Here is a 113,873-nt window from a genome sequence, read left to right as displayed (position 1 = left end):
GGCGACTGCCAGGTGGAGGGGGCGAAGACGGTGCAGACGCTGAACATCGGCGGCTCGACGACCACGACGGTGAGTCTGGTGGTGGGGCTGTGAGCCAGATCCTCCAAGGGTTCACCGACATGCCCCTGCTGACCCTCCTCCTGATCAACGCCGCCGTCTCCGCCGTCGCCTTCGTGGCCCTCTGGCTGGTCGGCCTCCGCCTGAAGGACGTCAGCTTCGTCGACGCCTGGTGGAGCGTGGGCATGGCGATGATCGCCTGGACCACGCTGATCCAGGTCGGCGCCACGCCGCACGGCGTGCTGCTGACCGGGCTCTGCACGGCCTGGGCCATCCGCTTGGGCGGCTACCTGCTGTGGCGCTGGCGCAAGCAGGGGCCCGACCGCCGCTACGTGACCATGATGGCCCACGCCGAGACGACGCGCGGCTGGAGCTTCGCCAAGGCCTCGGGGCTGATCGTCTTCCTGCTGCAATACCTGCTGCAGTTCGTCGTGGCCCTGCCGGTGCAGCTGGGTCAGGTGATCTCGGCGCCGCTGGGCTGGCTGGCGGTCGCCGGAACGGTCCTGACCCTGATCGGCCTCTGCTTCGAGAGCGTGGGCGACTGGCAGCTGGTGCGCTTCAAGGCCGATCCCGCCAACGCCGGCAAGGTGCTGGACACGGGCCTTTGGCGCTACACCCGCCATCCGAACTATTTCGGCGACTCCTGCGTGTGGTGGGGCCTGTATCTGATCGCCGCCGAGACGGGCCTGGGCGCCTGGGCCCTGCCGGGACCGATCCTGATCACCTTCCTGCTGACCCGCTGGAGCGGCGTGCCGACCGTCGAGGGACGGATGCGCCGAAAACGCCCGGACTACGAGGCCTATGTCGCCCGCACCTCGGGCTTCGTGCCGTGGTTTCCCAAAGGCTGAGCCGCACTGTACTTTCAGGCGAACGCATGTAACCCTTGATTGAATAATCAGGGAGGTATCGTCATGCGTAAGCGTTCGATGGCTTTGGCGGTCGCGGCCGCCTCGATCCTGCTCGCGCCCCAGGCGCTCACCCCGCAGGCCCAGGCCTTCGGCACCATCCGCAGCCTGGGCCAGAACGCCGAGCACGAGCGCATCACCCGCTCGGGCCTGGCTACGTTCGGGTTCGGCGCGGACTCCATGAGCGAGATCGCCGGCAAGAACGGCACCTGGGGCGCGGTCGGCGCGCCCGACAACCCGACGCGGGGCCTGATGAGCAGCAAGGCGGCCCATTGCGACGGCGGCGACTTCTTCGCCCCCGGCGCCTATCCGCAGAGCGCGGCCACCGCCCAGAGCATCCTGACCTCGTGCCGCACCTACATCCTCAACAACATCAACGCCGCGGTGACCGACGCCGCCGGCCTGGTGAAGCCGAACCTGCAGCTGGACAGCACCAGCATCTGGGGCGGCTGCACCTTCAACGGCGCCAAGGGCCGGGCCAAGTGCAACGTGTTCGAGGACATGGGCATGGCCTTCCACGCCGCCCAGGACTTCTACTCGCACAGCAATTGGATCGACGCGCCCCGCGCCACGCCGTCGATCGCCAATCCGCAAGGGCTGAACAACACCGGCCCCGCGCCCTGGCTTGGCCCCACGCCGGTGACGTTCCCGACCGGCCTGATCAGCGGCTGCTACGACGGCTTTCCGGAGTCGCTGTATTGCGGCGGGCGGATCAAGCACGCGACGCTGAACAAGGACACCGCCGGCGCCGCACGCGGCGCGGGCGGGGCCTACACCCGCGCCATGAACGTCGCCGCCCTGGACACGCGCAACAAGTGGGCCTTCTTCGAGACCCGGCTGGTCGCGGTCTACGGTCCGGCGCGGGCCGCCAAGATGATCTGCGTGCTGAAGCGGGATAATCCGGGCAGCTGCTAATGGCGCCTCGGGAGGCTTGGCGTTTCTGGACAACGGTCGGAGAGTTGCTATCCGTGCGGCCATGAGCGCGCCGCACGACCTGCTTCCCGACCTGAAAGACTGGAACGATGGCGGTGGGATCTCGCCGTTGGACTGGGTCTTCTGCACCAAGGTCTCTTCGGAACTCGTGACCGGCATGACGGCGCTGTTCTGGCCGACCTTCGTGATGTTCGAAGGCTATGTCCTGCGTGAAGACTTCTCGGAGTCGCACGTCCGGAACTGGGAAGGCGCGGCGGGTTCGAGCCGGGAGATGGTCGAGGCCACGGTGAATACGCTGTACATGGAGGATCTCTTCGATCGCCAGGAAGCCTGGACGCCGCTGGTCAAGGCCAGGGCCGTGCATCTGATCGGCGTGCTGGCCGGCATCCACCGTTTGAAGCTGGCGAACGATTTTCCCGATCGGCGCTTCGAGGTCGAGGCCTTCGACGGCTCCCAGCCCGGCGGCGAGATTTCGCTGTCGTTCTGGCAGGTTTAGCCGGTCTTCAGCATCTTCCGTCCCGCCCACACCGCATGCGTCCCGCTGCTGATCTTGTGCGGCAGGGCGATCCGGCAGGTCGGGGTCATGGTCGCGGCGTCGACCACCAGGCACTCCGACGTCCCCCGGTTCTCGTCGATGATGAAGCTGACCAGATAGCCGTCGTCCTCGCTGGTCGCGCCGACGCGCGGCGCGAACGGGGCCTCGCTGGCGTAGCGGCCGGGCTCGAGCGGCAGGGACCAGCTCACGCCCGTCTCCAGGTCGTGCTTGACGAAGCCGTTGAACAGGAACCAGCCCGGCTTGGCGGTGGTCGAATAGGCGTAGCGGTAGGGCCGCCCGGCATAGGCCTGGTTGAACATCCCGAACTCCAGGATCCGCTCGTCCAGGTGACGTTCGGTCGTCTCGCCGGTCGCCAAGTTGAACCGCCAGCGATGCAGCCTGGGCCGGAAGCTGTGCTCGTCCAGATAGGCCATCAGGTGGCCGTGGCCCTCGGGCGCGTCCTCCAGCGGGCGCGGCGTGGGGTTCTCCTGGAAATAGCCGTCCAGCACGATCTCGTCGCCGTCCTCATAGGCGTTCAGCCAGTGCAGCACATAGGTCGGGGCGGCCTCGAACCAGCGGACCTCGCCGCCATGGCGCGGCACGATGCCGAACCGCGAGGGCACGCCCTTGTGCAGGCGCACGGCGTGGATGTCGCGCTCCAGCAGGCCGGCGTCCCAGAACACCGGCAGGTCGTTGAGGATCGACCAGTTGGCGGTGAACGCCATGTCGTGCGGCAGGCGCGGGCCGGGCAGGTCGATCGGCTGGTAGACCGTGCGTTTGCCCGAAGCGTCGACCACGCCGTAGTGCATGTAGGGCGCGTGCTTGGAGTAGTTGAAGAACAGCAGCTCGCCGGTGGCCTCGTCGACCTTGGCGTGGGCCGAGACGCCGTCCAGCGGGGCCCAGGCCGCGACGCCCAGGTTCTCCAGGGTCAGGGGATCCAGGCGATAGGCCTCGCCGCACTGGTAGAAGGTGGCGATCGCCTCGCCGCGATGGACGACGATGTCGGTGCTGGCGGTGTCCTTCAGGCTTCCATGGGCGCCGAAGCCCGGCCGCTTGGACGTGTCCGGACCGTCGGCCAGCCCGCCCCACAGGCTTTCGCCCGCCTCCTGCTCGGCCTCGAAGCCGCGGGTGCGGATGAAGCGGTTGCGGTAGCTGGCCGCGCCGTCCTTGAATTCGATCTGATGCACCATGCCGTCGCCGTCGAACGGGTGATAGCGGCCCAGCGGCTGGTGCACGGGGTTCTCGGTGTTGCGCAGATAGACGCCGTCCAGGTCGGTTGGGATCGCGCCTTCCAGCACCTCCAGGTCGACCGCGTCGACCTCCTCGTGCAGCGGCGTCCAGGCCCCGGTCATGTAGGGATGGTTGGTCGGCTGGAGCGAGGTGCGGACCGGCGGCAGGCGATCAATCTTCATGGCGTGCTCCAGCGTCCCGGCGTCGTTCCGCGCCTTGGTTCGAGCTTAGGAAGGTCAGTCTTACTGTGCAAGCGACAGAAAGAAGTTGCGCCGTCGCGCGCCGCCATTCTTTCGTCGCGCCAACGGTTCAGCTGGTGCCCAGCGTTCGCCCGAGTGAGAGTCTCGCATGCCCTTCGACAGCCCGCCTCCCGCCGAAGCGTCCTATGTGGAGCAGGTGTTCGTCACCGCGGCCCGCTTGCCGCCGGCCGCGTCCGAGGCGGCGTTCTCGGCGGTGCATCTGAGCGAGCGCGACCTGGCCAAATCCCAGCGGGTCGACGAGGCGGTCGGCCAGACGCCGGGCGTCTCGCTGTTTCGCCGCACCTCCAGCCTGTCGGCCAATCCCACCACGCAAGGGATCAGCCTGCGGGCCATCGCCCCGTCGGGCGCGGGGCGGACCCTGGTCACCCTGGACGGCGTGCCGCTGAACGATCCGTTCGGCGGCTGGGTGATCTGGTCGCAGCTAGCGCCGGAGTCGCTGAGCGGCGTCGACATCGTGCGCGGAGCGGGGGCGGGGCCCTACGGGGCCGGCGCCCTGACCGGCGTCATCGGCCTGAAGGAGCGCGACGCGGGCATCGCCGGCGACGTCTCGGTCGGCGAGCTGGGCTCGCAACGCGCCTCGGCGGCGGCGGTCTCGACCCTGGGCCGGTTCGAATTCTTCGGCGCGGCCTCGTACGACAAGTCCGACGGCTACGTGCCGGTGCGCGGCGACGCCCGGGGCGCGGCCGACACCCGGACCGACCTCGAGGCCAAGAGCATCTCCGGCCGCGTCGACATGGCCACGGGCCTGGGCCTGCTGTCGCTGCGCGGCGGGTTCTTCGAGGAGGATCGCAGGGCGGGCCTGGCCGGCGCGCGCGCCAACGCCTCGGGCAACGTGTTCAGCGCCACCCTGGTGCGCAGCCCGCGCGGCGATGCCCTGGGCTGGCGGCTGCAGGCCTGGCGGCGGACCAGCGACCTGTTCAATAGCTCGGTGTCCGTGGCCGCCGACCGCTCGGCGACGACGCCGGCCAACAGCCAGGACAAGACGCCGGCCACCGGCTGGGGCCTGAACGGCGCCCTGCGCCAGAAGATCGGCGGCGTGGAGTGGGAGCTGGGCGCCGACGCCCGCCTCAACGACGGCGAGGAGCGCGAGCGCTACAGCTATTCGGGCGGGACCTACACCCGCAACCGGGTAGCGGGCGGCAAGACCTCGGTGGTCGGCGCCTATGCCGACGGTTCGTGGACGCAGGGCCCGTGGCTGGTGGCCGGCGGTCTGCGGCTGGACCACTGGGAAAACACCGACGGCTTCCGCGTCGAGCGCAACGCCCTGACCGGGGCGGTGCTGCTGGACCAGCGCCCGGCCGACCGCGACGGCGAGGTGGTCAGCGGCCGCCTGGGCGTCACCCGCGAGATCGGCGACGGGACCACGGCGCGAGTGGCCGGCTACACCGGCTTCCGGCCCGCCAGCCTCAACGAGCTCTACCGCCCGTTCCGGGTGGGCAACGACGTCACCGAGGCCAATGCGGGGCTGAAGCCCGAGCGGCTGCAGGGACTGGAGGCGGGCGTCTCGCACAAGGGCGCCAAGGGGCTGATCGAGGCCACGGCGTTCTGGAACCGGATCGACGATCCGATCGTCAACGTCACCCTGGGCGCCGGTCCCGGGACCTTCCCGATCGGCGGCTTCATCCCGGCCGGCGGCGTGCTGCGCCAACGCCAGAACGCCGGGACGATCGACGCCTTCGGGCTGGAAGGGCGCGCCGAGCGCAAGGTCGGGGTCGTGACCCTCAGCTCGGCCTTGTCGGTCACCGACGCGCGGCTGGACGGCGGTTCGACCGCCCCGCAGCTGACCGGCAAGCGCCCGGCCCAGGCGCCGATCTGGAGCGCCACGGCGGGGCTGTCGGCCGAGCTGACCGAGACGCTGACCCTGGCCACCGACCTGACCTGGGAAGGCAAGCGGTTCGAGGACGATCTCAACAGCCGCGTGCTCGACCCGGCCTATCGGCTGGACGCCCGGCTGGACTGGCGCGTGCGGCCGCTGGTGACGATGTACGTCGCGGGCGACAACCTGCTGGATGCCAATATCCAGACGTCACGGACGGCGGACGGGGTGGCGGGGTATGCCGCGCCGCGTGTGGTGCGGGTGGGGTTGAGAGTGGCGATCTAAGGAGAACCTTCTCCCATAGGGAGAAGGAGGGGCCCGCGCCGATAGGCGTGGGAGGATGAGGGGTTACACCCTCAACCGGCGTGCCGGCACGCCGTCGACCGTCCCTAACCCCTCACCCTCCCATCGCTTCGCGACGGGCCCCTCCCTCTCCCTATGGGAGAGGGTTTAGGAGAGGCGAGAGGGCTTAAATCACCGCACCGGCTTGCCGTGGAACACCACCTTCGCCCCCTTCTGCACGGCCTTGCCCAGCTCCGCCGCGTCCCAGTTGGTCAGCCGCACGCAGCCATGCGAGGCCCGCTTGTTGACCAGCCGGGGATCGGGGGTGCCGTGGATGCCGAACGTGTCCTTGGTCAGGTCGATCCAGGTCGAGCCCACCGGATTGTTCGGCCCGGCCTTGATGGTCAGCTTGCCGGTCGGCTTGCCGAAGGTCAGGCGCGTGGGGTCGTAGGTGTAGGTCGGGTTCGGGGCCAGGGTGTTGACCGCCCACTCGCCGACCGGGGCCGGGCGTTCGGTGCTGCCCACCGTGGCCGGATAGACCGCCAGCAGCTTGTCGCCGTCGGCATAGGCTTTCAGCGTCCCCTTGGCGTTGTCGATCTCGATGCGGGTGACCTTGCCGTCCAGCCCGTCGGGGCCGAGCGCGGCGACGATGATCGTGGTCCCGGCCTTGGCGAAGTCGACGCCGGGATTGAGGGCCTGCAGCAGCGGCTCGTCCATGTGGAACTTCTCGGCCAGCAGCTCCAGCGGCGTGCCGTAGTTCATGGCCGGCAGCTTGGCCATCGCCTCGTAGTCGTCCTTGGGGATGTCCGGGGTGAACGGGCCGGCGACGTCCTGCTCGGTGATCACGTAGTCGGTCAGGGCCGGAGCGGCGTCGGCGGCCAGGGCGTCCCAGGTCGCGGGGCTCAGCTTGCCGTCGACGGTCAGGCGGTGGGCCTCCTGGAAGGCGCTGAGCGCCAGCGTCAGATTGTTGCCCTCCTGCCCGTCGATGACGCCGGGCGAGAAGTGGGCGCGGTCCAGCAGCACCTGGGCGCGGGTCAGATAGGCCTTCTTGGCCTCGGGCGTCGTGGCGGCGGGATCGAAGGCGGCGGTGTTCACGGCCTGGGCCATCGGCGACGGCGCGGCTGGAGCCGGGGCGGGCGGGGCGGCGACCAGGGGCGGCGGGGTCTGGGCCGGCGGAGCGGCGGGCTTGGCGGCGGCCGGCTTTTCCTGCTGAGGCGCGGGGTCCGAACAGGCCGTGGTGGCCATCATGCAGCCGAGCAACAGGACGACGGGACGCAGGGTCGAGGGCATGTAACAACTCCGAGGCGGGAACGCCTTGCCCCTCTCAAGCCTTCAGCCATGGCGAAGTTCCACTGCGGTCCCGGAAGGGGCGAGGAGCCCTATTGAAGATCCTGCGTCGGTTGATCTGGGTTGTGGGAGTGCTCGCCGTGCTCGTCGCGGCGTTCTTGGCCTGGGTGCTGTGGCCCAGCCGTCCCCCGCCCGCCATGCCGCCGCCGTCGGTCTCCGCGCCGCGCGAGCCCCTGGCTTATGAGCCGCCGACCTATCTGCCGTCGAACGACCCGCCGGCCAACCCGACCTTCGGGGCGGCGCCGACCGGTTCGCCCGAGGACTGCAACGCCGGCGGGGCCTCGGCCAGCGCCGCCCCGGTCAACGCCGCCTCGCTGACCACGATGGTCTGGACGCCGTTCGGGCGCACCGAGACCGGCTGGGAGATCTACGCCCCCCGCGTCGCCTACGAGATCCAGACCGCCTGCGCCCCGGGCACGCCGCGCTTCGCCGCCGCCCTGGCGCGCTGGCAGGGCGGGCATGGGCTGAAGTCGACCGGGACCTTCGATCCGGAGACCTTCAAGGTCATGCTGGTGCGCTGGCACCGGGCGCGGCCGTTCGTGAAGGTCAACGGCGAAGGCATCTGCCCCGGCGCGCCTTCGGTCGCCCTGCTGTCCACCGCCAAGCCCGAGGAGAGCTACGGCGGCAAGACCATTCAACTGCGCCCCGGCGCGATGGACGCCTATCGCCGGATGCTCGCCGAGGCCAAGGCGGCGGGAGTGGTGCGCGATCCGCGCGTGCTGACCCTGTTCTCCGGCTTCCGCGACCCGGCCGCCGACGCCGCCCGCTGCGCCCGCGACAACAACTGTCAAGGCGTGTCGCGCACCATCTGCTCGGCCCACCGCACCGGCTTGGCCATGGACCTGTTCATCGCCGCCGCGCCGGGCTTCGGGCCGGACTCCAGCGCCGACCCCAACCGGCTGGTGATGAGCCGCTCGGACGTCTATCGCTGGATGGTCGCCAACGCCGGGCGGTTCGGCTTCGTCAACTACGTGTTCGAGCCCTGGCACTGGGAGTGGACGGGCGAGCCGATGCTGCCCGGCGTGCCGATCAACAGCCTGCCCCAGGCCGGTTCCGGCCGACCCGGCGACCCGCTGCTCGCGCCGCCGCCCGCGCCGGTCGCCGCGCCGGCGCCAAAAGCTCGCCCGCCGCAGAAGCGGTCATGAAACTTCCTGATTTCGTGGACATTGTCTGCACGACAGACACGCCACATAGGAAGCCATGAGCTTCGCCGTATCGCGCCTTCTCGACCGTCGCCGGATGCTCGCCGGCCTTCTGCTCGCCACCCAGGTCGCGGCCGGACCGCGCCCGGTCGCCAGGCCGCCGGTGATCACCGTGCTGGGCGATTCCATCACCTCGGGTCTCGGCCTTCCGGCGCGAGCCGCCATGCCCGCCCAGTTGCAGGCGGCCTTGACCCGGATGGGCGTCGCCGCCACGGTGCGGGCGGCTGGAGTGCCTGGCGAAACCAGCGGCGGCGGCCTGGCGCGGGTCAATTACAGCGTCGCGCGCGACACCGCCCTGTGCGTTGTCGCCCTGGGCGGCAACGACCTGCTGCAGGGGATCGAGCCCCGGGTGACCAAGGCCAATCTGCGCGCCATCCTGCAGAGCCTGCGCGATCGGCGGATCAGCGTGGTGCTGGTCGGGATCGGCGCGCCGACGTTGTTCGGCCAGGCCTACGCGCGGGAGTTCAACGCCGTCTATCCGGCCCTGGCCCGCGAGTTCTCGGTGCCGCTCTATCCCAATATCCTGGCCGGGGTCGGCGGCTCGCGACAGCTGATGCAGGGCGACGGCATCCACCCCAACGCGGCGGGGGCGCGGGTGATCGGCGACCGCCTGGCGCCGTTGGTGGCCCAGGCACTGCGGACGATCCCGGCCCAGACGGCGGCTAGGTGAAGAACTCCACGGCGACCAGCACCACGCCGGCGATCCAGATCGTCTCGAAGACCATCAGCGCCACGGGCCGCCAGCCGGCGGTCATCAGGTCCTTGAAGGAGGTCTTCATGCCGAGGCCGGCGATGGCCGTGACCAGGCACCAGCGCGACACCTCGTTGGCCGCGTCGGTGACCGGCTTGGCCAGCCAGCCCAGGCTGTTGACGATCACCAGCACCGCGAAGCCGATCAGGAACAGCGGTACGGTGGGCTTGGCGCCGCCGGTCGCGCCGGGACCCATGCGGGCCACGACGAAGGCGATGCCGAACACCACCGGCAGCAGCATGGTCACCCGCAGCAGCTTCACATAGGTCGCCACGTCGCCGGTGTGGGGCGAGATCATGTAGCCGGCGCCGACCACCTGGGCGACGTCGTGGATCGTGCCGCCCAGGAAGATCCCCGCCCGGGTGTGGTCCAGGTGCAGGGCCGCAGTCAGCAGCGGATAGGTGATCATGGCGATGGTCGACAGGGCCGTGACCGTGACGACCGCCAGGATGGTGTCGCGCTCGGCGTCCTTGCCGCGCGGCAGGACCGAGGCGATGGCCAGGGCCGCCGAGGCCCCGCAGATGCCGACCGCGCCGCCCGACAGCACGCCGAAGCTGGAGCGCAGGCCCATCCGCTTGGCCAGGAAGGCGCCCAGGGCGATGGTCGAGCCGATGCCGACGATCACCGTGATGATCGGCGTCAGGCCCAGGCCCAGGATCTGGCTGGCGGTGATCCGCGCGCCCAGCAGGGCGACGCCGAACCGCAGGATGGCCTTGGACGAGAACTCGATGCCCGGGATGCAGCGGCCTTCCTGGTGCAGGAAGTGGAAGGTCATGCCGAACAGCAGGGCGAACAGCATGACCGGCGCGCCGTAGTGCTGGGCCAGCCATTGGGAGGCCAGGGCGATGGTCACCGCCACCAGCACGCCGGGATAGAGCTTGATCAGGGCGGCCTGGCCGGGGAAGCGAGCCCGGGCCTTCGTCGCGACGGCGGGCTCGGGGCGCGACAGCCCTTCCATGCCTTCCAGCGACTGGAAGAGGGCCCGCGCGGCGGCGGTGTCGGTGTCGAGATCGGAGTTCATCGTAGGGCCCTGGGCCGGCGAGTCGCGCCGACTGCTCCGATCGAGACCCGATGCCGGGGGCGGGGACAAGCCAAAAATAAACCCCTCGCCGCTGGGGCGAGGGGTTTGACTTGGCGTCCGACGCTAGGCGGCGGGGTTAAAGCTCCCGGCCGCCGCCGCTGATGATCGGCTCGGGCTGGTGTCCTTGCGTGTGGCTGGGCGCGGCGTGCTGGTGCTTGAACATGTTGTCGACGATCTTGCCGGACCAGTTCTTCAGCATGTCCATGAACACGAACACCACCGGGATGTAGAGCAGCGACAGGAAGGTCGAGGTGATCAGGCCGCCGATGACCGCGATGGCCATCGGGGCGCGGAACTCGACGTCGGCGCCGAAGCCCAGGGCCACCGGCATCATGCCCGCGGCCATGGCGACCGTGGTCATGATGATCGGCCGGGCCCGCTTGTGGGCGGCGTCGAGCAGGGCTTCGCGGCGGGTCATGCCGCCCTTCATGGCCATGATCGCGTACTCGACCAGCAGGATCGAGTTCTTGGCCGCGATGCCCAGCAGCATCAGGATGCCGATCAGGGTCGCCATCGAGAAGCTGCTCTTGACCAGGACCAGCAGCCCGAAGGCGCCGCCGATCGCCAGGGGCAGGGCGGCCATGATGGTCACCGGGTGGGCGAAGCTGCGGAACAGCAGCACCAGCACGACGTACATCAGCAGGATGCCGGTGATCAGGGCGGCGGCGAAGCCGCTGACCATCTCCTGGATGAACTCGGCGTCGCCGGCCGCCACTTCCTTGACGCCGGCCGGCAGGGTCTTGACCGACGACAGGTCGTGGACCCGCTTGCTGGCCTCGCCGACCACGATGCCGTCGAGTTCGGCGGTGATCTCGGCCACCCGGGCCCGGTCCTGACGCGAGATCTGCGACGGGCCGGCGCCGTAGCGCACGTCGGCCACCGCGTTCAGCGGCACCGAACCGCCGTGGCTGGACGGGACCTTGAGGGTCTCCAGCACCGACATGTTCTCGCGCGCGTCGTCGGTCAGGCGCAGACGGATCGGCACCTGGCGGTCGCCCAGATTGTACTTGGGCAGGGACTGGTCGATGTCGCCGATCGTGGCGACCCGCACGGCCTGCGAGATCGCGCCGGCCGAGACGCCGGCCCGCGCGGCCTGGTCGGGCTTGGGCGAGACGATGATCTCCGGACGGGCGATGGCCGCGGTGTTGACCACGTTGGCTAGGCCCGGGACGGTGCGCATCTGGGCCTCGACCGAGCGGGCGGCGGCTTCCAGTTGCTGGCCGTTGTCGCCGACCAGACGCAGGGTGTAGCTGGACCCGTCGCTGGGACCGCCGCCGTTGTTGCTGCCGGCCCCGATCCGCGCGCCGGGGATCGCCTTGAACTGGTCGACCATCAGGCGGCTGAAGTCGCGCTGGCTCATCCGTTCGCCCTTGGGCGTCAGGTCTGCGGTCAGCGAGGCCTTGTTGACGCCGTCGCTGCCGACCGCGGCGTAGACCCCGGTCACTTCGGGACGGGCCAGCAGGTCGCGGGTCATGCGCTGGGCGACGGCGTCGGTCTCGTTGAGCGTCGCCCCGGGAGGAAGTTCGACACTGAAAGGCGCGCGGCCGCGGTCGGCCGCCGGCTGGAACTCGAACGGCAGGCGCGTGGCCAGGAAGCCGGTGCCGATCAGCATCGGAATGGCCAGCAGGGCCACGATGATCTTGTGCGACAGCGACCAGTTCAGGCTCTTCAGATAGGGGCCCATCCACGCCGGATCCTTGTCCGGCTTGTGGTGGGCCTTGAGCATGTAGGCGCCCATCAGCGGCGTCAGCATGCGGGCGACCACCAGCGAGAACAGCACCGAGACGCAGGCCGCCAGGGCGAAGGCCTTGAAGAACTGGCCGATGATCCCCGGCATGAAGCCGACCGGCGCGAACACCGCCACGATAGTGAAGGTGGTGGCCACGACGGCCAGGCCGATCTCGTCGGCGGCCTCCATGGCCGCGTGGTAGGGCGATTTGCCCCCCCGCATGTGGCGGACGATGTTCTCGATCTCGACGATGGCGTCGTCGACCAGGATCCCGACGGTCAAGGACAGGGCCAGCAGGGTGACGCCGTTCAGCGACTGGCCCAGCGGCGCCATGACCGCGAAGGTCGGGAACAGCGACAGCGGGATGGCCACGGCCGCCAGGAAGGTGGCGCGCCAGTCGCGCAGGAACAGCAGCACCACCAGCACCGCCAGCAGGGCGCCCAGGCCCAGCGCCTCGAGCGAAGCGTAGTAGCTGTCCTCGATGTATTTCACATTCGAGGTCAGTTCGACGATCTGCAGCTCGGGGTGCGCCTTGTCGAGCTTCTCGACCTCCTCGCGGACCTTCTCGGCGACCTTGACCTCGGAAGCGCCGCGCGAGCGGACCATGTTGAAGGTCACGACTTCCTGGTTGTTGAAGCGCGCCTGATCGCGCGGCTCGGCCCAGTGGTCGGTGACCTCGCCCAGGTCGCCCAGGCGCACGGTCTCGCCGTTGTTCAGCTGGACGCGGGTCTCGCGCAGCTGGTCGACGGTGTTGGCCGCGCCCAGGGTGCGGATGGCGCGCTCGGAGCCTGAGACGGTCACCCGGCCGCCCGGCAGGTCGGCGTTGGCCGATTGCAGGGCCTGGCTGACCTCGGCCGCCGTGACCCCGCGCGCCGCCAGGCGATCGGGATCGAGCGCCACCTGGATCTCGCGGCTGACGCCGCCCTGGCGGTTGACTTCGCCGATGCCCTTGATGGCCAGCAGGGCGCGGCTGACGTCGTGGTCGACGAACCAGCTGCGTTGTTCGGGCGTCAGCGTCGGGGCCTGGACCACGTAGGTGATCAGCGGATTGCCCGAGATGTCGATGCGCGTGACGTTGGGGATCTGCATGTCCTGCGGCAGCGAGCTCTGCAGGTTGGACATGGCGTTGCGGACGTCGTTGGTGACCCGCTCGTGGTCGACGCCCAGCTCGAACTCGATGAAGGTCGAGGAATAGCCGTCGCCGACCGTCGAGCTGATGTGGCGAACCTGGCCCAGGCCGGCGATCGAGTCCTCGATCAGCCGGGTGACCTGGGTCTCCAGCTCGGTCGGGGCCGCGCCGGGGCGGGAGGCGTTGACGATCACCAGCGGCAGGTMGACGTCCGGGTTGTCGTTGATGCGCATGCTGGTGAAGCCGGAGATCCCGGCCAGGGTGAGCAGCACGAACAGCAGGATGACGGGGATCGGGTTCTTGATCGCCCAGCGCGAGATGTTGTTGTGGTTCGGGCTCGGATTTTCCATCGCGATCCCCTAGCGCTTGGCGGCGACGGCGGGAGCCGCCCGGGCCGCCGGCGCGGCGGCGGCGATGCGCACCGCGTCGTTGTCGCCCAGGAAGCCCGCCCCGTCGACCACGACGCGCTCGCCGGCGTTCAGGCCTTCGGCCGACGTCATGTCGGCGTTGCGCGCCAGGATGTCGATGCGCCGGAAGCGGGCGTGGTTGTTGGCGCCGACCACGAACACGCCGGGCTGGTTCTGGCGGTAGAGGATGGCGGCGGTCGGGATGGTCGGGGCGGGGCGGTTGCCGGCCGCGATCTGGGCGCGGGCGAACATGCCCGAGCGGAAGCCGCCGCCGGGCGCCAGGCTGATGCGGGCCAGGCCAACGCGGGTCTGGACGTTGACCTCGGACGTGACGATGCGGACCGTGCCGGTGGTCTGGCCGACCTGGTCGGAGGTGACCGTGGCGGGCATGCCGGCCTGGATGGCCAGCAGGTCGGCTTCGGGGACCTCGGCGTCCAGTTCCAGGCGGCCGTCGCGGACGATGCGGAACAGCTCGGTCCCGGCCGAGACGATCTGGCCCTTGGTGACGCTGCGGCGGCTGATCAGGCCCGAGACCGGCGCCCGGATGGCGGCCTGGCCCAGGCGGGCGGTGGTCTCGTTGCGCGAGGCGTCGGCGGCCGCCACCTGGGCGAGGGCCGTCTGCTGGCGGGCGGTGGCGGTGTCGAGCGAGGCTTGCGACAGATAGCCCTTGGCCTGCAGCTCGCGCGAGCGGCCCAGCGCCGCCTGGGCCTCGGCCAGGGTGGCCTTGGCGCTGGCCACGGCGGCTTCCTGCTGGCGCAGCTGGGCGCGCAGCATGGTGTCGTTCAGGGCGACCAGGATCTGGCCCTGGCGTACGGTCTGGCCTTCCTCGGCGTTGACCGACACGGCGGTCAGGCCGCCGGTCTCGGCGCCCACGGGCACTTCTTCCCAGGGCGTGACGGTGCCCGAGGCGTTGATGATCCGCGGCAGCGACTGGATGCTCACCACGGCCACGCTGACGGTCTGGCTGGCGGTCTGGGAGGGCTTGGGCGTCTTGGCCTTGGCCTTGTCGCCATGGTCGCAAGCGGCCAGTCCCAGGACGCCGATGCAGAGCACCACGGGTAACGCAGTCGAACGCAGGCCGCGTTGTTTGATCCGTTGATGCACGACCACCTCAGCTCCGATTATTTGAACAGCCAACGCCTTCTAGCCGAGAAACGCTGTTCACCGGATTAAATGATCGTAAGGAGGCGCGGCGAGATCAGGCCAGCCGGTCTGGACGAGGTCCGGCGCGCCGTCCGGCGTTCCAGGCGCCGATCAAAAGGGCGCCCATCACCAGGTAACTGAGCAGGCTGCCGGCCACGTAATAGGCGCGGGGGATGATCTGCCTGTCGATCGCGGCGGCCAGATGAACCAGGGCGCTGACGCCCTGGAAGGCCACGGCCGCCATGGTCCACCAGCGATCCGAGGTGAGGGCCAGGTAGAGCAGCACCAGCAGCAGCAGCATGTCGACCACCAGCACGCCGCTCTGGGCGCCGAGGGTCTGCTGGTCGTCCTGCACCAGGGGGCTGACGAACCAGGCCGCGACCATGGCCGTCGCGGCGACCCGCTCGACCCAGCGTCCGCGCCAGATGGCGAAACCGCAACAGGTCAGCAGCACGGCGAGGCTGAACAGCTGGTCGGGGGTCTGGACGTACATCCGCGGTGTTTTCTGGGGGGCGAGGTTTCGGCGGCAGGATAACCTGATCCGCGGCCGAAACCGATCCACCAAGTCGCGGGCCCGATCACATGTGGGGGTGCAGTGGTCGGGCCCGCGGCGCGAGGCCTGAGGGGGGAGGGTTCAGGCGACTTCGCGCGTGGTCGGCACGGCCCGCAGGCTGCCGATCAGGCTGGGGGGCGGCTTCTTGCCGCCGCCGCCGAAGGAAACGGCCGAGAGGCCGATGTCGTGCTGGGCCTTGCTGAGGCCCTGGTGGGTTTCGAGGATGTTCTGGCGGGCCACGCCCAGGGCGCGCATCGTCTCGATCGCGCTGATCAGGGCGTCCTGGCCGACCATCACCGACAGGTTGGCGGCTTCCCGCGAGGCCGGCATCAGGGTGGTCAGGGCGGCGGTGCTGGCGATGGCCGCATCGATGGCCTTCTCGGCGGCGAACAGGGCTTCGGCGACGGCCTCGGCGGCCTGACGGCGTTCCTTGAGCATGACGGTTCTCCTCGCGCCGCCCATGTGTCTGGGGGAAGCGGCGCGTCATCGGGTGAAGTTGGAGAGCGTCCGGGACGCGACGGTCTAGAACAGGCCCCGAAGGGCGTGCAGGCCGGCGAGCAGGGATCCGAACGCGAAGGCGGTCGCGAGCATCACGGCGGCGATGAACGCCAGCCGTTGGCCGACGGTCAGGTCATTGGGGCCTCCCCAAGTTCCGAACGGCCTGGAGAGAGGAAGCTCTCGTCCATCAGGGCGCCGGCCACGCAGAGAATCTCCCGCAGCACCATTTCCGGCGGTTTGAAATTCGCCTGCTTGCGCGTCGCGCTGACCAGGTCCGACGCCATCATGGCGCTCTGGGCGGTCACCGCCAGGCTGGCGAGCTGACGTTCCAGTTCGGTCCAGGTGAAGCTCGGAACCCGCTCGTCCTGCGAGTTGAGGGTTGGCCAGGTCTTGTGAAAATTCAGGGCGTCGCGGCGCAGGCTGATGGCCTGGTCGATCGCGTCCTTCTGGGAGTCCGTGAGTGGCGGCACGTGCTGTTCCTTCCTCGATATCGCGGCCTTCGACCTCGCGGTCGGCGCGCCGTGAAACCTCGACGGGGTCAAAAGACCTGGAGGAAGGATGAGCAGGGGCGGGAGGTGGGGCTAGTCCCGCCGCGTCGGACCCCGACGCGATCGGAGGGGGGGTCTGGTTGCGCGGCGAGACCAGGCGGGCGGCCTCGTAGCGGTCGGCGACGCCCAGGCGTCGCCGCGCCTTGTCCAGGTGCCAGTCGACGGTGTGCTTGGACAGGCCCAGCCGACGCGCGATCTCCTTCGAGCTGAGATGCTCGTCCACGAGACGCAGGCAATCACGCTCACGCGGCGTCAGTCGCTCCATACCGCTCACTGTCCGGTCCAAGCCGTCGGCCCCCACGTTCATGGGTCGATTGTATTCCGAAGGCGCTCCACCGCAAGATGCGGTCAGCTCCTCGGCAAATCCGAGGCTGCCAGATTGGACGAAATCTTCCACAGGTCGATGGCGCCCTCGGTCGCGTGGCGATCGATTTCGCCCAATTCCTCGGCGGTGAAGGCCAGGGTGTTCAGCGCCGCCAGCGAGTCCTCGAGCTGGGCCACGGTGCGCGCGCCGATCAGGGCCGAGGTGACGCGCGGGTCGCGCAGCACCCAGGCCAGGGCCATCTGGGCCAGGCTCTGGCCGCGGGCCTTGGCGATCTCGTTCAGCGCCTGGATGCGGGCGATGTTGTCGGCGCTCAGCAAATGACCGCCCAGCGAGCCGGCCTTGGCCGCACGGGAATCCTGGGGCACGCCGCCCAGGTACTTGTTGGTCAGCATGCCCTGGGCCAGCGGCGAGAAGGCGATGCAGCCGACGCCGAGATCTTCCAAGGTGTCGAGCAGGCTGTCCTCGATCCAGCGGTTCAGCATCGAATAGGACGGCTGGTGGATCAGCAGCGGCACGCCTTCCGATTTCAGGATGGCGGCGGCCTGGCGGGTCAGCTCGGGCGAGTAGGACGAGATGCCGACGTACAGCGCCTTGCCCTGCCGGTGCAGGTGGGCCAGGGCGCCCATGGTCTCTTCCAGCGGCGTGGTCGGGTCGACGCGATGCGAATAGAAGATGTCGACATAGTCCAGGCCCATGCGCTTGAGGCTCTGGTCGCAGCTGGCGATCAGGTATTTGCGCGAGCCGCCGACGCCGCCGTACGGGCCCGGCCACATGTCCCAGCCGGCCTTGGTCGAGATGACCAGTTCGTCGCGGTGGGCGGCGAAGTCGGCGGCCATGACCCTGCCGAAGTTCTCCTCGGCCGAGCCGTAGGGCGGGCCGTAGTTGTTGGCCAGGTCGAAATGGGTGACGCCCAGGTCGAACGCCCGGCGCAGGATGGCCCGGCCGGTTTCGAACACGTCCGCGCCCCCGAAGTTCTGCCACAGGCCCAGCGAGATCGCCGGCAGGTCCAGGCCGCTGCGGCCGGTCCGGCGATAGGGCATGGCGTCATAGCGGGTCGGGGCGGCGACGTAGGGCTTCTGCACGGGAACATCCTGTGTGGGGAGAGCACGAGGGCGCGGATGGAATGGCCTGAAACGCGCGCGCTGTCATCCCGGATCAGCGCGGAACCAGCGCCCCGTGGATCGGCTCGACCCATGCATCCTTCTTGATGTCGTAGGCGATGAAGTCGCTGTCGAACTGCCAGTAGGCCCAAGCCCAGCCGCGGGCCTCGGCCTCGCGGGCGGCGGCGGCGGTGTAGGCGACGCGCGAGGCCGTGTCGCCCTTGTCGTAGGCGCCGAACTCGCCCAGCAGCATCGGGCGGTCGTGCGCCTTGGCCCAGGCCTGGACGCCGTCGAAGTCGGTCTTCATCCGCTGGCGCTCGGCCTGCGTGCCCCAGGTGACGCCCAGCTTGGGCGTGTCCGGATTCCACGACGCGCCCTGGTGGGTGAACTCCATGGGCAGGTAGTAGTGGACGGTGGCGATCAGATGCCGGTCGCCTTCCGGCAGCTTCAGCTGGTCCAGGTGGCTGATGTTGTTCCAGAAGGCCGGGCCGACCACGACGTTGCGGGTCGGGTTGGTGGCGCGGACCACCGGCAGCAGCTCGGCCACCCAGGCGTTCCACACCTCGTCGGTCAGGCCCTTGCAGGGCTCGTTCAGCAGCTCGAACACCACGCCGTCGGGGGCGTCCTTGTAGTGCTCGCCGATCTGTTTCCAGAAGGCGACCAGCTTGGGTTTGCAGGCGACGGGGTCCTCGCCGCAGACGTTGAAGTCGTGCTCGTCCAGGATGACGGTCAGCTTCTGGGCCAGGGCGGCCTGGACCACCTGGTCCAGCGTCTTCAGCCAGGCCGGGTCCAGCCGGTTGTCGGCGTCCATGTGCGAAAAGGCGTGCAGGTTCAGCCGCACCGTGTCGAAGCCGCCGTCCTTGATGGTCTTGAAATGGCGCATCTGGAAGCGGGCCTTGGCCGGGTCCTTCCAGATCGGATCATAGCCCAGGACGTTGATCCCCCGGGTCATGGCCTTGACCTGGTCCCGCGCCGAGATCTCGCGCGCGGCGGCCGGCATGGCGACGAGGGACGACAGCACGGCGCAGGCGGCCAGGACCTTGAGGGCTTTGAACATGACGTTTCCTCGGCGGCCTCTGCGGACCTTGAGCGTGACAACGCTGTCAGAATTACCCGGAAAACGCCGGCGCGCAACGCCCCATCCGGCGCCGGTCGTCAGGCGTCGCGGCGGGCGGAGGCGGACTCGGTGTCGGGCGAGGCGGCGCGGATCAGGTCCAGCACGTCGACCAGGATGATCTGCATGGCCTTCTGGGCGGCCTCGGCGTCGCGGGCGAAGATCGCGTCGGCCACGTCCTCGTGCGAGGGGATCGAGGCGGTGCGGCCCTTGATGCGGTTGGTGAAGCGGATCGAGATCCGCAGGGCGGTGTTCACCAGCTCGTGCAGGTCGCGATAGAACGGGTTCTTGGTGGCGTTGAGGATCGCCACGTGGAAGGCGATGTCGGCCGACAGCGGATCGTCCTCGCCCCCGGCGGCGGCCTTCATGCGGTTCAGCGCCTTGCGGATGCCTTCCAGCCCGGTCTCGTCGGCGTTGCGGGCGGCCAGGGCGGCGGCGGCGGGCTCGATGCCCAGGCGCATCTCGGTGAACTCGGCCAGCAGGCGCAGGCTGAACTTGCGCTCCAGCATCCAACGCAGGACGTCGGGGTCCAGCAGGTTCCACTCGTTCTCGGGCTCGACCACGGTGCCGTGGCGGGGGCGGGCGCTGAGCAGGCCCTTGGCGGTCAGCATCTTGACCGCTTCGCGGGTGACGGTGCGGCTGGCGCCGAACTGCTTGGAGAGCTCGCCTTCGGTGGGGAAGCCGACCTGAGCGTATTCACCGGTGACGATGGCCTGCCCCAGGGACTCGACGAGTCCATAGGTCAGACTGAGGCCCGGCTGCGTACGGATCACCAAGTTCTCGCCCCCAAAAACGCTTCTCGAACTGTTGTCGTCGAAATAGGTCTGACCTTGTGTAGCGTGCTTCGTTCACGCCCGGAACAATCATGTCAAAGATGAAAGCCCCGCCACGGCGACCGTGACGGAGCTTTCGGTTCAGGCTTGGGCGATCATCGAGGAAAACGCCGCCCGCATCGTCACCACCAGACGGCGTAGAGGGCGATCAGGATCAGGATCACGCCCAGGCCGGCGATGTTGAAGCCGGTGGTGGTCTTGTAGCTGACGCCTTCCAGCGACACGACGTTGACCACCTTCTTCTGGGGCGCGACCAGCGACACGACGATCGCGGCGGCCAGGGCCAGCAGGAACACCCAGCCGACGCGGTTCATGAACGGCATGTCCGGCATGCCGAACTTCAGGGCCAGCGACAGGATCACCGAGCCGGCCGTGGCCACCAGGGCGCTGGCGGTGGTGGCGCGCTTCCAGAACAGGCCCAGCATGAAGATCACCACGATGCCCGGGGTGAAGAAGCCGGTGTACTCCTGGATCAACTGGAACACCTGGTCGGCGCCGCCCAGCAGGGGCTTGGCGGCGATGATGCCGACGATCACCGCGACGACGGCGGCGATGCGGCCCACCAGGACGAGGTGCTGTTCAGACGAACCCGGCTTCTGCTTGGCGTAGATGTCGAGCGTGAAGATGGTGGCGATCGAATTGATCTTGGCCGCCAGCGACGCGATGATMGCCGCGACCAGGGCCGAGAACACCAGGCCCAGCAGGCCGGGCGGCAGCAGCTTCATCATCTCGGGATAGGCTTGGTCGGGCTTGAGCAGGTTCGGGGCCAGGACCAGGGCGGCCAGGCCCGGCACCACGACGATCACCGGCATCAGCAGCTTCAGATAGGCGGCGAAGGCGATGCCCTTCTGGGCCTCCGCGATGTCCTTGGCGCCGAGGGCGCGCTGGATGATGTATTGGTTGAAGCCCCAGTACGAGACGTTCATCACCCACAGGCCGCCCAGCAGCACCGACAGGCCCGGCAGCTCCTTGTAGTGCGGGCTGGTCTTGTCGAGGATCATCTTGAAGTGTTCGGGGAACTGGGCGGTCAGTTGGGTGAAGCCGCCGATCACGCCGCCGTCGCCGCCGATCTTGTCGAGCGACAGGTAGACGATGATCAGCCCGCCCATGACCAGCAGGGCCACCTGGACGATGTCGGTAAGGGCCACGGCCTTCAGGCCGCCCCACAGCTGATAGGCCAGGGCGAACACGCCGATGATGATCAGGGCGGTCATCTGGTCGACGCCGGTCACGGTGTGCACGGCGATCGAACCCAGCCACAGGATCGAGGTCAGGTTCACGAAGACGTACAGGCCCAGCCAGAACACGGCCATCAGCGTGCGCACGCTGGGTCCGTACCGCTGCTCCAGGAACTGCGGCATGGTGCTGATGTTGTTCTTCAGGAAGATCGGCAGGAAGAACTTGCCGACGATCAGCAGGGTCAGGGCCGCCATCCACTCGTACGAGGCGATGGCCAGGCCGATGGCGTAGCCCGAGCCGCTCATGCCGATGATCTGCTCGGCCGAGATGTTGGCGGCGATCAGCGAGGCGCCGATGGCCCACCAGGGCAGGGCCTTGCCGGCCAGGAAGTAGTCGGTGGAGTCCTTCTTGTGCCCGCCCTTGTCGCGGGAAACCCACTGGGCCAGGCCGAAGATGGCGACGGCGTAGATCGCCAGGATGACGAAATCGATGGTTCTCACTGGGGTCCCCCCTTTAGGGCCGTATTCTTGTTGCGACGCGGACTGTTCTTACTGGGTGGTCTGTTCGGCCCAGGCCGCCACCAGGGTCCTGGCCCGCTGGCCGACCTCCTCGGCGGTGTAGCCCGGGCGATAGAGCTCGCCGCCGACGCCGATGCCGGAGACGCCGGCCTCGATCCACGGCTTCAGATTGGCCGCGCCGACGCCGCCGACGGCGTAGACCGCGATATCCTTGGGCAGCACGTCGCGCACGGCCTTGATGTGACCGAAGCCGTAGGTGCCGGCCGGATAGAGCTTCAGCGCCTTGGCCCCGGCCTTGACGGCGACGAAGGCCTCGGTGGGCGTGGCGAAGCCAGGCATGACGGTCAGGCCCAGGTTCACGGCGTGCGAGATCACCGAGGCGTCGATGTTCGGGGTGACGATCAGCTTGCCGCCGACGCCGGCCACCTGGTCGACGGCTTCCGGCGACAGGACGGTGCCCGCGCCGCAGAGAACCTTGTCGCCGAACGCGGCGCACAGCTTGCCGATGGTCACCAGCGGATCGGGCGAGTTCAGCGGCACTTCGATGGCTTCGATCCCAGCCTCCACCAGCGCCGCGGCGATGTCGAGAATCTCCTCGGACTTCACGCCTCGGAGGATGGCGACGATCGGCGGGGTGTTCGAGCTAGGCAAGGACATGAACTCCACTGTTCTGAGCTGACGACAACGTTGTCAATCCGGCCAGGACGGCGGAATCGCCGTCGACGGCCACGCTCGAGCCGCCCAGGGCGGCGATAGCTTGCGCATAGAGGGCGCTCAGGGCCGGGGCGCCGATCAGCGACACCTGGCCCAGATCCCCGAACCAGCTTGAGGTGGTTGCGGTATCACTGGCGATCAGCAAACCGGACAGGAAGCCCATGGCTTCGTCCTTGGGCAGGCCGTCCAATAATTGTCGGCTGCGGGTCTCGAAAATCAGGTGCGGCAGCCGTGCGGGACCCTGTTCGACGATCCGGGCGACGCCGCGGGCGAATCCCTCGGGCGACTCGGGGCCGTCCCCGGGGGCGGCCTTGGCCAGGATCGAGTGCTCGCGCAGCAGGGCGTAGAGCTCGCCGACCGGGGCGGTCAGGAAGCTGGCGATCGCCCCGTCCTCGACCACCACCCACTTGGTGTGGGTGCCGGGCAGGGCCAGCAAGTGGCGACCGCGCTTGAGGGCGGGGTCCAGTTCGAGGGCGCCCAGGATCTGGGTCTCTTCGCCGCGCATGACGTCTGGACCGCCCAGGGCGTTGCGGCACGACAGGCCCGGGACGATGGCGACCGGCAGGCCGTCGGCGTCGATGTGCAGCAGCCGCTCGCGGATGTCGGCGGCGCCGGCCGGGCAGGGGGCGTAAGCCGCTTCCTGCCAGCCGTTGCGCGACCCGACCATGCCGCACAGCAGGGCCATCGACGGTCCCGCCTCGCGCCAGTCGCCGACCAGGTCGAGGAAGGTGTCGCGCGGCGACTTCGTCAGCGCCCCGATGCCCTGTCCGTCGCGGCGGTCGAGCACGCTCTTGCCCTGGCGCAGATAGAGCCGCAGGCGCGAAGTGCCCCAGTCGCCGAAGATCGTGACCGAGCTGTCCATCGGATTCATCAGTGAGATTCTCGGGTGACGACGGAGCCGCTGGAGCCGACCAGGAAGTCCAGGTCCGCGCCCTTGTCCGCGCCCAGCACGTGGTCGATGTACAGCTTGGCGTAGCCGCGCGTCGCCTTGGGCGCCGGCGGGTTTTCGCGCCAGGCGGCCAGGCGGCCGGCCAGTTCCTCGTCGGAGATCAGCAGGTTCAGCGACCGGGCAGGGCCGTCCAGCTCGATCACGTCGCCGGATCGGACAACGGCCAACGGGCCGCCGGCGTCGGACTCGGGCGAGACGTGCAGGATGACGGTGCCGAAGGCCGTGCCGCTCATGCGGGCGTCGCTGATGCGGACCATGTCCTTGACGCCCTTTTCCAGCAGCTTGGTCGGCAGCGGCATGTTGCCCACTTCCGGCATGCCCGGATAGCCCTTGGGGCCGCAGCCCTTGAGCACCAGGATCGAGGTCTCGTCGACGTCCAGGTCGGGCGAGTCAATGCGGGCCTTGAAGTCCTCGATGGTCTCGAAGACCACGGCCTTGCCCTTGTGGCTCAGCAGTTCGGGGCTGGCGGCGCTGGGCTTCATCACCGCCCCGCCGGGGGCCAGGTTGCCGCGCAGCACCCAGATGCCGCTGTCGGGCTTCACCGGGGCCTCGACGCTGCGGATGACCTCGGCGTTGAACACCTCGGCCTTCTCGTACTGTTCGCCGATCCGCGTGCCCGAGACGGTCAGGGCCTCGGGGTTCAGGAACGGGGCCATCTGCTTCATCACGGCGGGCAGGCCGCCGGCGTAGTGCAGGTCTTCCATCAGGAAGCGTCCCGAGGGCTGCAGGTCGACCAGCAGCGGCACGTCGCGCGACAGGTTGTCGAAGTCTTCCAGGGTCAGCTCAACGCCCAGGCGGCCGGCCAGGGCCAGCAGGTGGACGACGGCGTTGGTCGAGCCGCCGATCGCGGCGTGCACGCGCAGGGCGTTCTCGAACGCGGCGCGGGTGGCGACCTGCGACATGGTCAGGCCGTCATGCACCATGCGCACGATGGTGCGGCCGGTGTGGTGGGCCATGGCCGCGCGGCGGGCGTCCACGGCGGGAATGGTGGCGTTGTAGGGCAGGCTCATGCCCATGGCCTCGACGATGGCGGCCATGGTCGAGGCGGTGCCCATGGTCATGCAGGTGCCGGGCGAGCGGCTCATGCCGCTTTCGGCCGACATGAATTCCGGCAGGGTCATCTCGCCGGCCCGGACGGCCTCGGAGAACTTCCACACGTCGGTGCCCGAGCCGATGTCCTTGCCGCGGAACTTGCCGTTCAGCATCGGGCCGGTCGAGACGACGACGGTGGGCAGGTCGACGCTGGCCGCGCCCATCATCTGGCCCGGGGTGGTCTTGTCGCAGCCGCCCAGCAGCACGACGCCGTCGATCGGGTTGCCGCGGATCGACTCCTCGACGTCCATGGCCAGCAGGTTGCGGAACAGCATGGCGGTCGGCCGCATCTGGGTTTCGCCCAGCGACATGGCCGGGAACTCCAGCGGCAGGCCGCCGGCCTCCCAGACGCCGCGCTTCACGTGCTCGGCGATGTCGCGCAGGCCCGCGTTGCAGGGGGTGATTTCCGACCACGTGTTGCAGATGCCGATCACGGGCCGCCCGTCGAACACGTCGTCCGGCAGGCCTTGGCTCTTCATCCAGCTGCGATGGATAAACCCGTCGCGATCCAGCTTTCCGTAGCTGTGAGCGCTGCGGAATTTCCCGCCCCCGTTTCCCTGACCCATGTTCTTCCCTGACGCCACGACCGCGGATACTCGCGCCCGGTCCCTGGCATTTATAGTATAATAATGATGGTTGCAAACGCCGCGAATTCACGGGGATTTTGGTCACCGTGGCGCCAAAGCCGCGCCTTCCGGGGCAAATTGATAGCGCTATCAATTTGGTCTTGTAAGTATCACTTATATGACTAAAGGATCGGATCAGATCGTGTGACCGCCGTGTGCGGCGCACGTCACCGGCGCCTTGAGAGCGCTGGGACGGATCTCATCTGGGGGAAGGAAACCAAATGCTGCTTCGCAATTCTCGTCGCAACGTGATGCTCATGGGCGCATCGGCGTTGGCTATCGCTGTCTTGACGCCGGCCATCGCGCTGGCCCAGGACGCCGCCGCGCCGGCGGCCGCCGCCGACACCGTCGACGAAGTCGTCGTCACCGGCATCCGCGCCAGCCTGACCTCGGCGCGTCAGATCAAACGCAACGCCGAGCAGATCGTCGACTCGATCTCCGCTCAGGACATCGGCGCCCTGCCGGACCGCAGCGTCTCGGAAGCCCTGCAGCGCATCCCGGGCGTGACGCTCCAGCGCACCAACGAAAACCGCGACCCCGCCCGTCTGGCCTCCGAAGGCGGCGGCGTGTTCATCCGCGGCCTGTCGTGGGTTCGCAGCGAGACCAACGGCCGCGACATCTTCTCGGCCAACAATGGCCGGGCCCTGTCGTTCGAAGACGTGTCCGCCGACCTGCTGGCCGGCGTCGACGTCTACAAGAACCCCTCCGCCGAGCAGATCGAAGGCGGCATCGGCGGCATCGTCAACCTGCGCACCCGCAAGCCGTTCGACTCCGCCAAGCGCCTGCTGGCCTTCTCGGCCGACTACAACTACGCCGACCTGCGCGACAAGGGCTACGTCTCGGGCAACGTGCTATACAGCGACCGCTGGGACACCAACATCGGCGAGGTCGGCCTGCTGCTCTCGGGCAGCATCGGCAACATCGGCAACCGCACCGACAGCGTCCAGACCGGCCGCTTCGAAGAGCGCTCGGTCGCCACCGGAACGCTCACGCCTGCCCAGGCTATCGAAGCTGGTCGGAATACGGTCTACATCCCCAACTCGATCGGCTGGCGCCGGATCGACTGGCAGCAGAAGCGCACGGCCTTCGCCGGCGCCCTGCAATGGCGTCCGAACGAGCAGTGGGAAGCCACCTTCGAGGTCCTGACCGCCAAGGCCGACCCGCGCGACATCGAACGCGCCCTGGGCGACACCGACGGCGGCTATGCCGCCACGGGCCCGGGCTTCAAGTACGACGGCCAAGGCGCGATCACGGCCGGGACGATCAACAACTTCCACCTGACCGCCGACAGCCGTTACGGCGAGCAGCACAAGAAGACCGAAGACTACAGCTTCAACCTGAAGTACACGCCGAACGATCGGTGGTCGTTCAGCGCCGACGCGCAGTACATCAAGTCGCACGCCTCCGTGCTGAGCATGACCGCGTTCACCCAGATGGACCCGACGGTTCCGTCGAGCCTGGCCTTCGACATCGGCGGCGACGAGCCGGTCCTGAAGCTGAGCCAGGCCACCGACACCACCCGCACCAAGTCCGCCTACTGGTGGGCGGCCGCGATGGACCACATCGAGGACAACAGCGCCGACTCCAAGGCGTTGCGCGCCGACGGCGAGTATCTCTTCGAAGAAGACAGCTGGCTGAAGTCGTTCCGCTTCGGCGTGCGCGGCACGGACAAGTCCTCGACCACCCGTCAGACGGGCTACAACTGGGGTCTGCTCAGCAACCAGTTCTGGAACGCCGGCCCGCCGGTCTATCTCAATCAAACGGGCTTCGACGGCACGCATCAAAGCCCCGGCCTGCCACAGCAATCGGAGTTGTTCACCTACGACAACTTCTTCCGCGGCGACGTGCAACTGCCGGGCGTCGCCTGGTTCCCGACCGAAGGCCTGGTCGCCAACGGAACGCAGCAGGCCTACGACCTCCTGAAGAACACCGAGAGCGCGGGCTGGGGCTGGGCTCCCCTGTCGGAAGCCAGCTACGCCAACTCGTCGCCGGCCGGCGACAACCCCAATGGGGGCACCAACAATCAGGGCGAGAAGACCCAGGCCATCTACGGCCTGCTGCGCTTCGGCCATGAGACCTCGCCCCTGGGCCGCATGGACGGCAACGTCGGCGTCCGCGTGGTGAAGACCAAGGTCGACGGCGGCGATGCGATCATCAAGGTCGCGGCCCTCAACGGCACGCCCGCGGCTTGCGCGGCCGTGGTCCCGGCCATTTCGTGCACGGCGTTCAACAACGCCTACGCCTTCACCCAGGGCGGCTCGATCAGCGGCGGACAGTCGTCGAACGACTACACGGACGTGCTGCCCAGCGCCAACGTGCGGTTCTTCCTGACCGACGACCTGCAATTCCGCCTGGCGGCGGCCAAGGCCGTGGTCCGCCCGACCTTCAGCCAGATGCAGTCCTACACCAACCTGTCGTTCAACTTCGAAGCCGACGGGTTCACGCCCCGGACGGTCGAGCCCCTGACCGGCAGCGGCGGCAACCCGCTGCTGAAGCCGACCAAGTCGAACCAGTTCGACGCCAGCCTGGAATGGTACTTCGGCTCGGCCAACAGCCTGACGTTCGCGGCGTTCTACAAGGACATCTCGAACTACATCTTCATGGGCAACGCCACCGAGAGCTACACCTCGGGCGGCCAGACCTATTCGTTCCTGGTCAGCCGCAACATGAACGGCTCGAGCGGCACGATCAAAGGCTTCGAACTGGCCTACACCCAGTTCTACGACTCGCTGCCGGGCCCGCTCAGCGGTCTGGGCGTGCAGGCCAACTTCACCTATGTCGACAGCAACGGCGGCAAGAACACCGCCATCAACCTCAACGAGTCGGCCCAGATCGCCGGCGCGGCGGACCAGACCCTGCCGCTCGAGGGCCTGTCCAAGACCAGCTACAACGTCGCGGTCCTGTACGAAAAGTACGGCATCTCGGCCCGCCTGGCCTACAACTGGCGTGAGCGTTACCTGCTGACCACCTCGGCCGCCAACATCCAGCGCCCGGTCTGGTCGGAAGACTACGGCCAGCTGGACGGCTCGATCCTTTACTCGATCACCGAGCAGTACAAAGTCGGCGTCCAGGCGACCAACATCCTCAACGCCCGGACCTATCTGGACGTGGGCGGCGCGAACTTCGCTCCGCGCTACAGCTGGACCGACACCGACCGCCGCATCGCGGTGATCCTGCGCGGCAGCTTCTAACCCGGAGCAAGCCCGGCTTCCGCGCCTGTCGATCTGACGATCGGCGGGCGCGGAGGGTTTCGCTCGAAGCTCGACCGAGGCGTCTCCGCGAGAGGGGCGCCTCGGTCGGGCCTTCACACGCTCCGCGTGATTGCCGACACTGGCCGCATCGGTTCGCCGACGTGGACGGGCGGGGAGTAAGCAATGTCGCGTGAACGCATCTCCAAGGTGGTCGTCGTCGGCGGCGGTACGGCCGGCTGGATGGCCGCCTCGGTGCTGGCCCGGTTCCTGAAGAACACCCCGGCCACCGTCCAGCTGATCGAATCCGAAGAGATCGGCATCGTCGGGGTCGGCGAGGCCACGGTGCCCCTGATCCAGATCTTCAACGGCATCCTGGGCATCGACGAGCAGGATTTCGTCCGCCACACCCAGGGCACGTTCAAGCTGGGCATCGAGTTCCGCGACTGGTCGCGGCTGGGCAACGTCCATTTCCACGCGTTCGGCGACTATGGCGCCGCCATCGAGGGCGTGTCTCCGCACCATCACTGGCTGAAGCTGCGCGCCCTGGGCGACGCCACGCCGTTCGGCGACTATTCGCTGCCGGGCACGGCGGCCCGGCTCGGCCGGTTCGCGCCGCCGTCGCCCGACCCGCGCTCGGACGCCTCGTTCTACAAGTACGCCTATCATTTCGACGCCAGCCTCTATGCCCGCTACCTGCGCGGCTATGCCGAGCCGCGCGGCGTGCAGCGGATCGAGGGGCGGATCGTCGACGTCCATCTGCGGGGCGAGGACGGCTTCATCGAGGCGGTCAGCCTGGAGAACGGCCAGCGGGTCGAAGGCGACCTGTTCATCGACTGCTCGGGCTTCCGCGGCCTGCTGATCGAACAGGCCCTGCAGACCGGCTATGTGGACTGGACGCGGTGGCTGCCGTGCGACCGGGCCATGGCCGTTCCGTGCGAGACCGGCGGCGACGGCCTGACCCCCTATACGCGGTCCACCGCCCGGGCGGCCGGCTGGCAATGGCGCATCCCGCTGCAGCACCGCACCGGCAACGGCTATGTCTATTGCAGCCAGTTCATCGGCGACGACGAGGCGGCCTCGACCCTGCTGGCCAATCTGGACGGCAAGGCCCTGGCCGATCCCCGGCCGCTGCGGTTCGTCACCGGCCATCGCCGCAAGTTCTGGAACAAGAACTGCGTCGCCATCGGCCTGGCCGCCGGGTTCATGGAGCCGCTGGAGTCCAGCAGCATCCAGGTGATCCAGACGGGCCTGGCCCGACTGATCGAGATGTTCCCGGACAAGGCCTTCGATCCGGTGATGATCGACGAATACAACCGGGTGACCACCAACGAATACGAGCGGATCCGCGACTTCCTGGTGCTGCACTACCGCGCCACCGAGCGCGACGACGCCCCGTTGTGGGACTACTGCCGGACGATGAGCATCCCGGACACGCTGCAGCACAAGATCGAGGTGTTCAAAAGCCTGGGCCGCGTGCCGATGCTGACCGAGGAATCCTATGCCGAGCCCAGCTGGCTGGCGATCCTGCTGGGGCAGCACGTCTATCCCGACCGCTACGATCCGCTGATCGACTCCATCCCGGACGACAAGCTGCGGATGGGCATGCGCCATCGCCTGGACAGCGTGCGGCGCATCGCCCAGGCCATGCCGACCCACGGCGACTTCATCGCCCGTCACTGCCCCGCCGTCGCAGGAGCCTGAGCCGGTCATGACCGACAACCGCATCCGCAAGGTCGTCATCGTGGGCGGCGGCACGGCCGGCTGGATGGCGGCGGCGGCCCTGGCGCGGGTGCTGCGCGAGCATCAGCCCGATCCCCTGAAGGTCGCCATCCAGCTGGTCGAGTCCGAGGAGATCGGCACGGTCGGGGTGGGGGAGGCGACCATCCCGCCGCTTGTCCTGTTCAACCAGATGCTGGGCGTGAACGAGGACGAGTTCATCCGCGAGACCCAGGCGACCTTCAAGCTGGGCATCGAGTTCGTCGACTGGACCCGCGTGGGCCACCGCTACATCCACCCGTTCGGCCGCTACGGCGCCGACCTGGCCACCAGCGCCTTCCACCAGTACTGGCTGAAGTTGCGGTCGCTGGGCKACACCACCGACTTCGGCGACTATTCGCTGCCGACCCTGGCCGCCGGCATGCGTCGCTTCGACCGGCCGACCACGGCGTCGGGGTCGATCATGTCGACCTATTCCTACGCCTTCCACTTCGACGCCGGGCTCTACGCCAAGTTCCTGCGCCGCTACGCCGAGGCGCGGGGCGTCGAGCGGGTCGAGGGCAGGGTCGTCGACGTCGCCCTGGGCGGCGAGGACGGCTTCATCCGGTCGATCACCCTGGCCGACGGCCGGGTGGTGGAGGGCGACCTGTTCATCGACTGCTCGGGCTTCCGGGGGCTGCTGATCGAGGAGGCTCTGAAGTCCGGATACGAGGACTGGTCCAGTTGGCTGCCCTGCGACCGCGCGATGGCCGTCCAGAGCCAGAGCGCCCCGGACCTGACGCCATTCACCCGCTCCACCGCCCACGCCGCCGGCTGGCAGTGGCGCATTCCGCTGCAGCACCGCGTCGGCAACGGCTACGTCTATTCCAGCGCCTTCATCAGCGACGACGAGGCCCGCGCGACCCTGCTGGGGACGCTGGACGCCCAGCCCTGCACCGATCCGCGGATCCTGAAGTTCACCGCCGGCCGCCGGCGACGGTTCTGGAACAAGAACTGCATCGCCCTGGGCCTGGCCAGCGGGTTCATGGAGCCGCTGGAATCGACCAGCATCCACCTGGTCCAGACCGGGATCACCAAGCTGATCCAGCTGTTCCCGGACCGGACCTTCAGTCCCGTGCTGCTGGACGAGTACAACCGCCTCACCGACCAGGAATACGAGAAGATCCGCGACTTCCTGGTGCTGCACTACCACGCCAACGAGCGGACGGATCCGCTGTGGCGGCAGGTCCGCGAGATGGTCATCCCCGACAGCTTGGCGCACAAGATGGAGCTGTTCCGGCGCACCGGGCGGCTGGCCTCGATGGGCCAGGACCTGTTCCAGGAGCCCAGCTGGCTGGCCGTGCTGATCGGCCAGAACGTCATGCCGCGAGACTACGACCCGCTGGTCGACCTGATGGATGTCGGCGTGGTGGAGCGCAATCTCAGGGCCATGAGGACGGCGCTGCGGCAGGCCGCTGAAGCCATGCCCACCCACCCGGACTTCATCGCCGCCCACTGCGCGGCCCGTCCCCCAGCGCCGACCTGAACGACGGCTTTCGAAGATTACTGGCGAATTGTCATACTTATAGTGATGATAGCGCTATCAAGAGAACAACGAAGCGGGAGGCAGCCTTGACGACCGGAAAGACCGAGACCTTTCAACGCCTGCGCCTGGCGGCCGCTGGGGCGATCGCCGTCCTGGGCCTGGCCGCGACGCCGGTCGCCGCCGCCGATCTGCCCAAGCTGGTCGCCAAGGACGGTCGCCACGCGCTGATGGTCGACGGCGCGCCGTTCCTGATGCTGGGCGTCCAGGCCAACAACGCCGCCAACTATCCCTCGCAGCTGCCCAAGGTCTGGCCGTCCGTGAAGGCCATGCACGCCAACACCCTGGAGATCCCGGTCGCCTGGGAGCAGATCGAGCCGGTCGAGGGCCAGTTCGACTTCTCGTTCGTCGACGTGCTGCTGAAGCAGGCCCGCGACAACGACGTGAAGCTGGTGCTGCTGTGGTTCGGCACCTGGAAGAACAACGGCCCGCAATACGCGCCCGAGTGGGTCAAGCTGGACGACAAGCGCTTCCCGCGGGTGGTCAACGCCAAGGGCGAGATCAAGAACTCGCTGTCGCCGGTGTTCCGCTCGACGCTCGAGGCCGACAAGAAGGCCTTCGTCGCCCTGATGCGCCACCTGAAGGCGGCCGACCCGGACCACACCGTGATCATGGTCCAGCCCGAGAACGAGACCGGCACCTACGGCGCCATCCGCGACTATTCGCCGACCGCCCAGAAGCTGTTCAACGGCCCGGTTCCGGCCGATCTGGTCAAGGCGATGGGCAAGAAGCCGGAAACCTGGACCCAGGTGTTCGGCAAGGACGCCGACGAGTTCTTCCACGCCTGGCACATCGGCCGCTACGTCGACGAGATCGCCGCCGCCGGCAAGCGCGAACTGCCGCTGCCGATGTACGTCAACGCCGCCCTGCGCGACCCCTTCAACTACCAGGACCCGTTCACCTATTCGTCGGGCGGGCCGACCTGGAACGTGCTGGACGTCTGGAAGGCCGCCGCCCCGTCGATCGACGCCCTGGCCCCCGACATCTACATGCGCGAGAGCGCCAATGTCCGGAAGACGCTGGAGCAGTACGGCCGTCCCGACAACGCCCTGTTCGTACCCGAGATCGGCAGCGACAAGGGCTTTGCGCGCTACATTTACGATGTGCTGGGCCATCAGGGCATCGGCTTTTCGCCCTTCGGCCTGGATCAGACCGGCTATTCCAACTACCCGCTGGGCGCCAAGACGGTCGACGCCCAGACACTGGAGAACTTCGGCGTCCACTACCGCCTGCTGGCCCCGATGGCCCGCGAGTGGGCCAGGCTGTCGTTCGAGAGCAAGGTCTGGGGCGCCGGCGAGGCCGACGACCGCAAGGCCGAGACCCTGAAGCTGGGCGACCGCTGGACCGCGACGGTGTCATACGGCGAATGGCAGTTCGGCTCGATCGACGCCCCGTGGATGGGCAAGGCCGAGAAACAGCCGGGCCGCGAAATCCCCGACGGCGGCGCCCTGATCGCCCAGCTGTCGCCCAACGAGTTCCTGATCACCGGCTACCGCGCCCGCGTCACCTTCGGCTCGGCCAAGGGCGAGCGGTTCATGCTTTCGCGCGTCGAGGAAGGCCACTTCGAGAACGGCAAGTGGGTGTTCGACCGCCTGTGGAACGGCGACCAGGTCGACTACGGCCTGAACCTGACGACCCTGCCGCAAGTGCTGAAGGTCAAGCTGGCCACGTACTGAATTCGGATCCGCCGGGATGAGCGGAGCCAAAAGAAATCATAGGGAAGAACCGATGCGCATGCTGCCCAAGGCCCTCTTCGCCGGCCTCACGCTTACACTCCTGGCCTCGACCAGCGCCCTGGCGCTGGACGGCGCGTTCGAGAAGACCGCCGACGGCGTGATCGTCACCCCCGCCTCGGGACCGGCCAAGAAGGTGCGGCTGCAGGTGATGGGCGAGCGGATCATCCACGTCACGGCCACCCCGACCGACAGCCTCGACACCCCCGAGAGCCTGATGGTCACGGCCAAGCCCCAGACCAGCGGCTTCACGGTGACCGAGGTCGGCGGGAAGCTGGTGCTCAAGACCGCCAAGGCCACTGCGGAAGTCTCGCTGGCCGACGGCACGGTCGACTTCAAGGACGCCCAGGGCAAGACCGTCCTTGCCGAGCGCGACCGGGGCGCCTTCAAGCCGGTGAAGGTCGACGGCCAGGACTTCTACGAGGTCCGCCAGCAGTTCAATCCGGGTACGGACGAGGCCTTCTACGGCCTCGGCCAGCACCAGAACGGCCAGATGAACTACAATGGCCAGGACGTCGAACTGCTGAACTACAACCGCACCGTCGTGGTGCCGATGCTGCTGTCCAGCCGGGGCTACGGCCTGCTGTGGGACAACAACTCGATCACCCGCTTCGGCGACCCGATCCCCTACGACGTCGCCTCGCGCGATCTGAAGATCACGGGGCTGGACGGCAAGCCGGGCTTCACCGCCAAGTACTATGTCGGCGGCCAGCTGAAGCTGACCCGCACCGAGCAGGACATCGACTACCGGTTCCTCAAGGACCTGCCCAACATGCCCGCCGAGCTGAACGGGCCCGACGGCAAGCCGCTGCCCGACAAGAAGGTGGTCTGGGAGGGGACGATCACCGCCGACCAAGCGGGGGTGCACCGGTTCAAGCTCTATTCCAGCGACTACGCCAAGGTCTGGATCGACGGCAAGCTGGTCATCGACCGCTGGCGGCAGAACTGGAACCCCTGGTACCACAACTTCGACGCCGCCCTGACCCCGGGCAAGGTCCACAGGATCAAGGTCGAGTGGCTGCCGGACGGCGGCTATATCGGCCTGCTGCACAACAACCCGATGGCCGCGCCCGACCGCCATTCGCTGCAGCTGACCTCCGAGGTCGGCAAGGCGATCGACTACTACTATGTCGGCGGCGACGACCTGGACCAGGTGGTGGCCGGCTATCGCGACCTGACCGGCAAGTCGACGATGATGCCGCGCTGGGCCTACGGCTTCTGGCAGAGCCGCCAGCGCTACGAGGACGCCGGCCAGATCGTCGGGGTCGTCAAGGAGTACCGCAAGCGCGGGCTGCCGCTCGACAACATCGTCATGGACTGGCGCTACTGGACCGACCCCACCTGGGGCAGCCACAAGTTCGACGCCTCGCGCTTCCCCGACCCCAAGGGCATGGTCGACGAGATCCACGCGAACAACGCGCACTTCATGATCTCGATCTGGCCGAAGTTCTATCCGACTACGGACAACTTCAAGGAGCTGGACGCCAAGGGCTTCATGTACAAGCGCAACATCGAGCAGGGCGCCAAGGACTGGGTCGGTCCGGGCTACCTGAACTCGTTCTACGATCCCTATCCGAAGGAAGCGCGCGACATCTACTGGCGTCAGGTGAAGGAGAACCTGAAGGTCATCGGCGTCGACGCCTGGTGGATGGACGCCTCCGAGCCCGACATGCATTCCAACCTCGACGTGCCCGAGCGCACCAAGCGGATGGGCCCGACGGCGATCGGTCCGGCGGCCGAGTACTTCAACAGCTACTCGCTGCCGCACACCCAGGGCGTCTACGAGGGCGAGCTGGCGCTGAACCCGGACGTGCGTCCGTTCATCCTGACCCGTTCGGGCTTCGGCGGCCTGCAGCGCCATGCCTCGGCGGTGTGGAGCGGCGACGTGGTGGCGCGCTGGGACGACTTCCGCGACCAGATCTCGGCCGGCGTGAACCTGTCGATGTCGGGCATCCCCAACTGGACCACCGACATCGGCGGCTTCTCGGTCGAGAACCGCTACACCAACAAGGACCCGGCGCACTGGGCCGAGTGGCAGGAGCTGAACCTGCGCTGGTTCCAGTTCGGGGCGTTCTCGCCGCTGTTCCGCAGCCACGGCGAGTTCCCGTTCCGCGAGATCTACAACCTCGCGGACGAGGGGACCGAGGTCTACAAGAGCCTGGCCTGGTACGACGAGCTCCGCTACCGGCTGATGCCCTACGTCTACACCCTGGCCGCCGACACCTATCAGCGGGACGGCAGCATCATGCGCGGCCTGGTGATGGACTTCCCGGCCGACAAGGCCGCGCGGAACGTCGACGACGAGTACCTGTTCGGCAAGGCGTTCCTGGTGGCGCCGGTCACCCAGTTCAAGGCGCGCTCGCGGTCGGTCTACCTGCCGGCCGGGGCGACCTGGTACGACTTCGAGAGCGGCAAGGCGTTCAAGGGCGGCCAGACCATCAAGGCCGACGCGCCGCTGTCGCGCATGCCGCTGTTCGTGAAGGCCGGCTCGATCGTGCCGACCACGGTGGTCCAGCAGTATGTCGGCGAGAAGCCGGACGCCCCGCTGACCGTGGTGGTCTATGCGGGCGCCGACGGCACGTTCGAGCTCTACGAGGACGACGGGCTGAGCAACGGCTACGAGCGCGGGGCGTGGAGCCGCATCCCGATGAGCTACGACAACGCCACGGGCCGGCTGACGATCGGGGCGCGGTCGGGGTCGTTCAAGGGGATGTTGGAGAGCCGGACGATCAAGGTGCGGTTCATCGGTTCGGGCGCCAAGCCGGTCGACTTCGACGCGGTGGATCAGACGGTGGAGTATTCGGGCCAGCCGGTGGTGGTGATGCGGAAGTAGGGGCGAAGCCGCCAGACCTAGATCCTCCCCCTGTGGGGGAGGTGTCGGCGAAGCCGACGGAGGGGGAGTCTTTGGCCGATGGCCAGATCCAGGATCGACGATCCTAAAACTCCCCCCACCGATCGCTTCGCGATCGCCTCCCCCACAGGGGGAGGGACTGAATCCTACGCCTGAACCACCAGCTTCCGCACGATCAGCTCCGCGGCGTTCACCCGCTCGCCGCCCGGCTCCATGACCTCCAGGTGCACGTGGTTGGTGATCCCCGGATAGTGCTTCTGCAGGCTCTCGACGCGGCCGATGGTCTCGCCCAGGCGGACGGTCTGGCCCAGCTCGACGCCGGGCGTCACATAGAAGGCGCGGGCGACGTAGCCCAGGGCCGGGTTGCTGATCTCGACGAACTTCAGGTCGCTGGAGCCGGCATAGGCGTAGCCGATCTTGGTGACGTAGCCGGAGATCGGGGCCTGGACGTCCTGGCCGGCCTTGGCCACGTAGTCGACGCCCTCGTGCTCGCGCGTTCCGCCGTCGCGGCGGGCGCCGAACTGGCCGTCGCCGAACTCGTCGTGGCCGCGCGGCGCGCCGCCGGTCGGGTTGGCGAAGTCGGGCGCGCCGTCGCCGTCGATGTCCGAACCGCTCCAGACCAGTTCCTTGCGGACCGGCTTCTGCGACTTGGCGGCCATCTCGGCCAGCAGGCGCTGCATGACCGGCGAAGGGCCCTTCGGCGCCTTGTGCGGGTTCTCCATCGCCGCCACCACCATCGGAGCGAAGACCAGGGCCAGACCCAGCGCGCCGCGCGCCAGAGGGGCGAGTTTCTTCGCTGTCGATGCGTGCATTAATTCGTCCTGGATCGTTTTGAGGCCTGAAGCGTTGGCTCGACTAGCGACCAGATAAGGCGAAGACGTGGCGAACCCAGTGCGGCGGGAGGTCGCGCGCTGTTTTGTCGATGTCCGAGGATATACGAAGCTTTACTTTAAAATGTGCTCCGGATCGGCTGTGATCTCGGCGATCAATGTTCGGCCTCGACCTTCCAAGCTCAAGTGTGAGTGACCGTGTTCAAGCAGGACCGCGTCCAGCGGCGCCAGGTCGATCTCGCCGCCGGGCCGAACGATGCGCAGCGGGTCCAGCGCCAGGACCAGGGTCGCCCGCGCCCTGGCGGCCACGTCGCTGGCCCCGGCGACGGTCAGCCGGCGGGTCCGCGCCCGCCAGACGCCTCGCCGCACCATCACGTTCAGGTCGCTGATCGGTCCGTCGGTCAGGCGCGCGGTGACCTGGGCCTCGCCCGCGAAGGCCAGGGGCGGGGAGGCGGCGTCCAGCGCCAGCATGCGGTCGTCGACAGTCATCATGAGGCCCGCGCCGCTGATCACCGTCAGCACCCGGTCGATCCCCGGAAAGGTCGAGAACGGTCCGTCGGCCTCGATCTCGGCCAGGCTGATCCGCCACTCGAAGGCGTCCAGGTTCGCGCCCGGCGGAAAGGCGGCCACCTCGCGCGTGACGCCGCCGCCGTTCTTCCACGGCGTGGCGATCCGGTCGGCGGCTCTCAGGACGCGCATGACCGAATAAGCATCAGAGTATGCCCCCTCAAGCAAGACTGGGCAGGTCCAGCCCGTGTTCGCGCGCGCAGTCCTTGGCGATTTCGTAGCCCGCGTCGGCGTGGCGCATGACGCCGGCGGCCGGGTCGTTCCACAGCACGCGCGCGATGCGCTTGGCCGCCGCCTCGGTGCCGTCGCAGACGATGACCATGCCGGCGTGCTGCGAGAAGCCCATGCCCACCCCGCCGCCGTGGTGCAGCGACACCCAGGTGGCGCCCGAGGCGGTGTTGAGCAGGGCGTTCAGCAGCGGCCAGTCCGACACCGCGTCCGAGCCGTCCATCATGCCTTCGGTCTCGCGGTTGGGCGAGGCGACCGAGCCGCTGTCCAGGTGGTCGCGGCCGATCACCACCGGAGCCTTCAACTCGCCCGACGCGACCATCGCGTTGAAGGCCAGGCCCAGGCGATGGCGGTCGCCCAGACCGACCCAGCAGATCCGGGCCGGCAGGCCCTGGAACTTGATCTTCTCGGCGGCCATGTCGAGCCAGTGGTGCAGGTGCGGATTGTCGGGGATCAGTTCCTTGACCTTGGCGTCGGTCTTGCGGATGTCCTCCGGATCGCCCGACAGCGCCGCCCAGCGGAACGGCCCGATCCCCCGGCAGAACAGCGGGCGGATATAGGCGGGCACGAAGCCGGGGAAGTCGAAGGCGTTGGCCACCCCTTCCTCCAGCGCCATCTGCCGGATGTTGTTGCCGTAGTCGACGGTCGGCACGCCGGCGGCCTGGAAGTCGAGCATGGCTTTCACATGCACGGCCATCGAGGCTCGGGCGGCGCGGTTGACCGTCTCCGGCTCACGCTCTTTCGCCGTCGCCCATTGGTCCAGGGTCCAGCCGGCGGGCAGGTAGCCGTTGATCGGATCGTGGGCGCTGGTCTGGTCGGTGAGAAGGCCGGGGCGGACGCCGGCCGCGAACATCGCCGGCAGCAGTTCGGCGGCGTTGCCCAGCAGGCCGACCGAGATGGGAGTCTTGTTTCGACAGGACTCCTCGATCCAGGCCAGGGCCTCGTCCAGGCTTTCGGTCGCCTTGTCCAGATAGCCGGTGCGCAGGCGCATCTCGATCCGCGAGGGCTGGCACTCGATGGCCAGGCACGCAGCGCCGGCCATCACCGCCGCCAGCGGCTGAGCCCCGCCCATGCCGCCCAGGCCCGCGGTCAGCAGCCACTTGCCGGCCAGGTCGCCGCCGTGATGCTGGCGGCCCATCTCGACGAAGGTCTCGTAAGTGCCCTGAACGATGCCCTGGGCGCCGATATAGATCCACGAGCCGGCGGTCATCTGGCCGTACATGGCCAGGCCCTTGCGATCCAGTTCGTTGAAGTGCTCCCAGGTCGCCCAGCGCGGCACCAGGTTGGAGTTGGCGATCAGCACCCGGGGCGCGTCGGGGTGGGTGCGGAACACGCCCACCGGCTTGCCGGACTGGACCAGCAGGGTCTCGTCGTCCTCCAGCCGGCGCAAGGTCTCGACGATCTTGTCGTAGCTCTCCCAGTCGCGGGCGGCGCGGCCGATGCCGCCATAGACCACCAGCTCCTCGGGCCGCTCGGCGACGTCGGGGTGCAGGTTGTTCATCAGCATCCGCAGCGGGGCTTCGGTCAGCCAGCTCTTGGCGGTGAGCTCCGTGCCGGTGGCGGGGCGGATGACGCGGGTGTTGTCGATACGCGTTGTGGGGCGGGTCATGCGGCGGCTCCGAAGGCCACGCAGGCCTTGAGGACATCGGTGAGAGCGGCGCGCAGCGAGGCGGCGCGGGCGGGGTCGTAGGGCGTGGGCCAATTGTCCGAGGTCAGCACCGCCGGCTCGTCGATGTAGCCGCGGCAGGCCAGCTCCATCTGGACGGCATGGACGCCCTGGGCCGGCTGGCCGTAGCGACGGGTGATCCAGCCGCCCTTGAACCGCCCGTCGGTGACGCGCGGCAGGCCCGTGGCGTCGCAGGCAGCCTCGACCTTGCGGGTCAGGCTCGGCGCGCAGGACGCTCCGCCGTTCGTGCCGATGTTGAACTGCGGCAGCTCGCCGTCGAACAGCCGTGGGGCGCGCGAGCGGATCGAGTGGGCGTCGTACAGCACCACCTTGCCGTGGAGGGCGACCAACCGGTCGAGCTCGGCCTCCAGCGTGGCGTGGTAGGGATCGAAGAACGTGACGCGCCGCCGGACGATCTCGGCGGCGTCCGGCTCCTGGCCGTCGACGTACAGCGGCTCGCCGTCGAAGGTGTCGACGGGGCACAGGCTGGTGGTGGCCTGGCCGGGATACAGCGACACGCCCGACGGGTCGCGATTGACGTCGATCACGGTGCGCGACACGCCGGTGCGGACCACCGTGGCGTCCAGGGCGTCGGCGAAGGCGTAGAGTTCGCCCAGCCACCAGTCGGCGTCCTTGCGGGCCAGCCAGGGCGAGGCCAGCCGGGCCTCGATGTCGGACGGGATGATCGTGCCGGCGTGCGGGATGCTGACGACCAGCGGGGCCTCGCCGCGCGTGACCGACAGCCAGTCGGTCGGACTCACGCCTCGATCCCCGGCAGGTCGACGCTGGACGCCGCCACCACGATCGCCCCCGAGCGGACCAGGGCGTTGGCGGCCTCCATATCCGGGTGGAAGTGGCGGTCGTCCGACAGGTGCGGAACCTGGGCCCGCAGGATGCGGCGCACGTCTTCCAGGGCGGGGCTCGAGGTCAGGGGCGCGTGGAAGTCGCAGCCCTGGACGGCGGCCAGCAGCTCGATGCCGATCACCGCCTCGGCGGCCTCGACCATGGCCAGCAGGCGCCGCGCGCCGTGGGCGGCCATCGAGACGTGGTCCTCCTGGTTGGCCGAGGTCGGGATGGAGTCGACGCTGGCCGGATAGGCCTTCTGCTTGTTCTCCGAGACCAGGGCGGCGGCCGTGACCTGCGGGATCATGAAGCCGGAGTTCAGGCCGGGCTTGGGCGTCAGGAAGGCGGGCAGGCCCGAGCAGGCCGGGTCGACCAGCATGGCGATGCGGCGCTCGGCGATCGAGCCGATCTCGCAGACGGCCAGAGCGATGATGTCGGCCGCGAAGGCCACCGGCTCGGCGTGGAAGTTGCCGCCCGATAGCGCTTCATCGGTGTCGGGAAAGATCAGCGGGTTGTCCGAGACGCCGTTGGCCTCGGTCGACAGGGTGACGGCCGCCTGGCGCAGGATGTCGAGCGCCGCGCCCATCACCTGGGGCTGACAGCGCAGGCAGTAGGGGTCCTGCACCCGGGTGTCGCCCTCGCGGTGGGAGTCGCGGATCTCCGAGCCGGCCATCAGGGCGCGCAGGGCGGCGGCGGTCTCGATCTGGCCGGGCTGGCGGCGCAGGACGTGGATGCGTGGGTCGAACGGGGTATCCGAACCCTTGGCCGCTTCGGTCGCCAGGGCGCCGGTGACCAGGGCCGACTGGAACAATCGCTCGGCGTCGAACAGGGCGGCCAGGGCGTTGGCGGTCGAGAACTGGGTGCCGTTCAGCAGGGCCAGGCCTTCCTTGGGACCGAGCGTCAGGGGCTTGAGGCCCGCTTCCATCAGGGCCTGGATGGCCGGAAGGCGCTGGCCGTCGACGAAGATCTCGCCGACCCCGATCATGGTCGCGGCCATGTGCGACAGCGGCGCGAGATCCCCCGAGGCGCCGACCGAGCCCTGGCATGGGACGACGGGCGTCAGGCCCTTGACCAGCATGGCCTCGAGCAGGTCGGTCGTCGCCGGTTTCACGCCCGAGGCGCCCTGCGCCAGGCTGGCCAGCTTCAGGGCCATCATCAGGCGGATCACCGGGATCGGGGAGGGCGCGCCGGCGCCGGCGGCGTGGGACAGCACGATGTTGCGCTGCAGGGTCTCCAGGTCCTCATCGCCGATGCGGACGCTGGCCAGCTTCCCGAAGCCGGTGTTGATGCCGTAGACCGGCGCGCCCTTGGCCAGGATGCGTTCGACGGCGGCGGCGCTTCCTGCAATCAGCGCGGCAGCACTTTCAGGCAAACGGGCGGGCGCGCCGCGATAGACGGCCTTCCAGTCCGAAAGGCTGACTTCACCGGGGTTGAGGACGACTTCGATCACTTACAGACCCTTCCAGACGCGCGCATGGAGCGGGTTGAAGCCCATGCGGTAGACAAGTTCGGCGGGACGCTCGATGTCCCAGATGGCGAGGTCGCAGGCCTTGCCGGCCTCCAACGTGCCGATGCTTTCAAGCCGTCCGATCGCCCGCGCGGCCTCGCGCGTGACGCCGGCCAGGCATTCGTCGACGGTCATCCGGAACAGGGTGGCGGCCATGTTCATGGTCAGCAGCAGGCTGGTCAGGGGCGAGGTGCCGGGGTTGCAGTCGGTGGCCAGGGCGAGCGGGACGCCGGCGTCGCGCAGGGCCTGGATCGGCGGCAGCTTGGTCTCGCGCACGAAGTAGAAGGCCCCGGGCAGCAGCACCGCCGTCGTGCCGGCCTTGGCCATGGCGGCGATCCCGGCGTCGTCCAGGTGCTCCAGGTGATCGGCCGACAACGCCCCGAACTCGGCGGCCAGGGCCGCGCCGTTCAGGTTCGACAACTGCTCGGCGTGCAGCTTGACCGGCAGGCCGTGAGCGCGGGCGGCCTCGAACACCCGGCGGGTCTGGGCGGGGGTGAAGCCGATGCCCTCGCAGAAGGCGTCGACCGCGTCGGCCAGGCCCTCGGCAGCGACGGCGGGGATCATCTCGCGGCAGACCAGGTCGACATAGCCGTCGGGATCGCCGGCGAATTCCGGCGGCAGGGCGTGGGCGCCGAGGAAGGTGGTGGTCACCGACACTTGGCGGGCGTCCGCCAGGGCGCGGGCGGCGCGCAGGCTCTTCAGCTCGTCGTCCAGCGACAGGCCGTAGCCGGACTTGATCTCGATGGTCGTCAGGCCCTCGGCGATCAGGGCGTCCAGGCGGGGCAGGGCGTTGGCCGTCAGTTCGGCGCGCGAGGCGGCGCGGGTGGCCTTCATGGTCGAGACGATGCCGCCGCCGGCCCGGGCGATCTCCTCGTACGACGCGCCGGCCAGCCGCAGCTCGAACTCGTGGGCGCGGTCGCCGCCGAACACCAGGTGGGTGTGGGAATCGATCAGGCCGGGCGTGATCCAGCGGCCTTCGCAGTCGAGGGTTTCCCGCGCCTCGAAGGCGGGCGCGTCGGCGGCCGGGCCGGCATAGGCGATGCGGCCGCCGGACGAGGCGACGACGCCGTCCTCGACCACGCCGATACCCGCGCGATCGGTGGCGAAAGTCGCCAGGCGGGCCTTGCTCCACACCCGATCGCAGCGCATGGCCTGGAATCTCCCAATGCCGGTCCGGTCTCTTGCCGACGGCTTCAATATGTATAGACATATTCGCGCGACCCGAGGATTGTCCAGTGACCGACGACGAGTTTCCGTCAGAAGCCCAGGCCCCCCCTGATCTTGGCGACGAGCCGATCTACACGCCGCCGCAGGACGTCGCGGCCGAGGTCGAGGCCGCGCCTCAGGCCGACACAGAGCGTGAACCCGAGCGTGTCGCCCAGACGGCGCCTGTGGCCGGCCCCCAGACCCTGTGGTTCGAGCAGGCCCTGCTGTCCGACGGCTGGGCCAGGGACGTGCGGTTCACGATCACCGACGGCATGATCAGCCGCATCGACACCGACGTCGCCCGCCAGTCCGGCGAGATGGCCAACGGACCGTGTCTGCCGGGCCTGCCCAACCTGCACAGCCACGCCTTCCAGCGCGCCATGGCCGGGCTGACGGAGACACGCGGACCCACCGGCGACAGCTTCTGGACCTGGCGCGAGCTGATGTACCGCTTCGTCGACCGGCTGGGTCCCGACGAGGTCCAGGCGATCGCCGCCCTGGCCTACATGGAAATGCTGGAGACCGGCTCGACCCGGGTCGGCGAGTTCCACTACCTGCACCACGACAAGGATGGCTCCTCCTACGCCGATCCCGCCGAGATGGCGGCGCGGATCGCGGCGGCGGCCGAGGAGACGGGGATCGGCCTGACCCTGTTGCCGGTGTTCTACGCCCATGCCGGCTTCGGCGGCGTCGCGCCCGGCCCGGGCCAGCGGCGGTTTGTCCATGATGTCGACGGCTATGGCCGGCTGATCGAGGCCAGCCGCGCGGCGGTGGCCGGTCTGCCAGACGCGGTGGTCGGCATCGCGCCCCACAGCCTGCGGGCGGTGACCGGCGAGGAGCTGACCGCGATCCTCCCATTGGCCGGGGCCAATCCGATCCACATCCACATCGCCGAGCAGACCCAGGAGGTCGACGACTGCCTGGCCGCCACCGGCGCGCGGCCCGTGCGCTGGCTGATGAACAACGCCCCGGTCGACAAGCGCTGGTGCCTGGTCCACGCCACCCACCTGAACGCCATGGAGACCGAGCGCCTGGCCAAGAGCGGGGCGGTCGCCGGCCTGTGCCCGATCACCGAGGCCAACCTCGGCGACGGCGTCTTCCCGGCCCACGACTATCTGGCGGCCGGCGGCGCGTTCGGGATCGGCTCGGACAGCAACGTGCTGATCGACGCGGCCGAGGAGCTGCGCACCCTGGAATACGCCCAGCGCCTGACGCGGCGCGCCCGCAACGTGCTGGCCAAGGCGCCCAAGAGCTCGACCGGCGGCGAGCTGTTCCGCGCGGCGGTCAACGGCGGGGCGCAGGCCCTGGGCGTGGCCGGCGGTCTGCGCCGGGGACGTCCGGCCGACTTCGTGACCCTGGACCGCGCCCATCCGGCGATGATCGGCCGCGACGGCGACGCCTTGCTGGACAGCTGGGTGTTCGCCGGGCGACACGGAGCCATCGACGGCGTCTGGCGCGGCGGCCGGCAGGTCGTCAGCGGCGGCCGCCACCACGCGCGCGAGGCGATCCTGGCCCGCTATCGGACCGCCTTGGGGAGCGTGCTGGCTTGACGGGTTTGAACGGCGGGACGCTCTACCAGCGCATCCGGGGGCAGATCGAGGACCTGATCCGCTCGGGCGCCTGGGCGCCGGGCCGCAAGGTTCCGTCCGAGGCCGAACTGATGGCCCAGTTCGACTGCTCGCGGATGACGGTCAACAAGGCAATGTCGGCCCTGGCGGAAGAGGGACTGATCGTCCGCCGCCGCCGCGCCGGTTCGTTCGTGGCCCGGCCGCGCGTGCACTCCACCGTGCTCGACATCCCCGACATCCAGGCCGAGATCGTGACGCGCGGCGAGACCTATCGCTTCGACCTGCTGGAGCTGAAGCGGCGCAAGGCCAAGGCCGGCGACGCCGACGAGGTCGCCCTGGCGGCGGGCGGCGAACTGCTGGTCCTGCGCGGCCTGCACATCGCCGGCGACCGGCCGTTCGCCCTGGAGGACCGGCTGATCAGCCTGGCCGCGGTGCCGCAGGCGGCCGAGCTGGACTTCGCCGAGGAGTCGCCCGGCGCCTGGCTGCTGCACCATGTGCCCTGGACCGAGGCCGAGAACCGCATCAGCGCCGTCGGGGCCGACGCGCCCGTGGCCGAGCTTTTGGCGCTGGACGCCGGGACCGCCCTGCTGGCGGTTGAGCGGCGCACCTGGCGCGCGGGCGAGCCGGTGACTTGGGTGCGCCAGCTGTTCCCGGGCGAGGCCTACGACCTGGTGGCGCGGTTCGGACCCGCCCGGGGTTAAAGCCTACTTCGCGGTCTTGGCGGCCAGGTCGGCGTAGGCGGCGTCGATGGCTTCGTCGCGGCCGGTCGGGTGCTTGGCGAGGCGACCCTTGGCGGCCTTGGCCACCTCGGTGGCGCGCGCGCTGGTCAGCGTCGCCAGGTAGCGGTGAGCCTTCAGCTTCTGATCGACGGTGACGCCGCGCTTGATGGTGTCGGTCATGAAAGGCTCCTTGAGTGAGGGCGGAGGTCTACGCGTCCGCTCCCATCTTGTCCAAGTCTACAGCGACTGCCCGTCGTCCACGGTGAACACCGACCCGGTCACCGCTCGCGCCGCGTCGCTCGTCAGATACAGCGCCATCGCCTCCAGGTCCGAGGTCTCCATCAGCCGCTTGCGCGGGAAGGTCGCCACCAGCTTTTGGCCGCCCTCGCTGTCGAACCAGTCGTCGTTCAGCTCGGTCCTGATGTAGCCGGGGCAGAGGACGTTGACGTTGATCCCCTTGCGCGCCCACTCGCGGGCCAGGCTCTTGCCCATGTGGGCGGTGGCTGCCTTGGAGGCGGCGTAGGCGGTCAGGCCGGGCAGCACCTTGTGCGCGCCGATCGAGGCCACCAGCAGGATGCGGCCGCGCTCGCTGGCCGGGCTGCCGGCCTTGATCATTCGTCGTGCCCCCTCCCGGGCGGTCAGGAAGACGCCGCGGGTGTTGACGTTCAGGACCTTGTCGAAGTCCTCGATCGCGATGTCGAGCGCCGAGCCCTCGATGTTGATTCCGGCGTTGGCGATCACCGAGTCCGGCGCCCCGAACACGGCCTCGATCGCGTCGTAGCCGGCGATGACCGAGGCTTCGTCCTCGACGTCCATCGTGAAGGCCTGGGCGGCGCCGCCGGCGGCGGTGATCTCGGCGACCAGGGCTTGCAGCTTGTCGGCCCGGCGCGCGGCGGCGGCGACCTTGGCCCCGGCCTTCGCGGCGGCGCGGGCGAGGGCGGCGCCGATGCCGGAGGAGGCGCCGGTGATCAGGAGGGTGCGGCCGGTGAGGTCGGTCATGGCGTTTCCTTTTCCGGCCAGTCTGGGAGGCTGCCGTAGAGGGCGTCAATGCGTCGGTGGCTCACTCACTTGCCCCCACCTGACCGCGCGCCTCTTCCCCCTCCGGGGGAAGACGGTCGCGAAGCGACCCGTAGGGGGCAAGCGGTTACACCAACCCAGGCCCGGAGATCTTGATGACCGGGGTGAACGCCGGCCGCACGCTCGGCAGCGTCACCCGCAGCCCCTTGCCGTCGCGCTTGAACGCCAACGGCTCGGGCGAGCCCAGCAACTCCACCCGCCGCACCTCGCCGGCGCTCGTCGGCCCCGACGTCGCCAGGCTCTCGATCACCAGCTCGCCGTCAGGCCACGCCATCGGCAGGGCGTACAACTCCCCGTCCTTGGTGACGAACCGGATGTCAGCCGCCTCGAACGGCTTGGCGTCGCCCTCGTTCTGCATGCCCTCCACCAGCCGGGTCGGGCCCTCGCCGTATATCCGCCAGGGCCGCGAGGCGTAGATGGCCGGGCCGTTGACGGCGATCCAGCCGGCCATGCCGTCCAGTACCTTCTCTTCCTTGTCGTCGATCGTGCCGTCGCCGCGCTGGGGGATCGAGACCATCAGGCAGCCGTTCTTCGACACCACGTCGATCAACCGCTGGATCACGTCCTTGGCGCTCTTGTAGCCGTCGCGGTCGTAGAGGCCGCGGTCGTAGTGCCAGTTGCCGATGCAGGTGTCGGTCTGCCAGGGCTCGAGCCGCAGGCGGTCGGAGAAGCCGCGCTCGACGTCCTCGACGATGCCGCGCCGCTGCAGCGGGCTGAGCTTCTTGCCCGTCACCACCACGTCGCTGGCCCCGCGCCAGGTCCGGGCCTGGTTGTAATAGTGGGCGGTGGCCGACAGCCCGGCCTGGCCCAGGGGCAGGCCGTAGTTGTCGAAATAGACCATGTCGGGCTTGTAGCGATCGACCAGATCGTTCTGCCGCGCCAGCCAGTTTGCGACGAAGGCCGGATTGTTGGGCGGCGGCGTCTCCAACCATTCGCCGTCATGCTTGTCGTGCCAGGCGTTGGCGGCGGCGATGCTGTCGATCCCGTCGGGGATGACCATACTTCCGCCGGTGTAGAGCTGCTGCGGGTCCAGTCCCTGCCACCACTTGCCCTTGCCGTCGGCCTTGGTCAGCTGGAAGGCGTCGTAGCGCTGGCCTTTCAGCGGGCCCTCGGCGTCATAGCCATAGGCGGTCTGCCACCAGTGCCAGGCGTGGGCCGCGTGGTTGGAGACGCCGAACCGCATGCCGTGCTGACGGGCGACCTTCTCCCACGTCCCGACGATGTCCCGCCCCGGACCGACCCGAAGCGTGTTCCAGGCATGGTGGCGGCTGGCGAACATGTCGAGGTTGTCGTGGTGGTTGGCCATCGACATGAAGTACTTTGCTCCGGCGGCCTGGTACTTCTTCATCAGCCCTTCGGGATCCCAGCGCTCGGCCTTCCAGCGCGGGATGAACTCCATGAAGCCGAACTTCGTGGGGTGCCCATACGTCTTGACGTGGTGCTCGTAGAACGGGTTGCCCTGGATATACATCTGGCGGCCGTACCAGTCGCCGAACTCGGGCACGCATTGCGGGCCCCAGTGCGACCAGATGCCGAGCTTGGCGTCGCGGAACCAGTCGGGGGTCTTGTAGCCGTCGGCCAGGGACTCCCAGCTGGGCTGGAAGCCCGTCTTGGAACCGGCGAAGGCGGGCGCGGCCGAGGCGGCGGCCAGGCCGGCGCCGAGGTTCAGCAGGTCGCGGCGATTGAGGCTCATGGAAGTCCCTACTGCTGAGCCGGCGCCAAAGCGGGTGCTTGGGGATCGCCGTAGAGGATGCCCCGGCCGTGGACGCCGAGATAGACGCGGCCGAAGCGGTTCGGATCGCCGGTCAGGGCCCGCAGTTCGGCGAAGCCCCAGCGGTCGTCGTGGATCTTGATCCAGGTCTTGCCGACGTCGTCGGAGCGGAACACGCCCTCGACCCCGCCGACCTTGCCCCAGACAAACACCGCCGGATGGGTCTGGCCCGGCGCGGCCTTGCCGAAGCCGACCAGGCCGGCGTCGTCGACGCCGCTGACGGCCTTGAAGCCGGCGCCGCCGTTGGTCGAGCGCATCAGGCCCCGGGCGGTGGGCAGCCACACCTCGCCCTCGACTCCCGGGACCGCCTTCAGCGGGCCGCCCCAGGACAGGTCGCGGGCCGTGACCTTGAACGTTTCGCCGCCGTCGGCGCTGGCCAGCACCACGCCCTGGGCGGCGTCGTAGACGTAGAAGCGCAGCGGGTTCACGCGGTCCGAGGCGGGCGTGAAGTCGGGACGCTCGCCACCCTTCTTGTCTTGGGCGGTCACGCCCTGGACCGGCCGCCAGGTCTTGCCGTCGTCGCTGGAGACGTAGGGGACGGCGTCGCGCATGGCCCAGACCATCCGCTTGCCGTCGGCCGACAGGGCGATGCGGCCGGTGTGGATATGGGCGTCGCGGGGCGGGGAGGCGGCGAAGGCCGTCCAGGTCTTGCCCCCGTCGGTCGAGCGGAAGCCGGCGGTGGGCGTCGGGTCGCTGGTTCGAACGACCAGGTCGGGCTGCAGTTCGGCGTAGTCGAGGCCGCGATTGGTGCCGCCGTGCGGGTCGAAATAGCGGCTGTTGGCGGCGGTATCGAGGTCGTCGTGGCGGAAGCCGCCGATGTCGCCGATCGTGCTGATCAGCGGACCGCCCGGCGGGCTGACCAGCTCCAGCGCCACCGTCTCCTCAAGCCCCTCGTCGTCGAACCGCCAGTGCGTGCGGCCCGAGCGGTCGGCCTCGGTCAGGTTCTTCGTCCGCCACAGGCCGTAGCCGGTGACATAGATCGCCTCGTCCGGGTTGGTCGGGTCGATGTCGATGTCGCCGATCCAGTGACCCATGGCCCGGCCGGCCTTGCCCTCCAGGCTGCGCACCCAGGGCGCGCGGCCGGTGTCGTGCTCGGATTGGTCGCGCAGGGCCTTCCAGCTCTTGCCGCCGTCGGTGCTGCGGAAGACCTCGTCGCCCATCACCCAGCGGTCGAGGGTGGAGACCACGATCGTTCCCGGATGGGCCGGGTCGAGGCTGAGTCCGCCATAGCCGAACACGTCGTTCCCGCCGGGTCTGACGGGCGTGATGTCGGTCCAGGCGCCGCTGTCGGGGTCCAGCTTCCAGACCGCGCCGTTCGTCACGCCGTTGGGGCCCAGGCCGTTGCCGTAGGCGACATAGACCCCGCCCTTGGCGTCCAGCGCCAGGTGGTGCGGGATCAGGCCCTCGGGCTGGCCGTTGACCATGCCCCAGGTCGCGCCGCCGTCGGTGCTGACCAGCAGGCCGCCGCCCTTGGCAGCGGCGAACCCGGCATAGACGATCGCCGTCTCGCCGGCCTTGGTCTTGAGGACCGGATCGAAGGCCACCAGGGTGACGTGGACCTTCGGAAAGGCCTCGACCCGCGACCAGGTCTCGCCGTGGTCGGCGCTGCGATAGAGGCCGTCCTTGGCGCCCAGCAGCAGCACCGCGCCCTGGGCGGGATCGACCATCAGCCGCTCGCCGGTGTTGCGGCCGTCCTCGTTGCCGCCGATCTTCACCGGCAGCTCGCTCTTGGCCCAGGTCGCGCCCTGGTCGGTGGAGCGCAGGACGGCCCCGCCGCGCGCGCCGTCGCGGGTGTATTCGCCGGCCGCCATGTAGAGCCGGTTCGGATCGCGCGGATCGACCGCCAGGCTCAGGGCCCCGGCCAACTGGCCGTCGGCGCGCTTGAGGCCGTCGTTCAGCGCCACCCAGCGGTTGGCCGTCCGGTCCAGGCGATAGGCCCCGCCGATGTCGGTGCGGATATAGACCAGCCCTTTCCGCGTCGGGTGATAGACCACGCCGCTGACGAAGCCGCCGCCCAGCACCTCGACGGTGTTCCAGCTGTAGGGCTGGACCGTCGGCGGCGCGGCGAGGGCGGGCGCGGCGACGGCCAGGACGCCGGCGGCGGCCGCCAGGGCGAGGAAGCGCTTGAACCGGGACACGTACGCTTCCGTCTAGCGGGCGGGCGTCAGGCGAACGACCGCGCCGCCGCTGGGGGCCAGCTTCAGGGTCAGGACGTCGCCGGCCTTCACCGTCTGCTTGCTGGCGGCCAGGTCGGTCGGCGCCGCGCCGTCCTGGCGGATGTCGGCGGTGAACGCGCCCCCGCCCAGGAAGCCCAGCGGGACCTTCACGGTCCGCCCGGCCTCGTTGGTCATGGCGCCGATCCACCAGTCCGCGCCCTTGCGGCGGGCCAGCACGATCGACTGGCCGATCTCGCCCGTGATGAACCGCGTCTCGTCCCAGGTGGTCGGGGCGGCGCTGACGAAGTCGAGGCCGGCGGGGCTGTCGCGATAGGTGTCGGGGCTGTCGGACACCAAGCCGAACGGGCTGTCATAGACCACGTACATGGCCAAGGCCTGGCCGCGCGTGGTCTGGACGAACGGCAGGTCGTTGCGCGGACTGAAGGCCGCCGGCGCCACGTTGCGGAAGCCGCCGGGCGTGTAGTCCATCGGACCCAGCAGCATGCGGGTGTAGGGCAGGGTGACGTTGTGGGTGGCGGTGATCCGCCGGCTCCACTTGTTGTACTCCGCGCCCAGCACGCCTTCCTGGGTCAGATAGTGCGGATAGGTGCGGATCAGGCCCGTCGGATGCTCGGCGCCGTGCAGGTCGACCATCAGATGGTGTTCGCCGGCCTTGGTCAGCAGGCGGTGGTAGTAGTCGACCATGGCCTGGTCGTCGCGGTCCATGAAGTCGACCTTGATCCCCTTCAGGCCCCACTTTTCGTAGAGCGCCAGGGCTTCGTCCATCTGGTCGTCCATCGACTTCCAGTGGGCCCAGACCCACAGCCCGACCTTGCGCTGGGCGGCGTAGGCGACCAGGCCGGGCATGTCGATCTCGGGGACGGTCCTGGTGATGTCGGCGCCCGGTTTCACCGCGCCGCCGCCGCCGCTGTTCCTGTACCAGCCGTCGTCGATCAGCATGTATTCCAGGCCGTTGGCGGCCGCGAAGTCGATATAGGCCTTGATCGTCGCGTCGTTCATCCCGGCCTTGGGCACGCCCGAGACCACCGGACCGTTCCACCAGTCCCAGGCCGCCTTGCCGGGCTTGATCCAGCTGGTGTCGGCCAGGGCGGTCGGCGGATTGAGCGTGGCGACCAGGTTGCTCTCGATCAGCTTGCCGGCGGTCGGCGCGACCATGATCGTCCGCCAGGACGAGACGATGTCGACGCCGGGCTTGCCGCGCACGGCGACGCCCGGCTCGTCCAGCCGGGGCGACAGCTTGACCTGCACGCCCAGCCCGCCGTCGCCGCGTCCGGTCAGGTAGAGGCCGGCATAGTCCTTCAGGTCGGCCTCGGTGATCGCGAAGGCCGCATTGGCGCCCTCGCAGACCAGCGGGGCGTCATAGAGATTGTGCTCGCGCAGCTTCGAGGCCTGGACCGGATCGAACTCGCCTTCGTGGCTGCTGCCGAACTTGCCCAGGTTCAGGCCCCAGCAGCGATAGTCCGCTGGGAAGTCGAAGCGGGTCTCCTCGTTGCGGATGCTGACCGCGTCGAGCCCCGGTTGCTGGGGCAGCACGTAGCGGAAGGCGACGCCGTCGTCATAGGCGCGGACGATCACCCGCAGCCGGCGCTTGCGGCCCTCGGGCTCCTGGAAGTCGACGCTGAGCTGGTTGTAGTGGTCGCGGACCGTCCGGGCCTTGCCGGCCACCAGGTCGTAGGCCGTGTCGTTGGTTGACGGGACCGCGCCGGTGATCTTCAGGCCATGGCTGAGAGGCCCGCCGGCGTTGAGCACCAGGCCCAGCGGGGAGGGCGCCAGCAACGACTTGCCCTTGTAGGCGACGGCGTAGCGGGCCTGGCCGTCGCTGTCGGAAACCGTGACCTTGAGGGCGCCGTCGGGGGAGGAGAGCTGCTGTTCGGCGGCGCTGGCCGGACTGGCCACGAAAACCGCCAAGGCCGCGCCGGACATCAGACTCGCCGCAAATCCCCGCATGCCTTCGCTCCCCATCGCCTCTTGGGCGTTTCTATTTGTCACACAAATTAGACCGTGTATGGATCGCCGTCGAGCTTTTAGATACCGGTACCAAGAACGGTGTTCGGATTGCCCCGACCGCGTCGGCGTGCGACTGACAACGTTGTCGGAATTCAACGATAAAATGTGGGGAGTTATGAACACCAAGGCCTTCTGCGCCGCGTTGCTGGCGACCACCCTCCTGACTGGCGCCCCTCTGAAGGGGATAGCGTTCGCCGCGGAATCCAAGAGCACCGCCCATCCGGCCCTGTGGCCCGCGGCCAAGAGCCAGGGCCTGGTGGACCCCCAGACCGAAGCCTTCGTCGATTCCCTGATGTCCAAGCTGACCCTCGAGGAGAAGGTCGGCCAGATGATCCAGGGCGACATCGGCTCGGTGAAGCCGGAAGACCTGAAGACCTATCCCCTGGGCTCGATCCTGGCCGGCGGCAGCTCGCCGCCGCTGGGCGCGCCCGACCGCTCGCCGATCGGCCCGTGGGTCAAGTCGGTCGAGGCCTTCCGCGCCGCCGCCGCCCAACGCCAGGGCGGCACGCAGATCCCGCTGATGTTCGGCATCGACTCCGTGCACGGCCACGGCAACGCCGTCGGCGCCACGCTCTTTCCGCACAACATCGGCGTGGGCGCGGCGCGCGATCCGGAGCTGATCCGCAAGATCGGCGCGGCCACCGCCCAGGAAACCGCCGCCAGCGGCTTTGACTGGGCGTTTGGCCCGACCCTGACCGTGCCGCGCGACGACCGCTGGGGCCGGACCTACGAGGGCTATTCCGAAGACCCCGAAATCGTCCGCCAATATGCCGGCCAGATGATCCTGGGCCTGCAGGGCGCCGTCAGCCAAGGCGGTGTGATCCAGCAGGGCCACGTCGCGGCCAGCGCCAAGCACTTCCTCGGCGACGGCGGCACCCACGAGGGCAAGGACCAGGGCGACACCCAGGTCTCGGAATCCGAGCTGATCCGCCTGCACGCCCAGGGCTATGTGCCGGCCATCAATGCCGGGACCATGACCATCATGGCGTCGTTCAACAGCTGGAACGGCGAGAAGATGCACGGCAACAAGAGCCTGCTGACCGACGTGCTGAAGGGCAAGATGGGCTTCGACGGCTTCGTCGTCGGCGACTGGAACGGCCACGGCCAGGTGGCCGGCTGCACGCCCAAGACCTGCGCCCAGGCCGCCAACGCCGGGCTCGACATGTACATGGCGCCCGACAGCTGGAAGGACCTCTACGCCAACACCCTGGCCCAGGCGAAGTCGGGCGAGATCCCGATGGCCCGCATCGACGACGCCGTGCGCCGCATCCTGCGCGTGAAGGCCAAGCTGGGCCTGTTCCAGCAGGCGCGTCCGCTGGAGGGCAGGGAAGCCCTGATGGCCTCGGCTGAGCACAAGGCCATCGCCCGCCAGGCGGTGCGCGAGTCGCTGGTGCTGCTGAAGAACAACGGCGTCCTGCCGGTGAAGGCCTCGGCCAACGTCCTGGTGGCCGGCTCGGGCGCCGACGACATCGGTCAGCAGGCCGGCGGCTGGACCCTGTCGTGGCAGGGCACCGGCAACACCAAGGCCGACTTCCCCAACGCCCAGTCGATCTATTCGGGCCTGAAGGAGACGGTCGAGGCCTCGGGCGGCAGCGCGACGCTCAGCGTCGACGGCGCGTTCGACAAGAAACCCGACGTCGCCATCGTGGTGTTCGGCGAGACGCCCTACGCCGAGGGCGTGGGCGACATCAAGACGCTGGAATACCAGCCCGGGAGCAAGACCGACCTGGCCCTGCTGAAGAAGCTGAAGGCCGCCGGCGTGCCGGTGGTGGGCGTGTTCCTGTCGGGCCGCCCGCTGTGGGTGAACCCCGAGATCAACGCCTCGGACGCCTTCGTGGCCGCCTGGCTGCCGGGTTCGGAAGGCGGCGGCGTCGCCGACGTCCTGATCGGCGACAAGGCCGGCAAGCCGCGCACCGACTTCCACGGCAAGCTGTCGTTCAGCTGGCCCAAGACCGCCGGCCAGTTCACGCTGAACCGCGGCGACAAGACCTACGACCCGCAGTTCGCCTACGGCTACGGCCTGACCTACGCCAGCAAGACGCGCGTCGGGACGCTGTCGGAAAAGCCGGGCTTCACGATCGCCACCGACAACGTCAGCAACTACTTCGTGGGCGGCAAGACGCCGGCCCCGTTCGACTTCAAGCCGTCGCCCAGCACCGCGGTGCAGATCCGGCCCGTGGACGCGGGCAACGTGCAGGAAGCCGGGCGTCAACTGACCTATTCCGGCGACAAGCCGGCCACGGTCTCGCTGGCGGCCGACAAGGCGTTCGACCTGTCTTTCCACACCAACGCCGAGATGGACCTGCTGATCGACTATCGCGTCGACGCCAAGCCGACCGCGCCGGTCACCCTGTTGATCGGGGCGGGCAAGCTGGACGTCACCCCGGTGCTCGAAGCCTCGCCGGTGGGCGAGTGGAGGAGCCTGAAGGTGTCGCTCAAGTGCTTCCAGGCGGCGGGAACCGACGTCACCAAGGTCACCGCGCCGTTCGCGCTGTCGACCGCCGGCAAGCTGACGGTGACGCTGCAGAGCGTGAAGCTGACGACGGATCCGGCCGGAGCGGTGTGTCCGGGGAAGGCTCAATAGCAACTTGGGTGGAGATTTGAGGTTGGTGTCCATGCGTTCGACAGTCCTTGGCCTGCTGGCCGCCACCGTCCTGACGACCTCCGCCCAAGCCGCGCCCGTCCTGGCCCCGGTCTTCACCGACCACGCCGTCCTGCAACGCGGCCAGCCGATCCGGGTCTGGGGCATGGCCAAGCCCGGCGAGGTGGTCGAGCTGTCGCTGGGCGAGGCCAAGACCAGCGCGACGACGGACGCCGAGGGCCGCTGGGCCACGACCTTCACGGCCCGCGAACCCGGCGCGGCCCTGACCCTGACGGCCCAGGCCGGGGGCGAGCGCCAGACGATCTCGGACCTGCTGGTCGGCGACGTCTGGCTGTGCTCGGGCCAGTCGAACATGGAATATCCGCTGCGCCGCTCCCTGGCCGGCGAGGCCGAGGCGGCCAATTCGGCGGACCCGAACATCCGCCTGCTGCAGACCGGCCGCACCAGCCTGCCCACCCCGACGACCACCCTGCCCAAGGAAGCGGCCTGGCGCGCGGCGACCCCGGAAACGGCCAACAATTTCAGCGCCGCCTGCTTCTTCATGGGCCGCGAGATCAAGAAGACCACCGGCGTCCCGATCGGCCTGATCGACGCCACCTGGGGCGGTTCGATCATCCAGGACTGGATCAGCCGCGAGGGCCTGCAGGCGCTGGGCGGCTATGACGAGAGCCTGGCCGTGCTGGCCGACTGGGCCCGGTCGCCGGAGGCGGGGGTGACGCGTTGGGAGACCCAGCTGGATCGCTGGGCCGCCAAGGCCGAGCCGCAGGCCGCGGCCTGGAGCCGCCCGGACTTCGACGACCGCGACTGGAAGACCATGCCGGCCGAACAGTTCTGGGAGACCAATCCCGGGCTCGAGACCTTCGACGGCACGATCTGGCTGCGGGCGACGATCACCCTGACCGAGCAACAGGCGGTGCAGGGTGCGACCCTGTCGCTGGGGCCGGTCGACGACCTGGACACCACCTTCGTCAACGGCCGCAAGGTCGGCTCGTCGCAGGGTTGGGACACGCCGCGCGACTACAAGATCGCGCCCGGCGTACTGAAGGCGGGCCCTAACCTGATCGCCGTGCGAGCGATCGACGCCGGCGGCGGCGGCGGGGCCTGGGGCCCGGCGGCCCAGAAGGGTCTGAGGTTCGACGACGGTTCGTTCGCCCCGCTGGGCGCGACCTGGCGCTACAAGATCTCGACCACCCTGGCTCAGACCGGCCTGCCGCCGACCGCCCCGTGGGTGGGGGCCAGCGGTCTGTCGACCCTGCGCAACGGCATGATCGCGCCGTTGATCCCCTACGGCCTGAAGGGCTTCGCCTGGTACCAGGGCGAGGCCAATGTCGCCGAGCCGGCGGCCTATGCCCGCCTGCTGCCGGCCCTGGTCGCCGACTGGCGCCGGTGGTTCGACGCGCCGGACGCGCCGTTCCTGGTGGTGCAGTTGGCCGACTTCGGACCGCGCCAGACGACGCCGGTCGAGTCCGGCTGGGCCGGGGTTCGCGACGTCCAGCGCCGCACGGCCGCCGCCGATCCCAAGGTCGGCCTCGCCTCGGCGGTCGACATCGGCGACATCTACGACATCCACCCGGCCAACAAGCAGCAGGTCGGCCATCGCCTGGCCCTGCAGGCCCGCAAGCTGGCCTATGGCGAGACGAGCCTGGTCGCCGCCGGTCCGGCCCCGCTGTCGGCGACCCTGACGGGCGGCGCGGTGGTCGTGCGGCTGGACCAGCCGGCGGTGGTGCAGGCCGACGTCCGGCCGGTCGGCTTCGAGCTGTGCGATGCGGCCGGCGCCTGCCGTTTCGCGGATGCGGCGCTGGCCGGCGACCAGGTCCGCCTGGCGGTCCCCGCCGGCTTCGCGCCGGTCAAGGTGCGTTTCGCCTGGGCCGACAGTCCGATCCTCAACCTCTATGGACGGACGGGTCTGCCGGCGACCCCGTTCGAGCTGGCGGTGACGCCCCGCTAGGGCGCGCCGGCCTCCGGTGTTCTCCGCGCCGCGTCGAGGGTTCGGCCCCATGTCGGTTTGCCGGCGCCGCCCTTAGGGTTCGCCGGTTCAGTTCCGCTGGCCCAGGACGCCTCATGGCTCAATCCGCCACGCTCGACATCGACGGCGCCGTCACGCCGGACGAGGCGCGGAGCATCGCCAAGGAGGCCTATGTCTACGGCGTGCCGATGGTCAGCATCTACGGCACGCTCTGGGCCTTTTCGGTCGACAAGGGCGGGCGCGAATACAAGGGGCCGTTCAACACCGTGCTGAACGTCGCCCGGGTGTTCACGCCGGACGACACGGCGTTCGTCACGCCCAATTCCGACACGCCCTACACCTTCATGGGCCCCGACCTGCGGGCCGAGCCGATGGTGATCACCGTGCCGCCCATCGAGGAGGACCGGTATTTTGTCTTCCAGCTGATGGACCTCTACACGTTCAATTTCGACTACATCGGCACGCGGGCCACCGGCAATGGCGGCGGTGACTTCCTGCTGGTCGGGCCCGACTGGAAGGGCGAGGCGCCGTCGGGGATCACCAAGGTCATCCCCTGCGAGACCGAGATGGTCAATGTCGTCGGCCGCACCCAGCTGTTCGATCCCGGCGACCTCGACAACGTCAAGGCCATCCAGGCCGGCTACCAGTTGCGGCCGCTGTCGGCCTTTCTGGACCAGCCCGCGCCGCCGCCGGCTCCGGAGCTGAATTGGGTCAAGCCGGTCCCGCCGGCCGAACTGCGCACCTCGCTCGACTTCTTCAATGTCCTGAGCTTCGTGCTGCAACTGGCGCCGACCCATCCGTCCGAGATCGAGCTGCGCGCCCGCTTCGCCAAGATCGGCGTCGTGCCGGGGCGAAGCTTCGACGCCGCCGCCCTGCCGCCCGAGATCCAGGACGCCCTGAAGGCCGGCATGGCCGACGGCCAGGAGGAGATCGACGCGCGCCGCGCCAGCCTGGGCGGCAAGAGCGACCAGCTGTTCGGGACGCGAGCCTTCCTGAACAACGACTACGTCACCCGCGCGGTGGGCACCCAGGTCGGGATCGGGGCCAATTCGCGCGAGGAGGCCCTGTATCCGATCTACGAGGCCGACGCCGACGGCCAGCCCCTGGACGGCGCGGCGGCGAACTATCGCCTGCGTTTCGCGCCTGGCGCCTTCCCGCCCGTCAAGGCCTTCTGGTCGCTGACGATGTACGACAAACAGACCCAATTGCTGGTCGCCAATCCGATCGACCGCTACCTGATCAACTCGCCGATGCTGCCGGACCTGAAGCTGGATCCCGACGGCGGGTTGACGATCCGCATCCAGCGCGAACGCCCGACCGGCGACGCGGCCGCCAACTGGCTGCCGACGCCCAACGGGCCGTTCATGCTGGCCATGCGCTACTACCTGCCTAAGCCGGAACTGCTGTCCGGGGCGTGGACTTCGCCTCGCGTCGAGCGGTTCGGCTAGGGTAGGGGGCTGGCGGCGCGCGCCCGAGTCGGCGCGCGCCGTTAACCAGCAACGCATTGACCTCCAGAGGCATTTGTCTCTCGTGAGGAGAGCGTAGCGTGCCCGATGTCGCGTACCAGCAGTTGGCCGAGCTTTGGGAGGCCGTGTTCGGCGAGCAGCCGTCCGTGGTCGCCGAGCCGGGGCTGACCGCCCAGATCCTGGTCAGCTGCCTGCCGCCGGCTGAACCCTACAGCTTCGACGCCTGGGACGAGGGCGAGAGCTAGATCGCCAGAACCTTCAGCCGCTCGCGCAGGTCGCCCAGTTCGTCCAACGGCATGTTCAGCTTGCAGAACAGCTGCTCGGGCACGGCCTTGGCCTTGTCGCGCAGGGCGGCGCCGGCGTCGGTGAGGGTGATGATCACCCGCCGCTCGTCCTCGGGATCGCGGGTGCGCGCCACCAGGCCTTGGCTCTCCAGGCGCTTGAGCAGCGGGGTCAGGGTGCTGGACTCCAGGTCCAGCGCCTCGCCCAGGGCGCCCACCGTCCGGGGACTGGCCTCCCACAGCACCAGCATGGCCAGGTACTGCGGATAGGTCAGGCCCAGGGCCTCGAGCAGCGGCCGGTAGAGCCGCGTCACCCGATTGGCGGCGCCGTAGAGGGCGAAGCACAGCTGACGGTCGAGGCGCAGGGCCTCGACCGGTTCGCCGCTGGTCTTTTCAATCTTCGAGGTCATGCGGCCTTTGTGGTGATCGCGACGTCGACATTGCCGCGCGTGGCGTTGGAATAGGGACAGACCTTGTGCGCCGTCGCAACCAGGGCTTCGGCCTCGTCCTGGGTCAGGCCCTGGGTTTCGACTTCGAGGGCGACTTCCAGCTTGAAGCCGACTTCCAGTGGGGCCAGGCCGACGACGCCGGTCACGGTCGAGCCGGTGAGGGCGATCTTCTGCTGGCGGGCGACGTGAGCCATGGCGCTCTGGAAGCAGGCGGCGTAGCCGGCCGCGAACAGCTGCTCGGGATTGGTGCCCTGGCCGTTGCCGCCCAGCGCCTTGGGCAGGGCCAACTGCACGTCCAGCAAGCCGTCGTCGCTGCGGGCCTTGCCTTCGCGGCCGCCGGTGGCCGTGGCGCGGGTTTGATAGAGGGTGGACATCGGGTGCCTCCTTGGCGCTGTTCGATACTGAACGATCTAATCGCGCACGACTTAATAACAAGGGGCGTGGTGAAGTTTTTTGTCGCGCGCGATCTTTCGGCGTGGCCGCGCTACCCGGCCGGAGCCTTCGCGGCGCTGACCAACGCCCCCAGCGCCTCCATCGCCGTGAGATCGCCGAGCAACTGCCGCACGATGCTCAGCGTGTCGGAATAGATCCGTTCGCAGACCAGGGTCTCGCCTTCGAACAGGAAGAAGGCGGCCATCTGGCAGCTGAAGGGGCGACCGGTTGGCGGAAGGGGGCCCAGCGGTCCCAATTGCGTGCCCTCGAGGATGAACTCGACCACGATCCCGTCGTCGACATGGCGCAGCGACAGCAGGGTGTTGCGCTGGTCGGGAAAGGTCTGGCGCGAGCTTTTGTAGTAGCGCTCGACGTCGGGTCGGCCGTCATAGACCGCCCCGGTGGCGATGATCTCGTAGTGGGGGTGGGGGAAGGTCGCCAGCACCTTGTCCCAGGCGTGGTCGATCTCGTCGGCCATGTGCTCGCGCACGATGGTCTCGCGCCGGGCGCGCAGGGCTTCCTGGGTCATGATCGCTCCTCCCGTCCGCTCTTCGGCGGCGTCGGAGGCAGTAGAACCGTCAGGTCGTGGGTTGGAAAGGGCTAAGCCGCCCAGGCGGCCGCGAAGCGTTTCAGCTGCGAGCGGGCGGCGCTCTCGGCGCCGTCGCCCAGGGCTTCCAGGCGCAGGAACAGGTCGCCGGCCCGGTGCGGGCCGCGGGCGGGCAGGCCCTGGCCGGGCAGGCGCACCAGGCCGCGGGCGGCGGCCTTGGTCGAGATCCAGACCAGGCGCGGACCCAGGGCCGTGGCGACCTCGATCCGGCCGCCTTCAGCCAGGGCGCGGGCGTCCAGCCGCGCGGTCAGCCACAGGTCGCCGCCGCGCACCAGGGCGTCGGGATCGTGCTTGAGCGTGACGCGGAAGGTGACGTTCTCGACCCGCACCTTGTCGTCCTCGCGCAGGCCGGCGGGCAGGGTCAGGCGCAGCTTGCGGGCGTCCAGGGCCAGGTCCAGCGTGCCGCCGGCGAAGGCCATGGCGGCGTCGATCCGCAGAGTGGCCTGCTCGACCCGGGCGGGCTCGGCGACGGCGGGCGGGAAATGGATCTGCCGGGTCGGGGCGTCCTGCAGCAGGCGGTAGGCGGCCAGCACGTCGCGGAACAGGGCCGCGTCGCCGCCGGGCCGGTCGGGGTGGGCGCGCTTGGCGGCTTCGCGATAGGCGGCCCGCAGTTCGCGCTCGTCCGCGCCGGGGGCGACGCCCAGGATCGCGCGGGCGGCTTGCAGGCTCAGAGCGGAGGATACGCCAACGGTCATGCCGCCGACCCTGCCGCCGTTTGGTCAACGGGGCGTTAAGTTAACTTTTTCAAGCGTTGTCAAGCGCGCCGGTTAGCGGATCTGGCTGCCCATCAGCCACACCAGGCCGAACACGCCAGCCACCCCGGCGGCGAAGGCGATCACCGCCCACGAGCCGCTCTTGCGATGCCAGGTGACCGGCTCGTCCACCTCGGGCCCCTCGACCCGCGCCCGCTCGGCCGCCTTGGCGCGCAGCCGCCACAGGTTCCAGGCCCCGCCCGCGAACAGGAACAGGCCGCCGGCCGCCAGGATGATCCAGTCCTGGACGTCGTCGCCCTTCCACTTGATCGCCTCGACATAGCCGATCCACAGGCCGGCCGCGCACCACAGCGCCAGGGGGATCCAGGCCAGTCGCGCCCGCGTGCCGAGTTTCATCAGGTGTCCTTCAAGTCTCGCGCGGCAGATGCGCGCGACAGGCCTGACGCGTCAAGCAAGCTCCTTCATGCAGTAAGGACATTTTCCCGTGTCGACATAGCGCGAGCCTAGCCCGTTCATAAACGCTTCTGCCTCCACCAAGGTTATCCCTTTGGTGGGGTAGGCGGGATGCCAGTACGTCGGGCCTGTGCCCTTGTCTTGGTTCTCCATGGCCTGGCCGTCGCGGCAAAATTTGCACTCGCCGCTGTGAATGCGGGCGCGACGGCTCGGTGGGATTACCTTCACGAAGAATGTCATGTTGCCACTATGGGTGCGGTCACGTCGGAGCGCTACCGCCGTTTGAGCAGCTAAGGAGTTACATCTTGGATGTCGTCGTCCGAAATTCCGGACGAAGTGTCCACTATGGAAGGTAGTTGTCCTATATCCACCTGATGACCGACGCGCCCCTGATCCCCGCCTCGCCGTCCGAGGACGACTATGTCCGCCAGGTGACCGAGGCCACGCCCCCGCCGCTGCTGCCGGAGGGCGATCCGATCCGCCTGTTCGAAGAGTGGCTGGCCGAGGCCGGCAAGGGCGAGCCCAGCGATCCGAACGCCGTGGCCCTGTCCACCGTCGACGCCGACGGCCTGCCGGACTCGCGCATGGTGCTGCTCAAGAGCGTCGATGCGCGCGGCTTCGTCTTCTACACCAACACCCAGAGCGCCAAGGGCGCGGAGCTGGGCGGGCAGCCCAAGGCGGCCCTGCTGTTCCACTGGAAGTCGCTGCGCCGCCAAGTGAGGGTGCGCGGCGTGGTCGAGCCGGTGACGGAGGCCGAGGCCGACGCCTATTTCGCCAGCCGCGCCCGCCACAGTCAGCTGGGCGCCTGGGCCAGCGACCAGTCGCGCCCGCTGCCCGACCGCCTGGCCTTGGAGCGCCGGGTGGCCGAGATGGCGCTGAAGTTCGGGATCGGCAAGGTGCCCCGCCCCCCGCACTGGTCGGGCTATCGCGTGGTTCCCCAGGTCATCGAGTTCTGGCGCGACCGCCCGTTCCGCCTGCACGAACGGCTGGTCTATGAGCGGGCGGGCCAGGGCTGGGAGACCAAGCGCCTATTTCCCTGACGGGCCGCCCAATGGACCACAAGGGTTCGCGTCGGCCCTCGCCAGGCCGTGGAACTCGATCAGCAAGCCCAGGTCCTGGCTCGTCGGGGCCAGGAACGACTCGTCCTGAAGGCCGGCGTAGCGGGTCAACTTGCGCTCGTAGCCGCGCTCGACCCAGCGCTGGGCCCGGCCCAGGTCGGCGGCGCCAAGGCTGACGCCCAGGATGCGCGGACCCTTGGTCAGCGCGTCGGCCGCGGCGCCGGGGCCGTCGGGCGTCAGGGTGAGGAGGGCGGTCGGCCCGACCGGCACGCACCAGCCCTTGGCGCCCACCGCCGGCAGGCTGACGGGGACCGCGCCGCCGTGGCCCATGCGCGCCAGCGCCGCGCGGTCGGCCTCGGGATCGGCCGAGACCAGCCAGATGGCCGACAACGTCCTGGCGCTGTTGGGATGCTCGCGCGTGACGCGGTAGTCGTCCTGGTTGGACGGATCGGCCTGATCCGGCGCGTAGCCGCTGTTGTAGTCGATGTAGAAGGTGTTGCTGGACAACGGCGCCTTGTCGAAGGCGAACAGCCGCCAGCCGGGCTTGGCGCTGTCCGGGCCGGCGAACATCTGCGTCACCGGATAGCCCAACGCCTTCAGCGAGGCCTGGACGGCGTCCAGGTTCGAGGCGCGGAAGCCGAAGGTGCGCGCGCCCGGCTGCTCCTTCAGCGCGATCCGGTCGTCCTTCATGCCGGGGTCGTAGTCTGGATCGGGGCGGGTGACGCCCAGCAGTTCGAGGAAGCTGGTGTCCGAAAAGCGGATGTAGCGGTTGGCGACGCCGCCCGGGTCCCGGCCCGCCCGGACCTGGAAGCCCAGTTTCACGGCCATGATCGCGGTGACCTCGTCGATGCCGCGACCCCAGAGCAGGACGTGGTCCAGCCTCGCCGTCGTGGCGGGAGGGGGGGCGGGCGCGGCCAGGGCGGACGCCGAGGCGCTGGCGGAGAGGGCCAGGGCCAGCCCGATGCTCACAAAGGTCTTCACGCAGGATCTCCCGAAAATACGCCGGCCGCCTCGGCCCGATGCGCCACGCTGGGCGCGGCCGGACACGATATCGACGACGAGGGCCGTCGTTCAACGACCTGGGAGGTCGTTGGAACGCGGAGGCCGGGCCGGGCTCAGCGGGCGCCGTAGCGCGCCAGGAACGTCTCGACCGCGTCGGCGCAGATGTCGGCCAGCGGCCGGTTCGGCTGGGCCTCGTCGCCGGCGGTCAGGCCCAGCACCAGGGTGGCGTGGTCCAGCATGCCCAGCAGTTGGCCGGCGGCCCGAACGGGATGATCGACCGTCAGCTCGCCGGTCGCGACCAGGTCGTCGATGACCTGGATCGCCGCGCCGGCCAGGTCCTGGTAGGCGCTGCGCACGACATGGTCGGCCACGGCGCCGAAGCGCCGGCGTTCGCTGGCGACCATCCGGAACATCGCCCGGGTCACGGGCCGCGACATGAGGGTCGCATAGGCCAGGGCCAGGCTGGTCAGGCGGGCGCGGGCGTCGCCCTTCGTCCCGACGCTCTCGCGCACGGGCTCGGCCATGGGTCCGACCGCGTCGTGGACGACGATCTCGAACAGCTTGGCCTTGCTGGGAAAGTGGGCGTAGAGGGTGGCCGTGGACACCCCGGCTATGCGGGCCACCACCTCCATGCCGGCCGCGGAATAGCCTTCTCGGAGAAAGACGCCGCGCGCGGCGGTGAGGATTTCGGTCTTCTTGCGTTCGGACCGATTGAGGATTGCGCCGGCGAGCATGCGGTTCTGACTCGATCTATGGTTAATCAACCATAGACATTCAACCCAAGCGTAAGCAAGCGCGCCGGGCGCGACGTGGCTCCAACTTTCCGCTATGGGGACCGCCGGCGCCCGAATTCCGGCGTTTCTAAAAGGGTTTGGGCGTGATCAAGGACGCGGAGACGGTTCGCGAGCAGGAAGTGGCCGCCTGGATGGGCGAGCGGGCCGATCGGGTGATCGAGACCTCGTGCGCCCGCGTGTTCCTGGTCGGCGAGGCGGCCTGGAAGGTCAAGCGCCCGGTCAATTTCGGCTTTCTCGACTACTCCACCCTGGAGCTGCGCCGCTGGTCGCTGGAGCGCGAGCTCAGCTTCAACCGCGCCGCCGCGCCCGACATCTACCGCGCCGTACGCCGCCTGACGCGCACCGAGGCTGGCGGGGTCGAGATGGACGGGACCGGCGAGATCGTCGAGTACCTGCTGGAGATGCGCCGCTTCGACGAGCAGGGCGTGCTGGCCCAGCAACCCTGGGCGATCGACGACGCGCTCGAGGAATCCCTGGGCCGCACCATCGCCCAGTTCCACGCCGGCGCGCCGCTGCGCCCGCAAGGCGGCGGGGTGGGGGCCCTGGGCTACACCATCGCTTCGAACGCCAACCTGCTGCGCGGCCTGGCGCCTCGGCTAGGCGCGCAAGCTGTCGAGCGGCTGATCGCCGAGACGGATCTCGCGCTGGAGCGCCTGGGTCCGCTGCTGAACGAACGGGCCGGCCAGGGCTTCGCCCGGCACTGCCATGGCGACCTGCACCTGGGCAACATCCTGGTCGAGGACGGCAAGCCGATCCTGTTCGACTGCATCGAGTTCAACGACTCGCTGTCGGACATCGACGTCCAGTACGACCTGGCCTTCCTGCTGATGGACCTGGACTTCCGCCGTCGCCGCGACGCCGCCGGCCGGGTGCTGAACGCCTATCTGGACGAGGCCGGCCGCACCTTCGGCGAAGGCCTGTGGACCGGCCTGGCCGCCCTGCCGCTGATGCTCAGCGTCCGCGCCGCCGTGCGCACCCACGTCTGGGCCTACAGCAACGACGACGAGGCCGCGCGCGCCTATCTGGCCACGGCCCTGGAGCACCTGGCGCCCAAGCCGGTCAGCCTGGTGGCGACGGGCGGCTTCTCCGGTTCGGGCAAGTCGACCTTCGCCCGGGTCTGCGCGCCCGGCCTGGGCGCGGCCCCGGGGGCGGTGGTCCTGCGCACCGACGAGATCCGCAAGCGCCTGTGCGGCGTGCCCTCGCTGCACCGCCTGCCGAAGGAAGCCTACACGCCGGAAATGAGCGAGCGGGTCTATGACGAGCTGTTCCGCGACGCAGGTCTGACCCTGGCCGGCGGCCGCTCGGTGGTGGTCGACGCGGTGTTCCTGAAACCCGAGCAGCGGGCCCGCGCCGAGGCCCTGGCCAAGCAGGTCGACGTCGCCTTCCAGGGCGTCTGGCTGGAGGCCCCGCCCGAGGTGCTGCGCGCGCGCGTCGCCGCCCGCGTCAACGACGCGTCGGACGCTGACGTGGCGGTGCTGGAAAGCCAGCTGGCCCGCGACACCGGCGACATCGCCTGGCGCCGCGTCGACACGGTCAGCGCCTTCGAGGACGAGGCCCGGGCCCTGGCGGAGTCGATGGGCTAAAGGCGGCTAGCCTCGGCTCGAGATCTGGAACGGATTGCCGTCCGGATCCTTGCCGTCGCACATGTCGAAGGTGCTCGTGGACTTGACCGGACCCAGCACGACGGCCCCGCGCCGTTGCAGCATGGCCTTGGCGGCGGCGACGTCGGCGGCGAAGAACACCAGCTTGGGCGGGCGCTGACCCACGACCGGCTTTCCATGGTGGAGCGCCAGGCGGCACGGGCCGGCGTCGAACTCGACCCATCCGTCTTCCCGACCGAGCACGGCGAGACCGATGACGTCCTGGTAGAAACGGGCAAGGCCCGGCACGTCGGCCGTAAAGACCACGATGCGCTTCAGATCGAGTTTCAACTGCGGCTCCCAATGAAAATCAGAGGCTGGAAGGGATCGGCCGCTATTTATTTTTGCAAGCGCCATCGCGTTGGAAAATGGCGCTAAGACTGCGCCGCCTCGGTGCAGCGGCCCTTCGGCCGCACCGCCGTGCAGATCGCCGACAGCAGGTCGGCCGGCCGGATCGGCTTGCCCAGGTGATCGTCGAAGCCCATCGCGAGAAAGCGCTCGCGGTCGCCCGACATGGCCGAGGCGGTCAGGGCGATGACCGGGATGCTCGGATCGCCGGCCACGCCGGCCCGGATGGCGTTCAGGGCGGTGATGCCGTCCATCACCGGCATGTTGATGTCCATCAGCACCGCGTCGAACGCGTCGGCCTTCAGGGCGTGCAGGGCCGCCTGGCCGTCGTCGACGATGGTCAGGGCCACGCCGGTCGCCTCCAGCATGGTGCGCACCACGACCTGGTTGATGGCGTTGTCCTCGGCCATCAGGATTCGCAGGGAGTCCAGGTCCGGCGCGTCCTGATCCTCGAACTCGTCGGCCGTCACGGCGGGCGCGGCGACCGGGACGGCGCGCAGGGTGAAGGCGAACGCCGCGCCGCCGACTCCGCTCTCCAAGACCAGATCGCCGTCCATCTGGCGGGCCAGGGCGCGCGAGATGGTCAGGCCCAGGCCCGTGCCGCCGTGGCTGCGCGAGACGGCGTTGTCGGCCTGGGTGAAGCTGTCGAAGATGCGGTCGTGGAAGTCGGCGTCGACGCCGACGCCGGTGTCGACCACCCGCAGCAGGATCTCGCAGGCGCCGTCGGCGGAGGGCGAACCCGGCGCCGACAGCTGGATCGTCACCCCGCCCTGGCTGGTGAACTTCAGGCCGTTGGAGATCAGGTTCATCAGCACCTGGCGGATGCGCTGGGGGTCGGCCAGGATCCAGGCGGGGGCGGACGGGTCGATCTCGGTGCGCAGCCACAGACCCTTCTCGGCGGCGGCGTCGCGCCAGGCGTCGCCGGCCGCGCGGACCAGGTCGTGCAGATTGGTGGCCACGTGGTCCAGGTCGACCTTTCCGGCCTCGATCTTCGACAGGTCCAGCACGTCGTTGAGCACCTGCATCAGGCTGTCGCCCGACTTGATCATCAGCCGCACGTGGCGGCGCTGGGCCTCGTTGAGGTTGGTGCGGTCCAGGGCGTAGGCCATGCCCAGCAGGCCGTTCATCGGCGTGCGCAGTTCATGGCTGGTGACGGCCACGAAGGTGGACTTGGCGCGATTGGCCTCCAGGGCCCGCTCGCGCTCCTCGCGCAGGCCGCGGGTCAGGGCGTCCATCCGGTTGGCGGCGGCGCGATTGGCCACCATCACGCTGATCGTGGTCAGCACCACCATCGCCAGGCCTAGGCGCGCGGTGTTTGGACCTACGCCGTCGCCGGGCATGAAGAAGACCGGAAAGACCAACAGACTGATCATCGGCGCGACGGCGCTGATCGCCAGCAGGGCGACCGGCTGGTGACGGAAGTTCTGGGTATAGATGATCTGTCCCGCCCAGATGGCGAAGGCGGCCAGCTTGAGATCGGCCTTGGTCGACAGCCAGAACATCGCCGCCAGGCTGGCCCAGATCAGGTTGATCGGCAGGGCCGCCCAGACGAAGGCGGCTCGGGCGCGCGGCGAGCCGGGAACGCCAGCCTTGAACCGCCGGGTCGCGAGCCGTGCCAGACCTTCGGCCGCGGCCAGCGCCAGCAGCCAGCCCACCGCGGTCGGGAACCCCAGGGCGTATGTGGCGACCGCGGTCGTCAGAAGGGCCGGGATAAGCCGGGACGGCAGCAGGCGATGGGTGTCCAGCGCCACCTCGTCCAGCCGGTCGTCGGCCCATATGGCGTCGAAGCCTCGCACCCGAATCCAGTCCCGTCCCCGCCCCGTCGGCCAACCGACACAATAGGCTATCGCGCCCTCGATGATCTGAACACGCCCTGCGGCGGATCAGCGCGACCGGGTTTGGGTTCGCTCCGGGCGCGCGCCGCGTTGCGCGGCCGTCGCCGGCCCGGTAGCGTTGTCTGAACAACGATAACGGATCGGGAGAGTGGGGCCTATGCAGGGCTTGATGCAGCACGGGGCCTTGACGGTCGACAAGATCATCGACCACGCCGCCCAGTGGCACGGCGCGCGCGAGGTCGTCACCAGGTCGGTCGAGGGGCCGATCGTCCGCACCACCTACGGCGCGATCCACCAGCGCGCCAAGCGGGTGTCGAACGCCTTGCTGGGCATGGGGATCAAGCCGGGCGACCGGGTCGGCACCCTGGCCTGGAACACCGGCCGCCACATGGAGGCCTGGTACGGCATCATGGGCATCGGCGCGGTGTGCCACACGCTGAACCCGCGCCTGTTCCCCGAGCAGATCGCCTGGATCGCCAACCACGCCGGCGACCGCGCGATCTTCGTCGACCTGACCTTCCTGCCGATCATCGCCGGCATCCTGCAACACCTGCCGACCGTCGAGCACGTGGTGCTGTTCACCGACGGCGACCACATGCCGGCCGACTTCAAACCGGCGGGCGAGACGCCCAACTTCAAGGGCCTGCTGTGCTTCGAGGACCTGGTCGAGCAGCACCACGCCGACTGCGCCTGGGGCGGCTTCGACGAGGGCACGGCGGCTGGGCTCTGCTACACCTCGGGCACGACGGGCGATCCCAAGGGCGTGCTCTATTCGCACCGCTCCAACGTGCTGCACACCCTGATCACCCTGCAGCCGGACGTGATGGGCCTGTCGCAGAAGGACGTGATCCTGCCGGTGGTGCCGATGTTCCACGCCAACGCCTGGGGCGTGGCGTTCTCGGCTCCCGGCACCGGCGCCAAGATGGTCATGCCGGGCGCCAAGATGGACGGCGCCTCGATCTTCGAGTTGCTCGACACCGAAGGCGTCACCTTCTCGGCCGCCGTGCCGACGGTCTGGCAGATGCTGCTGCAACACCTGAAGGAAAGCGGCGCCAAGCTGCCGGTGCTGAAGAAGGTGGTGATCGGCGGGGCGGCCTGTCCCGAGCACATCATCCGCGCCTTCCACGACGACTACGACGTCGAGGTGGTCCACGCCTGGGGCATGACCGAGACCTCGCCGGTCGGCACGCTGTCGGTGATGACCGACGAGCTGGAAAAGCTGCCCTACGACCAGCAGATGCCCTACCGGCTCAAGCAGGGCCGGCCGCCCCTGGGCGTGGAGCTGAAGCTGACCGACGACGCGGGCCAGCGCCTGCCGCACGACGGCAAGAGCTTCGGCAACCTGAAGATCCGCGGCCCCATCATCGCCGCCGAATACTTCCGGGGCGCGGGCGGCAAGATCCTGGACGAGGAGGGCTTCTTCGACACCGGCGACGTGGCCACCATCGACGACCACGGCTTCATGCAGATCACCGACCGGGCCAAGGACGTGGTCAAGTCGGGCGGCGAGTGGATCAGCACGATCGACATCGAGAACATCGCCCTGGGCCATCCCAAGGCGGCGATGACGGCGGTGATCGGCGTGGCCCATCCCAAATGGGACGAGCGGCCGATCCTGCTGGTCAAGCTGAAGGACGGCGAGACCGCCACCAAGGAAGAGTTCCTGGAGTTCCTGCAGGGCAAGATCGCCAAGTGGTGGATGCCCGACGACGTGGTCTTCGTCGACGAGATCCCGCTGGGCGCGACCGGCAAGATCGACAAGAAGCTGATCCGCCAGCGCATGAAGGACTATGTGCTGCCGGGCGTGGCCGCCGCGACGGTCGCTGAAGGGGCCGCCGAGGCCGAGCCCGAGCCCGAAACGCCGACCGCCACCCTGGCCGCCGCCGACGGGGCGCAGGCCGCGCGGATCTACGCGCCCGAGCCCGAGGAGCCGTTGTCGGAGCCGCCGCCCTTGCCCGAGCCGCAGATGGTCGAGGCCCTGGCGCACGCCGACGCGGCGGCCGAACTCGAACCGGCGTCGCCGATCAACGAGCCCGCGGCGACACCGTCTGGGTCGGAGGCTGAGCCCCTGTTCGAGCAGCGCGGCCAGGAGGAGCACTTCCCCCTGGGTCCGCTGACCCCCGCGCCGGGGATCGCGCCCGTGCCGGAAGAGGCCTTCAACGCCCCGCCGGTCCTGGTCACGGAGGAAGCGCCGCTGGCCATGCCGCTGGTCCCCAGCCGCAAGGGCAAGAAGGCCAAGGCGAAAGCGGACAAGTCGGCCAAGGCCAAGGGCGGCTTCACCTCCGGGCTGCTGGACCTGGCGGTGGTGATCGCCCTGGCGCCGGCCCTGCTGGTCGCGGCCGGCGCGCTGGGCGTGAAGTTCGGCGTGATCCCGTTGGCCCTCGGCTACGACCAGATGACCCTGGACTGGGCTCCGAAGGCCGCCATGCTGGGCGTCGCCACCGGCGTGCTGGGCCTGATCTTCGCGCTATTCGGCGGCTTCTCGCGGTTCTGGAAGAAGGCGCTGCTGGCCCTGGCGATCACCGTCGCCACCCTGGGCGCCATGGTCGCGGCCAACGCCATGGGCGGCCGCGCGCCGCCGATCCACGACGTCTCCACCGACTGGAAGACGCCGCTGATGCTGTCGGACGCCGCCCTGGCGGCCCGGGGCGGCGAGGCCCAGACCGTCGAGGCCGATCCCAGCCTGCCGGTCGGCTCGCTGGCCTTCGCCGGCCGCCGCGTCGCCGACGTCAACGCCGAGACCTGCGCGGCCGCCCGGCCGCTGATCCTGTCCCGCTCGCCGACCGACGCCTACGAGGCGGCCAAGGCCGCCGTGCAGGCGGCCGGCCTGGCGATCGTCACCGACGACCCGATGGACGGCCGGCTGGAGGCCACCGGCCAGAGCTTCTGGTACGGCCTGAAGGACGACCTGGTCGTGCGGGTGCGGCCCGACACGGCCGGGGCGCGGGTCGACATGCGGGCGATCGGCCGCGAAGCCGGCGGCGACATGGGCCGCAACTGCCGGCGCGTGGGCGACCTGCTGGCGGTGGTCAGGGGCTAGGCGATTTCGGCTGGCCTCGTCGCGCCGGCCGTCGGACAGTGCCCGCCCTGGCGGTTGCGTTGGAGTGCGCGTCGATGGCGTTGCGAGCGATCCTGCTGTCCGGCCTGGCGACGACGAGCCTCCTGACCGCGTCCTCGGCCTGGGCCCAGGCCGGCGGCGACTCCGACGACGCCACCGCGATCGCCTGTGCTCCGTCCGGCCGGCGTCTGGCCGACTTCAAGGCGACGGCGGGCGACGCCGCGGCCGCCAAGGCGACCGTGACCTGGAGCGAGCGGATCGCGGTGGACCCTCCTCGGCTGGTCGAGACCGAGGATCTGGAAGGCGCCTGCGCCGCCTTCGTCGTCGGCTACAAGATGGGACAGGCCGTCCTACGGACCGGCGAGGGTTTCGAGATCCGGGATCACAAGATCACCCCCAACGACCGGGCCGAGGCCGCGCGGCCGTCCGTGGTGTTCGCACGGCTCGCGCCAGACCTCGGCGGCGCGCAGCTGATCGCGGTGGACCGGGTGGGATATCGGCGGGACGGCGCGCGGCTGATCGCGGACTATGTGGGCCTCTGGCAGGATCCGCACGGCTGGATGGTGGCCAGTTTCTTCAAGGCCGAGGGCGAGGACGCCGGCGACGCGCGCATCGTGCTGCAGTCCAAGGAGCCCCTGCTGGGGCTGTCGTATTTCCCCGCGCCCGACACGCCGGCCGGCCGGCTGACCGTCATCCAGCAGCTTTCCGACGACAAGGTGCGGGTGATCGGCTTCGACTGGTTCCATCCGGACTGGTTCGCCAACCAGCGCTGAAGAGCGCTCAGGCCAGGCGGTAGACGCTGTCCAGCCCCGGCTCGCCGTCGCAGCTGACCCGGCCTTCCTTCACCAGCAGCATCATGTGGGCCAGCACGGACATGGCGGCGGCCGGATGCAGGCGGGGATCGACGGCGGCGTAGAGCGTGGGGACCATGGCCTTGATCGTGGTCGGGCCCTGGGCCAGGGCGGCCAGCACCTGGGCTTCGCGCGAGCGGCGGTGGTCGGCATAGGCCTGGATGAACGGCGCCACGTCGCGGATCGGCGAGCCGTGGGTCGGCCACAGGATGTCGAACCCCTCGGCCTTCACCTTCTCCAGGCTGGCGAAATAGTCGCCCATGTCGCCGTCGGGCGGGGTGATCACCGTGGTCGACCAGCCCATCACGTGATCGCCGGAGAACAGGGCGTTCTCCTCCTTCAGGGCGAAGCAGACGTGGTTGGAGGTGTGGCCCGGCGTGGTCACGGCGCGCAGGCTCCAGCCGGGGCCCTCGAAGACGTCGCCGTCGGCGATCTCGACATCGGGGCGGAAACCCTCGTCCTCGCCGGCTTCCAAGGCCAGCCCGGGGGCCAACTCGGCTAGATGCGGCGCGCGGCGTCCGTGGATCGTCGCTCCCGTCGCCCTCTGCAGCGGGCGGGCGAGGGGAGAGTGGTCGCTGTGGTGGTGCGTGACCAAAATGCAACTGACCGTGTCGCCCTCCAGCGCCGCCAGCAGCGCCTGGAGATGACCGTCCAGGTCCGGGCCCGGATCGATGACCGCCACCGTCCCGCGTCCGACGATGTAGGTGCCGGTGCCGACATAGGTGAAGGGGCCCGGATTGTCGGCGATCACGCGGCGGATCAGCGGCGAGACCTGGTCGCAGCGCCCGTATTCGAACTCGATCTCGCGGACGAAGGGGATCATGTCGGCCTCTGAAAAGGGGCGGTTTCGGCGCCGGTCTTGCGGTGAACGATCCGTAAACCTCCCGGAGTACCGATCATGACCGCCGACGCAGCGATTTTTGTTTCAAAACGGCTCCAGCGCGCGGCCTTCGCGATCCTGTGTCTCATCGCGGCCCAGTTCGTGCTGGCCAGCTGCGAGCCCGAACCATCGGCGATGGCGGCCCGGGTCGCCCTTAGCCACCACTACTAGACTCTATACCTAGACGCCGAGCACGCCCGACAGGTCGTAGCCGGCGTCGGCGCCCTGGCGCACCAGCGTGGCGCGATCGGCCGCGCCCGAGGCGGCCTGGCCCAGGGACCAGGTAACGATCGAGCGAGTGCCCGAACGACAGAAGGCCAGCACCGGTCCCTCCGCGCCTTCGACCGCGCGACGCACGGCCTCGACCTGGTCGTAGGTCGGTCCGCCCCGCACCGGAATATGCACGTAGTCCAGGCCCGCGGCCCGGGCCGCGGCCTCGACCTGGGCGCTGGAAGGCTGGCCCGGCTCCTCGTCGTCGGGACGATTGTTGATCACCAGGACGAAGCCTTCGCTCGCGGCGCGATCCAGGTCGTCGATGGCGATCTGAGGGCTGACCGAGAGCGAGTCGGTTACACGTCGGAACGCAGTCATGGCTTGTCACTCGTGGGGAGACGGGGAGGGCGGCTTCGAGCCGGCTGACGCCCATCATCCCGGCACTTGGGCGCCCGTGCAACGGTCGGCGACGGTGAAATGTGTCGGAAATTTGAGCGATACATGGGAAAAATTTCGCACCCATCGTCAGTGTTCGGCATTTGATACCGATAACGTGGCTGTTTCTTGGGGTGTTTTCTCGAATGTCAACACGATGCGGGGCATTTTGACCTGCTCGATCGCAAATCTTCGCTCCGGGTCGGCCATTGCCGCGAACGGGTCGAATTTACCTGTGAACCCAAGAGGATACGGGGGTTGAGACCCGTGTTATCCATCGGTTTGTGGAAAATCTGAGCGGCGTTCGTCAGAAATGAGGCGATCGTGTTGCGATAATGCGACAGGCCGAGGCGATGTTATTACGGACTGGTAATGGGAATTGACCGGCGCGCGGCGCGCCTCCTAACGTCACCCCAACCGGGGAAATGTTTTCCGGGACACCTAAGTTCTCGTGGTGGAGTTGGGGCAAAAATCCAGACAGGCCGAACGTAACGCCCCCGAAAAGGGCGCGTGCGGGCGGTCGGGATGCTTCGCCATGTCAGAGGGGATATTATGAAGATGAATTCCACCAAGGGCGGCGCTCGCGCGCGTCTTTTGACGTCGACGCTGCTGGCCGGCCTGGCCACCGTCGCCGCGCCGCTGGCCGTCACGGCGGTCGCCACGGCGATCCCGACCCTGGCCAGCGCCCAGGACTACAGCTCGGGCTCGCTGCTCGGCACCGTCAAGGACTCGGCCGGCGTCACCGTTCCGGACGCGACCGTCACGGTTAAGTCGCTGGACCAAGGTTTCACCCGCACCGTCACCACCGACGGCAACGGCCAATTCCGCGTTCCCCTGATCCCGATCGGCGGCTACGCCGTCTCGATCGCCAAGGAAGGCTACCAGCCGACCAACGACGGCAACGTCCGCGTCGCCCTGGGTGGTTCGACCGCCTACTCGTTCACGCTGACGGAAGTCGGCGGCGCGGTCAGCGAAGTGGTCGTCACGGCCACCGCCAACCCGCAACTGGACTTCGCCGCGACGACCAAGGGTCTGACCGTCGATATGGAAACCCTGACCAAGCAAGCGCCGATCGGTCGCTCGCTGACGGCCGTGGTTCAACTGGCTCCGGGCGTCGTCACCGGCAGCTCGGCCCGCGTCGGCACCGCGCCCAGCGCCGCCAACTTCGGCGGTCAACCGTCGGTCGGCGGCGGTTCGGTCGCTGAAAACGCGTTCTACATCAACGGCCTGAACATCACCAACTTCGACACGTACATCGGCGCCGCCGAAGTGCCGTTCGACTTCTACAAGTCGATCGAAGTGAAGACCGGCGGCTACCCCGCCGAGTTCGGCCGCGCCACGGGCGGCGTCATCAACGCTGTCACCAAGTCGGGTTCGAACGACTTCAAGTTCGCCGTGCACGGCAACTTCGAAATGGACGGCCTGAAGGAAGACTCGCCGGACACCTACATCATCGCCAACCACCAAGGTAAGCGCTCGCGCAAGAGCGGCACCTTCGAAGTCAGCGGCCCGGTGATCAAGGACCACCTGTTCTTCTACGTGCTGAACCAACAGCGCGACGACTCGGACAGCACGGCCTTCAAGACCCTCGGCCAGTACACCGTCGACAAGTCCAACGACCCGTTCTGGGGCGCCAAGCTGGACGGCTACATCACCGACCGTCAACGCGTCGAACTGACCTATTTCGACACCCAGCGGACCGTCAACCGTAGCGCCTACGCCTACACCGCCGCCACCGACACCATCGGCGCCCAGCTGCCCTCGACCGTCTATCGTCAAGGCGGCGTGAACTACGTGGCCCGCTACACCGGCACGTTCACCGACTGGTTCACTCTGTCGGCCGCCTACGGTCGCAACCGCGACTCCAACAGCGTGCTGCCGGGCAACACCGTTGACCCGCTGGTCACCAGCGACGTCGACGGCCAGGCCACGACCACGATCAGCACCCAGAAGCAGGGCACGATCGAAAGCCGCAAGACGCTGCGCGAATTCTACCGCATCGACGGCGACTTCTACTTCAACCTGCTGGGCGACCACCACGTCCGGACGGGCTACGACAAGGAAAAGACGACGCTGAACCACGCCTCGATCGACACCGGTCCGGGCGCCAACGGCATCGCCTACTTCTATCACCGTCCGAAGTACGACGCGGCCAACCCGACGGCCAAGGACGCCAACGGCGTTCTGGGCGGCGTGAACTACGTGGAAGTGTCGACCAACCGCTTCGGCGGCGCGCCGGTCCACGGCGGCAACGAAGCCTGGTACATCCAGGACGCGTGGGACATCACCCCGACCCTGAACCTGCAACTCGGCATCCGTCACGACAACTTCACCCTCGACAACCTGCTGGGTGAAACCGTTCTGGATCTGAAGGACAACTGGGGCCCGCGCTTTGGCGTGACCTGGGATCCGGTGGGCGAAGGCAAGGATAAGATCTCGGCCTCGTTCGGCCGTTACTACATCCCGCCGGCGTCGAACCTGTCGTACCGCGGCGCCGACCTCGGCTACAGCGCGTTCTTCTACGCGCCGGGCTACGTCCTCGGCACCACCAACGGTCCGAACTTCACTCTGGGCGCCAACAGCGCTCCGACCGCTCTGGGCACGCAGATCACCACGACGACCAACCCGGGCCTCCCGGCTGGTACGTTCACGGGCTGCCCGCAGGTCGTCGTCGCCGGTTCGCCGAACGTCGAAGGTTGTACGGTGTCGTTCGGTCTCGGCATCGCCGAGCCGGCCTACTCGAAGGCCGCCGTGGGCATCAAGGCTTCGCAGGAAGACGAATACACCGTCGGCTACGAGCGCCAGGTCAACGATCTGTGGAAGGCCGGCGTCAACCTGACCTACCGCAAGCTGAACCGCATCTCGGAAGACACGACCCTCGACCCGTTCGTCGTGAAGTGGTGTAACGCCCACGTCACCGGCGCGACGCTGGACGCCTGCGAAACGATCTTCAACAACTCGTGGCAGTACATCGTCTTCAACCCGGGTGAAGATCTGACGATCAAGCTCCGTCAGCCCGACGCTCGCGTCCACGACGCGGCCACCATCGCCGCCGCGGCCGCTCTGCCGAAGCAACTGACCTTCACCAAGGACGAGCTGGGCTTCCCGGTTCCGAAGCGCGAATACATCGCTCTGGAATTCACCTTCGAGCGTGCGTTCGACGGCAAGTGGGGCGTCAAGGGTTCGTACGTCCTGTCGGAAAGCAAGGGCAACTACGAAGGCACCGTCCTGTCGGACAACAACCAAGCCGACGCCGGTTCGACCGTGCTGTATGACTTCGTCGGTCTGACCGACAACCAGTACGGCCTGCTCCCGAACCACCACGCCCATCAGTTCAAGGTCTTCGGCTCCTACGCCGTGACCGACAACCTGATGTTCGGCGCCAACGCCCGGGTCATCTCGCCGAAGCATCAGGGCTGCCTGGGTCGTCACCCGACCGACGGCAACTCGGCTGGTTACGGTGCGGCTTCGCGCTGGTGTAAGACGTTCTCGAGCACCGGCGCCCTGCTGTCTCCGAGCGCGCCGGTTCCGCGCGGCACCACGCAAGACACCGATTGGACCACGACCCTCGATCTGTCCGTGCGCTACACCGTGCCGGAAAAGATCATGGCTCTGGGTGGCAACCTGGTTCTGCGCGCCGACATCTTCAACGTGTTCAACGCCGACAGCATCACGTCGTTCGAAGAGCGCGGCGAAACGACCGGTGGCGGCTACTCGGCCAACTACCGCAAGCCGATCGCCTACCAAGATCCGCGCTACGTGCGGTTCGGCTTCGACCTGGACTTCTAAGGTCAAGCACTCAAGCGAAAGCTGGAATGGCGGCGGGCTCCTCGGAGCCCGCCGTTTTTCTTTGGGGGGGCGCTCGGTCGCCGCGGATTTCCCTCCCCCTCGTGGGGAGGGCGGCCCGCGCAGCGGATCGGGTGGGGAGCGGTGCAGGGTGTTTGGGGGTCTAGGTCCGCGGGCTCAGCAGGCCCCGCCCGACCCTGGCGCCGCCACCTCCCCATGAAGGGGAGGGAAGGGCGCCTGTGCTCGGCGGATGGCGAGCGAAGCGCTGTCGAGCACTTGCCCCCACCTGACCGCTTCGCGGTCTGTCCGCCCCCATAGGGGGCGGAGGACGCGCGTGCCGCCGTCGCGGACTCCTCTTCCCCCGTGGGGGAAGACGGTCGCGAAGCGACCCGTAAGGGGTCAAGCGTTCGCCGCACGAAAAAGGGCCGCCCGGTCGCCCGGACGGCCCTTGGTCTTGCCTCTAAGCCGAAGCCTAGTGAACCGGCGTCTCGGCCAGCACCGAGGCCCCGCTGGGGGTCGAGCGCAGGCGGGCCCGGGCCATCTCGTCCATGATCGTCTGCGAGCGCGGGTCGCCCAGCAGCCAGGCCGAGGCGGCCAGGGTGCGCATCGAGGTCTCGCTGACGCCCAGCGCCCTCTCGAGCGCCTCGAACGGCGACTTGGAGCCGCCGACCTTCTTGAGCTTCACCTCGCCCTTGATGCCGGCCAGGCTCTTGGCCTTCTCGACGGCCTCGTAGAAGCCGCCCAGCTCGTCGACCAGGCCCAGCTGCTTGGCCTGGACGCCGGTCCAGACCCGGCCCTTGGCGATTTCGCGCACGCGTTCGGGCGGCAGCTTGCGGCCCTCGGCGACGCGGCCGATGAAGCCGGCGTAGATCCGGTCCATCCAGGCGGCGAACTTGGCCCGCTGGTCGGGGGTGAACTCCTGGCCCGTGCCGAATGCGCCCGAATAGTCGCCGCCGACGTGGACCTGGCGGGTGTCGACGCCGAACCGCGACAGGGCCTCGCCCAGGGCGAACTTGCCGCCGAACACGCCAATCGAGCCGGTCAGGGTGGTGGGCTCGGCGACGATCGCCGAAGCGCCCGAGCTGATCCAGTAGCCGCCCGAGGCCGCATAGGTGCCCATGCTGACCACGACGGGCTTGCCGGCCTTCCTGGCGGCCTTCACGGCGGCCAGGATCTGCTCGGAGGCCGTGTCCGACCCGCCGGGCGAAGAGACCCGGAACACGATCGCCTTGACGTCCTTGTCGTCGATGGCGTCGTACAGCGCCTTGGCCACCTGGTCGGAATAAATGGTGCTGTCTCCGCCGAACGGCGAGCCGCCTTCGCCGCTGCCGGTCATGATCGCGCCCTCGGCCGAGACGACCGCGATGGTCGGGCCGGTCTTGGCCGCCGGGCGCTTGGCGCGGGAGGCGTAGTCGTCGAAGTCCAGCAGCTTGGCGCCCTTGCCGGCGCGCGTCAGCATGGCGTCCTGGGCGTCCTTGACCTGGCCGACACGGTCGATCAGGCCCTTGGCCTTGGCCTCCTCGGCGCTGTACGGGCCCGCCTCGATCGTCTTGATCAGGGCGGCCGGATCGATCTTGCGGTCCTGGGCGGCCGTCGTCAGGGCCGTAGTGTAGACCGAGCCCATCCACGACAGCGTCGATTCCCGGTGGGCCGGCGTGTAGTCATTATAAAGGTACGGATTGACCGCGTTCTTGTACTCGTAGCGCTGCTCGTAGTCGGCCTTGACGCCGTACTTGTCGAAGAAGCGCTTGAAGAACATCTCCTCGCTGGACGCGCCCACCGCCTGCAGCGAGCTGTCGGGCTGCATCCAGAACTCGCTGGCCGCCGAGCCGAGCATGTAGGTCGAGGTGACCAGGCCCGAAGGATAGAGCCCCTGGCTGTGGGCGAAGATCGGCTTCTTGCCGACCGAGCGGAAGTGCTTGAAGGCCAGGCGCAGCTCGTCGGCCGAGGCTGGGGCCATGCCGCCCTCGGGCAGGCGCACCAGCACCGCCTTGACCTTGTCGTCGGTCTCGGCGCGGCGCAGCGTCTCGATGATCGACATCACCGATTGGCCGCCCCCGCCGCCGAACGCCGCGAACGGGTTCTGCGACTCCTGGTCGGACAGACCGCCGCGCAGGTCCAGCTGCAGCACGGTGTGGGCGGGAACCGGGGCCGGGCGCGTGGCGCTGGCCGCCATGACGATCAGAAGGAAGGGGACGCCGACGAGGAACAACACCAAGCCGACGAAAACGCCGGCCACGGTCATGAGAAACTGCTTCATCGGACGTCCTGCTGCCTATTGTCGCGCAAGCTAGTAGCGACCCTGGCGTCGCGGTCAAATGAACAGCACGCAACCTGGCGCTTCGGGACCGGACGCGGTCGCGGCGAAGGCGTCCACGGCAAGTCCCGTGGGAAAGCGGAGGGCGCCCCGAGGGCGACGCCGCCGTACCGAATATCCAGGAAATCTCGGGAAAAGAATGGTCGGAGTGGCAGGATTTGAACCTGCGACCCCTGCGTCCCGAACGCAGTGCTCTACCAGACTGAGCCACACTCCGACTTGGAGGGCGGCTTATAGACACGCCTCGACGGTCTCGCAAGCGACAAAAATCCCTCCACAAAAAGAAAAATGGTGGGAAAAAAGAAGTTCAAAGCGACGTTGCATCCGTCCGACTCCTGCGCTATCTCCACCGCCTCGCCGGGCCCAACGGGTCTCGCCGTTCCTGCTGGGGAATGGTGTAATGGTAACACTGCGGTTTTTGGTACCGTCATTCTAGGTTCGAGTCCTAGTTCCCCAGCCACTCTCTTCTTTCCTAAATCAGCTTCCGCTTCGGCGGCCATCCGGCCGGCCGACCGGTCGGCTGACATTGAATCGCAGTTTTCCACAGAAATTAGCCCGTGCGTCTCACGCCTGAGATTCGGGCGGCGGGGAGCGCGTCGCGGCGAGCGACGCGCGTGAGACGGCTTGAAGTTCTTCCGAGGTCGGCGGGCGAGGCTTGGCCTTCGAAAGCCAAGACGGCATCTGTGATCACATATCGTCGTTCAAGTCGGCTCGGCGACGACAAGTCTTTGTGTTTCAAGGGCAAGGCCCAGCTTCGACAAGGCGCGCCGTCGCAAGAATGCTGATCTTTGCCTGATCTGGGCAGGCCTCGAATCATTGCGATGCTGAAACTTTTATTCGAGCAACAAGGGTCTGAAAGGGCTGGTCAGGGACGGGCTAACCAGGCCTTGACCGCTTCTCATGGTTTAGAGCCGAGGCGATTTTCTCGTCGTTGTTCTCAAGATTCGCTTGGCTTAAGGCCTTGGCAAGCACGATTACCCGGATTGAGTACTTGTATTTCGACAGGGCAGGTGTATTTCCAAGTCAAATACCCACCGGAGAGACCCTCGTGGAAGACAAGGCTACCCTGATCGAGCTTACCGCCGAGATCGTCGCCAATTATGTGGCCAATAACAGCACGTCGGTTTCCGATTTGCCGGCCCTGATCCGAGCGACTCATGACGCTCTGGCTGGTATTGGTTCTCCTGAAGCGGCTCCCGTCGAAACCGTTACGAAGGCTACGCCGGCTCAGATCCGTCGCAGCATTACGCCCGACGCCCTGATCAGCTTCGAAGACGGCAAGCCCTACAAGACGCTGAAGCGCCACCTGACCACGCACGGCATGACCGTCGCCGAATACAAGGCCAAGTGGGGTCTCCCGAACGACTATCCCACCACCGCCCCGGCCTATAGCGAAGCGCGCTCGGCCATGGCCAAGGCCCTGGGCCTGGGTCAAGGCGGCCGCAAGGCCAAGGCCCCGCGCGGCCGCAAGGGCTGATCCGACCCTCCAAAGGTCGAAATCGAGCAAAACCCCCGCCGGCGACGGCGGGGGTTTTTCTTGGTCGGTTGTCGTCTCTGTGAGGCGTCAGGGGCTCAGGGAGCGGCCGGCGGGCCCCAGGCGGTTATCGGGTTGCTGTCGCTGTCCGCCACCACGACCCGGTCGATCCGCGCGGTCACGAAGCATTGGTGGGCGGTGACCACCAGTTTCACCGTGTCGTTGGTGTCGCGCGCCGCGAGCGTGCCGTTGTAGTCGCCGCAGAAGACTTCAGGCTGCTGACCGAGGGCTGTCAGGCGGCCTTCGATCACCAGGGTCATCCCCTTGACCCGCGCCCGCAGGTCACGCGGATCCAGCTGCGTCTCGTAGACCATCAGCGGCTCGAACCGGGCCGGCAGGGCCGAGGCGCCGGCGGCGTACGGAACCGCCAGACCGTAGTTGGTGATGATGCTCGCCAGCGCCGTTTCCTCGCTGTAGTTCCGCTCGCGCTCGTACTTGTGGATGAAGACGTCGTTGTGGATCTCGTCGGCGTTGAAGAACACGGTCTGCAGCGGCGGCAGGGCCTCCAGGCCCTGCTTTTCGAACCGGTCGTAGTTGGTCGAGCTCAGCTCGCCCAGGCCGATGATCACCTTCAGGACATGCCGTCGATAGTCGTAGGTCCAGCGCGCCGGGCTCTGGAAGGTCTTCATGTCGCGCTTGCGGCCGTCGACGAAGGGAATGGCGATCCGGAACGGTCGTCCCGCCAGCGGGGCGGAGGCGGGTGTCTTCCGCGCCGTCTCCATCACGCCTCGCAGGTCGGCGCCGTCGAGGGTGTCGGGCGTATCGAGCGCGGTAGGCGCCGCGGCGGCCATCGCCGCCGCGGCCAAAAGACCACTGATCATCACAAGGTCTCCTCTTTGCGAATAAATGAGACCTTAAGTTGAGCTGTGGTCAAGCGACTAGCCGATCTTGAGCCTCACGAAGGCCATGCCGCCCATCGGATCGTCATAGCCGAGCGAGGCGGGCGCATCGAACGCGCTGGCCAGGCCGCCGAAGCCGAGCTTGACGTTGTCGGACAGCGGCACGTCGTAGATCGCGCCCACCGACAGCTTGCGCACCGTCGACACGCCCCCGTGATGGCCGGCCAGTTCGTCCTGCTCCACCTGCTCTGCGCGGGTGAAGACGGTCCAGTGCTGGTCGGGCTTCACCGCGCCCTCGAACAGCCAGGCCTGCAGGGCGTCGCCGGGGATGCGGTCCTTGCGGGCCCAGGCCAGGGTGGCGCTGAGCGAGCCGTCGTTCCCGAACGGACGGGAATAGAGGGCGCTGAGCGAGGTGCGGGCCTCGTCGTCGTCGGGCTCCAGGGCCTCGGGACTGTTGATCCGCGTCCAGCTGGCCTGAAGGGCCCAGTTCGAGGTCGGGTTCCACGACACCCGGGTCGCGACGCTGTCCAGTTGGCCGGTCTCGATGTCGTAGCGATGCTGGTCCGGTTCGCGACCGCGGAAGGCGCTGGCCTCGACCTTCCAGGCGTCGCGCGACACCCCGGCCGTCACCACGCCGAAGGTGATGTGGGTCGAGTCGAACCAGTGGTGGGTGATCGGGGCCTCCGGGCTGTCCATGGCCGCCTGGCGGTGCATGAAGGCCGGCGGGCCGAACGCCGGCTCGCCGGGCAGGCCGGCATAGAGATAGCCGTCGAAGCCGCCGCCCAGCGGATGGCTGTAGCTGGCCGACAGCTCCATGAAGAGGTCGTGCGGGTGCTGGCGATCGACCAGCGGAGTCTGGCCGTCGGCCGTCTCGCCGGTGGCCAGCAGCAGCGGATAGCCGCGCTTGCCCATGAACGGGTCGGGGCTGACCATCGCCTTGAAGCCCAGCGTGCCGTCGCCGACCTGGCGCTGGGCCATGCCCATCACCATCCCGGCGACGAAGGCCTTGTCGCCGCCGCGCGGCCCGCCCTGGCTGTCATAGACGCCGTTGAACAGGGCGTGGCCCATCAGCATCCAGCCGCTGTCGGTATGGACCATGATCCCGTCGTGCGGCGAGGCGTCCGGCTGCCAGCTGGTGCCGGAGGCGTCGCGGGCCATGCCGTAGCCGCCCAAGGCGCTTTGCATGGGCCGCATGGAGGGCGAGAAATCGCCTTCGTCCATCGCAATGTCGGCCTCTGAGCGGAGGGCGCCGGTCATGTCGTGGCCGGCGTGGGCGTCTTTGTCGTGCGCCTCCTGGGCGAGTACGGGAGCGGCGAGACTTAGGCTCGCGGTGAAAGCGGCGCAGGCCAGCAGGCGCGCGCGGAAAGTCTGGGTGGTCATCGGGACCGACCTTTCTGAAGCAAGGGGAGGATGATCCGCGCGGCGGCCGCGCGGAAGGCTTCAGGCGAGGGGTCTTGGAGGGCCGTGTTCCGGCGCGGGGCTCAGACCGTCGAAGGCCTGGCTGACGGGCGCGAAGGCGATGCGGACGGCCGCGCCCGGCGTCGTGGTCGGGGCGATGTCGCGGACGGCGGCGGGCAGGCAGCCGGCGCAACAGTTCATGGCCAGGGCGTCGGGCTTGGCCTTGTGCACTGGCGCCTTGTCATGGCCCATGCCCGCCATCTCGCCCCTCATCTCGCCCATGCCCGCCGCCGTCTCATGGCAGGGCGGGACGGCCCCGGCGTGGGCGGGCAGGGCGCGCAGCGGTCCGCCGACGGCGAAAACCGCCGCCAGCAGGATCAGCATCAGGGTGCGCAGGCCGAGCATGGCGGGGACCCTAGGCAGGCTGGGACGGCGGGGCAAGTTGCATCGCCGTCATCTTCATCAGACCCCGCGCAGCTCCATGCCCGGCGCGTCCGGCTCGCGCGCGCCGCCGCCGTTCAGTGGGCGCTGCATCCAGACCAGGTCAACCCAGCGGCCGAACTTGTAGCCCATGTCGGGGAACACGCCCTTCTGCTCGAAGCCCAGGGCGGCGTGCAGGCCGACCGAGGCGGCGTTGCCGCTGTCGCCGATCACCGCGCACATCTGGCGCAGGCCCAGGGCCTCGCAGGCCTCGATCAGCGCCGACAGCAGCGCCTTGCCCACGCCCTTGCCCACGGCGTCGGGGCCGAGATAGACGCTGTCCTCGACCGTGTAGCGATAGGCGGCGCGCAGGCGGAACGGGCCGGCATAGGCGTAGCCCAGCACCGCGCCGTCCTGCTCGGCGACCAGATAGGGCAGACCCTTGGCCAGGAAGGCCGCGCGGCGGCGGCCCATCTCGGCCTCGTCCGGCGGAACCTCCTCGAAGGTGCCCAGGCCGTTCAGCACGTTCCAGCCGTAGATGGCGGTGACCTCCGCCACATCCGCGTCCGTCGACGGACGAATAATCACGCTCACGCCTTGGCCCATCCCCTGTCGACCGCCCACACGGCGAACGCATAGTCCAAGGCGATCTCCTTGAGGAAGTCGAACCGTCCGGAAGCCCCGCCATGACCGGCTTCCATGTTGATCTTGAGCAGGATCGGAGCGCCGCTTGTGGTGTGTTCGCGCAGTCGGGCCGTCCACTTCTCCGGCTCCCAATAGGTGACGCGCGGGTCCGACAGGCCGCCGGTGGCCAGCACGGCCGGATAGGGCTTGGCGGCCACGTTGTCGTATGGCGAATAGCTGGCGATGTAGTCGTAGGCGTCCTTGTCCTCCAGCGGATTGCCCCATTCGGGCCATTCCGGCGGGGTCAGGGGCAGGGAGGTGTCGCTCATGGTGTTGAGCACGTCGACGAACGGCACCGCCCCGATGATGCCGGACCACAGGTCGGGCCGCAGGTTGGTGATCGCGCCCATCAGCATGCCGCCGGCCGAGCCGCCATAGGCCACCGTGCGGTCCGCCGCCCCATAGCCGGCCGCGTGCAGGTGCTCGGCGCAGGCGATGAAGTCGGTGAAGGTGTTCTTCTTGGTGAACTTCCGGCCGTCCAGGAACCAGCCGTAGCCCTTTTCCGAACCGCCGCGGATGTGGGCGGTGGCCCAGATCCAGCCGCGGTCGACCAGGCTGAGGTTGCGGATCGAGAACGACGGATCCATCGACATGCCGTAGCTGCCGTAGCCGTACAGCAGCAGCGGGGCCTGGCCGTCCAGGGCCACGCCCTTCTTCATCAGCACGGTGATCGGCACCTCTTGGCCGTCGGCGGCCTTGGCGTAGAGCCGCTTGGTGACATAGGCCGCCGGATCGTGGCCCGAGGGGATCTCCTGGGTCTTGCGCAGGGTCTTGGCGCCCGTCGCCATGTCGTAGTCGAACCACTGCCGGGGCGTGGTCGGCGACTGGTAGACGTAGCGCATCACCGGGGTGTCGAACTCGTAGCCGCCCTCCAGGCTCAGGACATAGGCCTCCTCGTCGATGACGATCGGCTTCTCGGCCTTGGTGGCGCGGTCGGTGATGACGATGCGGGTGTTGGCGTTGACCCGCTCGACGCGGACCAGGTGGTTCTTGTAGGCGGCCAGGCCGGTGATGAAGCGGCCGGGCTTGTGGGGGACGAAGTCCTTCCAGTGGGCGCGGCCGGGCGTGGCGACCGGGGCCTCGACCAGCTTGAAGTCGATGGCCTCGTCGGCGTTGGTCAGGATGACGAACCGGCCGTCCCAGTGCTCGACCGAATAGCGCAGGCCCACGGTGCGGGGTTCGAACACCTTGGGTTCGGCGGTCGGGTCCGAGGCCGGGATCAGCAGCGTCTCGGACGTCTCGTGGTCGCCGGCGCTGATCAGGATGAAGGCGTCCGAGCCGGTCGTGCCGACGCTGACGAAGAAGCCGTCGTCGGGCTCGTCATAGACCAACGCGTCGTCCTTCAGCCCGCCCCGGGCCGGGCGGCGATAGATCTTGTCGGAGCGGCCGTTGTCGTCGCGGTGGGTCCAGAACAGCCACTGGCTGTCGGGCGACCAGGCGAAGTCGCCGGTGCTGCTCTCGACGGGCTCCTTCAGGATCTCGCCGGTCGCCAGGTCCTTCACATAGATGTGGTGGACCTCCGACCCTTGCGCGTCCTCGGCATAGGCGAACAGCTTGTGGTCGGGGCTGTGGTCGGCGGCGCTGACCTGGCTGTAGGCCTTGCCCTTGGCCAGGGCGTCGCAGTCGAGCAGGATCTCTTCGCCATCGGTCTTGCCTTTCGGCCTGCGGGCGAAGATCGGATGCTGGCCGCCGATGTTGAAGCGCGAATAGTATTCGAACGGACCGTCGGGGGCGGGGACGCTGGCGTCGTCCTCCTTGATGCGGCCCTTCATCTCCTCGAACATCGCCGTCTGCAGCGGCTCGGTCGAGGACAGCATCGCCTTCACATAGGCGTTCTCGGCGGTCAGGTGATCCTTGACCTCCGGCTTGATCAAGGCCGGATCGCGCAGGACCTTCTGCCAGTTGTCGTCCTTCATCCAGGCGTAGTCGTCGACGCGGACGCGGCCCAACTGCTCGGTTCGCTTGGGGATCTTCTGGGCGACAGGCGCGACAGGCGGGGGCGACTCTGACATCATGCTCTCGGATAAGGCGTTCTCGGGGGGGATCACCGACACCGACGTAATGACAGCTGCCGCGCTCGTCATCATTTTGCGCCGGTTCATGGTGAGTTTTCCCCCTGATGCGTCAGAACGCCAACTTGTGCGCCTAGACGGCGCTGGTCAAACTGACCCTCGTGTAGAGTGAATCCGGGGGCGTGAGGGCTTAGATGGCTTGGGACCTGTCGGTCGATCTGATCCAGGCGACCGTGCAGCTTGAACAGCCGCTCGGCGACGGTTCACGAACCGTCGGCACCGGCTTCCTGATCGAGGATCCGACCCCCGACGGCCGTCCGCGCACGATCCTGGTCACCGCCGCCCACGTCTTCGACAAGATGCCCGGCGTCTCGGCCAAGATCGGCTATCGCATCCAGAGCGCCGACGGCGTCTGGCGCTACGATCCCCACACCCTGAAGATCCGCGACGGCGACCACGCCCTGTGGGTCAAGCATCCCACCCGCGACGTCGCCGCGATCGAGGTCGAGGCCCCGCCGGAGTTCGCCAAGGCGGCGATCCCCCTGGCCTGGCTCGCCCAGGACGACACCTTCAACAAGTACGGCCTGGGTCCTGGCGACGAGATGATGGCCCTGGGCTTCCCGCGCGGCCTGTCGGCCAATCCGGCCGGCTTCCCGATCCTGCGCTCGGGTCGGGTGGCCTCGTACCCGCTGGCCCCGGCCAGCGTGTTCCCGACCTTCCTGATGGACTTCTCGGTGTTCCCCGGCAATTCGGGCGGACCGGTGTTCATGGCCGAGGGCGCGCGCCGCCGGCCGGGCTCGACCGAGAGCCAGGAGGTGCAGTTCGTGGCCGGCATGCTGACCCAGCAGGTCGAGCTGACGGGCGAGCGGCTGGAGATCGGCATCGTCACCCACGCCAAGTTCATCCGCGAGACCGTCGCCATGCTCGACAAGACGGCCGGTCCGCCGCTGATCCAGGCCAAGCCCGCCCGGCCGCCCGAGGCTCAAGACCAGGCGATGGGGGACGCGACCCAGGCCGCCGCGGCGGTGTCGGCCGCGGCCATGGCGGTCGCTCGCTAGCGTCCATTGTAGGATAGGCGACACAGGAACTTCGCTCCTGGCCCCCCGTTTCTAGGGGGAGTTCAAATCCAGCAGGAGCGAAGTCATGAGCACCAATCGTGTTGAAGGCGCTGTCGACAAGGGTGTCGGCGCGGTCAAGGAAGCCGCCGGCAAGGTCACCGGCAACGAACGCCTGGAAGCCGAAGGCGTGGCCCAGAAGACCAAGGGCGACGTCCAGAACAAGGTCGGCCAAGCCCAGGACAAGATCGGCGACGCGATCAAGAAGTAGCTTGATCCATCGCTAGACGAGCAAACGGCCGCGGAGCGATCCGCGGCCGTTTTCTTTTGTCTTAAGGGTTGTCATCCCGGACGAGCGCGCAGCGCGAAGATCCGGGACCGACGCGTGAACACCGCGCTTCCGGCGGTCCCGGATCGGCGGCCCTTCGGGCCTTGTCCGGGATGACAGAGCGTTTTGGTTGAGATCAGCCGTAGATGATCGAGATGGTCTCGGCCACGCAGGCGGGGCGTTCCTCGCCCTCGATCTCGATGGTGCACTCGTTCTTCATCTGCAGACCGCCGGCCTTGGGCTCGACGCTGACCAGTTTCTGGCGCATGCGCACCTTTTTGCCGACCCGGACCATGCCGGTGAACCGCACCTTGTCGCAGCCGTAGTTGATGCCGCGCGTCACGCCGGTCACCCGCAGGATGCCCGCGCCCAGCATCGGGATCAGCGACAGGGTCAGGTAGCCGTGAGCGATCGGGCCGCCGATCTCGCGGGTCGCGCGCTCGACGTCGACGTGGATCCACTGGTGGTCGCCGGTCGCCTCGGCGAACTGGTTGACCCGTTCCTGGCTGATCTCGACCCAGTCGGAGACCCCGATCTCCTGGCCGACCAGGCTGGCGACGTCGGCGTAGGCGACTTCCTTCATGGCGTGTTTTCTCCCGCACGTTTCTTGGCTTGAAACAGTTGTTTGATTGGTCGCACGGGAGGGCGCGACGGGCAAGGTCCCGTCAGCCGAACAGCGTCTGCACCACCAGCCAGGCGTTGGCGGCCGAGATGACCACGAACAGGCTCCAGGCCACGGCCTTGGTCAGCAGGCCGTTGGCGAACACGCCCATCAGCGCCTTGTCGTCGGTGAAGCGCAGCAGCGGGAAGATGGCGAAGGGCAACTGAGCGCTCAGCACCACCTGGGTCAGGACCAGCAGCTTGCCCACCGAATGCTCGCCCATGGTCAGCACGCCGATCAGGGCCGGGACGATGGCCAGGCCCCGGGTGATCAGCCGCCGCTGCCAGCACGGGATCTTCAGGTTCAGGAACCCCTCCAGGATCACCTGTCCGGCGATGGTGCCGGTGAAGGTCGAGCTCTGGCCCGAGGCGAACAAGGCGATCCCGAACAACAGTCCGGCCACGGCCGCGCCGGTCAGGGGCGCGAGCAGGCGGTGAGCCTCCTCGATGCCGGCCACCTCGGTGTTGCCCGTCCGGTGGAAGGCCGAGGCCGCCAGGATCAGGATGGCGGCGTTGATGAACAGGGCCACGGCCAGCGAGGCCACGGTGTCCAGCGTCGCCAGCCGCAGGGCCGAACGCTTGCCGGGCTCGTCGGCGGGGACCACCCGGGTCTGGACGATCGACGAGTGCAGATAGAGGTTATGCGGCATGATCGTCGCGCCGACGATGCCGATGGCCAGGTACAGGGCGTTGCCCTGCTTCAGGGCGTCGAGCGACGGGATCAGGCCGTGCGCCACCGCGCCGGCGTCGGGCTTGATCAGGATCAGCTGGACCAGGAAGCAGATCCCGATGGTGGCGACCAGGCCCAGGATGATCGCCTCCAGCTGCCGGAAGCCCTTGCCCTTCAGGCCCAGCACGATGACCGTATCCAGCGCCGTCAGCAGCACGCCGGCCCACAGCGGTATGCCCAGCAACAGCTTGAAGGCCAGGGCGCTGCCCAGCACCTCGGCGATGTCGCAGGCGATGATGGCGATCTCGGCCAGGAACCACTGGACCTTGACCGTGCGCGGCCCGTAGCGGTCGCGTGACATCTGGGCCAGGTCGCGGCCGGTCACCAGGCCCAGCCGCAGGCTCAGGGTCTGCAGCACGATGGCCGCCAGGCTGGACAGCACCACCACGAACAGCAGGGCGGTCCCGTAGCGCGATCCGGCCTCGATGTCGGTCGCCCAGTTGCCGGGGTCCATGTAGCCGACGCTGATCAGCAGGCCCGGCCCGGCGAACCGCATCACCCGCTTCCAGGGGCTGAGGCCCTCGGGCACGGCCACCGCGCCGCGAACCTCGGCGGGGCAGAAAGGGGCGGTGGCGGTCTTGGGCAGGGAGAACATGGCGCCAAGCGTTAGCGTGGATTCGGTCCTCCCCCTATGGGGGAGGTGTCGGCGAAGCCGACGGAGGGGGGAGTGATCGGAAAGCGGCCACAACCCGGATCTGCTGCCATACAACTTCCCCCACCGATCGCTGCGCGATCGCCTCCCCCACAGGGGGAGAGGCTGGGCGTCCATCACCTCTTGGCTAACCGCGCCTTCAGCTCCGCCATGTCCCGCACGAACCACACCGACTGACCCCGGTTCGACTCGTAGACGAAATCCCGCAGGCTGTTGCTGCCTTCCGTCCAGGGCGAGATGTCGCCGATGAAGGCCACGCCCACACGGTAGTTGATGAACTTCTGGATCACCTCGCCGGCGATGCGGGTGCTGAGGTCCAGGAAGCCGTCGCCCAGCCGGTCCAACGGGATCGCCAGCCACGTCGCCTCGGTCGACCAGGCCGCGCTCAGGAAATCGTTGACGGTGCGCGCGTCGAGGGCGGGGCCTTCGGCGTCGCAGACCAGGACGGGCGTGTCTTGGATGAGCTCGACCTGGTCCATGGATGACTCGCGGGGTTAGACGATCCTGCTCTCGCCCTTACCCCAATACGCATCCCGGATCAGCCGCTTGTAGAGCTTGCCCGTCGGGTGCCGGGGCAGTTCGGCCATGAAGTCGATGCGCCTGGGCGACTTGACGTGGCTGAGGTTGGCGCGGGCGAAGGCCATCAGCTCCTCGGCCAGGGCGACCTGATCGGCAGCGGCGTCCAGCGGCTGGATCACCGCCACCACCTGCTCGCCCATCTCCTCGTGAGGCGCGCCCACCACGGCGGCGTCGGCGACCTTGGGATGGGTGATCAGCAGGTTCTCGATCTCCTGCGGATAGATGTTCACCCCGCCCGAGATGATCATGAAGCTCTTGCGGTCGGTCAGGTAGAGGTAGCCCTCCTCGTCGACCCAGCCCACGTCGCCCAGGGTGGTCCAGCCATGCTGGTTGTAGCTCTCGGCCGTCTTGTCCGGGGCGTTGTGGTAGTTCACCGCCGGGCCGTTGGCGAAGTAGACGGTCCCCTCGCTGCGCACCGGCAGTTGCTCGCCGGCCTCGTCGCAGATCCGCAGTTCGCCCAGCACCGCCTGGCCGACGCTGCCCTTGTGGGCCAGCCAGTTGTCGGAATTGATCCAGCAGAAGCCGTTGCCCTCGGTGCCGGCGTAATATTCGAAGATCACCGGACCCCACCAGCCGATCATCTGCTCCTTGACCGGCACGGGGCAGGGGGCGGCCGCGTGGACCGCCGACCGGATCGACGACACGTCGTACCTGGCGCGAACCTCCGGCGGCAGCTTCAGCATCCGCACGAAGTGGGTCGGCACGAACTGACCGCAGGTGACGCCGTACTTCTCGATCAGGGCCAGGGCGGCCTCGGGATCGAACTTCTCCATCACGATCACCGTGCCGCCGATCTTCTGCACGGTCATGCACCAGCGCAGCGGGGCGGCGTGGTAGAGCGGGGCGGGCGACAGATAGAGGCTGTCGCCGCTGAAGCCGAACAGGCCCATGGCCATCATCTGCAGGGCGTGGGGCGCGTCGATCGGGCTGCCGCTCAGCGCCGGCTTGACGCCCTTGGGCCGGCCGGTGGTGCCCGAGGAATAGAGCATGTCCGAGCCCGCCGTCTCATCGGCGATCGGCGTCATGGGCATGGCCGCGCTGGCCGCCTCGAAGTCCTCGAACGGAGCCTTGCCGCCGCCCACCCGGAACAGCCGCACGCCGGGGATCAGCGGCGCGACTGCTTGGGCCACCTCGTCCAGCGCCGGGCTGACGATCAGCGCCTGGGCCCCGCAGTCCTTGACGATGTACTCGACCTCGGCCGCCGTCAGCTTGGTCGAGACGCAGGTGAAATACAGCCCCGCGCGCTGGGCCGCCCAGGCGATCTCGAAGAAGCGGGCGTTGTTGTCCATCAGGATGGCGATCACGTCGCCGGCGTTCAGGCCCAGCGACCGGAACAGCTGGGCGCCCTGGTTCGAGCGGGCGTCGAGCTGGCCGTAGGTCACGGTCTCGCCGGAGCCGGCCATGATGTAGGCGGGCTTGTCGGGCTGGCTCTGGGCGTGATGGAACGGATGCATCAGGCGGCGGCCTCCACCTCGGCGGCCTGGCGGATCATGTCGCAGGCCTTTTCGGCGATCATGATGGTGGGGGCGTTGGTGTTGCCCGACACCAGGCGCGGCATGACCGAGGCGTCGACCACCCGCAGTCCCGTCACGCCGCGCACCCGCAGCTGGCTGTCGACCACGGCCATGGGACCCGAGCCCATCTGGCAGGTGCCGACCGGGTGATAGATCGTCGAGCCGGCGGCGCGGGCATATTCCAGCAGAGCCGCGTCGCTGGCGAAGTCGGCGCCCGGGTTCATCTCGTGGTCGATCAGCGGGGCGATGGCCGGCTGGGCGGCGATCTTGCGGGCCCATTTCAGGCCGGCCACCGTGACCTCCTGATCCAGCGGATCGGACAGGTAGTTGGCGAAGATCGCCGGATAGGTGGTCGGATCGGCCGACTTGATGCGGATGTGGCCCCGGCTCTCGGGGCGCAGCTGGCACGGCGCGATGGTCAGGCCTGGCGCGCCTTCCAGCTCCATCTTCTGCTCGTTGAACAGCTTCTCCAGGTCCATCGTGGCCGGCAGGATGTGGAACTGGATGTCCGGTTCGGCGAGATCGGGTCGAGATTTACAGAAAGCGGCGATGTGGGCCGCCGACAGGGTCAGCAGGCCCTTGCGCTGGAACAGGTACTTCAGCGCCTCGGCCGCCAGCCGGCCGCCCTTGCTCTGCTCATTGACTGACACCGTCCCGGCCTTCAGGCGGAAGCGCGCGCCCGTGACATAGTGGTCCTGCAGGTTCTCGCCGACGCCGGGCAGGTCGTGGACCACGGCGACGCCATGCTCGGCCAGCAGTTGGCCCGGACCGACGCCCGACAATTGGAGAAGCTGCGGCGAGTTGATCGCCCCACCGGCCAGGATCACCTCGACGCGCGCCTTGGCCGTGCGGACCTCGCCGTTCTGGCTGAACTCGACCCCGACCGCGCGCTTGCCCTCGAACAGCACCTTGCGGGCCAGGGCGTTGGTCTCGACCTGGAGGTTCGCGCGACCCATGGCCGGGTGCAGATAGGCCACCGCCGCCGAGCAGCGCTGGCCGTTCTTCACCGTCAGCTGATAGTAGGCCACGCCCTCCTGCTGGGCGCCGTTGACGTCGGCGTTGCGCGGGATGCCGGCCTCGACGCAGGCCTCGACCACGGCGTCGGAGATCGGGTTGGTCTCGGTGACGTCCGAGACGTTCAGCGGACCGCCGGCGCCATGCCAGTCGGCACAATCAGCGCGCTCCTGGTGCTGGGCCTTGCGGAAATAGGGATAGACGTCGTCCCAGGCCCAGCCCTCGCAGCCCAACTGACGCCAGCCGTCATAGTCGGCCTGCTGCCCGCGGATATAGAGCAGGCCGTTGATCGAGGACGAGCCGCCCAACACCTTGCCGCGCGGCCAGACGTGCGAGCGTCCGCCGGTGCCCGGGTCCGGCTCGGTGGCGTACAGCCAGTTGACCTTGGGGTCCTTCAGGGTCGAGGCGTAGCCGACCGGGATGTGGATCATCAGGTTCGACATGAACTGGGACGGGTTCCTGGTCGGCCGGTCGTCGCCGCCGGCTTCCAGCAGCAGAACCTTGTACCGGCCGTCCTCGGACAGCCTGGCCGCCAGCACGCAACCGGCCGAGCCGGCGCCCACCACGATGTAGTCGGCCTCGATGATCGACGTCATCGGATCCTCCCTTTTCCGCCCGCGTGTCTCCGCGTGATCGGTGATCACTGGAGAATGCGCGGGTCTTGCCGGAACGCCAAGGGTGTCGTCGGGGAAGGCCCTGCGTCCTTCGAGGCTCGGCTACGCCTCGCACCTCGCGATGAGGAATTCAGCAGCAACAAAGCGCCTCATCCTGAGGCGCCCGCGCAGCGGGCCTCGAAGGACGCACAGGATTGCCGCCAGTTCATACGCGTGTTTGAGTGCCGCCAAACCCGGAGGAGACACCCATGGCCGCGCCCAGCTTCGAGACCCTGCTCTACGCCGTCGAGGACGGGATCGCGACCATCACCCTGAACCGTCCGGAGAAGCTGAACGCCTTCACCGCCCGGATGATGAAGGAGCTGATCGACGTCTTCGACATCACCGACGCCGACGACGCGGTGCGGGTGGTGATCGTCACCGGCGCGGGGCGGGCCTTCTGCGCGGGCGCGGACCTGTCGGGCGGCGGGGCCACCTTCGACCGCACCAATCCCCAGGCCCTGGAGCGCGAAGAGGGCAAGGTCGGCGACATCTATCGCGACGGCGGCGGCCGCGTGGTGCTGCGGATGTACGAAAGCCTCAAGCCGATCATCGCCGCCGTGAACGGCGCGGCCGTCGGGGTGGGGGTGACCATGCAGCTGCCGATGGACATCCGTCTGGCCTCGACCGACGCCAAGTTCGGCTTCGTGTTCGCCCGCCGGGGGATCACGCCCGAGGCCTGCTCGTCCTGGTTCCTGCCGCGGCTGGTGGGCATGCAGACGGCGCTGGAATGGTGCTTCACCGGCCGGGTGTTCAGCGCCCAGGAGGCCAAGGAGCGCGGCCTGGTCCGCTCGCTGCACGCGCCCGAGGATCTGCTGCCGGCCGCCCGGGCCCTGGCCCGCGAGATCGCCGACAACACCGCCCCGGTCTCGGTGGCCCTGTCGCGCCAACTGCTGTGGCGCATGGCCGGCGCGGACCATCCGATGGAGGCCCACAAGGCCGACAGCCGGGCCATCCAGTCGCGCGGCGCGGCCGGCGACGCCAAGGAAGGCGTCAGCTCGTTCCTGGAGAAGCGGGCGCCGGTGTATCCGGACAAGGTGTCGGCGGACCTCCCGGACATCTGGCCGGCGTGGGGCGAGCATCCGTTCAAATGATACCCTCTCTCATAGAGAGAGGGAGGGGCCCGCCGCCGTAGGCGGTGGGAGGGTGAGAGGTTACACCCTATCCGACCGAAGTACGGCGGGGATGCCGTCGACCCGGTGGGATCGGGCAGGGTTTGCTCATTTGGAAACGCCGAACAGCTTCAGCGCCCGCGTACGGCGTTCTTCATAGTCCTCACGCCTTAACGATCGGAGGTCTCGAGGTTTTCCGGCTGGCGGTGAAACCTCTCACCCTCCCACCGCTACGCGGCGGGCCCCTCCCTCTCTCTAAGAGAGAGGGTGCGCGTGTGTCGAACGTCCGCGGCCCGCCTCGTTTGTCCCCCCTCGCATCCCCCACCAAACGCGCTATATCCCCGCCCATGGCCGAAGCTTTCAACGACAAGACCCTGACCGCCGACAAGGCCGCCCGCTACGCCGAGGTGGCCGACGAGATCGCCTCGGTGCTGGACGGCGAGACCAACCTGACCGCCCGCATGGCGACGGTGGCCTCGATGCTGGCCTCCAGCTTCGACCACTATTTCTGGACCGGCTTCTACGTGGTCGATCCGCTGAAGGCGCGCGAGCTGGTGGTCGGGCCCTATCAGGGCACCCTGGGCTGCCTGCGCATCGCCTACGGGCGCGGCGTCTGCGGCGCGGCCGCCGAGACTGGCCAGACCCAGCTGGTCGAGGACGTCCACGCCTTTCCGGGCCACATCGCCTGCGACAGCCGCTCGGAAAGCGAGATCGTCGTGCCGGTGTTCGACGCCGCCGGAAAGCTGCTGGCGGTGTTCGACGTGGATTCCGACAAACCGGCCGCGTTCGACACCGTCGACCAGCAGGGCATCGAGACGATCGTCAAGGCGACTTTCGCCTAGTTACACCCTCCGCGTGAATGTTCGCCTGTCCCGCGAATATGGCCCGCGCATTGCAGTCCTGATCCACATCATTCCCTAACGGGATCGGATTAGGACACAGCGATGCTGGACGTCGAAACCCTTCACCCGCGCGACCTGACACAGGCCGATCTGCGGACGTGGCGCGAGATGGCGGCGGCCGAGCCGGCCTTCGCCAGCCCGCTGCTGGGTCCGGACTTCGCGCGCGCCGTTGGAGCCGTCCGCGACGACGCCCGCGTGGCCGTGATCCGGCGCGAGGGGCAGACCCTGGGCTTCCTGCCGCATCACCGCCGTCCCGGCGCCATGGCCCGGGCCATCGGCTCGCCGCTGTCGGACTATCACGGCCTGGTCTCGCGCGCCGACGCCGGCCTGGACGCCGCGCAGGTGCTGCGCGCCGCCGACCTGACCGCCTATCGCTACACCGGCCTGATCGACCCCCATGGCGTGTTCGGCCAGACCGCTCGGAAGACCGCCCATGTGATCGACCTGGCCACGAAAGGTTGGGGCGGAACCGACGCCGAGGCCTATCTGGAGGCCGTCCGCGCGGCCAGCCCCAAGAAGATCAAGAACTGGCGCCGGCTGGACAGCAAGCTCGAGCGCGAGATGGGGACCATCGAACTGGTCGCCGCCGACCGTTCGCGAGAAGCCTTCGACCAACTGATCGCCTGGAAGCGCGAACAGCTGGAGCGCACCGGCGTCCACGACTTCCTGCGCCCGGCCTGGGTGCAAGGCCTGCTGCTGGACCTGTTCCAGAAGCAGACCGGTCCATTCCAGGGGCTGATGATCAATCTCTATGCCGGCGGCCAACTGGTGGCCGGGCATTTCGGCGTGCGGCTGGACGGCGTCTATCACCCGTGGATCGCCTCGACCAATCCGGCCTATGGCGAGTGGTCGCCGGGCCAGATCTTCTTCATGCGCGCCATCGCGGCCATGCCGGGCCTGGACCTGCATCACTACGACCTCGGTCCCGGCCACGACCACTACAAGGGCGCCTATGCGCTGAGCCAGGTCCAGATCGGCGACGGCACGGCGACGGCTTCGACCATGGCCGGGCGGATGGCCCACTCGCTGGACGGGGTGATGGCCCTGGCCGGGTCGCGGGGCGCTGGCCCGGTCGGACGGCTGACCCGTCGCATGGACGCCATCTCCAGCGTCGAGCTGACCCTGGGCGGGCGGATGCGCGGCCTGGTCGACGCGTTCGCTAACCAAGCGCAAAGGCGCGGCGGCTAAGGTCCGCCAAAGCCTGGAGCTCTCATGCGCGTCACGGTCATGATCCCAACCCAACGGCGTCCGCACGGCCTGGCCGTCGCGGCGCGTTCGGTGTGCGCCCAGGTCGGTGTCGACTTCGCCGCCCTGGAGCTGGTGGTCGTCGACAACGACCAGGCCCCGTCGGCCGAAAAGACCGTCGCCGAGCTGGCCCGCCAGGCGCCGTTTCCAGTGCACTATGTCCACGAGCCGCGCCCCGGCGTGGCCTATGCCCGCAACGCCGGCATGGCCAAGGCGAGCGGCGCGCTGATCGCCTTTCTCGACGACGACGAGGAGGCCCCGACCGGCTGGCTGGCGGCGTTGCTGGCCGCCCAGGCGCTCTACGAGGCCGACGTGGTGTTCGGCCCGGTCCGGGCTCGCGCGCCGGTCAGCGTGGTCGCGCATCGCGACTATCTGGAGCGCTTCTTCTCGCGCGAAGGCCCCGCCGAGGCGGGCGTCATCGACCACTATTACGGCTGCGGCGACAGCCTGCTGCGCCGCGCCGCCTTGCCCGATCCGGTCGCGCCGTTCGCCGTGGAGCGCAACCATATCGGCGGCGAGGACGACATGCTGTTCGGCCACATGCAGGCCAATGGCGCGCGCTTCGCCTGGGAGCCGGCCGCGTGGGTCTGGGAAGATCCCGTGCCCGACCGCCTCAGCCTGGACTACACGATCCGTCGCGCCTTCGCCTACGGCCAGGGCCCTTCGGCCCACTGCGCCGCCGCCAGTCCGCCCGACCGCGTGGGCGTCGCCCGCTGGATGGCGGTGGGCGTGGTCCAGGCCGCGCTATTCGGCCTGGTGGCCGGCTTCAAGTGGCTGACCCGGGCCGGCGACCGCGCCGACTGGCTGGACCGCGCCGCCCGGGGCCTGGGCAAGACCCTGTGGTGGGGCCCATTCAAGATCCACTTCTACGGAAGGACCGTGTCGTGAGCATCATCAGCGACTGGACCGACGCCAAGGCCGCGGCCTTCGGCCGTGAGAACCTGACTTTCCAGCATGGCCTGCACGAGCGGCCGATGTTCGACGACGAGGGCCTGGCGCGCCTGCTGGACCAGTATCCGCGCGACCAGCTGGGCGTCTTCACCATGGGCGAGGACCCCAAGGCCTGGACCACCTGGCGCAAGGGCGCGGCGGGGAACCTGACCGGCGACCAGCTTCTGGAGGCCGCCAAGGCCGGTCGCATCTGGCTGAACCTGCGTCACACCAACGATTTCGTGCCGGAATACGCCGCCCTCTGCGACGAGATCTTCGCCGAGAAGGAGGCCCGCGTGCCGGGCCTGAAGACCTTCAAGCGCGACCTGGGCATGCTGATCAGCAGCGCCGACGCCCAGGTGTTCTACCATCTGGACGTGCCGCTGGTGTCGCTGTGGCAGGTCCGCGGCCGCAAGAAGGTCTGGGTCTACCCGGTCGCCGATCCCTATGTCGGCGAGCTGGCGCTGGAGAAGATCGTGCTCAAGGAGACCGCCGAGCAGTTCGCCTTCGACCCCGCGTGGGACGCCGGCGCCCAGGCCTACGACCTGACGCCCGGGACCATGGTCACCTGGAAGCAGAACGCCCCGCATCGGATCGAGAACGGCCCGATGCTGAACGTCTCGATCTCGATCGAATTCATGACCCCGCCGGCCCTGATGCGGGCCAACGTCATCTATGCCAACGGCGTGCTGCGCCGCCGCCTGGGCGCCAGGCCGCGCGTGCAGGACGGCTTCGGCCCCCTGGCGCTGGGCAAGCTGGCCGTGGCGCGCGGGGCCAAGGCCCTGAACCTGCAGACCCCGCACGTGCGCCACCTGCCGGTGACGTTTGGACTGGATGCTCGGCGGCCGGGCGTGCTGGTCGAGCGGGTCTAGCGAGCGTCTCTGCCCAAGCTGTCATCCCGGGTGGAGCGAAGCGCAGACCCGGGACCGACCTGGAACGCGGCGCTCTGGCGTCGGTCTCGGATCTTCGCGCCGCGCGCTTCGTCCGGGATGACACGGCTTTCGTGCTCGGCGATCGCGTCCAGCGCCAGGCCCCAACCCCGCGCCAGCCTCACGACGCTCGCCCCCGCACCGCCAGCCAGCCGCCCGCCCAGCACAGGGGCAAGCCGGTGACCGCCAGGAGGATCGGGTACCAGTGCGGCCCCAGGCCCAGGTTCCACGTGGCGATCACGCCGGCCGTGCCGGCGATCAGACCCAGGACACCCAGGATGAAGGCGTGGCGCAGCGGGGTGTTCGGGGCCAGCCTGGCGGTGATCCAGCCGCCGGCCAGGGTGAAGACGCTGCGATAGGCCAGGGCCAGCAGATTCAGCAGCGGGTCGTGCATGCCCTGTTCCGGCGGCGGATAGACCTTGGCGGCGTGCAGCACGGCGTCGGTGGCGGTCGAGAGCACGACCACAGTCAGGAAACCGGCGATCACCGCCAGCACGCTGCGGCCGATGCGGCGGGGCGAGGTACGCAGGGCAAGGTCACTCATCGACGGTCTCCTTCGGAGGGTTTGAACTTAAGACGATCGGGTAGGGGCCGATGCGACACGGCCGGGTCGGATTTCTGCGAGACGCCGCGGATCAGCTGCGAACGGCCTTGGGCGCCTTCGTCAAAGCCCGCAGCGCGTCCTTGCCGATCCAGCGCGCCGACGGCTCGGGCGAGGCGGCCAGGCGCCGCGCGGTCCCGATCGCGGCGGCCTTCAACGCCGGGCTCTTGCGCAGCCCGATCGCCCGCAGCGCCCAGTTCACCGCCTTCTTGACGAAGTTCCGGTCGTCGCCCGCGGCGCGTTCGATCAGGACCAGGCCGTCCAGGAACGGCTGGTCGCCGGCGGTTTTGTCGTGCAGCGCCAGGCAGGCCAGCAGGGCGAAGGCCGCCCGCCGGCCGAACTCGTCGTTCTGCCCGGCCCAGGCCTGGATCTTGGCGAAGGCGTGGGGCGACTGGTCGAACAGCTTGAAGCAGACGGTGTCGACGATGCCCCAGTTGTCGAAGTCGGCCCGCCAGGCGTCCATCTGCTCCGGCGTCACCCGGGCCGGATCGTCGACCAGGCTGGCCAGCATCCGGGCCTCGTAGACGCCGGTCGCCCAGAGGGCGGCGGCCAGGTCGTGGTCGCGGCCCAGGCGCTTGGCGATCTTCTGCAGATTGGCCATCGACACGCCCAGGGCGCTGGGCGCGACGATGCCGAACCGGTCCAGATTGGCCAGGTCGTGGTCGGTGGCGGCCGACCGCAGGGCGGCCATGGCGTCGGCGAGGCGAGCCTCCATGGCCGTTCCCCCTCCCGTCCCGTCAGACGGTTTCGAGCAGGGCGTCGAGGCGGGCGTAGCCCATCTCCATGCCGTCGGTCATGCCGCTGACCAGCGCGCCCTGGCGGGCCTTGTCGTCAGCATAGATCACCGAGGTGGTCAGGGTGGTGCGGCCGCCGGTCTCGGTCAGGGTCGAGGTGACCGTGGTCTCGCCGCCGGTCCAGTTGTCGTCGAACACCTCGTTGTGGACGATCCGCTCCGGCGCGACGATCTCGCGATAGACGCCGGCCATGCCCATGTCGCGGCCGTCCTGGTTGCGCCAGACATAGCGGAACTTGCCGCCGACCCGCAGGTCGATCTCGCAGACCGGCATGGTCCAGCCGGGCGGGCCCAGCAGCCAGCGCTTCACCAGGTCGGGCTTGGTCATGCAGTCGAACACCAGCTCTCGCGAGGCGCCGAAGGCGCGGGTGAACACCACTTCGCGGTCGCCTTGGGTGGCGACGGTCAGCTTGTCTTGGGCCATGGGTCGTTTCCTTCTGGATGGGGAGGGCGCTTCAGCGTCCCTGGGTGGTTTTCAGTTCGTCGAGCAGGGCGTCCAGGCGCTGGAAGTTGGCCTCCAGCGTCTGTCGGTAGGCCTCCAGCCAGGCGTTGGCCTCGGCCAGGGGCTTTTCCTCCACCCGCACCGGACGGCGCTGGGCGTCGCGGCCCCGCGAGACCAGCCCGGCCTTCTCCAGCACCTTCAGATGCTTGGAGATCGCCGGCTGGCTCATGGCGAACGGCGCGGCCAATTCGCCGACCGAGGCCTCGCCAGCCGCCAGCCGCGCCAGGATGGCGCGTCGGGTCGGGTCGGCCAGGGCGGCGAAAGTGGCGTCGAGCCCCGCGGGGTTTCCATAACTCATCAGTTCCATAACTAAATGGTTATATTCTGGATCGAGCGGAGTCAAGACGGTCGATCCAGATCATCGCCGCCTAGAGCGAGGCCGCCTCTTCGCCGTCGGCGGAGGAGGCGGTTCGCGCCTCTTACCCCGCCAAAATGTCGCGGCGCGGGTATGGTTAATGAGGCGTTAGGACTCAGTCGCCATTTCTCGAACCTGGCCTAGCGCGGCCTCGGAGATTCGGAATGAGCGGGTTCAATCGGCTGCCTCTCGGCTGGAGGCTGATCGTCGTCCTCGGCCTGTCGGCGGGCCTGGGCCAGCTGGGCTGGGCGGCGTTCGGCGGACCGGGCCTGGTCTCGCCGTTCAGCATGGCCGGCATGGCGACGCTGGTCGCGACCCTGATCATCGGGCTTGTCGCCTGGGGCGAGGCGACGCGCCGCGCCCTGGACGGCCTGACCCGCTCGGTCGACGCCCTGGGCGCCGGCCAGTACGACCAGCCGCTGCGCTCGCCCGACACCGACGACCAGCAGGTCCAGGCGCTGGCCAAGGGCCTGGACGGCGTCCAGCGCAAGCTGGCGAGCGAGCAGACGGCCCGCGCCGCCGAGGACGCCGAGCGCGCGACCGCCGAGGCCGAGCAGCGCCGCCATCTGCAAGAGGTCGAGACCTACGCCCGCACCCAGTTGACCGCCGTCAACACCCTGGGGCAGGGCGTCGAGAAGCTGGCCGAGGGCGACCTGATCTCGCGCCTGCGCGAAGACGCCTTCCCGCCGGAAGCCCGCAAGATCCCCACCGATTTCAACGCCGCCGTCGACAACCTGCAGCAGACCCTGGCCGGTGTCCTGGGCGCGGCGCGCAGCATCCGCGCCGGCTGCGGCGACATCTCGGCCGCCGCCGACGACCTGGCCCAGCGCACCGAGCGCCAGGCGACCGGTGTGGAGCGCACCGCCGCCGCCCTCGACCAGATCACCGCCACGGTGAAGAAGAGCTCCCACAACGCCGAGCAGGCGCGGGGCGTGACCCAGAGCGCCAAGTCCAACGCCGAGAAGAGCGGCCAGGTGGTGCGCGAGGCCGTCGAGGCCATGGGCGGCATCGAGAAGTCATCGCAGTCGATCACCCAGATCATCGGCGTCATCGACGAGATCGCCTTCCAGACCAACCTGCTGGCCCTGAACGCCGGGGTCGAAGCCGCCCGCGCGGGCGACGCCGGTCGGGGCTTCGCGGTGGTGGCGCAAGAGGTGCGGGCCCTGGCCCAACGCTCGGCCGACGCCGCCAAGGAGATCAAGGGCCTGATCCGCGCCTCCAGCGAGCAGGTCGACAAGGGCGTCAAGCTGGTCGGCGAGACCGGCCAGACCCTGGACCAGATACTGGGCCAGGTGATCGAGATCAACGACCTGGTCGGCGAGATCGCCGCCTCGTCCAAGGATCAGGCCACGGGCCTGGCCGAGGTCAACGCCGCGGTGAACCAGATGGGCCAGGTGATCCACCAGAACGGCGCCATGGTCGAGCAGTCCGCCGCCGCCACCAGCGCCCTGGCCGCCGAGGTCGAGGAACTGGAACGGCTGCTGGGCGGCTTCCAGGTCGGCGCCCAGATCCACGAATACCGGCCGCGCCAGGACCAGCGCCGCGAAGTCCCGGCGGCCCCCCGCCGCGAAGCCTTCCGCGATCGCTACGTGCAGGGCGCCACCGCGCTGAAGATCGAACCACGCTCGCGTCCCGGCGAGTGGCGGTAAGTTCCAGGGTATGACGGACCGCTCATCCGACGTTAGGGCGTTCCGGTCTAGGCTTTGAGCACGACGGGTTGCCGTCAGGACGACCATGAACGATTTCGCCGCGCCCTTCGCCAGTCCCGAGCCCGAACCGGCCGCCACGCCGCGTTCGCGCGCCGCCCTGCTCAAGCGGCTGGCCGACGTGGTCTGCCTGCCGGCCAGCCGGATCAACGCCTTCGAGCGCGCCATGACCGCCGACCTGCTGGTCGAGATGCTGCGCGACGCCGTCGTCGGTGAGCGCGAGAAGGTGGCCCGCCGCCTGGCCAACCTGGCCGAGATGCCCGGCGTGCTGGTCCGCCTGCTGCTGCGCGACGAACTGCCGGTGGCCCGCACCCTGCTGGAGCATTCGCCCTCGCTCAGCGACGCCGACCTGATCAGCTGCCTCTACAACAGCACCCAGGACCATCGCCGGCTGATCGCCCTGCGGCGCGGGGTCAGCGAAGTGGTGGCCGACGCCCTGGTCGACATGGACGAGGTGGGCGTCACCGAGCTTCTGCTGCGCAACGACCTGACGCGCTTCAGCCACCAGGGGCTGGAGAACATCGTCGCGGCCACGCGCGACAACCCGCAACTGATTCCCCTGCTGCTCAAGCGCGCCGAGCTGCGGCCCAGCCATGCCTATGTGATGTTCTGGTGGTCCGACGCCGATGCGCGACGCACGATTCTGCAGCGTTTCGCCGTGTCGCGGGAAATCCTGCAGGACGCGGTCGGCGACGTCTTCCCCCTGGCCTCGGCCGAGGGCTGGCAGGATCCGCTGTCGCGAAAGGCGCTTCAGTTCATTGAACGACGTCAGCGAAACCGCGCCGCCATCGCCAAGAGTCCCTACGCCAGTCTGGAGGACGCGATCGCCGCCGCCCAGAACGGCATGACCCGCGAGACGGCCGAGGAGATCTCCTATCTGTCGGGCCTGAAGCCGATGACCGGGGCCAAGATCTTCACCGATCAGGGCGGCGAGCCGCTGGCGATCCTGTGCAAGGCCACGGGCCTGCCGCGCGGCGCGGTAAGGGCTTTGTGGCGTGGGTTGCGCCGACCTGAAACCGACGCCTCGGGCGCGCCGTCGCCGAGCCTGGAGCGGGTGCTGACAGCCTTCGACACCATCGCCGTGGACCGCGCCCAGACCATGCTGCGCTATTGGAACTGGTCGCTGTCGTCGGCCATGACCCCGGCCCTGCTGAAGGCCATCCGCGAGGGCGACGAGGCCGCCGTAGACGAATATTCGGTGCCGCAGCGCGCCGCCATGCTGGCGCTTTCCCGAGACTTTGCACGCTAATCGACCGCAGTCGTTGAATGTGTTCGATGAATACTGTGCGCCAGGAATCCAGGTTTCTATCAACTGATGGCTGTATCCTGGATTGGTCAGACCAGTCCAGCGCCACCCTTGAACGGTAGATACCCACACGTCTATGTTGCTCGCGTGTAATAATCTGCTATCCAAAACAGAATTGGCTCCTGGAGGGTCAGTACGAGTCGGGGGAGCGACAAGAACATGGACAAGCAGTCCGACCTCATTGAAGTCACGGCAGGCCTTGTCGCCGCCTATGTCGGTGGCAACACCATCGCGGCGGGCGACGTGCCGGCCCTGATCCGCAGCGTGCACCTGGCTCTGTCGAACGTCGGCGGCAAGGTCGAGACGTCCGAGACCGGCCGAGAGCCGGCCGTATCGATCCGGCGCTCCATCACCCCGGACTACCTGATCTGTCTCGAGGACGGGCGGAAGTTCAAGTCGCTGAAGCGGCACCTGCGCACCAAGTACGACCTGAGCCCCGAGCAGTACCGCGCCCGCTGGGACCTGCCGAAGGACTATCCGATGGTCGCGCCGAACTACGCCCAGGCGCGCTCCGACCTGGCCAAGCAGATGGGCCTGGGGCAGGGCGGCCGGAAGCCGGCGCGTCGCGGACGCGCTTAGGCCGTACGCGGTTAGGCGCCCCGAACCTGCTGGGCCGTGACCCGGCAGGTCAGGGGCCTGCCAGCCTCCGCGTCCGCCAGGCTGGCCAGGGTGGTCTCGGCGATCGCCGCCAGGGCCTCTTCGGTCAGGAAGGCCTGGTGGCCGGTGATCAGGACATTGGGGAAGGTCAGCAGGCGCTGGAAGACGTCGTCCTGGATGATCTCGTTCGAAAGGTCCTCGAAGAACAGATCCGCCTCCTGCTCGTAGACGTCCAGGGCGACGCCGCCCACCTTGCGTGACTTCAGGCCCTGGATCAGGGCGGCGGTGTCGATCAGCGCCCCGCGACTGGTGTTGACGACCATCACGCCCGGCCGCGCGGCGGCCAGTCGGTCCCTGTCGATCAGATGGTGGGTGTCGGGCGTCAGCGGGCAGTGCAGGGTGATCAGGTCGACCTCGCGCAGCAGGGTGTCGACGGGCGCGTAGCGCACGCCGATCGCGACCAGTTCCGGGTCCTCGACCAGGTCGCTGGCCAGCACCTCGCAGCCGAAGCCCAGCCGCAGGCACCGGGCGACCAGGGCGCCGATGCGGCCCGTGCCGATCACCCCGGCCTTCCGGCCCGAGAGATTGCGGCCGATCAGGCCGTCCAGGGCGAAGTTGTTCTCGCGGACCCGATTCCAGGCGCGGGGGATGTTGCGGTCGAGCGCCAGGATCAGGCCGATCGTGAACTCCGCCACCGCCTCGGGCGAGTAGGCGGGAACGCGAACGACGGCGACGCCCAGCCGCTCGGCGGCCTCCAGGTCGACATTGTTGTAGCCCGCGCAGCGCAGGGCCACGAAGCGGGTCCCGCCCTTGGCCAGGGTCTCCAGGACCGCGGTGTCCACCCGGTCGTTCACGAACACGCAGACGGCGGGATAGCCGTCGGCCAGGGCCGCCGTGCTCGCGTCGAGCCTGGCCTCGAAATAGTCGATGCCGTGGCCGAAGCCGTGATTGGCCGCGTCGAGAAAGCGGCGATCGTAGGCCTTGGTCGAGAAGGTCGCGATCCGCATCAGGGGGCGACGCCGAAGGTCAGGGCGTAGTTGGCGACCTCGTTCCGCCGCGCGGCGTTGCGCATCAGGTAGACGATGACCTTGTGCGGGCCGCTGACCGAGGCCTTGCCGACGAAGGTCGTCCCCGAGCTGGAGCCGATGAACAGGGCGTCGTCGACGCCCGGCGCCACGACGTTGAAATAGGCCGAGGCGTTGCTGGTCTTCAGGGTCACCTTGATCGTCTGGCCCGCGCGGACGTCGAGCGCATAGGTGATGTCCTGGTCGCCGCGGATCGCGCCCGTCACGGTCTTGGAAGACGCGCCCTTGGCGAACCTCACGGTTTCGGTGCGGTGAGGGTCCTGGGCGACGGCCGCCGGCGCGAGGGCCAGGACGGCGAGGGCGATCAGCGTGGTCTTCAGCACAAGGGAACTCCGGAACGGCCGCCACTTTCCCCCGGACGCGACCCTAGCACGCAGCTCTTGGGCGCATAGGCGGTTTCAGCTTCGCCTGAATTGCATTTTTCGCCTGCCGAGCGGGCAGGGGCGACGGCCGCGAAACGGAGTCCCACGGCCCGTTTTCGGCTCCTGAAATTTTGAGTCTGAGCGTTCATTAACCTTAACCCAAACAATCGCTTGCGGTCCTGGGTGCGAAATTTCAGTGCGTTCTTCGCATCCTGATTTTCGCCTGGACGTTTCGCTTGCGGATTGACTCATCTCAACAAACTTAGCTGTAGAGCGCGATTTTCACTGGCGGCGATTCGGTCCTTAAGACATAGTGAAACGTCGTGATTCCAACGACTTGTTAAGGAATCTGAAGATGAACGCGCAGCTGAGCGCATCGGCCACGGCGGCCCGCGCTCACCAGGAGATGTTCGCCTACTGGGCGTCCCTCCGCCGGGGGGCTAGCCTCCCGTCGCGCGACGATCTGCATCCCGCCGGCATCAAGCGCATGCTGCCGACCGTCAGCCTGATCGACGTCAAGCGCGACCTCGACGGCGCGATCGACTACCGCCTGCGGCTGGCCGGCACCGGCCTCTACACGGTCTATGGCCGCGAGATCACCGGCCGCACCCTGGAAGACGTCTACAACAGCGCCGCCGTCGAATACTGGCGCCGCGAGCTGGACAAGGTCGTCACCGAGCGCCGCCCGGGCGTCGGGGTGCACAGCCTGGCCTGGAAGGGCTCGCCGCACATGTCGATCCTCTGGCTGCGCCTGCCCCTGGCCAGCAACGGCAAGGACGTCGACATGATCCTCGGCTACGACGCGGTGGTCGGCTCGCAAGCGGGCGAGCACAGCGGCATCCGCGCCGCCTAGGAAGTCCCTCCCCCTGTGGGGGAGGAGCGAGAACGCCATGGCTCAGCTTGCTCTCGCGTGCTCGCCGCCTATTGTCCGCCTGCTGGAATCCGGGGGAAGGGCCGAGGTGACCGTCGACCGCGACGTCTTTCAATTCATTCGAGAGCACGTGCGTTCGGTCTGGGCGCTGGAACTGCTGCTGCGTCTCAAGCACGACCCCGAGCACTGCTGGTCGGTCGAGGACCTGGTCGGCGACCTGCGGGCCAGCCACAGCCTGGTGACCGACAACCTGACCGCCTTCGAGGACGCCGGACTGGTGGTCGCCGACGACCGAGGCTGCTTTCGCTACCAGCCCGCGGCGGCCGTGCTGGCCAAGGTCTGCGACGACCTGGACGCGACCTACCGCACCAAGCCCGTCACGGTGATCCGCTGGATCTCGGCCCCGACCGAGCGCCTGCAGTCCCTGGCCGACGCCTTCAAGTTCAAGGGGAAAGACCGATGAGCGGGCCGACGGTGGTCTACATCCTCTGCATGCTGGCCAGCATGGCCTGCGCGGGCCTGCTGACCCGGGCCTGGCTGAACAGCCGCTCGCGCCTGCTGCTGTGGACAGCGGTCAGCTTCGGCTTCCTGGCCCTCAACAACCTGCTGCTGGTGGCCGACCTGGTGATCTTCGTCACCCAGGTGAACCTGTTGCCCTACCGCCAGGCCAGCGCCGGCCTGGCCATCGCCACGCTGTTGTACGGCTTCATCTGGGAGGTGGACGAATGAGCTTCCCGATCACGCCGGCCGAGGGACTGATCGCCGGAGCCCTGGCCACGGGCTTCCTGGTGGCGGGCCTGTTCTTCCTGAAGTTCTGGAGCCGCACGCGCGACGGCCTGTTCCTGGCCTTCTCGGCTGCGTTCGGCCTGCTGGCCCTGGGCAACGCCCTGCCGGTGCTGCTGGGCACGCCGCACGAGGAGCGCAGCGGCCTCTACCTGATCCGCCTGGCCGCCTTCGTGCTGATCATCGTGGCGGTGCTGGCCAAGAACCTGCGGCGGGGCGAGCGCTAGGCGCTCACCCCGCCAGGAACTGCTCCACCTCGCGCCGGCTGGGCATGGACGGCGCGGCGCCGGCCTTCTGGACCGAGAGGGCGGCGGCGGCGTTGGCGTGCTCGACGGCCTCGCGCAGCTCCAGGCCGGCCGACAGGCCCGCGGCCAGGGCGCCGCAGAAGCAGTCGCCGGCCCCGGTGGTGTCGATCGCCTTGACCTTGCGGCCCTCGACCAGGAAGGCCTCGTCGCGACGGATCGTGGCCACGCCGGCCGAGCCGAGCGTGACGATCACGGTCTGGTCCGGGCGGCTCATCAGCTTGCGGGCCACGCGGCTGACCTCCTCCAGGCGCGACGGCTCGTGGTCCAGCCGGGCGTAGGTGGCCAGTTCGGTCTGGTTGAGGATCAGGATGTCGGTCAGCGGAAACAGCGCCGCGCCCTGGGGCAGGGCGGGGGCCGCGTTGAGGATGCGCAGGGCGCCCTTGGCGACGCCGGCCCGGAACAGGGCCTCGATGGCCGGGGCGGGGGTTTCCAGCTGGCAGAGCAGCACGCGCTGGCCCTCCAGGGCCGTGGCGGCCACGTGCTGGGGCGTGAGGGTGGCGTTGGCGCCGCTGGTGACGACGATCATGTTCTCGCCGCTGGACGACACCCAGACGTGGGCCTGGCCGGTCGGGATCGAGGGCAGCTCGGTGACGTCGGAGACCTGCACGCCGTAGCCGGCCAGCTTGGCCTTCAGGCTGGGGCCGCTGTCCTCCTTGCCGACCGCGCCCATCAGCCGCGTGGCCGCGCCCATGCGGGCGGCCGCGACGGCCTGGTTGGCGCCCTTGCCGCCGGGAAACAGCTCCAGCGAGATGCCGGCCACCGTCTCGCCCGGCCGCGGCAGGTCGTCGACCCGCGCCACGGCGTCCAGATTGATCGACCCCAGTACGAAAACGCCCATTGTTCTTCTCTAACCGTTCCGGCGCTTGGGCCGCGAACCTGAAACTAACCGCCCCCAGAACCTCGCTGGAAGCTCTCGACCAGACTGCCGGCGACGAGTCGCCAGCCGTCCACTAGCACGAAGAAGATCAGCTTGAACGGCAGGCTGACCGTCGCGGGCGGCAACATCATCATGCCCATGCTCATCAGCACGCTGGCGACCACCAGGTCGATGACCAGGAACGGGATGAACAGCAGGAAGCCGATCTCGAAGGCGCGCTTCAGCTCCGAGATCATGAAGGCCGGCGTCACCACCTTCAGCGGCGTCTCGAGGGCGGTCTTGGGCTTCTCGATCTTCGACAGGCGGATGAACAGGGCCAGGTCGTCCTGGTCGACCTGCCGCAGCATGAACACCTTCACCGGCTGGGCGGCGGCGTCGAAGGCCTCGGGCATCTCCATCTGCTTGTCCAGCAGCGGCTTGACCCCCTGGTCGTAGGACTGCTCGAAGGTCGGGCCCATGACGATGGCGGTCAGGAACAGCGCCAGGCTGATCAGCACCGGGTTGGGCGGGCTCTGCTGGACGCCGATGGCGGTGCGCAGCAGGCCCAGCACCACGACGATCCGCACGAACGAGGTGGTCATGATCACGATCGACGGCGCCAGGCTGAGCACCGTCAGCAGGCCCACCATCTGGACCACGCGCTCGGACAGGCCGGCGCCGGTGCCGAGATCGACGTTGATCGCCGACTGGGCCATCGCCACGGCGGGGCCGAGCACGGCGGCCAGCCCGGCTAACACGGAGATGATCGCGGCCTGGCGAAGATCCTTGGGGTCGGCGCCGGTGATCAGCTTGAGCAGGCGGCGCATCAGACCACGATCTCCCCGGAGGACTTGCCAGAAGACTTGGAGGCCGGCTTGGAAGCGGGCTTGGGCGGAGCGGGGGCCTTCTTCGACGTCCCGGGCGCCCAGTCCAGCAGTTGGCCCTCGCCCAGCATCAGCAGGCGCTCCTCGCCGTCCAGGGTGAACAGCACCAGGCGGCGGGTGGGGTCCAGGACCAGGGTCTCGACCACCTGCATGCGGCGGTCCTTGCGCAGGGCGGTGATGCGCGACATGGCGTCGGGCCCGAACTTGCGCAGCGCCACGCCGGCCAGTCCGATCAGGCCCAGGGTGACGGCCAGGGCGGCGACGGCGCGGATCAGTTCGAAGATGTCCATGACGCCTGGTCGGAAAAGGAGGGGCTGAACGAGTAGAGATGAGTCGCGAAGGAGAATAGCGCAGGGCGCGACGCGGAGCCGCACCCCTGATGTGCAGCATGCTCCTTAATGCGTGATTAACCCTGTTTCTTCACCATGAGCGGCATGGGTCCCGATGACATTCCCCTGTTCGCGATGCTCAAGAACCGCATGGGCTATCTGTCCGAGCGGCAGAAGCTCATCGCGCAGAACGTCGCCAACGGCGACACGCCGGACTACCAGCCCCGCGACATGAAGGCCTACAGCTTCAAGGCGTCGCTGGACCAGCAGGTGGCGGGCCAGCCCTATCGCGGCGGGCCGGTGTCCTCGACCGCCTCGACAGGCGTCCAGATGATGGCCACCAGCACCGCCCACATGGCGCCGTCCAAGCCGGCCGGCCTGTGGCGGTCGCCGGAAGGTCCCGACAGCGAGACCACCCTCGACGGCAACTCGGTGACGCTCGAGGACCAGATGCTCAAGATGACCGACGCGCGCATGAACTACGACGCGGCCGTCGGTTTCTACCAGAAGTCCATGCAGATGCTGAAGACGTCCACGCGTCGGCCGGGCGGCTAAGGGGTACTAGATGACCGAGATCCGCTCCCAGTCGATGGCGACCATGGCGATCGCCGCCAGCGCCCTGAAGGCCCAGCAGGGCCGCATGCGGGTGATCGCCGAGAACATCGCCAACGCCAACTCGACGGCCCGCACGCCCGGCGGCGACCCGTATCGCCGGCAGGTGCCGGTGTTCAAGCCGGCCAGGATCGCCGGCGGCGAAGGCGTGGTGATGGCCAAGGTCGATCCCGACCAGAAGGACTTCCGCACCGAATACGATCCCGGCAACCCGGCCGCCGACGCCAAGGGCTACGTCAAGCTGCCCAACGTCGACACCCTGGTCGAGGCGCTGGACATGAAGGAGGCGCAGCGCGCCTACGAAGCCAACATGAACGTCATCGAGACGTCGCGCGCCATGGAAGCGCGCACGCTCGACATCCTGCGCAAGTAAGGGGCTAAGCGATGATCACCGCGCTCGCGGCCGCCAAGGCCTACGCCGCCCAGGGTTCGATGGCCATGCCGTCGCTGGGCGGGGCCGACGCCCCGAAGAAGGCCATGGACTTCGGCGCCCTGCTGAAGTCGGCCATGACCGACACCCTGCACCAGACCCGCGCGGCCGAAACCAAGATGGCCCAGCAGGCGGCCGGCAAGGCCGAACTGATCGACGTCGTCACCGCCATCTCGTCGGCCGAGGCCAGCCTCGACACGGTGATGGCCGTGCGCGACCAGGTGATCTCGGCGTACCAGGAAATCATGCGGATGCCGATCTAGGGGCAGGGGCGGGCCAAGGCCTCCAACTCGCGTCGTGATCGTCGGGTTGTGCCGTCACGGGCCGATGAATGTCGGCTGTTCGCCTGGGCGACGACTTCGGCTTTCGACCCATTGCGGACTATCCGTCCACGAGGATGCTGCTCGGCCTGCCATCCACCGGCAGGCAGAAAATCCCACGATGGGCTTCCGTCTCCCAGGCATAAGCGTAGCCCTTGTTCTGGATCTGCCCGACCCCGCAGCGAGACATTTGGCTCGGGACTTGCCCCCTGTTTAGCTCGGCGTCTGGATAGCCTGCATGGGCCAACGCACGACGTGCGGTGTCCAGGCGCTCGGCACCGGGGCGGTTCAAGACATTCACGAGCAATGTCATCACAACAAGAACGACGGGCATCATGATCCAGCGGACCGCGCGACGAGTAGCAGTTTCGTTTTTCATCGTTCGCCACGATAGCAGTTCGGAGTCTTCTTCCCACCCTTAGCTGCCGTTCGGAAGGTCTGGTTATTGGCGCTCCGGCCGAAGGTCCGCTTTGAGCGCCGAGGCCAGTTCCGCTTTCGACCCAAGTCAGACCTTCGCGGTGCTTAGTCGTATAGCGGTTCCGGTTGTGGGACATCCGGGATCGGCGGACTTTCCGATGTGAGTTCACACCGGAACTTTTCAACAATCTGTCGCCGCGCCTGCTGCGGGCCGTTGGGAATATCTCGCGTGGAAACGTCGAACCGGCACAAGCTTGATACGGACGGAAGCGCCTGCCCGAAATATGGAATGTAGACTGTCGCAGGCCTGGCGCCATCGACGAGTCCCAAGACTGTCACATAGGTCGCTAGAATACCCGAAGGTGGCGGTCGAGATGACATGGCCGTTATTGTCACGTGGTCGATGGTCTCAAGCTGCGGCGCAGCCTGAAGCGCGAGCGCTAGAACCATAGGTGTGGGCATTTGGGTCCATTCATACCGGCGACTGATCGCAGCCAGAAAGCGTAACAGTTCACAGCGTCCGACTTCCACCTAGTCGGGCTCCAGGCAACCCCAACCGTCCATTTCCCCGCCCAGTTCTTTGGCAAAATCGCCGAGGCTAATTTCCGCATCGGTGATCGTGTCTAGCGAAGGGACCATTTTGCTGCTGGCGACGACGTCCCAGGGATGACTAGCGACAGTCCCGGTCTGCTCAACATCGACCGCGTAGCCCAAGGCTTCAACCTTCTGGGCAAAAGCCGTGGCGGACGGCTCGTCAACGAACACAGCGGTGAAATCAACGAACCGCACCCTACTGAGGTCGTCGCCTCCATCGGCCATACGTTGCAGTACGGCCTCGTTTTCAGCTCTCAGATCAGCATTCATTGAGGTTGCCTAGGGACAGAAGGAAGTGTCACGCGAGCAAGCCAGCACGATTTGTAGCTCCGTTCCTAAGCCATCCCAGGCGAGCCAAACCACAGCGCAGATTCCCAGCATCACCGTCGCCGAGTAGCACCAATAGCTGACAGGGCGGTCCGATCTAGCGAGGGGCGCAGGCGTATCGAAAAACCTGAAGGCTTGGCCCTTTAGGCCTTTGCAAAGATGCCAAAGCAAACCGGCTTCCATGGCTACGAACAGGCCGACGCGTATCCAAAACTGAAGTGGCCCCTGGCTCAAAGCGCTTTCCGGCGTTGCCGAATGCTTAGGTTGGCCGGTATTGGCGACGTCCGCAATCCACCCTTAGCTGCCGTTCGGAAGGTCTGGTTATTGGCGCTCCGGCCGAAGGTCCGCTTTGAGCGCCGAGGCCAGTTCCGCTTTCGACCCAAGTCGGACGTTTGGGCTTCGTCGCTAGGACTGCTCCCGTGCCCTGAATACCACTCGGGGCTCGCCAGTGGGCCGCAAGATAATTGGCCCCGTGCTGATGACGATTTCGGGAACAACCCTTGCGTATGCTTCCGTGCTGATGAGGTTGGCTACATCGATCAAGTAGCCTCCGAGCGTGTCGCACACGTCCTCGACTTCCTCGCGATCGGTCGGATCATCAGTTCTTAGGGTAACGCGGACCACCCACATCGAGGACTGAAAGGCGAGTTCGACCATTCTGAAATTGGGGCTTATCGCGCCGATCAGAGCCTGATGCAGCATAAGCTCCGCCCAATTCCAGTCCGTCAGGGAAAGGTCAGCGGGTTGGGTCGCGGGTGCTGGGCTCATGCCGCAACGATAGATCAGCCCATGTCCGCTCACCACCCGTAGCTGGCCTTAGAAACGTCCGCTTTGCGAAACCCGCATCCGCCCCGGATGGGGCCACGCCTTGAACCCTCTCCCAGAGGGAGAGGGTTTCGAGCGCTTATGCTCGGCGTTCAGCGAGCAAACCTCAACGATCTCAAAGGCCTGAACTTTCTCGACCCGATTTGATCCTCACCCTCCAAACCGCCCGTATCCTGATCTCACCTCGTCGCAGGGAAAGGGCGCAAGGCCAGCGACCGATGCGGCGGCGGGGGGCGATCGAGCGGGACTGGGCTGGAGGGGGTTACTTCAGCGTGTCCGGGGAGCCTGGCGTTGCAGGCCCCGCCCGCCGTCGGCGTCGAACGGGGGCAAAGCGCGTGTATTGCCCATTGGCCCGCGCCCCCGGCGGCTGGGACCGTCGGAAACGACAGGTCCCGGGTCCGGCTAAGCCTCAACAGGGCTGCCCACCGGATGCTGGCGGATAACGATGGCGCGGAGCGATCGGCTTCGTCGAAACGGTATTCATTCAAAGACCTCCGGACGTCGTCCGGCGCTCCGCGACCCTTTCCATTCCCTCAGCGGCT

The 113,873-nt window shown here is 68.5% G+C and carries 101 protein-coding genes, 2 tRNA genes and 3 pseudogenes (1 of these 106 running past the window's edge); 44 read left to right on the top strand and 62 right to left on the bottom strand.

Annotation, left to right across the window (positions count from 1 at the left end):
- The 4 genes from AC1DMQ_RS02805 to AC1DMQ_RS02790 form a co-directional block, all read left to right on the top strand.
- Positions 1-93: the 3' end of an acetyl-CoA acetyltransferase gene (locus tag AC1DMQ_RS02805; RefSeq protein ID WP_477032031.1), read on the top strand. 1,128 nt of this gene lie to the left of the window's left edge; the window shows 93 of its 1,221 coding nt (coding positions 1,129-1,221); the start codon falls outside the window, past its left edge; it ends in the stop codon at positions 91-93.
- 26 nt (positions 94-119) lie between these two features.
- Complete coding sequence (locus tag AC1DMQ_RS02800) at positions 120-905, top strand: DUF1295 domain-containing protein (RefSeq protein ID WP_477032266.1); 786 nt, start codon at positions 120-122, stop codon at positions 903-905.
- A gap of 63 nt (positions 906-968) precedes the next feature.
- Entirely contained in the window at positions 969-1,877 is a 909-nt protein-coding gene (locus tag AC1DMQ_RS02795) for a hypothetical protein (RefSeq protein ID WP_477032030.1), read from the top strand.
- Positions 1,878-1,893: 16 nt separating this feature from the next.
- On the top strand, positions 1,894-2,391 hold the full coding sequence (locus tag AC1DMQ_RS02790) for a hypothetical protein (protein WP_477032029.1): 498 nt from the start codon (positions 1,894-1,896) through the stop codon (positions 2,389-2,391).
- On the opposite strand, the gene AC1DMQ_RS02785 is transcribed toward AC1DMQ_RS02790, so the two are convergent.
- A complete protein-coding gene (locus AC1DMQ_RS02785) occupies positions 2,388-3,842 on the bottom strand; it encodes a carotenoid oxygenase family protein (protein ID WP_477032028.1) in 1,455 nt (484 codons plus the stop codon). The two genes, AC1DMQ_RS02790 and AC1DMQ_RS02785, sit on opposite strands and share 4 nt — an antisense overlap.
- A 166-nt stretch (positions 3,843-4,008) precedes the next feature.
- Between AC1DMQ_RS02785 and AC1DMQ_RS02780 the strand changes: the two genes are divergently transcribed.
- Complete coding sequence (locus tag AC1DMQ_RS02780) at positions 4,009-6,021, top strand: TonB-dependent receptor (RefSeq protein ID WP_477032027.1); 2,013 nt, start codon at positions 4,009-4,011, stop codon at positions 6,019-6,021.
- A 189-nt stretch (positions 6,022-6,210) separates the two neighbouring features.
- On the opposite strand, the gene AC1DMQ_RS02775 is transcribed toward AC1DMQ_RS02780, so the two are convergent.
- Entirely contained in the window at positions 6,211-7,308 is a 1,098-nt protein-coding gene (locus AC1DMQ_RS02775; RefSeq protein WP_477032026.1) for a L,D-transpeptidase family protein, read from the bottom strand.
- 92 nt (positions 7,309-7,400) lie between these two features.
- Here AC1DMQ_RS02775 and AC1DMQ_RS02770 point away from each other — a divergent pair, with 92 nt between their 5' ends.
- Positions 7,401-8,510, top strand: a complete 1,110-nt coding sequence (locus tag AC1DMQ_RS02770; protein WP_477032025.1) for a D-alanyl-D-alanine carboxypeptidase family protein — start codon at positions 7,401-7,403, stop codon at positions 8,508-8,510.
- A gap of 55 nt (positions 8,511-8,565) precedes the next feature.
- Entirely contained in the window at positions 8,566-9,237 is a 672-nt protein-coding gene (locus AC1DMQ_RS02765) for an arylesterase (protein WP_477032024.1), read from the top strand.
- On the opposite strand, the gene AC1DMQ_RS02760 is transcribed toward AC1DMQ_RS02765, so the two are convergent.
- From AC1DMQ_RS02760 to AC1DMQ_RS02695, 14 genes and pseudogenes are all read right to left on the bottom strand, one after another.
- Positions 9,230-10,339: a YeiH family protein gene (locus AC1DMQ_RS02760; RefSeq protein WP_477032023.1), complete on the bottom strand. Its 1,110-nt coding sequence runs from the start codon at positions 10,337-10,339 to the stop codon at positions 9,230-9,232. The two genes, AC1DMQ_RS02765 and AC1DMQ_RS02760, sit on opposite strands and share 8 nt — an antisense overlap.
- 136 nt (positions 10,340-10,475) lie before the next feature.
- Complete coding sequence (locus tag AC1DMQ_RS02755) at positions 10,476-13,607, bottom strand: efflux RND transporter permease subunit (protein ID WP_477032022.1); 3,132 nt, start codon at positions 13,605-13,607, stop codon at positions 10,476-10,478.
- A gap of 9 nt (positions 13,608-13,616) precedes the next feature.
- Positions 13,617-14,720: an efflux RND transporter periplasmic adaptor subunit gene (locus tag AC1DMQ_RS02750; protein ID WP_477032021.1), complete on the bottom strand. Its 1,104-nt coding sequence runs from the start codon at positions 14,718-14,720 to the stop codon at positions 13,617-13,619.
- A 142-nt stretch (positions 14,721-14,862) separates the two neighbouring features.
- Positions 14,863-15,300, bottom strand: coding sequence for a hypothetical protein (locus AC1DMQ_RS02745; protein WP_477032020.1), 438 nt, complete (start codon positions 15,298-15,300; stop codon positions 14,863-14,865).
- Positions 15,301-15,441: 141 nt separating this feature from the next.
- Positions 15,442-15,798 (bottom strand): hypothetical protein, encoded by a 357-nt coding sequence (locus AC1DMQ_RS02740; RefSeq protein WP_477032019.1) that lies wholly within the window; start codon positions 15,796-15,798, stop codon positions 15,442-15,444.
- 188 nt (positions 15,799-15,986) lie between these two features.
- Positions 15,987-16,328, bottom strand: a complete 342-nt coding sequence (locus tag AC1DMQ_RS02735; protein ID WP_477032018.1) for a hypothetical protein — start codon at positions 16,326-16,328, stop codon at positions 15,987-15,989.
- Between the two features lie 184 nt (positions 16,329-16,512).
- A pseudogene (locus AC1DMQ_RS02730) lies at positions 16,513-16,671 on the bottom strand (helix-turn-helix domain-containing protein); the annotation flags it as partial.
- An 83-nt stretch (positions 16,672-16,754) separates the two neighbouring features.
- Complete coding sequence (gene mgrA, locus AC1DMQ_RS02725) at positions 16,755-17,771, bottom strand: L-glyceraldehyde 3-phosphate reductase (RefSeq protein WP_477032265.1); 1,017 nt, start codon at positions 17,769-17,771, stop codon at positions 16,755-16,757.
- Between the two features lie 115 nt (positions 17,772-17,886).
- Positions 17,887-18,888: a glycoside hydrolase family 5 protein gene (locus AC1DMQ_RS02720; protein WP_477032017.1), complete on the bottom strand. Its 1,002-nt coding sequence runs from the start codon at positions 18,886-18,888 to the stop codon at positions 17,887-17,889.
- Positions 18,889-18,986: 98 nt separating this feature from the next.
- Entirely contained in the window at positions 18,987-19,715 is a 729-nt protein-coding gene (locus tag AC1DMQ_RS02715) for a FadR/GntR family transcriptional regulator (RefSeq protein ID WP_477032264.1), read from the bottom strand.
- A 185-nt stretch (positions 19,716-19,900) separates the two neighbouring features.
- A complete protein-coding gene (locus AC1DMQ_RS02710; protein WP_477032016.1) occupies positions 19,901-21,457 on the bottom strand; it encodes a sodium/sugar symporter in 1,557 nt (518 codons plus the stop codon).
- Positions 21,458-21,505: 48 nt separating this feature from the next.
- Positions 21,506-22,132 carry a 2-dehydro-3-deoxy-6-phosphogalactonate aldolase gene (locus AC1DMQ_RS02705; protein ID WP_477032015.1) on the bottom strand — a complete coding sequence of 209 codons (627 nt, stop codon included), beginning with the start codon at positions 22,130-22,132 and terminating at the stop codon, positions 21,506-21,508.
- Positions 22,119-23,051 (bottom strand): 2-dehydro-3-deoxygalactonokinase, encoded by a 933-nt coding sequence (locus AC1DMQ_RS02700; protein WP_477032263.1) that lies wholly within the window; start codon positions 23,049-23,051, stop codon positions 22,119-22,121. Before AC1DMQ_RS02700 ends, AC1DMQ_RS02705 begins: the two co-directional genes overlap by 14 nt.
- Positions 23,052-23,059: 8 nt before the next feature.
- Positions 23,060-24,796 (bottom strand): IlvD/Edd family dehydratase, encoded by a 1,737-nt coding sequence (locus AC1DMQ_RS02695; protein ID WP_477032014.1) that lies wholly within the window; start codon positions 24,794-24,796, stop codon positions 23,060-23,062.
- A gap of 332 nt (positions 24,797-25,128) precedes the next feature.
- Here AC1DMQ_RS02695 and AC1DMQ_RS02690 point away from each other — a divergent pair, with 332 nt between their 5' ends.
- The 5 genes from AC1DMQ_RS02690 to AC1DMQ_RS02670 all read left to right on the top strand — a co-directional run bounded on the left by AC1DMQ_RS02690 (position 25,129) and on the right by AC1DMQ_RS02670 (position 35,911).
- A complete protein-coding gene (locus tag AC1DMQ_RS02690; RefSeq protein ID WP_477032013.1) occupies positions 25,129-28,047 on the top strand; it encodes a TonB-dependent receptor in 2,919 nt (972 codons plus the stop codon).
- Positions 28,048-28,230: 183 nt separating this feature from the next.
- The gene (locus AC1DMQ_RS02685) at positions 28,231-29,748 is read left to right on the top strand and encodes a tryptophan halogenase family protein (RefSeq protein ID WP_477032012.1); all 1,518 of its coding nucleotides are present in this window, start codon (positions 28,231-28,233) and stop codon (positions 29,746-29,748) included.
- Positions 29,749-29,755: 7 nt separating this feature from the next.
- Positions 29,756-31,288: a tryptophan halogenase family protein gene (locus AC1DMQ_RS02680; RefSeq protein WP_477032011.1), complete on the top strand. Its 1,533-nt coding sequence runs from the start codon at positions 29,756-29,758 to the stop codon at positions 31,286-31,288.
- An 86-nt stretch (positions 31,289-31,374) separates the two neighbouring features.
- Positions 31,375-33,021 (top strand): DUF5597 domain-containing protein, encoded by a 1,647-nt coding sequence (locus AC1DMQ_RS02675; protein ID WP_477032010.1) that lies wholly within the window; start codon positions 31,375-31,377, stop codon positions 33,019-33,021.
- Positions 33,022-33,073: 52 nt separating this feature from the next.
- Entirely contained in the window at positions 33,074-35,911 is a 2,838-nt protein-coding gene (locus AC1DMQ_RS02670; protein ID WP_477032009.1) for a TIM-barrel domain-containing protein, read from the top strand.
- Between the two features lie 164 nt (positions 35,912-36,075).
- Here the strand turns inward: AC1DMQ_RS02670 and AC1DMQ_RS02665 are convergent, their stop codons facing one another.
- From AC1DMQ_RS02665 to hutI, 6 genes are all read right to left on the bottom strand, one after another.
- Positions 36,076-36,741, bottom strand: a complete 666-nt coding sequence (locus AC1DMQ_RS02665) for a M23 family metallopeptidase (RefSeq protein ID WP_477032008.1) — start codon at positions 36,739-36,741, stop codon at positions 36,076-36,078.
- A 132-nt stretch (positions 36,742-36,873) separates the two neighbouring features.
- Positions 36,874-37,458, bottom strand: a complete 585-nt coding sequence (locus AC1DMQ_RS02660) for a HutD/Ves family protein (protein WP_477032007.1) — start codon at positions 37,456-37,458, stop codon at positions 36,874-36,876.
- A gap of 28 nt (positions 37,459-37,486) precedes the next feature.
- The gene (gene hutU, locus AC1DMQ_RS02655; RefSeq protein WP_477032006.1) at positions 37,487-39,163 is read right to left on the bottom strand and encodes a urocanate hydratase; all 1,677 of its coding nucleotides are present in this window, start codon (positions 39,161-39,163) and stop codon (positions 37,487-37,489) included.
- The gene (hutG, locus tag AC1DMQ_RS02650) at positions 39,160-39,981 is read right to left on the bottom strand and encodes an N-formylglutamate deformylase (protein WP_477032005.1); all 822 of its coding nucleotides are present in this window, start codon (positions 39,979-39,981) and stop codon (positions 39,160-39,162) included. Before hutG ends, hutU begins: the two co-directional genes overlap by 4 nt.
- Positions 39,978-41,513, bottom strand: a complete 1,536-nt coding sequence (gene hutH, locus AC1DMQ_RS02645; RefSeq protein ID WP_477032004.1) for a histidine ammonia-lyase — start codon at positions 41,511-41,513, stop codon at positions 39,978-39,980. The genes hutG and hutH overlap by 4 nt, the downstream gene beginning before the upstream one ends.
- Positions 41,514-42,719 carry an imidazolonepropionase gene (gene hutI, locus AC1DMQ_RS02640; protein ID WP_477032003.1) on the bottom strand — a complete coding sequence of 402 codons (1,206 nt, stop codon included), beginning with the start codon at positions 42,717-42,719 and terminating at the stop codon, positions 41,514-41,516.
- An 86-nt stretch (positions 42,720-42,805) separates the two neighbouring features.
- On the opposite strand from hutI, the gene AC1DMQ_RS02635 reads away from it, so the two are divergent.
- Together AC1DMQ_RS02635 and hutC are read left to right on the top strand one after the other, a co-directional pair.
- A complete protein-coding gene (locus AC1DMQ_RS02635) occupies positions 42,806-44,326 on the top strand; it encodes a formimidoylglutamate deiminase (protein ID WP_477032002.1) in 1,521 nt (506 codons plus the stop codon).
- The gene (gene hutC / locus AC1DMQ_RS02630; protein WP_477032001.1) at positions 44,323-45,045 is read left to right on the top strand and encodes a histidine utilization repressor; all 723 of its coding nucleotides are present in this window, start codon (positions 44,323-44,325) and stop codon (positions 45,043-45,045) included. Before AC1DMQ_RS02635 ends, hutC begins: the two co-directional genes overlap by 4 nt.
- 3 nt (positions 45,046-45,048) lie before the next feature.
- Here the strand turns inward: hutC and AC1DMQ_RS02625 are convergent, their stop codons facing one another.
- From AC1DMQ_RS02625 to AC1DMQ_RS02605, 5 genes are all read right to left on the bottom strand, one after another.
- Positions 45,049-45,243: a hypothetical protein gene (locus AC1DMQ_RS02625; RefSeq protein ID WP_477032000.1), complete on the bottom strand. Its 195-nt coding sequence runs from the start codon at positions 45,241-45,243 to the stop codon at positions 45,049-45,051.
- Between the two features lie 57 nt (positions 45,244-45,300).
- Positions 45,301-46,062, bottom strand: a complete 762-nt coding sequence (locus AC1DMQ_RS02620; protein WP_477031999.1) for an SDR family oxidoreductase — start codon at positions 46,060-46,062, stop codon at positions 45,301-45,303.
- 145 nt (positions 46,063-46,207) lie between these two features.
- On the bottom strand, positions 46,208-47,833 hold the full coding sequence (locus tag AC1DMQ_RS02615; protein ID WP_477031998.1) for an alpha-L-fucosidase: 1,626 nt from the start codon (positions 47,831-47,833) through the stop codon (positions 46,208-46,210).
- A gap of 8 nt (positions 47,834-47,841) precedes the next feature.
- A complete protein-coding gene (locus tag AC1DMQ_RS02610) occupies positions 47,842-50,049 on the bottom strand; it encodes an exo-alpha-sialidase (protein ID WP_477031997.1) in 2,208 nt (735 codons plus the stop codon).
- A 12-nt stretch (positions 50,050-50,061) separates the two neighbouring features.
- The gene (locus tag AC1DMQ_RS02605; RefSeq protein ID WP_477031996.1) at positions 50,062-52,011 is read right to left on the bottom strand and encodes a glycoside hydrolase family 97 protein; all 1,950 of its coding nucleotides are present in this window, start codon (positions 52,009-52,011) and stop codon (positions 50,062-50,064) included.
- A gap of 187 nt (positions 52,012-52,198) precedes the next feature.
- Here AC1DMQ_RS02605 and AC1DMQ_RS02600 point away from each other — a divergent pair, with 187 nt between their 5' ends.
- The 4 genes from AC1DMQ_RS02600 to AC1DMQ_RS02585 all read left to right on the top strand — a co-directional run bounded on the left by AC1DMQ_RS02600 (position 52,199) and on the right by AC1DMQ_RS02585 (position 58,374).
- Positions 52,199-54,679 carry a glycoside hydrolase family 3 protein gene (locus AC1DMQ_RS02600; protein WP_477031995.1) on the top strand — a complete coding sequence of 827 codons (2,481 nt, stop codon included), beginning with the start codon at positions 52,199-52,201 and terminating at the stop codon, positions 54,677-54,679.
- A 31-nt stretch (positions 54,680-54,710) separates the two neighbouring features.
- Positions 54,711-56,645: a sialate O-acetylesterase gene (locus AC1DMQ_RS02595; RefSeq protein ID WP_477031994.1), complete on the top strand. Its 1,935-nt coding sequence runs from the start codon at positions 54,711-54,713 to the stop codon at positions 56,643-56,645.
- A gap of 113 nt (positions 56,646-56,758) precedes the next feature.
- Entirely contained in the window at positions 56,759-58,111 is a 1,353-nt protein-coding gene (locus AC1DMQ_RS02590; protein ID WP_477031993.1) for a DUF1254 domain-containing protein, read from the top strand.
- A 98-nt stretch (positions 58,112-58,209) separates the two neighbouring features.
- On the top strand, positions 58,210-58,374 hold the full coding sequence (locus tag AC1DMQ_RS02585) for a hypothetical protein (RefSeq protein WP_477031992.1): 165 nt from the start codon (positions 58,210-58,212) through the stop codon (positions 58,372-58,374).
- On the opposite strand, the gene AC1DMQ_RS02580 is transcribed toward AC1DMQ_RS02585, so the two are convergent.
- From AC1DMQ_RS02580 to AC1DMQ_RS02560, 5 genes are all read right to left on the bottom strand, one after another.
- Positions 58,371-58,820: a MarR family winged helix-turn-helix transcriptional regulator gene (locus AC1DMQ_RS02580; RefSeq protein ID WP_477031991.1), complete on the bottom strand. Its 450-nt coding sequence runs from the start codon at positions 58,818-58,820 to the stop codon at positions 58,371-58,373. The genes AC1DMQ_RS02585 and AC1DMQ_RS02580 overlap by 4 nt on opposite strands.
- Positions 58,817-59,233 (bottom strand): organic hydroperoxide resistance protein, encoded by a 417-nt coding sequence (locus AC1DMQ_RS02575; protein ID WP_477031990.1) that lies wholly within the window; start codon positions 59,231-59,233, stop codon positions 58,817-58,819. The genes AC1DMQ_RS02580 and AC1DMQ_RS02575 overlap by 4 nt, the downstream gene beginning before the upstream one ends.
- 110 nt (positions 59,234-59,343) lie before the next feature.
- Positions 59,344-59,820 carry an ester cyclase gene (locus tag AC1DMQ_RS02570; protein ID WP_477031989.1) on the bottom strand — a complete coding sequence of 159 codons (477 nt, stop codon included), beginning with the start codon at positions 59,818-59,820 and terminating at the stop codon, positions 59,344-59,346.
- A gap of 71 nt (positions 59,821-59,891) precedes the next feature.
- Positions 59,892-60,593 carry a DnaJ domain-containing protein gene (locus AC1DMQ_RS02565; RefSeq protein WP_477031988.1) on the bottom strand — a complete coding sequence of 234 codons (702 nt, stop codon included), beginning with the start codon at positions 60,591-60,593 and terminating at the stop codon, positions 59,892-59,894.
- Between the two features lie 72 nt (positions 60,594-60,665).
- A complete protein-coding gene (locus AC1DMQ_RS02560; RefSeq protein ID WP_477031987.1) occupies positions 60,666-61,007 on the bottom strand; it encodes a hypothetical protein in 342 nt (113 codons plus the stop codon).
- Positions 61,008-61,438: 431 nt separating this feature from the next.
- On the opposite strand from AC1DMQ_RS02560, the gene pdxH reads away from it, so the two are divergent.
- A complete protein-coding gene (gene pdxH, locus AC1DMQ_RS02555; RefSeq protein WP_477032262.1) occupies positions 61,439-62,104 on the top strand; it encodes a pyridoxamine 5'-phosphate oxidase in 666 nt (221 codons plus the stop codon).
- Here pdxH and AC1DMQ_RS02550 read toward each other — a convergent pair.
- On the bottom strand, positions 62,093-63,103 hold the full coding sequence (locus AC1DMQ_RS02550; RefSeq protein WP_477031986.1) for a VOC family protein: 1,011 nt from the start codon (positions 63,101-63,103) through the stop codon (positions 62,093-62,095). The genes pdxH and AC1DMQ_RS02550 overlap by 12 nt on opposite strands.
- A gap of 134 nt (positions 63,104-63,237) precedes the next feature.
- Positions 63,238-63,858 carry a TetR/AcrR family transcriptional regulator C-terminal domain-containing protein gene (locus tag AC1DMQ_RS02545; protein WP_477031985.1) on the bottom strand — a complete coding sequence of 207 codons (621 nt, stop codon included), beginning with the start codon at positions 63,856-63,858 and terminating at the stop codon, positions 63,238-63,240.
- Positions 63,859-64,001: 143 nt separating this feature from the next.
- Here AC1DMQ_RS02545 and AC1DMQ_RS02540 point away from each other — a divergent pair, with 143 nt between their 5' ends.
- Positions 64,002-65,501, top strand: coding sequence for a bifunctional aminoglycoside phosphotransferase/ATP-binding protein (locus AC1DMQ_RS02540; RefSeq protein ID WP_477031984.1), 1,500 nt, complete (start codon positions 64,002-64,004; stop codon positions 65,499-65,501).
- A 6-nt stretch (positions 65,502-65,507) separates the two neighbouring features.
- On the opposite strand, the gene AC1DMQ_RS02535 is transcribed toward AC1DMQ_RS02540, so the two are convergent.
- Entirely contained in the window at positions 65,508-65,849 is a 342-nt protein-coding gene (locus AC1DMQ_RS02535) for a VOC family protein (RefSeq protein ID WP_477031983.1), read from the bottom strand.
- An 83-nt stretch (positions 65,850-65,932) separates the two neighbouring features.
- Complete coding sequence (locus tag AC1DMQ_RS02530; RefSeq protein ID WP_477031982.1) at positions 65,933-67,702, bottom strand: ATP-binding protein; 1,770 nt, start codon at positions 67,700-67,702, stop codon at positions 65,933-65,935.
- A gap of 196 nt (positions 67,703-67,898) precedes the next feature.
- Here AC1DMQ_RS02530 and AC1DMQ_RS02525 point away from each other — a divergent pair, with 196 nt between their 5' ends.
- Positions 67,899-70,781, top strand: a complete 2,883-nt coding sequence (locus AC1DMQ_RS02525; RefSeq protein WP_477031981.1) for a long-chain-fatty-acid--CoA ligase — start codon at positions 67,899-67,901, stop codon at positions 70,779-70,781.
- Positions 70,782-70,855: 74 nt separating this feature from the next.
- Positions 70,856-71,572, top strand: a complete 717-nt coding sequence (locus AC1DMQ_RS02520) for a hypothetical protein (RefSeq protein WP_477031980.1) — start codon at positions 70,856-70,858, stop codon at positions 71,570-71,572.
- A 7-nt stretch (positions 71,573-71,579) separates the two neighbouring features.
- Here the strand turns inward: AC1DMQ_RS02520 and AC1DMQ_RS02515 are convergent, their stop codons facing one another.
- On the bottom strand, positions 71,580-72,473 hold the full coding sequence (locus tag AC1DMQ_RS02515; RefSeq protein ID WP_477031979.1) for an MBL fold metallo-hydrolase: 894 nt from the start codon (positions 72,471-72,473) through the stop codon (positions 71,580-71,582).
- Positions 72,474-72,548: 75 nt separating this feature from the next.
- Between AC1DMQ_RS02515 and AC1DMQ_RS02510 the strand changes: the two genes are divergently transcribed.
- Positions 72,549-72,701 carry a hypothetical protein gene (locus tag AC1DMQ_RS02510; RefSeq protein ID WP_477031978.1) on the top strand — a complete coding sequence of 51 codons (153 nt, stop codon included), beginning with the start codon at positions 72,549-72,551 and terminating at the stop codon, positions 72,699-72,701.
- Between the two features lie 9 nt (positions 72,702-72,710).
- Here AC1DMQ_RS02510 and AC1DMQ_RS02505 read toward each other — a convergent pair whose 3' ends face one another.
- On the bottom strand, positions 72,711-73,121 hold the full coding sequence (locus AC1DMQ_RS02505; protein ID WP_477031977.1) for a TIGR01244 family sulfur transferase: 411 nt from the start codon (positions 73,119-73,121) through the stop codon (positions 72,711-72,713).
- 609 nt (positions 73,122-73,730) lie between these two features.
- On the opposite strand from AC1DMQ_RS02505, the gene AC1DMQ_RS02500 reads away from it, so the two are divergent.
- Positions 73,731-76,967, top strand: coding sequence for a TonB-dependent receptor (locus tag AC1DMQ_RS02500; protein ID WP_477031976.1), 3,237 nt, complete (start codon positions 73,731-73,733; stop codon positions 76,965-76,967).
- A 469-nt stretch (positions 76,968-77,436) separates the two neighbouring features.
- Here the strand turns inward: AC1DMQ_RS02500 and sppA are convergent, their stop codons facing one another.
- Entirely contained in the window at positions 77,437-79,224 is a 1,788-nt protein-coding gene (gene sppA / locus AC1DMQ_RS02495; protein WP_477031975.1) for a signal peptide peptidase SppA, read from the bottom strand.
- Positions 79,225-79,421: 197 nt separating this feature from the next.
- Positions 79,422-79,498: transfer RNA gene (locus AC1DMQ_RS02490), tRNA-Pro, on the bottom strand.
- 169 nt (positions 79,499-79,667) lie between these two features.
- On the opposite strand from AC1DMQ_RS02490, the gene AC1DMQ_RS02485 reads away from it, so the two are divergent.
- Both AC1DMQ_RS02485 and AC1DMQ_RS02480 read left to right on the top strand, forming a co-directional pair.
- Positions 79,668-79,741, top strand: a tRNA-Gln gene (locus AC1DMQ_RS02485).
- 588 nt (positions 79,742-80,329) lie between these two features.
- Entirely contained in the window at positions 80,330-80,758 is a 429-nt protein-coding gene (locus AC1DMQ_RS02480) for a Ros/MucR family transcriptional regulator (RefSeq protein ID WP_012285398.1), read from the top strand.
- A 95-nt stretch (positions 80,759-80,853) separates the two neighbouring features.
- On the opposite strand, the gene AC1DMQ_RS02475 is transcribed toward AC1DMQ_RS02480, so the two are convergent.
- From AC1DMQ_RS02475 to AC1DMQ_RS02455, 5 genes are read right to left on the bottom strand one after another with little or no spacing between them, the layout of a single operon-like run.
- Complete coding sequence (locus AC1DMQ_RS02475) at positions 80,854-81,636, bottom strand: hypothetical protein (RefSeq protein WP_477031974.1); 783 nt, start codon at positions 81,634-81,636, stop codon at positions 80,854-80,856.
- Positions 81,637-81,693: 57 nt separating this feature from the next.
- Entirely contained in the window at positions 81,694-83,034 is a 1,341-nt protein-coding gene (locus tag AC1DMQ_RS02470; RefSeq protein WP_477031973.1) for a hypothetical protein, read from the bottom strand.
- Between the two features lie 60 nt (positions 83,035-83,094).
- Positions 83,095-83,457 carry a hypothetical protein gene (locus tag AC1DMQ_RS02465; RefSeq protein WP_477031972.1) on the bottom strand — a complete coding sequence of 121 codons (363 nt, stop codon included), beginning with the start codon at positions 83,455-83,457 and terminating at the stop codon, positions 83,095-83,097.
- A 57-nt stretch (positions 83,458-83,514) separates the two neighbouring features.
- On the bottom strand, positions 83,515-84,066 hold the full coding sequence (locus AC1DMQ_RS02460) for an N-acetyltransferase family protein (RefSeq protein ID WP_477031971.1): 552 nt from the start codon (positions 84,064-84,066) through the stop codon (positions 83,515-83,517).
- A complete protein-coding gene (locus AC1DMQ_RS02455; RefSeq protein WP_477031970.1) occupies positions 84,063-86,258 on the bottom strand; it encodes a S9 family peptidase in 2,196 nt (731 codons plus the stop codon). The genes AC1DMQ_RS02460 and AC1DMQ_RS02455 overlap by 4 nt, the downstream gene beginning before the upstream one ends.
- Before the next feature lie 104 nt (positions 86,259-86,362).
- Here AC1DMQ_RS02455 and AC1DMQ_RS02450 point away from each other — a divergent pair, with 104 nt between their 5' ends.
- Together AC1DMQ_RS02450 and AC1DMQ_RS02445 are read left to right on the top strand one after the other, a co-directional pair.
- Complete coding sequence (locus AC1DMQ_RS02450) at positions 86,363-87,226, top strand: trypsin-like serine peptidase (RefSeq protein ID WP_477031969.1); 864 nt, start codon at positions 86,363-86,365, stop codon at positions 87,224-87,226.
- Between the two features lie 85 nt (positions 87,227-87,311).
- A pseudogene (locus tag AC1DMQ_RS02445) lies at positions 87,312-87,499 on the top strand (CsbD family protein).
- Positions 87,500-87,687: 188 nt separating this feature from the next.
- Here AC1DMQ_RS02445 and AC1DMQ_RS02440 read toward each other — a convergent pair.
- The 5 genes from AC1DMQ_RS02440 to AC1DMQ_RS02420 all read right to left on the bottom strand — a co-directional run bounded on the left by AC1DMQ_RS02440 (position 87,688) and on the right by AC1DMQ_RS02420 (position 93,296).
- Positions 87,688-88,134 (bottom strand): MaoC family dehydratase, encoded by a 447-nt coding sequence (locus AC1DMQ_RS02440; RefSeq protein ID WP_477031968.1) that lies wholly within the window; start codon positions 88,132-88,134, stop codon positions 87,688-87,690.
- A gap of 82 nt (positions 88,135-88,216) precedes the next feature.
- Positions 88,217-89,536 carry an Nramp family divalent metal transporter gene (locus AC1DMQ_RS02435; protein ID WP_477031967.1) on the bottom strand — a complete coding sequence of 440 codons (1,320 nt, stop codon included), beginning with the start codon at positions 89,534-89,536 and terminating at the stop codon, positions 88,217-88,219.
- Positions 89,537-89,709: 173 nt separating this feature from the next.
- Positions 89,710-90,072, bottom strand: a complete 363-nt coding sequence (locus AC1DMQ_RS02430; RefSeq protein WP_477031966.1) for a DUF4180 domain-containing protein — start codon at positions 90,070-90,072, stop codon at positions 89,710-89,712.
- 15 nt (positions 90,073-90,087) lie between these two features.
- Positions 90,088-91,626 (bottom strand): acyl-CoA synthetase, encoded by a 1,539-nt coding sequence (locus AC1DMQ_RS02425; RefSeq protein ID WP_477031965.1) that lies wholly within the window; start codon positions 91,624-91,626, stop codon positions 90,088-90,090.
- Positions 91,626-93,296: a GMC family oxidoreductase gene (locus AC1DMQ_RS02420; protein WP_477031964.1), complete on the bottom strand. Its 1,671-nt coding sequence runs from the start codon at positions 93,294-93,296 to the stop codon at positions 91,626-91,628. Before AC1DMQ_RS02420 ends, AC1DMQ_RS02425 begins: the two co-directional genes overlap by 1 nt.
- A gap of 99 nt (positions 93,297-93,395) precedes the next feature.
- On the opposite strand from AC1DMQ_RS02420, the pseudogene AC1DMQ_RS02415 reads away from it, so the two are divergent.
- The 6 genes and pseudogenes from AC1DMQ_RS02415 to AC1DMQ_RS02390 all read left to right on the top strand — a co-directional run.
- Positions 93,396-93,503: pseudogene (locus AC1DMQ_RS02415) on the top strand (hypothetical protein); the annotation flags it as partial.
- 59 nt (positions 93,504-93,562) lie between these two features.
- Positions 93,563-94,447: a crotonase/enoyl-CoA hydratase family protein gene (locus tag AC1DMQ_RS02410; protein WP_477031963.1), complete on the top strand. Its 885-nt coding sequence runs from the start codon at positions 93,563-93,565 to the stop codon at positions 94,445-94,447.
- 365 nt (positions 94,448-94,812) lie between these two features.
- Positions 94,813-95,307 carry a GAF domain-containing protein gene (locus AC1DMQ_RS02405; RefSeq protein WP_477031962.1) on the top strand — a complete coding sequence of 165 codons (495 nt, stop codon included), beginning with the start codon at positions 94,813-94,815 and terminating at the stop codon, positions 95,305-95,307.
- Between the two features lie 102 nt (positions 95,308-95,409).
- Positions 95,410-96,555 carry a GNAT family N-acetyltransferase gene (locus AC1DMQ_RS02400; protein ID WP_477031961.1) on the top strand — a complete coding sequence of 382 codons (1,146 nt, stop codon included), beginning with the start codon at positions 95,410-95,412 and terminating at the stop codon, positions 96,553-96,555.
- A 24-nt stretch (positions 96,556-96,579) separates the two neighbouring features.
- Positions 96,580-97,500 (top strand): glycosyltransferase family 2 protein, encoded by a 921-nt coding sequence (locus tag AC1DMQ_RS02395; RefSeq protein WP_477031960.1) that lies wholly within the window; start codon positions 96,580-96,582, stop codon positions 97,498-97,500.
- A complete protein-coding gene (locus AC1DMQ_RS02390) occupies positions 97,383-98,414 on the top strand; it encodes a hypothetical protein (RefSeq protein WP_477031959.1) in 1,032 nt (343 codons plus the stop codon). Before AC1DMQ_RS02395 ends, AC1DMQ_RS02390 begins: the two co-directional genes overlap by 118 nt.
- Before the next feature lie 178 nt (positions 98,415-98,592).
- Here AC1DMQ_RS02390 and AC1DMQ_RS02385 read toward each other — a convergent pair whose 3' ends face one another.
- The 4 genes from AC1DMQ_RS02385 to AC1DMQ_RS02370 all read right to left on the bottom strand — a co-directional run bounded on the left by AC1DMQ_RS02385 (position 98,593) and on the right by AC1DMQ_RS02370 (position 100,665).
- The gene (locus AC1DMQ_RS02385; protein WP_477031958.1) at positions 98,593-99,015 is read right to left on the bottom strand and encodes a hypothetical protein; all 423 of its coding nucleotides are present in this window, start codon (positions 99,013-99,015) and stop codon (positions 98,593-98,595) included.
- 91 nt (positions 99,016-99,106) lie between these two features.
- The gene (locus AC1DMQ_RS02380; RefSeq protein WP_477031957.1) at positions 99,107-99,787 is read right to left on the bottom strand and encodes a DNA alkylation repair protein; all 681 of its coding nucleotides are present in this window, start codon (positions 99,785-99,787) and stop codon (positions 99,107-99,109) included.
- 22 nt (positions 99,788-99,809) lie between these two features.
- On the bottom strand, positions 99,810-100,289 hold the full coding sequence (locus AC1DMQ_RS02375; RefSeq protein ID WP_477031956.1) for an SRPBCC family protein: 480 nt from the start codon (positions 100,287-100,289) through the stop codon (positions 99,810-99,812).
- 31 nt (positions 100,290-100,320) lie between these two features.
- On the bottom strand, positions 100,321-100,665 hold the full coding sequence (locus AC1DMQ_RS02370; RefSeq protein WP_477031955.1) for an ArsR/SmtB family transcription factor: 345 nt from the start codon (positions 100,663-100,665) through the stop codon (positions 100,321-100,323).
- Positions 100,666-100,886: 221 nt separating this feature from the next.
- Between AC1DMQ_RS02370 and AC1DMQ_RS02365 the strand changes: the two genes are divergently transcribed.
- From AC1DMQ_RS02365 to AC1DMQ_RS02355, 3 genes are all read left to right on the top strand, one after another.
- The gene (locus AC1DMQ_RS02365) at positions 100,887-102,371 is read left to right on the top strand and encodes a methyl-accepting chemotaxis protein (protein ID WP_477031954.1); all 1,485 of its coding nucleotides are present in this window, start codon (positions 100,887-100,889) and stop codon (positions 102,369-102,371) included.
- Between the two features lie 85 nt (positions 102,372-102,456).
- Positions 102,457-103,677: a DUF2336 domain-containing protein gene (locus tag AC1DMQ_RS02360; RefSeq protein ID WP_477031953.1), complete on the top strand. Its 1,221-nt coding sequence runs from the start codon at positions 102,457-102,459 to the stop codon at positions 103,675-103,677.
- A gap of 216 nt (positions 103,678-103,893) precedes the next feature.
- Positions 103,894-104,313, top strand: coding sequence for a Ros/MucR family transcriptional regulator (locus AC1DMQ_RS02355; protein WP_477031952.1), 420 nt, complete (start codon positions 103,894-103,896; stop codon positions 104,311-104,313).
- Positions 104,314-104,324: 11 nt separating this feature from the next.
- Here AC1DMQ_RS02355 and AC1DMQ_RS02350 read toward each other — a convergent pair whose 3' ends face one another.
- Positions 104,325-105,338 (bottom strand): 2-hydroxyacid dehydrogenase, encoded by a 1,014-nt coding sequence (locus AC1DMQ_RS02350; protein ID WP_477031951.1) that lies wholly within the window; start codon positions 105,336-105,338, stop codon positions 104,325-104,327.
- Complete coding sequence (locus tag AC1DMQ_RS02345; RefSeq protein WP_477031950.1) at positions 105,338-105,739, bottom strand: hypothetical protein; 402 nt, start codon at positions 105,737-105,739, stop codon at positions 105,338-105,340. Before AC1DMQ_RS02345 ends, AC1DMQ_RS02350 begins: the two co-directional genes overlap by 1 nt.
- Positions 105,740-106,127: 388 nt before the next feature.
- Here AC1DMQ_RS02345 and mopJ point away from each other — a divergent pair, with 388 nt between their 5' ends.
- The 4 genes from mopJ to AC1DMQ_RS02325 are packed head-to-tail and all read left to right on the top strand — an operon-like array spanning position 106,128 to position 107,659.
- Positions 106,128-106,631 (top strand): motility/cell cycle regulatory protein MopJ, encoded by a 504-nt coding sequence (gene mopJ / locus AC1DMQ_RS02340; RefSeq protein ID WP_477032261.1) that lies wholly within the window; start codon positions 106,128-106,130, stop codon positions 106,629-106,631.
- A gap of 37 nt (positions 106,632-106,668) precedes the next feature.
- On the top strand, positions 106,669-107,112 hold the full coding sequence (locus tag AC1DMQ_RS02335) for a hypothetical protein (RefSeq protein ID WP_477031949.1): 444 nt from the start codon (positions 106,669-106,671) through the stop codon (positions 107,110-107,112).
- A complete protein-coding gene (locus AC1DMQ_RS02330; RefSeq protein WP_477031948.1) occupies positions 107,109-107,378 on the top strand; it encodes a DUF5985 family protein in 270 nt (89 codons plus the stop codon). Before AC1DMQ_RS02335 ends, AC1DMQ_RS02330 begins: the two co-directional genes overlap by 4 nt.
- Complete coding sequence (locus tag AC1DMQ_RS02325) at positions 107,375-107,659, top strand: DUF5985 family protein (protein ID WP_477031947.1); 285 nt, start codon at positions 107,375-107,377, stop codon at positions 107,657-107,659. Before AC1DMQ_RS02330 ends, AC1DMQ_RS02325 begins: the two co-directional genes overlap by 4 nt.
- Positions 107,660-107,663: 4 nt before the next feature.
- Here the strand turns inward: AC1DMQ_RS02325 and AC1DMQ_RS02320 are convergent, their stop codons facing one another.
- Genes AC1DMQ_RS02320 through AC1DMQ_RS02310 form a run of 3 tightly spaced genes read right to left on the bottom strand, consistent with a single transcriptional unit; the run spans position 107,664 to position 109,767 of the window.
- The gene (locus tag AC1DMQ_RS02320) at positions 107,664-108,575 is read right to left on the bottom strand and encodes a ribokinase (protein WP_477031946.1); all 912 of its coding nucleotides are present in this window, start codon (positions 108,573-108,575) and stop codon (positions 107,664-107,666) included.
- Between the two features lie 44 nt (positions 108,576-108,619).
- Positions 108,620-109,420: a flagellar type III secretion system pore protein FliP gene (gene fliP / locus AC1DMQ_RS02315; RefSeq protein ID WP_477031945.1), complete on the bottom strand. Its 801-nt coding sequence runs from the start codon at positions 109,418-109,420 to the stop codon at positions 108,620-108,622.
- Positions 109,420-109,767 (bottom strand): hypothetical protein, encoded by a 348-nt coding sequence (locus tag AC1DMQ_RS02310; protein ID WP_477031944.1) that lies wholly within the window; start codon positions 109,765-109,767, stop codon positions 109,420-109,422. Before AC1DMQ_RS02310 ends, fliP begins: the two co-directional genes overlap by 1 nt.
- A gap of 144 nt (positions 109,768-109,911) precedes the next feature.
- On the opposite strand from AC1DMQ_RS02310, the gene flgB reads away from it, so the two are divergent.
- The 3 genes from flgB to fliE are packed head-to-tail and all read left to right on the top strand — an operon-like array spanning position 109,912 to position 111,111.
- A complete protein-coding gene (gene flgB, locus AC1DMQ_RS02305) occupies positions 109,912-110,361 on the top strand; it encodes a flagellar basal body rod protein FlgB (RefSeq protein WP_477031943.1) in 450 nt (149 codons plus the stop codon).
- Positions 110,362-110,371: 10 nt separating this feature from the next.
- Positions 110,372-110,791, top strand: a complete 420-nt coding sequence (flgC, locus tag AC1DMQ_RS02300) for a flagellar basal body rod protein FlgC (RefSeq protein WP_477031942.1) — start codon at positions 110,372-110,374, stop codon at positions 110,789-110,791.
- Positions 110,792-110,802: 11 nt separating this feature from the next.
- Complete coding sequence (gene fliE / locus AC1DMQ_RS02295) at positions 110,803-111,111, top strand: flagellar hook-basal body complex protein FliE (protein WP_477031941.1); 309 nt, start codon at positions 110,803-110,805, stop codon at positions 111,109-111,111.
- 118 nt (positions 111,112-111,229) lie between these two features.
- Here fliE and AC1DMQ_RS02290 read toward each other — a convergent pair whose 3' ends face one another.
- From AC1DMQ_RS02290 to AC1DMQ_RS02280, 3 genes are all read right to left on the bottom strand, one after another.
- On the bottom strand, positions 111,230-111,547 hold the full coding sequence (locus AC1DMQ_RS02290) for a hypothetical protein (RefSeq protein WP_477031940.1): 318 nt from the start codon (positions 111,545-111,547) through the stop codon (positions 111,230-111,232).
- Positions 111,548-112,116: 569 nt separating this feature from the next.
- Positions 112,117-112,449 carry a ribonuclease E inhibitor RraB gene (locus tag AC1DMQ_RS02285; protein ID WP_477031939.1) on the bottom strand — a complete coding sequence of 111 codons (333 nt, stop codon included), beginning with the start codon at positions 112,447-112,449 and terminating at the stop codon, positions 112,117-112,119.
- Positions 112,450-112,911: 462 nt separating this feature from the next.
- Positions 112,912-113,208: a MafI2 family immunity protein gene (locus AC1DMQ_RS02280; RefSeq protein ID WP_477031938.1), complete on the bottom strand. Its 297-nt coding sequence runs from the start codon at positions 113,206-113,208 to the stop codon at positions 112,912-112,914.
- Between the last annotated feature and the right edge of the window lie 665 nt (positions 113,209-113,873).

This window comes from Caulobacter sp. 05L422, assembly GCF_056397765.1.
Note: the sequence above shows the minus strand (reverse complement) of the source record. Positions and strands in the feature narration are given on the sequence as shown.

Coding starts and splice junctions, on each gene's coding strand:
- AC1DMQ_RS02800 (WP_477032266.1), top strand. CDS start 120: ATGCCCCTGCTGACCCTCCTCCTGATCAACGCCGCCGTCTCCGCCGTC.
- AC1DMQ_RS02795 (WP_477032030.1), top strand. CDS start 969: ATGCGTAAGCGTTCGATGGCTTTGGCGGTCGCGGCCGCCTCGATCCTG.
- AC1DMQ_RS02785 (WP_477032028.1), bottom strand. CDS start 3,842: ATGAAGATTGATCGCCTGCCGCCGGTCCGCACCTCGCTCCAGCCGACC.
- AC1DMQ_RS02780 (WP_477032027.1), top strand. CDS start 4,009: ATGCCCTTCGACAGCCCGCCTCCCGCCGAAGCGTCCTATGTGGAGCAG.
- AC1DMQ_RS02775 (WP_477032026.1), bottom strand. CDS start 7,308: ATGCCCTCGACCCTGCGTCCCGTCGTCCTGTTGCTCGGCTGCATGATG.
- AC1DMQ_RS02765 (WP_477032024.1), top strand. CDS start 8,566: ATGAGCTTCGCCGTATCGCGCCTTCTCGACCGTCGCCGGATGCTCGCC.
- AC1DMQ_RS02760 (WP_477032023.1), bottom strand. CDS start 10,339: ATGAACTCCGATCTCGACACCGACACCGCCGCCGCGCGGGCCCTCTTC.
- AC1DMQ_RS02745 (WP_477032020.1), bottom strand. CDS start 15,300: ATGTACGTCCAGACCCCCGACCAGCTGTTCAGCCTCGCCGTGCTGCTG.
- AC1DMQ_RS02740 (WP_477032019.1), bottom strand. CDS start 15,798: ATGCTCAAGGAACGCCGTCAGGCCGCCGAGGCCGTCGCCGAAGCCCTG.
- mgrA (WP_477032265.1), bottom strand. CDS start 17,771: ATGCCCTATCGCCGGACCGGCCGCAGCGGCCTGGACCTGCCGGCGATC.
- AC1DMQ_RS02720 (WP_477032017.1), bottom strand. CDS start 18,888: ATGTTCAAAGCCCTCAAGGTCCTGGCCGCCTGCGCCGTGCTGTCGTCC.
- AC1DMQ_RS02705 (WP_477032015.1), bottom strand. CDS start 22,132: ATGTCCTTGCCTAGCTCGAACACCCCGCCGATCGTCGCCATCCTCCGA.
- AC1DMQ_RS02700 (WP_477032263.1), bottom strand. CDS start 23,051: ATGGACAGCTCGGTCACGATCTTCGGCGACTGGGGCACTTCGCGCCTG.
- AC1DMQ_RS02695 (WP_477032014.1), bottom strand. CDS start 24,796: ATGGGTCAGGGAAACGGGGGCGGGAAATTCCGCAGCGCTCACAGCTAC.
- AC1DMQ_RS02685 (WP_477032012.1), top strand. CDS start 28,231: ATGTCGCGTGAACGCATCTCCAAGGTGGTCGTCGTCGGCGGCGGTACG.
- AC1DMQ_RS02670 (WP_477032009.1), top strand. CDS start 33,074: ATGCGCATGCTGCCCAAGGCCCTCTTCGCCGGCCTCACGCTTACACTC.
- AC1DMQ_RS02665 (WP_477032008.1), bottom strand. CDS start 36,741: ATGCACGCATCGACAGCGAAGAAACTCGCCCCTCTGGCGCGCGGCGCG.
- AC1DMQ_RS02660 (WP_477032007.1), bottom strand. CDS start 37,458: ATGCGCGTCCTGAGAGCCGCCGACCGGATCGCCACGCCGTGGAAGAAC.
- hutU (WP_477032006.1), bottom strand. CDS start 39,163: ATGACCCGCCCCACAACGCGTATCGACAACACCCGCGTCATCCGCCCC.
- hutI (WP_477032003.1), bottom strand. CDS start 42,719: ATGCGCTGCGATCGGGTGTGGAGCAAGGCCCGCCTGGCGACTTTCGCC.
- AC1DMQ_RS02625 (WP_477032000.1), bottom strand. CDS start 45,243: ATGACCGACACCATCAAGCGCGGCGTCACCGTCGATCAGAAGCTGAAG.
- AC1DMQ_RS02620 (WP_477031999.1), bottom strand. CDS start 46,062: ATGACCGACCTCACCGGCCGCACCCTCCTGATCACCGGCGCCTCCTCC.
- AC1DMQ_RS02615 (WP_477031998.1), bottom strand. CDS start 47,833: ATGAGCCTCAATCGCCGCGACCTGCTGAACCTCGGCGCCGGCCTGGCC.
- AC1DMQ_RS02605 (WP_477031996.1), bottom strand. CDS start 52,011: ATGTCCGGCGCGGCCTTGGCGGTTTTCGTGGCCAGTCCGGCCAGCGCC.
- AC1DMQ_RS02600 (WP_477031995.1), top strand. CDS start 52,199: ATGTGGGGAGTTATGAACACCAAGGCCTTCTGCGCCGCGTTGCTGGCG.
- AC1DMQ_RS02595 (WP_477031994.1), top strand. CDS start 54,711: ATGCGTTCGACAGTCCTTGGCCTGCTGGCCGCCACCGTCCTGACGACC.
- AC1DMQ_RS02590 (WP_477031993.1), top strand. CDS start 56,759: ATGGCTCAATCCGCCACGCTCGACATCGACGGCGCCGTCACGCCGGAC.
- AC1DMQ_RS02580 (WP_477031991.1), bottom strand. CDS start 58,820: ATGACCTCGAAGATTGAAAAGACCAGCGGCGAACCGGTCGAGGCCCTG.
- AC1DMQ_RS02575 (WP_477031990.1), bottom strand. CDS start 59,233: ATGTCCACCCTCTATCAAACCCGCGCCACGGCCACCGGCGGCCGCGAA.
- AC1DMQ_RS02570 (WP_477031989.1), bottom strand. CDS start 59,820: ATGACCCAGGAAGCCCTGCGCGCCCGGCGCGAGACCATCGTGCGCGAG.
- AC1DMQ_RS02565 (WP_477031988.1), bottom strand. CDS start 60,593: ATGACCGTTGGCGTATCCTCCGCTCTGAGCCTGCAAGCCGCCCGCGCG.
- AC1DMQ_RS02560 (WP_477031987.1), bottom strand. CDS start 61,007: ATGAAACTCGGCACGCGGGCGCGACTGGCCTGGATCCCCCTGGCGCTG.
- pdxH (WP_477032262.1), top strand. CDS start 61,439: ATGACCGACGCGCCCCTGATCCCCGCCTCGCCGTCCGAGGACGACTAT.
- AC1DMQ_RS02545 (WP_477031985.1), bottom strand. CDS start 63,858: ATGCTCGCCGGCGCAATCCTCAATCGGTCCGAACGCAAGAAGACCGAA.
- AC1DMQ_RS02525 (WP_477031981.1), top strand. CDS start 67,899: ATGCAGGGCTTGATGCAGCACGGGGCCTTGACGGTCGACAAGATCATC.
- AC1DMQ_RS02520 (WP_477031980.1), top strand. CDS start 70,856: ATGGCGTTGCGAGCGATCCTGCTGTCCGGCCTGGCGACGACGAGCCTC.
- AC1DMQ_RS02515 (WP_477031979.1), bottom strand. CDS start 72,473: ATGATCCCCTTCGTCCGCGAGATCGAGTTCGAATACGGGCGCTGCGAC.
- AC1DMQ_RS02510 (WP_477031978.1), top strand. CDS start 72,549: ATGACCGCCGACGCAGCGATTTTTGTTTCAAAACGGCTCCAGCGCGCG.
- AC1DMQ_RS02505 (WP_477031977.1), bottom strand. CDS start 73,121: ATGACTGCGTTCCGACGTGTAACCGACTCGCTCTCGGTCAGCCCTCAG.
- AC1DMQ_RS02500 (WP_477031976.1), top strand. CDS start 73,731: ATGAAGATGAATTCCACCAAGGGCGGCGCTCGCGCGCGTCTTTTGACG.
- sppA (WP_477031975.1), bottom strand. CDS start 79,224: ATGAAGCAGTTTCTCATGACCGTGGCCGGCGTTTTCGTCGGCTTGGTG.
- AC1DMQ_RS02475 (WP_477031974.1), bottom strand. CDS start 81,636: ATGATCAGTGGTCTTTTGGCCGCGGCGGCGATGGCCGCCGCGGCGCCT.
- AC1DMQ_RS02470 (WP_477031973.1), bottom strand. CDS start 83,034: ATGACCACCCAGACTTTCCGCGCGCGCCTGCTGGCCTGCGCCGCTTTC.
- AC1DMQ_RS02465 (WP_477031972.1), bottom strand. CDS start 83,457: ATGCTCGGCCTGCGCACCCTGATGCTGATCCTGCTGGCGGCGGTTTTC.
- AC1DMQ_RS02455 (WP_477031970.1), bottom strand. CDS start 86,258: ATGAACCGGCGCAAAATGATGACGAGCGCGGCAGCTGTCATTACGTCG.
- AC1DMQ_RS02450 (WP_477031969.1), top strand. CDS start 86,363: ATGGCTTGGGACCTGTCGGTCGATCTGATCCAGGCGACCGTGCAGCTT.
- AC1DMQ_RS02440 (WP_477031968.1), bottom strand. CDS start 88,134: ATGAAGGAAGTCGCCTACGCCGACGTCGCCAGCCTGGTCGGCCAGGAG.
- AC1DMQ_RS02435 (WP_477031967.1), bottom strand. CDS start 89,536: ATGTTCTCCCTGCCCAAGACCGCCACCGCCCCTTTCTGCCCCGCCGAG.
- AC1DMQ_RS02430 (WP_477031966.1), bottom strand. CDS start 90,072: ATGGACCAGGTCGAGCTCATCCAAGACACGCCCGTCCTGGTCTGCGAC.
- AC1DMQ_RS02425 (WP_477031965.1), bottom strand. CDS start 91,626: ATGCATCCGTTCCATCACGCCCAGAGCCAGCCCGACAAGCCCGCCTAC.
- AC1DMQ_RS02420 (WP_477031964.1), bottom strand. CDS start 93,296: ATGACGTCGATCATCGAGGCCGACTACATCGTGGTGGGCGCCGGCTCG.
- AC1DMQ_RS02410 (WP_477031963.1), top strand. CDS start 93,563: ATGGCCGCGCCCAGCTTCGAGACCCTGCTCTACGCCGTCGAGGACGGG.
- AC1DMQ_RS02405 (WP_477031962.1), top strand. CDS start 94,813: ATGGCCGAAGCTTTCAACGACAAGACCCTGACCGCCGACAAGGCCGCC.
- AC1DMQ_RS02400 (WP_477031961.1), top strand. CDS start 95,410: ATGCTGGACGTCGAAACCCTTCACCCGCGCGACCTGACACAGGCCGAT.
- AC1DMQ_RS02395 (WP_477031960.1), top strand. CDS start 96,580: ATGCGCGTCACGGTCATGATCCCAACCCAACGGCGTCCGCACGGCCTG.
- AC1DMQ_RS02385 (WP_477031958.1), bottom strand. CDS start 99,015: ATGAGTGACCTTGCCCTGCGTACCTCGCCCCGCCGCATCGGCCGCAGC.
- AC1DMQ_RS02380 (WP_477031957.1), bottom strand. CDS start 99,787: ATGGAGGCTCGCCTCGCCGACGCCATGGCCGCCCTGCGGTCGGCCGCC.
- AC1DMQ_RS02375 (WP_477031956.1), bottom strand. CDS start 100,289: ATGGCCCAAGACAAGCTGACCGTCGCCACCCAAGGCGACCGCGAAGTG.
- AC1DMQ_RS02370 (WP_477031955.1), bottom strand. CDS start 100,665: ATGAGTTATGGAAACCCCGCGGGGCTCGACGCCACTTTCGCCGCCCTG.
- AC1DMQ_RS02365 (WP_477031954.1), top strand. CDS start 100,887: ATGAGCGGGTTCAATCGGCTGCCTCTCGGCTGGAGGCTGATCGTCGTC.
- AC1DMQ_RS02360 (WP_477031953.1), top strand. CDS start 102,457: ATGAACGATTTCGCCGCGCCCTTCGCCAGTCCCGAGCCCGAACCGGCC.
- AC1DMQ_RS02355 (WP_477031952.1), top strand. CDS start 103,894: ATGGACAAGCAGTCCGACCTCATTGAAGTCACGGCAGGCCTTGTCGCC.
- AC1DMQ_RS02350 (WP_477031951.1), bottom strand. CDS start 105,338: ATGCGGATCGCGACCTTCTCGACCAAGGCCTACGATCGCCGCTTTCTC.
- AC1DMQ_RS02335 (WP_477031949.1), top strand. CDS start 106,669: ATGGCTCAGCTTGCTCTCGCGTGCTCGCCGCCTATTGTCCGCCTGCTG.
- AC1DMQ_RS02330 (WP_477031948.1), top strand. CDS start 107,109: ATGAGCGGGCCGACGGTGGTCTACATCCTCTGCATGCTGGCCAGCATG.
- AC1DMQ_RS02325 (WP_477031947.1), top strand. CDS start 107,375: ATGAGCTTCCCGATCACGCCGGCCGAGGGACTGATCGCCGGAGCCCTG.
- AC1DMQ_RS02320 (WP_477031946.1), bottom strand. CDS start 108,575: ATGGGCGTTTTCGTACTGGGGTCGATCAATCTGGACGCCGTGGCGCGG.
- fliP (WP_477031945.1), bottom strand. CDS start 109,420: ATGCGCCGCCTGCTCAAGCTGATCACCGGCGCCGACCCCAAGGATCTT.
- AC1DMQ_RS02310 (WP_477031944.1), bottom strand. CDS start 109,767: ATGGACATCTTCGAACTGATCCGCGCCGTCGCCGCCCTGGCCGTCACC.
- flgB (WP_477031943.1), top strand. CDS start 109,912: ATGGGTCCCGATGACATTCCCCTGTTCGCGATGCTCAAGAACCGCATG.
- flgC (WP_477031942.1), top strand. CDS start 110,372: ATGACCGAGATCCGCTCCCAGTCGATGGCGACCATGGCGATCGCCGCC.
- fliE (WP_477031941.1), top strand. CDS start 110,803: ATGATCACCGCGCTCGCGGCCGCCAAGGCCTACGCCGCCCAGGGTTCG.
- AC1DMQ_RS02290 (WP_477031940.1), bottom strand. CDS start 111,547: ATGAAAAACGAAACTGCTACTCGTCGCGCGGTCCGCTGGATCATGATG.
- AC1DMQ_RS02285 (WP_477031939.1), bottom strand. CDS start 112,449: ATGAATGCTGATCTGAGAGCTGAAAACGAGGCCGTACTGCAACGTATG.
- AC1DMQ_RS02280 (WP_477031938.1), bottom strand. CDS start 113,208: ATGCTGCATCAGGCTCTGATCGGCGCGATAAGCCCCAATTTCAGAATG.